The 115,343-nt window shown below is 46.0% G+C and carries 81 protein-coding genes (2 of these 81 running past the window's edge); 51 read left to right on the top strand and 30 right to left on the bottom strand.

Features of this window, described 5'->3' with window-relative positions; genetic code table 11:
- Positions 1–601, bottom strand: the 5' portion of a protein-coding gene (locus tag C7475_RS00460) for an NAD(P)/FAD-dependent oxidoreductase (RefSeq protein WP_110049853.1). It extends 686 nt beyond the left edge of the window; the window shows 601 of its 1,287 coding nt (coding positions 1–601); its start codon is at positions 599–601; the stop codon falls past the left edge of the window.
- 570 nt (positions 602–1,171) lie between these two features.
- Complete coding sequence (locus tag C7475_RS00465) at positions 1,172–1,375, bottom strand: hypothetical protein (RefSeq protein ID WP_199236149.1); 204 nt, start codon at positions 1,373–1,375, stop codon at positions 1,172–1,174.
- A 433-nt stretch (positions 1,376–1,808) separates the two neighbouring features.
- Between C7475_RS00465 and C7475_RS00470 the strand changes: the two genes are divergently transcribed.
- From C7475_RS00470 to C7475_RS00485, 4 genes are all read left to right on the top strand, one after another.
- Positions 1,809–3,293, top strand: coding sequence for a DUF4231 domain-containing protein (locus C7475_RS00470; RefSeq protein WP_158286373.1), 1,485 nt, complete (start codon positions 1,809–1,811; stop codon positions 3,291–3,293).
- Between the two features lies 1 nt (position 3,294).
- Positions 3,295–4,716 carry a hypothetical protein gene (locus C7475_RS00475; protein ID WP_110049858.1) on the top strand — a complete coding sequence of 474 codons (1,422 nt, stop codon included), beginning with the start codon at positions 3,295–3,297 and terminating at the stop codon, positions 4,714–4,716.
- 294 nt (positions 4,717–5,010) lie between these two features.
- Positions 5,011–5,538, top strand: coding sequence for a hypothetical protein (locus tag C7475_RS00480; protein WP_110049861.1), 528 nt, complete (start codon positions 5,011–5,013; stop codon positions 5,536–5,538).
- A 207-nt stretch (positions 5,539–5,745) separates the two neighbouring features.
- Positions 5,746–8,139 carry an ABC transporter permease gene (locus C7475_RS00485; RefSeq protein WP_146217424.1) on the top strand — a complete coding sequence of 798 codons (2,394 nt, stop codon included), beginning with the start codon at positions 5,746–5,748 and terminating at the stop codon, positions 8,137–8,139.
- Positions 8,140–8,142: 3 nt separating this feature from the next.
- Here C7475_RS00485 and C7475_RS00490 read toward each other — a convergent pair whose 3' ends face one another.
- Positions 8,143–8,625 carry a thioredoxin family protein gene (locus C7475_RS00490; protein WP_199236150.1) on the bottom strand — a complete coding sequence of 161 codons (483 nt, stop codon included), beginning with the start codon at positions 8,623–8,625 and terminating at the stop codon, positions 8,143–8,145.
- Positions 8,626–8,818: 193 nt separating this feature from the next.
- On the bottom strand, positions 8,819–9,268 hold the full coding sequence (locus tag C7475_RS00495; RefSeq protein WP_110049868.1) for an SLATT domain-containing protein: 450 nt from the start codon (positions 9,266–9,268) through the stop codon (positions 8,819–8,821).
- Between the two features lie 223 nt (positions 9,269–9,491).
- Between C7475_RS00495 and C7475_RS00500 the strand changes: the two genes are divergently transcribed.
- The 4 genes from C7475_RS00500 (at position 9,492) to C7475_RS00515 (ending at position 12,894) form a co-directional block, all read left to right on the top strand.
- On the top strand, positions 9,492–9,824 hold the full coding sequence (locus C7475_RS00500) for a hypothetical protein (RefSeq protein WP_110049871.1): 333 nt from the start codon (positions 9,492–9,494) through the stop codon (positions 9,822–9,824).
- A 24-nt stretch (positions 9,825–9,848) separates the two neighbouring features.
- Positions 9,849–10,613: an SDR family oxidoreductase gene (locus tag C7475_RS00505; protein ID WP_110049873.1), complete on the top strand. Its 765-nt coding sequence runs from the start codon at positions 9,849–9,851 to the stop codon at positions 10,611–10,613.
- A 79-nt stretch (positions 10,614–10,692) separates the two neighbouring features.
- Positions 10,693–12,135 carry an amidohydrolase family protein gene (locus tag C7475_RS00510; RefSeq protein ID WP_110049876.1) on the top strand — a complete coding sequence of 481 codons (1,443 nt, stop codon included), beginning with the start codon at positions 10,693–10,695 and terminating at the stop codon, positions 12,133–12,135.
- A 96-nt stretch (positions 12,136–12,231) separates the two neighbouring features.
- Positions 12,232–12,894: a hypothetical protein gene (locus C7475_RS00515; protein WP_110049878.1), complete on the top strand. Its 663-nt coding sequence runs from the start codon at positions 12,232–12,234 to the stop codon at positions 12,892–12,894.
- A 397-nt stretch (positions 12,895–13,291) separates the two neighbouring features.
- On the opposite strand, the gene C7475_RS00520 is transcribed toward C7475_RS00515, so the two are convergent.
- Positions 13,292–13,666, bottom strand: coding sequence for a hypothetical protein (locus C7475_RS00520; protein WP_110049880.1), 375 nt, complete (start codon positions 13,664–13,666; stop codon positions 13,292–13,294).
- 328 nt (positions 13,667–13,994) lie between these two features.
- On the opposite strand from C7475_RS00520, the gene C7475_RS00525 reads away from it, so the two are divergent.
- Positions 13,995–14,357, top strand: coding sequence for a DUF2200 domain-containing protein (locus C7475_RS00525; RefSeq protein ID WP_110049882.1), 363 nt, complete (start codon positions 13,995–13,997; stop codon positions 14,355–14,357).
- 25 nt (positions 14,358–14,382) lie between these two features.
- Here the strand turns inward: C7475_RS00525 and C7475_RS00530 are convergent, their stop codons facing one another.
- The 9 genes from C7475_RS00530 to C7475_RS00570 all read right to left on the bottom strand — a co-directional run bounded on the left by C7475_RS00530 (position 14,383) and on the right by C7475_RS00570 (position 36,028).
- Positions 14,383–16,110, bottom strand: a complete 1,728-nt coding sequence (locus C7475_RS00530; protein ID WP_110049885.1) for a hypothetical protein — start codon at positions 16,108–16,110, stop codon at positions 14,383–14,385.
- Positions 16,103–17,446 carry a PKD domain-containing protein gene (locus tag C7475_RS00535; RefSeq protein ID WP_110049887.1) on the bottom strand — a complete coding sequence of 448 codons (1,344 nt, stop codon included), beginning with the start codon at positions 17,444–17,446 and terminating at the stop codon, positions 16,103–16,105. The genes C7475_RS00530 and C7475_RS00535 overlap by 8 nt, the downstream gene beginning before the upstream one ends.
- Positions 17,447–17,500: 54 nt before the next feature.
- Positions 17,501–20,281 carry a deaminase domain-containing protein gene (locus tag C7475_RS00540; RefSeq protein ID WP_110049890.1) on the bottom strand — a complete coding sequence of 927 codons (2,781 nt, stop codon included), beginning with the start codon at positions 20,279–20,281 and terminating at the stop codon, positions 17,501–17,503.
- A complete protein-coding gene (locus C7475_RS00545; RefSeq protein ID WP_146217425.1) occupies positions 20,281–22,542 on the bottom strand; it encodes a fibronectin type III domain-containing protein in 2,262 nt (753 codons plus the stop codon). Before C7475_RS00545 ends, C7475_RS00540 begins: the two co-directional genes overlap by 1 nt.
- A gap of 48 nt (positions 22,543–22,590) precedes the next feature.
- A complete protein-coding gene (locus C7475_RS00550; protein WP_158286374.1) occupies positions 22,591–26,931 on the bottom strand; it encodes a hypothetical protein in 4,341 nt (1,446 codons plus the stop codon).
- A gap of 169 nt (positions 26,932–27,100) precedes the next feature.
- Positions 27,101–27,667: a hypothetical protein gene (locus tag C7475_RS00555; protein ID WP_110049897.1), complete on the bottom strand. Its 567-nt coding sequence runs from the start codon at positions 27,665–27,667 to the stop codon at positions 27,101–27,103.
- A gap of 20 nt (positions 27,668–27,687) precedes the next feature.
- Complete coding sequence (locus C7475_RS00560) at positions 27,688–29,769, bottom strand: fibronectin type III domain-containing protein (RefSeq protein WP_146217426.1); 2,082 nt, start codon at positions 29,767–29,769, stop codon at positions 27,688–27,690.
- Positions 29,770–29,777: 8 nt separating this feature from the next.
- On the bottom strand, positions 29,778–34,454 hold the full coding sequence (locus tag C7475_RS00565) for a hypothetical protein (RefSeq protein ID WP_110049901.1): 4,677 nt from the start codon (positions 34,452–34,454) through the stop codon (positions 29,778–29,780).
- A 422-nt stretch (positions 34,455–34,876) separates the two neighbouring features.
- Entirely contained in the window at positions 34,877–36,028 is a 1,152-nt protein-coding gene (locus C7475_RS00570) for a glycoside hydrolase family 43 protein (protein ID WP_110052772.1), read from the bottom strand.
- A 296-nt stretch (positions 36,029–36,324) separates the two neighbouring features.
- On the opposite strand from C7475_RS00570, the gene C7475_RS00575 reads away from it, so the two are divergent.
- Positions 36,325–38,025: a beta-xylosidase gene (locus C7475_RS00575; protein ID WP_110049904.1), complete on the top strand. Its 1,701-nt coding sequence runs from the start codon at positions 36,325–36,327 to the stop codon at positions 38,023–38,025.
- Positions 38,026–38,055: 30 nt separating this feature from the next.
- Here the strand turns inward: C7475_RS00575 and C7475_RS00580 are convergent, their stop codons facing one another.
- From C7475_RS00580 to C7475_RS00590, 3 genes are all read right to left on the bottom strand, one after another.
- Positions 38,056–38,817, bottom strand: coding sequence for an SDR family NAD(P)-dependent oxidoreductase (locus C7475_RS00580; RefSeq protein ID WP_110049906.1), 762 nt, complete (start codon positions 38,815–38,817; stop codon positions 38,056–38,058).
- Between the two features lie 44 nt (positions 38,818–38,861).
- On the bottom strand, positions 38,862–40,577 hold the full coding sequence (locus tag C7475_RS00585) for an IlvD/Edd family dehydratase (RefSeq protein WP_110049909.1): 1,716 nt from the start codon (positions 40,575–40,577) through the stop codon (positions 38,862–38,864).
- A 441-nt stretch (positions 40,578–41,018) separates the two neighbouring features.
- Positions 41,019–41,564 carry a DinB family protein gene (locus C7475_RS00590; protein ID WP_110049911.1) on the bottom strand — a complete coding sequence of 182 codons (546 nt, stop codon included), beginning with the start codon at positions 41,562–41,564 and terminating at the stop codon, positions 41,019–41,021.
- A 128-nt stretch (positions 41,565–41,692) separates the two neighbouring features.
- On the opposite strand from C7475_RS00590, the gene C7475_RS00595 reads away from it, so the two are divergent.
- From C7475_RS00595 to C7475_RS00610, 4 genes are all read left to right on the top strand, one after another.
- A complete protein-coding gene (locus C7475_RS00595; protein ID WP_110049913.1) occupies positions 41,693–43,324 on the top strand; it encodes a kelch repeat-containing protein in 1,632 nt (543 codons plus the stop codon).
- 151 nt (positions 43,325–43,475) lie between these two features.
- Positions 43,476–44,657, top strand: coding sequence for an FAD-dependent monooxygenase (locus tag C7475_RS00600; RefSeq protein WP_110049916.1), 1,182 nt, complete (start codon positions 43,476–43,478; stop codon positions 44,655–44,657).
- Between the two features lie 67 nt (positions 44,658–44,724).
- Positions 44,725–45,249 carry a DinB family protein gene (locus tag C7475_RS00605; RefSeq protein WP_110049919.1) on the top strand — a complete coding sequence of 175 codons (525 nt, stop codon included), beginning with the start codon at positions 44,725–44,727 and terminating at the stop codon, positions 45,247–45,249.
- Positions 45,250–45,258: 9 nt separating this feature from the next.
- Complete coding sequence (locus C7475_RS00610; protein WP_110049922.1) at positions 45,259–45,903, top strand: NAD(P)H-dependent oxidoreductase; 645 nt, start codon at positions 45,259–45,261, stop codon at positions 45,901–45,903.
- 5 nt (positions 45,904–45,908) lie between these two features.
- On the opposite strand, the gene C7475_RS00615 is transcribed toward C7475_RS00610, so the two are convergent.
- Positions 45,909–46,634 (bottom strand): SDR family NAD(P)-dependent oxidoreductase, encoded by a 726-nt coding sequence (locus C7475_RS00615; protein WP_110052773.1) that lies wholly within the window; start codon positions 46,632–46,634, stop codon positions 45,909–45,911.
- A 190-nt stretch (positions 46,635–46,824) separates the two neighbouring features.
- Between C7475_RS00615 and C7475_RS00620 the strand changes: the two genes are divergently transcribed.
- Positions 46,825–47,919 carry a DUF2652 domain-containing protein gene (locus C7475_RS00620; protein ID WP_110049924.1) on the top strand — a complete coding sequence of 365 codons (1,095 nt, stop codon included), beginning with the start codon at positions 46,825–46,827 and terminating at the stop codon, positions 47,917–47,919.
- Between the two features lie 527 nt (positions 47,920–48,446).
- Positions 48,447–48,872, top strand: a complete 426-nt coding sequence (locus tag C7475_RS00625; RefSeq protein WP_158286375.1) for a cupin domain-containing protein — start codon at positions 48,447–48,449, stop codon at positions 48,870–48,872.
- Positions 48,873–48,915: 43 nt separating this feature from the next.
- Here C7475_RS00625 and C7475_RS00630 read toward each other — a convergent pair whose 3' ends face one another.
- Both C7475_RS00630 and C7475_RS00635 read right to left on the bottom strand, forming a co-directional pair.
- Complete coding sequence (locus C7475_RS00630; RefSeq protein ID WP_110049929.1) at positions 48,916–49,812, bottom strand: DMT family transporter; 897 nt, start codon at positions 49,810–49,812, stop codon at positions 48,916–48,918.
- Positions 49,813–49,903: 91 nt separating this feature from the next.
- Complete coding sequence (locus C7475_RS00635) at positions 49,904–50,560, bottom strand: FMN-dependent NADH-azoreductase (protein ID WP_110049931.1); 657 nt, start codon at positions 50,558–50,560, stop codon at positions 49,904–49,906.
- Between the two features lie 165 nt (positions 50,561–50,725).
- Here C7475_RS00635 and C7475_RS00640 point away from each other — a divergent pair, with 165 nt between their 5' ends.
- The 11 genes from C7475_RS00640 (at position 50,726) to C7475_RS00690 (ending at position 60,218) form a co-directional block, all read left to right on the top strand.
- A complete protein-coding gene (locus C7475_RS00640) occupies positions 50,726–52,189 on the top strand; it encodes a PLP-dependent aminotransferase family protein (RefSeq protein WP_110049934.1) in 1,464 nt (487 codons plus the stop codon).
- Positions 52,190–52,348: 159 nt separating this feature from the next.
- A complete protein-coding gene (locus C7475_RS00645) occupies positions 52,349–52,786 on the top strand; it encodes a carboxymuconolactone decarboxylase family protein (RefSeq protein WP_110049936.1) in 438 nt (145 codons plus the stop codon).
- Positions 52,787–53,030: 244 nt separating this feature from the next.
- Positions 53,031–53,792 (top strand): hypothetical protein, encoded by a 762-nt coding sequence (locus C7475_RS00650; RefSeq protein ID WP_110049938.1) that lies wholly within the window; start codon positions 53,031–53,033, stop codon positions 53,790–53,792.
- A 347-nt stretch (positions 53,793–54,139) separates the two neighbouring features.
- Positions 54,140–54,685: a bifunctional 2-polyprenyl-6-hydroxyphenol methylase/3-demethylubiquinol 3-O-methyltransferase UbiG gene (locus C7475_RS00655; RefSeq protein ID WP_110049941.1), complete on the top strand. Its 546-nt coding sequence runs from the start codon at positions 54,140–54,142 to the stop codon at positions 54,683–54,685.
- A 364-nt stretch (positions 54,686–55,049) separates the two neighbouring features.
- Positions 55,050–57,221, top strand: coding sequence for a cbb3-type cytochrome c oxidase subunit I (locus tag C7475_RS00660; RefSeq protein ID WP_110049943.1), 2,172 nt, complete (start codon positions 55,050–55,052; stop codon positions 57,219–57,221).
- Positions 57,222–57,238: 17 nt separating this feature from the next.
- Entirely contained in the window at positions 57,239–58,243 is a 1,005-nt protein-coding gene (locus C7475_RS00665) for a cbb3-type cytochrome c oxidase subunit II (RefSeq protein WP_110049946.1), read from the top strand.
- Positions 58,243–58,503: a hypothetical protein gene (locus C7475_RS00670; protein ID WP_110049948.1), complete on the top strand. Its 261-nt coding sequence runs from the start codon at positions 58,243–58,245 to the stop codon at positions 58,501–58,503. Before C7475_RS00665 ends, C7475_RS00670 begins: the two co-directional genes overlap by 1 nt.
- A gap of 2 nt (positions 58,504–58,505) precedes the next feature.
- On the top strand, positions 58,506–58,913 hold the full coding sequence (locus C7475_RS00675; RefSeq protein WP_110049950.1) for a cytochrome C: 408 nt from the start codon (positions 58,506–58,508) through the stop codon (positions 58,911–58,913).
- Between the two features lie 61 nt (positions 58,914–58,974).
- Positions 58,975–59,346 (top strand): cupin domain-containing protein, encoded by a 372-nt coding sequence (locus C7475_RS00680; RefSeq protein ID WP_110049953.1) that lies wholly within the window; start codon positions 58,975–58,977, stop codon positions 59,344–59,346.
- Positions 59,347–59,384: 38 nt separating this feature from the next.
- Positions 59,385–59,843 (top strand): hemerythrin domain-containing protein, encoded by a 459-nt coding sequence (locus C7475_RS00685; RefSeq protein WP_110052774.1) that lies wholly within the window; start codon positions 59,385–59,387, stop codon positions 59,841–59,843.
- Between the two features lie 45 nt (positions 59,844–59,888).
- Positions 59,889–60,218, top strand: a complete 330-nt coding sequence (locus C7475_RS00690) for a 2Fe-2S iron-sulfur cluster-binding protein (RefSeq protein ID WP_110049955.1) — start codon at positions 59,889–59,891, stop codon at positions 60,216–60,218.
- Between the two features lie 10 nt (positions 60,219–60,228).
- Here C7475_RS00690 and C7475_RS00695 read toward each other — a convergent pair whose 3' ends face one another.
- Positions 60,229–61,074 carry an SDR family NAD(P)-dependent oxidoreductase gene (locus C7475_RS00695; protein WP_110049957.1) on the bottom strand — a complete coding sequence of 282 codons (846 nt, stop codon included), beginning with the start codon at positions 61,072–61,074 and terminating at the stop codon, positions 60,229–60,231.
- A 511-nt stretch (positions 61,075–61,585) separates the two neighbouring features.
- Here C7475_RS00695 and C7475_RS00700 point away from each other — a divergent pair.
- The 3 genes from C7475_RS00700 (at position 61,586) to C7475_RS00710 (ending at position 65,090) form a co-directional block, all read left to right on the top strand.
- Positions 61,586–63,313: a GMC oxidoreductase gene (locus C7475_RS00700; protein ID WP_110049959.1), complete on the top strand. Its 1,728-nt coding sequence runs from the start codon at positions 61,586–61,588 to the stop codon at positions 63,311–63,313.
- A gap of 292 nt (positions 63,314–63,605) precedes the next feature.
- Positions 63,606–64,691, top strand: a complete 1,086-nt coding sequence (locus C7475_RS00705) for a fatty acid desaturase (protein ID WP_110049961.1) — start codon at positions 63,606–63,608, stop codon at positions 64,689–64,691.
- Positions 64,692–64,799: 108 nt separating this feature from the next.
- Entirely contained in the window at positions 64,800–65,090 is a 291-nt protein-coding gene (locus C7475_RS00710) for an SDR family NAD(P)-dependent oxidoreductase (protein WP_110049964.1), read from the top strand.
- A gap of 160 nt (positions 65,091–65,250) precedes the next feature.
- On the opposite strand, the gene C7475_RS00715 is transcribed toward C7475_RS00710, so the two are convergent.
- Positions 65,251–66,681, bottom strand: a complete 1,431-nt coding sequence (locus tag C7475_RS00715) for a hypothetical protein (protein WP_110049966.1) — start codon at positions 66,679–66,681, stop codon at positions 65,251–65,253.
- Between the two features lie 190 nt (positions 66,682–66,871).
- Between C7475_RS00715 and C7475_RS00720 the strand changes: the two genes are divergently transcribed.
- Positions 66,872–67,768: a dienelactone hydrolase family protein gene (locus C7475_RS00720; protein WP_110049968.1), complete on the top strand. Its 897-nt coding sequence runs from the start codon at positions 66,872–66,874 to the stop codon at positions 67,766–67,768.
- Between the two features lie 112 nt (positions 67,769–67,880).
- On the opposite strand, the gene C7475_RS00725 is transcribed toward C7475_RS00720, so the two are convergent.
- Entirely contained in the window at positions 67,881–68,465 is a 585-nt protein-coding gene (locus C7475_RS00725) for an RNA polymerase sigma factor (RefSeq protein ID WP_110049970.1), read from the bottom strand.
- A gap of 103 nt (positions 68,466–68,568) precedes the next feature.
- On the opposite strand from C7475_RS00725, the gene C7475_RS00730 reads away from it, so the two are divergent.
- From C7475_RS00730 to C7475_RS00745, 4 genes are all read left to right on the top strand, one after another.
- Positions 68,569–69,708 (top strand): FecR family protein, encoded by a 1,140-nt coding sequence (locus C7475_RS00730; RefSeq protein ID WP_110049972.1) that lies wholly within the window; start codon positions 68,569–68,571, stop codon positions 69,706–69,708.
- Between the two features lie 53 nt (positions 69,709–69,761).
- On the top strand, positions 69,762–73,124 hold the full coding sequence (locus C7475_RS00735) for a TonB-dependent receptor (RefSeq protein WP_110049974.1): 3,363 nt from the start codon (positions 69,762–69,764) through the stop codon (positions 73,122–73,124).
- 14 nt (positions 73,125–73,138) lie between these two features.
- On the top strand, positions 73,139–74,626 hold the full coding sequence (locus tag C7475_RS00740; protein WP_110049979.1) for a RagB/SusD family nutrient uptake outer membrane protein: 1,488 nt from the start codon (positions 73,139–73,141) through the stop codon (positions 74,624–74,626).
- Positions 74,627–74,717: 91 nt separating this feature from the next.
- A complete protein-coding gene (locus C7475_RS00745; RefSeq protein ID WP_110049981.1) occupies positions 74,718–78,794 on the top strand; it encodes a glycoside hydrolase N-terminal domain-containing protein in 4,077 nt (1,358 codons plus the stop codon).
- Between the two features lie 37 nt (positions 78,795–78,831).
- On the opposite strand, the gene C7475_RS00750 is transcribed toward C7475_RS00745, so the two are convergent.
- The gene (locus C7475_RS00750; protein ID WP_110049984.1) at positions 78,832–79,869 is read right to left on the bottom strand and encodes a hypothetical protein; all 1,038 of its coding nucleotides are present in this window, start codon (positions 79,867–79,869) and stop codon (positions 78,832–78,834) included.
- A gap of 306 nt (positions 79,870–80,175) precedes the next feature.
- Here C7475_RS00750 and C7475_RS00755 point away from each other — a divergent pair, with 306 nt between their 5' ends.
- The 9 genes from C7475_RS00755 to C7475_RS00795 all read left to right on the top strand — a co-directional run bounded on the left by C7475_RS00755 (position 80,176) and on the right by C7475_RS00795 (position 93,054).
- A complete protein-coding gene (locus tag C7475_RS00755; protein WP_110049986.1) occupies positions 80,176–81,285 on the top strand; it encodes a hypothetical protein in 1,110 nt (369 codons plus the stop codon).
- A gap of 81 nt (positions 81,286–81,366) precedes the next feature.
- A complete protein-coding gene (locus C7475_RS00760; RefSeq protein WP_110049988.1) occupies positions 81,367–81,948 on the top strand; it encodes a TetR/AcrR family transcriptional regulator in 582 nt (193 codons plus the stop codon).
- Between the two features lie 432 nt (positions 81,949–82,380).
- Positions 82,381–83,520: an efflux RND transporter periplasmic adaptor subunit gene (locus C7475_RS00765; RefSeq protein ID WP_110049990.1), complete on the top strand. Its 1,140-nt coding sequence runs from the start codon at positions 82,381–82,383 to the stop codon at positions 83,518–83,520.
- Between the two features lie 42 nt (positions 83,521–83,562).
- Positions 83,563–86,748, top strand: a complete 3,186-nt coding sequence (locus C7475_RS00770; protein WP_110049992.1) for an efflux RND transporter permease subunit — start codon at positions 83,563–83,565, stop codon at positions 86,746–86,748.
- Entirely contained in the window at positions 86,745–88,166 is a 1,422-nt protein-coding gene (locus C7475_RS00775) for a TolC family protein (RefSeq protein WP_110049995.1), read from the top strand. The genes C7475_RS00770 and C7475_RS00775 overlap by 4 nt, the downstream gene beginning before the upstream one ends.
- Positions 88,167–88,246: 80 nt before the next feature.
- A complete protein-coding gene (locus C7475_RS00780) occupies positions 88,247–88,783 on the top strand; it encodes a hypothetical protein (RefSeq protein ID WP_110049997.1) in 537 nt (178 codons plus the stop codon).
- A 108-nt stretch (positions 88,784–88,891) separates the two neighbouring features.
- The gene (locus C7475_RS00785) at positions 88,892–90,163 is read left to right on the top strand and encodes a hypothetical protein (RefSeq protein WP_110049999.1); all 1,272 of its coding nucleotides are present in this window, start codon (positions 88,892–88,894) and stop codon (positions 90,161–90,163) included.
- A gap of 36 nt (positions 90,164–90,199) precedes the next feature.
- Entirely contained in the window at positions 90,200–90,571 is a 372-nt protein-coding gene (locus tag C7475_RS00790) for a hypothetical protein (protein WP_110050002.1), read from the top strand.
- Positions 90,571–93,054, top strand: a complete 2,484-nt coding sequence (locus tag C7475_RS00795) for an Hsp70 family protein (RefSeq protein WP_110050004.1) — start codon at positions 90,571–90,573, stop codon at positions 93,052–93,054. The genes C7475_RS00790 and C7475_RS00795 overlap by 1 nt, the downstream gene beginning before the upstream one ends.
- A 215-nt stretch (positions 93,055–93,269) precedes the next feature.
- On the opposite strand, the gene C7475_RS00800 is transcribed toward C7475_RS00795, so the two are convergent.
- Both C7475_RS00800 and C7475_RS00805 read right to left on the bottom strand, forming a co-directional pair.
- Entirely contained in the window at positions 93,270–93,725 is a 456-nt protein-coding gene (locus C7475_RS00800) for a nuclear transport factor 2 family protein (RefSeq protein WP_110050007.1), read from the bottom strand.
- A 42-nt stretch (positions 93,726–93,767) separates the two neighbouring features.
- A complete protein-coding gene (locus C7475_RS00805) occupies positions 93,768–94,886 on the bottom strand; it encodes a hypothetical protein (protein WP_146217427.1) in 1,119 nt (372 codons plus the stop codon).
- Positions 94,887–95,003: 117 nt separating this feature from the next.
- Between C7475_RS00805 and C7475_RS00810 the strand changes: the two genes are divergently transcribed.
- The 7 genes from C7475_RS00810 (at position 95,004) to C7475_RS00840 (ending at position 107,929) form a co-directional block, all read left to right on the top strand.
- A complete protein-coding gene (locus C7475_RS00810) occupies positions 95,004–95,486 on the top strand; it encodes an RNA polymerase sigma factor (RefSeq protein ID WP_110050011.1) in 483 nt (160 codons plus the stop codon).
- An 11-nt stretch (positions 95,487–95,497) separates the two neighbouring features.
- Positions 95,498–96,097 carry a hypothetical protein gene (locus C7475_RS00815; RefSeq protein ID WP_110050014.1) on the top strand — a complete coding sequence of 200 codons (600 nt, stop codon included), beginning with the start codon at positions 95,498–95,500 and terminating at the stop codon, positions 96,095–96,097.
- 1,135 nt (positions 96,098–97,232) lie between these two features.
- On the top strand, positions 97,233–99,431 hold the full coding sequence (locus C7475_RS00820) for a radical SAM protein (protein WP_110050016.1): 2,199 nt from the start codon (positions 97,233–97,235) through the stop codon (positions 99,429–99,431).
- On the top strand, positions 99,432–101,357 hold the full coding sequence (locus C7475_RS00825) for a 7TM diverse intracellular signaling domain-containing protein (RefSeq protein ID WP_110050018.1): 1,926 nt from the start codon (positions 99,432–99,434) through the stop codon (positions 101,355–101,357).
- 420 nt (positions 101,358–101,777) lie between these two features.
- Complete coding sequence (locus C7475_RS00830; RefSeq protein WP_110050020.1) at positions 101,778–104,771, top strand: TonB-dependent receptor; 2,994 nt, start codon at positions 101,778–101,780, stop codon at positions 104,769–104,771.
- Positions 104,772–104,782: 11 nt separating this feature from the next.
- Positions 104,783–106,261: a RagB/SusD family nutrient uptake outer membrane protein gene (locus tag C7475_RS00835; protein WP_110050022.1), complete on the top strand. Its 1,479-nt coding sequence runs from the start codon at positions 104,783–104,785 to the stop codon at positions 106,259–106,261.
- A 207-nt stretch (positions 106,262–106,468) separates the two neighbouring features.
- Positions 106,469–107,929, top strand: coding sequence for a glycoside hydrolase family 30 beta sandwich domain-containing protein (locus tag C7475_RS00840; protein ID WP_110050024.1), 1,461 nt, complete (start codon positions 106,469–106,471; stop codon positions 107,927–107,929).
- 982 nt (positions 107,930–108,911) lie between these two features.
- Here the strand turns inward: C7475_RS00840 and C7475_RS00845 are convergent.
- The 4 genes in view from C7475_RS00845 to C7475_RS00860 are tightly spaced (at most 37 nt apart) and all read right to left on the bottom strand, a layout consistent with a single transcriptional unit that may run on beyond the window.
- Complete coding sequence (locus C7475_RS00845; RefSeq protein WP_110050026.1) at positions 108,912–110,240, bottom strand: sugar porter family MFS transporter; 1,329 nt, start codon at positions 110,238–110,240, stop codon at positions 108,912–108,914.
- Between the two features lie 37 nt (positions 110,241–110,277).
- The gene (locus C7475_RS00850) at positions 110,278–111,339 is read right to left on the bottom strand and encodes an aldose epimerase family protein (protein WP_110050028.1); all 1,062 of its coding nucleotides are present in this window, start codon (positions 111,337–111,339) and stop codon (positions 110,278–110,280) included.
- A complete protein-coding gene (locus C7475_RS00855; protein WP_110050030.1) occupies positions 111,333–114,635 on the bottom strand; it encodes a DUF5107 domain-containing protein in 3,303 nt (1,100 codons plus the stop codon). Before C7475_RS00855 ends, C7475_RS00850 begins: the two co-directional genes overlap by 7 nt.
- 25 nt (positions 114,636–114,660) lie before the next feature.
- A protein-coding gene (locus C7475_RS00860; protein WP_110050033.1) for a hypothetical protein crosses the window boundary here: on the bottom strand, positions 114,661–115,343 show its 3' portion. The gene runs 1,504 nt beyond the window's last position; the window shows 683 of its 2,187 coding nt (coding positions 1,505–2,187); its start codon lies off the right edge, out of view; the stop codon is at positions 114,661–114,663.

Here is a 115,343-nt window from a genome sequence, read left to right on the forward strand (position 1 = left end):
CATTCGCCTGCGCAAGTTCCGGATAGTCCTTCTTTATAATGAATTTCTTCATTTCGGCAAGCATTCCGGCTACTTCAACTCCGGTGGGGCCTCCTCCAGCTACTACAATCGTAAGGAGCTTCAACCTTTCCTTCGGATCTTTTTCTGTAGTGGCTTTTTCCATGGTCCTCATAAGCTCATTACGCATAAACAGTGCATCCTCCATTCCTTTAAGTGAAATGGCATTTGCAAGTACACTTTGATTATTGAAGAAGTTGGCCTTTGCACCGGCTGCGAAGATTAGATGATCGTAACTGATCTGATCATCGCCCAGGTGAACTACCTTGCGCTGTGTGTCTACAGCGGTCACTTCGCCGATCCTGAAATTGACCTTGCTGTTTCTGAAAATCTTCCGGAACGGGTAACTGATATTGGACGGCTCGAGAAAACCAGTGGCTACCTGATAAAGAAGTGGCGTAAAATAATTGAAGTTGTTTTTATCGATCAGCGTGACTTCATAAAACCTGTTCCGTAGCAGTCTTTTTGCAAAACTCAGACCGGCGAAGCCTCCACCGATCACTACTATCTGTTTCCTGTTGGGAAACTCTTCCAAACGTTTCATATCTGTGATATTAGTTTCAAACACCGACACGATCGATTTACTGGAGTTACCAGATTTTTTTTGCTTCGCGATCAGTTGAAAACAACCGGTTGATAGATCGATCCTGTGCCGATAAATAATGTTTTTGGGTTGTTATTACAATGTCATGATGGTTTGTGCACGGGCATACGCATCCATCATGCTACAGCATTGTAAATCTTTCACCCGATAACTTTTGTAATAATTTCACTGCCCCTGCAAGGGCCAGTATGTCCTTTCCTCAAGTGTGAGAAAATGAGGACGCTTTAGTATTCCCGGACAAGCATTTTTCCTGTCGGAATATCGCTTCGTTCGCTTTCGGTTCTATACCTTTCATAACTATCCTTTTGCTCGTGATATATTGTTTAACAGTACAAAGTTCCTATATATCAGCCAGGAAAAAGTTAATCTAGTTGAAGAAATTGCGCAAAAAAAGGTGATAAAAATCATAAAAGCATATAAACAGCAGCGGCCATTCCCTAATAATGATAGATCTGTATCCGGCATATCCATAAAACAATAAACCGGCCACTCAAGCCGGTTTATTCCTATTTAATTACCCTTTGCAATAAAACCCGGGACACCCGTCTTCACCACTTCATTAAACCGCTGCCTTGTTTGAATTTGATTGATCGCTTCGAACGCATCTTCCGGCAGGGGAGAGATATCAAAATTCTCTCTGGCGCGAGCCGCTGTTTTCGGAGTGGTAAGCAAAGCTGTACCCCGCTGCACTGCCCAGGCTAATAGCTTTGGCACAATTAAACCGGAAATTATAACTAGTACAGATGATCCCTGAATGACCGGCCACTTAAGCCTAAAAAATACCAACTAGTTGGTATTGTTATGATGTTAAAGTTTTGGCAACTTTATCATCAGCAGGTGTTAAATATCTACAGGATATTTACGGATGCTTATTACATTATAAAGGATGGCTTGAATCAGAACAGACTATGCTAAAATTGATCGAATGTTATTCCCCTTAACCCCGACTTTCCTTGTCTCACAGTTGTTCCCCTGCTGCCGGATAAGTAAGAGGCAGGCCAGCATTGGCTATGTATATCAGTTTTCTGTTCCCTGACTCACACTATGGTAATTAGCGGCCATATTATTTGGACAATGGAAAATCTCAAAGAGGATGAATGACATCTTTATTCTGTTCTTCAGAAACATTTTAACATACCCCAATCGCATGTCAGATCAAATGTCCTTAAAAGAACTGCATCAGCAGCGAATGCGGCAGTACATTGAATTGATCAACCAGTTGCCCATAGACGCCGCAAAGAAGAAGCAATTGAATGTTGACTTCATCAATTACATCTTTGTGCTGCATAACCTCGCGAGAAAGCATATGTGGCTGAATGATGTGACTAATGTGATGGTCATTATTCTTAGCGCAGTAGTGCCTATAATGATCAATGTAGGTGTCGATTCTGATGATGATCAGGTTGTTGATACGGGTTTTATAAGAGTAGCTACCATTCTGAGTGTAATACTGGCTGTAGTCAACGCCTTCCGGCAGGCGTATAAATACCGGGATCGTTGGCAAAGCCATCTGGAAACAGCAGAACAACTGATACTGGAGGGACAAAGCTACTTCTCACTAAGCGGAACTTATTCCGTATTTGCTACCCATGAACTGGCATTTAAGAAATTTATAGAGACGGTCAATCTCCTGCGATCAAAACAGATCAGTAAATACATTAATCAGATACTATCGGTAAATGATAAAGAGATCGTTGAATCTATCAATACGGAAATAGCAACGCGGACTACAGCAATAAATACTGCAAAAGACAAAGTTGAACTTCGCAAGCTGATCAACGATGAAGTGAATGCCTACGCAAAATCCCATCTCGAAATATCCTACTTCGAAATAGAGCACGATCGTATGTTGATCACATTATTTACTAATACCGCAGATTTTGTGCCGCCAGAAAAGTTTGTTTTTAAGCATAAACGCCTTTCAGGAATTGTTTACAGAATTGAAATGAGCGTTGCAGAAGCAGAGATCCAGAGCGATATGATGGTTTCATCAGGCGTAAAGAATAAGGATATGCCGAACAGAGGCTTCGGTAATGCCGGTTGTATCCTGAAACGCGCAGATGATACGCAGGTGTTTGTTACGTGTTACCATGTAGTGAAGCATAATGATCAGGATTGGGACCTGTTTGTTCCTGGTGCGCATGATGAGGTGATCGATACAGATGGGAATGTGATAGGGAAGATCATTGATGCAGAAAAGTCCGCGGAACTTGATACCGCATTGGTGGAGCTTGATCCCGATGTCAGTTTCGATGACTTGCTACCCAATCAGGTAACGGTAAAGGAACCAATCTTTATAGATGAAGAAAATCTGGATGAGTTCAGGGATGTTTTCATACTAAGCCGGGTCAGGAACTTCAGACGGATACAGGGCCGGCTTGCACAGGTTAACAGGAACGTCACACTGAATTATGGCACTAAACTGAATCCTGACCGAAAGAACCTTGATAATGTAATGATCGTGCATTTTGTAAGTACTGAACCATTCTCTCTTGTTGGCGATTCCGGTTCTCTGGTATTTGCAGAAGATGGCATCGCCATCGGATTACTCGTTGGTGGAGATAAAAAGAGAGCGTCATTTGTTATTCCTTTTACTACAATAAATGATCACTATAACCTCAAATTCGAATAATATGAAAAAAGCAGTCGCCTTTCTTTTTAGTTTATTGTACGGCTTAATCTTGTCGCCATCTTTATTTTCCCAGGTTTACTACATAAGGGAAAATGGAGGAAATATTGTGTTTCAGCAAAGGCGGAATGGAAGTTTTGTAAATCAGACAGCTGAAGACATAAAAAAGATCCCGGTGAGAAAGAACCTGAGATTTGATGTTAGTGGCCTTGCTGCTACAACAACGTTTAAAATTGAATTAACTCCACCAGGTGGTACAATATCGGAAGTCACGAACAATGCCTCAGTTATTTCCCTTGCTAACAAGCAATATAAAATTGTCAAAGAAGGCGGTTCCATAGGAGTTTTAAAGCTAACAGCTACTCCCACTGGAGGCGGAACTCCGGTAGTTTTTGATAACCTCGGAGCAAGTGCGTCTCCGGTCGTTAGAGACGGAGCTGACGCTGGTAATGGCAATGATAATAACGCTGAAACCTTTTCAAGCTGGAGAAAATACCTGCAAAGCAATAGGGGAGGGTATTTGGATATTATCAAGGGAAGGCAGCGTTACTTTACCTATAAAAACATCGCATACATCTGTTTAGATCCACTTGGTAATATTATCGGCAAGAAGCCTGTGAATATTGATCAGGATGACGATATCATTATTCTGATGGTTGTTCCGAATACAGAGGCCTTCGACACCTATAGTATTAACGACAATGATGCAGAATATGCACCTTCCGACTTAATGATACGGCCTACAGAAGCTATTCCGGATGAGAATATCCATTCAGGAGAGGAAAGGGAAGAGCTCCCGTACACGGTGAAGGTATTCAATAAAGGCCCTTACACATCCAGCGATGTGACTTTTACTGCAATGCAGGAAAACGCAATGCTGAATAACATAACTGTTCATGTCAATCCTCTTTATCATTTGGGGCTGGGTGTGTCCTATGTCAGCTCCAGCCTGGAAAATCCGGATTTCCAGTTGGTACCATTAACAAGTACGACAAATACGATTAAAGCTGCTAATACCGGCCGCCAGACCATCCTCACGATTAATGCTATCTGGTACTGGTGGTCGACCATAAGATATATCGGAGGAAGTTCTATCACAAGAGGAAGAGACGTGTTAAAAGAGCCCGACTTCCTGACCCGCTTTAATCCCACGTTTGGCGTAGGACTATCCCGCAGCATTGAGAACAACTTCTTTGCCGGTATCAATTTTGAGTTTGCCAGAGGAGGTAGTATAACAGCCGGTTGGCATTATGGTAAAGTTAGCAGGCTGTTAGATAAAGATTTCAAATTGGGAGAGACAGAATTTACAGGGACACAGGCAGATATAAAAACTGATAACGTATGGAAGTGGGGAGGCTTCTTTGGCGTAACGCTAGACACCAGGATCTTTAACAGGTTATTTTCCACAACCAGATCAAACAATTAATGATCCCTCAAACACAACTTACTAAATAGCAAAGCCGGTAGGTATAAAAGCTTGCGCTATCGGCCGTAAAACATCAAATCCATTCTGGTTGTGGATTTGATGTTTTTTTTACAACTTCTCTTGCAACGGTTTAAATTTAAATACCGAAGCCGTTTAAATTTTCTATATTACATACCGGAACCGGAGAAACAGTTGCAGCCGCCAGCCCGCATATAACCCGATGTAGATAAGTTTAATAAAACACGGCGACGGTAACTGAACATTAACCCTCCCTATTTAAAGCAACTTTCCTTTATGAAAAACAGACGATCTGCTTATTTCCCTGCAATGAAATTTTATTATCTGCCACTGATATTGCTGTGTGCCTTAAGTCTGGTAACAGGATGCCGGAAAAGTAAAGACGATAATCACTGCGATGATATACTGAGTGAAAGGCCGCCTACCATGGCAGCGTTAATAATCGTAGATAGACAAACCGGAGATACTATCCTTTTGTCAAAAGATATTGAGGCCTCATCCATAACAATCACGCAGGAGGGCACAGATCTTCCTTCACAGCAGGGTATTATTGGCAAACAAAGAGGTGCGCCTACCTATGGGGCATTCGTCTTTCACATCACGGATGTAAAAAAAGGCACATTTAAATATACAATAGACATCCCTGGTGTGGGTATTATTGCATTATCTTATATTAATAAGGAAATAAAGACGGATAATGAGTGTAACCCTTATTATATAGATGTAACTGATCCTGTCATTGAAGGGCACGAGTTCACTGCGAAGGAAGTAGGCTCCGGGGTATTGATCAACTTGACACTTTAGGATTATTTCAATCGTGCGTCCGCGTTTGCACAAGCGTTGTTCGATATCGGACATCGCCTGGCCATAAAACGGCTTAAAATACACTTAGAAATAGGATTTTTCAGCCTGGCATTGATCTTGTTGCTGCACTACGTTCAGCAGGCGCGCTGGACCCGTCGGAAGACGTGTACCGCCGTCAGCACCAAGTCAACCCAGAACGCTATCCGCATGCTTAAAAATTATATCAGGACTGCCTGGCGCAGCATTCTCTATAACAAGACCATCACCCTCATCAATTTGTTTGGTCTCTCTGTCGCTTTAGCCGCATTCATTTTTATCGCACTTTGGGTACAAAATGAATTAAGCTTTGACAGTTATTATAAAGATGCAAAGGACATTTACCTGGTGCAAATGAAATTTACGGGGGATGATCAGGCAAATCCACTCACATCACTGCCTGTAGCGGAAGCGCTTAGAGAAGAGACTAAAGTGGTCAACGTAGCCAGGATGGCGAGATGGATGGGGACGTTGAATGTCAACGGACAATTATTCAATCAGAAAACAGGGATCGCTGTCGACAACGACTGGTTTGAAATCTTTGACTACAATGTTATAAGTGGCGACGTTCGATCATTTAACGAGCATCCTTATTCCGTCATCTTTACTCAGTCCAGGGCAAGACAACTGTTCGGCGATAAAGACCCTGTCGGACAGGTCATCAAACTGGACACTACATTGTACCAGGTAAAAGCGATCGTAAAAGATAATCCTGTTAACTCAAGCATACAATTCGATATGCTCGTGCCAATGGCTGCACGTCTCGCATACAGGAAAGGAGATTATAACAACTGGACCAATCTTAGCTATCGTACCTTTGTAAAGGTCCAGCCCAATACAGATATTAACGCCTTTACCCAGACCGCAACAAGACATGCGCACGAGTTATCCAAACTGACAAACTTCTCCATAGCAGGGCAGCCTTTGCCTGAATTACACTTTGATACCGATTCATCCGACCCTGTTTTCCGCCGTGGCAGCCGTATGGCTGTATTTGTTTTTAGTGTGCTCGGAATACTGCTCTTAATAACGGCAAGCATTAACTATATAAACCTTACCATCGCGAGGGCCAATGCACGCGCTAAAGAAATAAGCATCCGGAAGATCGTCGGCGGTAGCCGTGTGCAGTTGTTCTGCCAATTCTTAACGGAATCTTTTTTACTATGCCTTTTCGCGTTGTCCATTTCGATTATCATAATGGGGCTCAGCCTGCCTTCGTTTAATGCGCTTACTGAAACCAATTTCCAGTTATCAGTTGCTTCAACTATTTTATGGCGTGTATTACTGGGCGCCTTATTATTCACCACCCTTGTGAATGGCGTGTTCCCGGCACTGACCTTATCCTTTTTTAAACCATTGGATTATTTGCAGGGTTATTCCTTGCTGAAGTTTAGAAACGTATTACTGCGCAAGGGATTAGTGGTATTTCAGTTTGTGATCGGTGTGGTATTTATCATTGGTACGATCATAATTTATCTTCAGATGGATCTGGCACAAAGATCTGCAGCCCATTATGATCGGGCACAGGTTGTAACATTTGATATCCCTTCCCAGGTATTGCAGAAGATGGATTACGACCCGCAGCAGATCAATCTCTTCACTGAAGCCATCCGGAACGATCTTGAACGCAACAGCTTTATAGAGAACGTGGCCGTCGCAAGTACTTCTATTGAAGGAAATCTACTTAATTCAAGTGGAGCACGCAACTGGTATTGGGAGGGAATGGATACAACCCTGAAGGCGCAGATCGTTCATTTGTTCCTTTCTGCTGAAGCCGGGAACATCTTCAATTTTCAACTGAAGGAAGGCCATTGGTTTAACAAGGACCACTCCGATAAGAAGAATTATATCCTCAATGAAACAGCTGTAAGAACATTAGGGATTCGGCCGCCTTACGCCGGACAATTATTTGCCAGAAATGGTGGAGATACGGGGCAGATTATCGGCGTGATAAAAGATTATAACTTCCGCTCGTTATACAATAAAGTTGGCCCGATGGTCATAAGCAATAACAATAACGACGAACTTGCGTCTGTATTATTTGCGAAGATCACTGCAGGTAATATTCCCAGGGCAATGGACGCCATAGCCGGAACATGGAAAAGATTTGCTCCTGATGCCCCGCTTGAGTATCAGTTTATGAACGAGGCATTCGATAATGTGTACAAGAATGATTTAAAGATATCAAAATTGGTCCTGCTTTCCTGTTGTATTTCCATCATCATTTCAGCACTCGGTTTATTCGGACTGGCCACATTCGTGGCGGAGCAGAGAAGAAAGGAAATAGGCATCCGCAAGGTAATGGGAGCAACTGTTGCGCAGATCACAGTAATGCTATCAAGAGATTTTGTAAAGCTGGTAGTATTCGCAATCGTCATCGCATCACCTATTGCATGGTGGTCCATGAATAAATGGCTGCAGAACTTTGTCTACAGGATAAACATAAGCTGGTGGATCTTCTTAGTAGCAGGCATCCTTGCTATACTGATCTCATTGTTTACCATCGGCTTTCAATCGGTCAAAGCAGCAATGGCAAACCCGGTTAAGAGTTTGAGAAGGGAGTGAGGCTTAAAATGCCTCCAGCCTTTCAAGGATGGTCAGTAGTTCCAGTTGAACGCTCACACCTTTATCTTCGTTATACCACTTTTGAATGGCGATCTCTTTGTCATCATGAGAAACGTGTGCCGCGACCAGTTCATAGAAGAGCGCCTGGCATTGTGCAGGCCTGGAACCCCAGGAGGCAAGCTCGTTTCCCATACCGTCAGTGATGACCAGCTTTGGGATCGCTTTTTTTCCATTGGTAAGATGGCTCTCAATTAAGAACGGAGGTGAATCACGCAGCTGATAATCCAGGGTGATCAGCGGATTCTTCTCAGCCACCATTTGTATAAAAGGCTGTGTATGCGCAGCATCGCCACACCAGGCTTCCGTGATAATGGTCCAGGTCTGTGGTTTGTCAATACGTTGTACCGCCGCAATCAGCTCCGGATTGAGTATGCCGTGTTTATGCCATCTTTCTATGCGCCGCTGGTTAAGCTTTACATAGTTCATGTATGTGGGATTGTTATATGGGCTCAGAGGCGCCGGATCCGCTAATATTGATATAAATAACTGCTGATAAGTATTTGCATTCATCGTTCGGAAAATAATATTCAAAGTACCATTTTTTGACCAGAAAGTGGCGCTTTACGGAAAGCTTATTGCCTGATCCATTTCTGCCCGGATAACCTCAGTTGAGCGCGCATTAGTCTTCCCCTCCGTCATAATTTTCAATGATCGTTTTTTGAGCCTGCAGGATCTTCTGGTATTCCTCAAAACGACTATCCTTGTTACCTTCATATATTTCCGGCCCCTTCATATAATCGTAACATATACGGTCGCGCAGTCTTCTCAGGTCGAACAAAAGAACGTCATAACTTCTTCCTTTGTCCCTGAAATTGAACAGTCCCTCAAGAGCCGCCAGTAATGCCACGCTTGCACTAATGATCAAAACAAAGTTATCGGTATCCGGTTTGCCGCCATCTTTGATTCTCCAGCCGGTTAGAACTGTAATGGAAGATCCTGCAATAAAAGTAACAACTTTGCTGGCGCGGTACATGACTGTGTACATTGTTTTTTTGCGCTGAATACTGTCAATCCTCAATTCGACATCGCGGTATAAGAGGTCCTTCTCTTTTAATTCTGGAATTTTCATGTTTCTGATCAAGTATTATAGGGGTATGTATGATCTTCGTAGGACCATCGCCGCGGTAAGATAATAAAAAAGAGGTAAATACAATAAAGTTCGCCTGGCGGATATTCCGGTCCTGTATTTCCTGCTCCATCCATCGGCATACAGATTGGAAAAGTTGGGTAAATATGTGATCTTGTAAACATGAATGAAGCCACTGCTTCTAAACTCAGAAAAATAACCATAGATGGATAATTTGCAATACAAGGATACTAAGCTGCTGAATATCTATGATGAGATCTGTGCTGTTTTCGGCAGCGATTTTTTCTCTCTGCCTGATTTTTGGGATGGAGATAATTTCGCTATGGGATTGATAAACCATAACAAGCTGATTTATATATCAGCGTGGGACGGCAGAGATTGTCCGGAAGATGAGATGAAATACTTCGCCGAATTTGAAATAATAGATATGATCACATCTGAAACAATTACCACAGAAAAAAGCCTTGAGGGCATCGGTGAAAATGAGCTCATCAAGGAGATGATAGCGTTTGTTACTGATCGGCCTGAATACAAATAACTTCGATCTAAATTGAAACTGACTATGAAACCATGGACATTGACCAATAAGAGAGCCCTGGTAACAGGCGGCACAAAAGGTATTGGCAAAGCGATCGTAAATGAATTACTGGCGCTGGGCGCTGAAGTATTGTTCACCGGCAGGACAGTGGAAGATGTTAAAGCAAGAGAAGCCGAATGGCAACAACAGCAGTTTAAGGCGTACGGCCTGGCGGGCGATGTCACAGATGCAGATCACCTGGCGGCAGTAAAACAATGGCTGGAAAGCAACTGGGGCGGCCTGGAAATACTGGTGAACAATGCAGGGACCACTATCCGCAGACCCAGCGTCGATTTTACAACAGAGGAATACCGCCGGGTACTCGATATTAACCTGATAGCACCCTTTGAATGGAGTAGAAAGTTGTTCCCCCTGCTGAAACAGGGCAACAACGCTGCGGTTATCAACATCTCGTCTGTGGCAGGCTCTTTAGATGCGGGTACGGGGGCGCCCTACGGCATGTCCAAATCAGGACTTAACCAGCTCACGAGAAACCTGGCAGGAGAGTGGGCTAAAGAACGTATCAGGGTAAATACGGTGTCTCCCTGGTACACATATACCCCGCTCACAGAGAGTGCGCTCGCCGTTCCTGAAGTGCATGACAGGATCGTTGCCCGTACGCCTATGCGGCGTATTGCCCAGGATGAGGAAATGGCCGGTGTAGTAGCCTTTCTGGCAATGGATAAGGCTTCATATATCACGGGGCAGGAAATTAAAGTAGATGGAGGTGGCTCAATAGGACTGTTCTGAATGGGGGCTGGTGGTTGCAGGTCATGGGCAAATACAAAATGCCGGCCATTGTGTGCAATAATTTCAATATCTTATAACAATGAACAAGCGCTTTGTCAATCCTGCCTTTCTGCTGCTGTTAATATTCTCAGCGGCCGTCGTCAACGGATGTAAGAACGCATCAAAGATCTCAACCGTTCAGTCAGGCCTCGTCCCTGGACTCTATGTGATCAGAGACGTGAACATTATTCCTATGACAGCAGATAACAGGGTCATCCCGCATGCTACTGTTGTGGTAAAGGATAAAAAGATACTGTCCATCAATGAGGCTGTTCCCGCATCCGCGAAAGTCATAGACGGTAAAGGGAAATGGCTGATCCCCGGGTTAATTGACATGCACGTCCACAATATTTCCGATATCAGTTTCGGACAAAGTTATCCCACCAAAGGCGCTAACTTTTTTCCAGACAACCAGGATTTCATGTTGCTCTATATAGCTAACGGCGTCACTACTACGTTGGAGTTGAGCGGCCGCGCGGAGCACTTCGGACAGCGTAATGAGATCATCAAAGGAAATGTGACAGGACCCCGTATTGCCATTGCGGCGCTGATAGACGGTGGCAACGGTGGCGGTATGATTGCCAATACCCCTTCCGATGGCAGGCAGACCGTTCGCGTGGCAAAAGGGATGGGCTATGATTTTATCAAAGTATATTCCAGCCTCAGTATCGAAACTTATGATGCTATTGTCGACGAAGCCGCTAAGCAGGGAATGAAAGTACTGGGACATATACCTAACGCCTTCAAAGGCCGGTTGCAAGACGCATTTATAAAGAATTTCACTATGGTAGCGCATGCTGAAGAATTTTCCAAACAAACGGATAGCTTCAGTACCGCCGATGCGGAACGCTTTGCACAACTGGCTAAACAAAACGGTACCTGGCTGACGCCCACCCTGATCACAATGGTCCGGATTGCCCAGCAGGCCCGCACGCTGGATAGTATTAAGGACCTTCCCTATCTGGCATATGTGCATCCATTGGTAAGTAGTAAGTGGCTTACTACCAATCAATATAACCGTAACACATCGCCCGACAGGGTAGCCTTCTTTGAAAAAATGGTGGCCTTCCATGTGCAATTGGTAAAGGCATTCAAAGACGCCGGCGTTCCTATGGTGGCCGGTACCGATGCCGGCACATCGGGAGTGGTATGGGGTTATTCCCTGCATGATGAACTGGAGCTCCTGGTCGATGCCGGCCTGACTACCGGAGAAGCGTTAGCTGCAGCCACAAGATCGGCAGCAAGCTGGCTTCGGATCGGTGATAAGGTAGGCACTATTGAACCCGGAAAGTTTGCAGATATGGTCCTGCTGAATGCCAATCCAATGGAGAATATCAGCAATACCCGGAATATTGTCGGCGTATTTGTGAACGGACAATGGGTCACTCATGCCACGATGTCTGCCATGCTTGCTGATCTGGCCAAACGGAACGCCGCGAACAAAGGGAAATTTGAATGGAGCAGGAGAGCAGAACCGATGTAGCCCTTTTATCCTCTGTTCTTAATTTCTTAAACAACCCGTTTATGGAAACCTGGATTTTTAGGCATCATGTCGGAGATCACCTTAAATCGACTTCCCATGAATCAGAAAATTCACTTTGCTATTCTGACACGGGTCGGAGCCATTTTGCTTATCCGGTCCCTGTATCTGAAAACCAGGACTAAATATCAGCAATCCTCACGGTTGCAGCTAATGCATATTGCAGTATTACTCTTCTCAATACTGGCAATTCCAGCTTATGGGCAGGATAAATATGCGTATCTGAATTCCGGCATTCCTATGGAGCTTAAAGGGACAGAATATGTGCTGTCAAGATTTGAATATGGAGGTAAAAAGTCATCGGTGCAGTATCTCTTATTCATAAATACCCGTAACGGTCAATTCAAAAGGATTGATTTTCCAGATAATGGCAGGATCCAGTCAACGGTACAGATTAAGATAGATAGCTTACAGATTAACAAGATAATGATGGCTATACATTCGACAAATGATGACAAGCATTTCAACTGGGTATACCCCACTCAGCTTTTCTTATTTTCTATTGACGGAAAAGAAAAAGTAGCACTCACTGAAGAAAGGTTTTTTGCACGGACCTGGGAGATCAACAATACAACTGGAAGCATTGTAGTAACCGGGTATTATGACATAAATGGTAACCATGAACATGACGCGTCCGACGAATTTCAGATGTTGCTTTACGATCTAAAGACTGCAAAACTGATATCAAAGATCAACCTGTAAGGGCGCTCATCTTTTTTAGGTCAATCTTCCGCTTTATTCTTTTGTTCGGTTGATCGAATTTGAGACGTATATGATACAGTTGAAACCCGAAAATACGGAGAAGTGCCCTAATCAGCTGTTTTGGTGTATTTACGATCTTAATTGATGAAAATGAGTATGTTATGATGTGTTGATGTAGCTAAAAATCAGTATATCCCGCAAGTCTTTTCTACTTAACTTTGTGATATGAAAAATCTGCGGGATCAACGCGTCAAAATAAACAGGTATTTCGTTATTGAGGCAGGTGATGAACAACACATGTGCCACTAAGCGGAAATACTAAACTACCCGGAAATTCGCCGGAATACAAAAAAGCCCCTTGCGGGGCTAAAGATTAAAAGGGGATACGGAATGGCTTTTAACTGCGAACGATTGATGATTCTTTAACAACCTGCCATCTTCCGGATAAGTATTCCCATATTACGGTGAAGAACTTTCTGTTTAATTTTCCATCAAACACAAGTTCACGGGTAATTACGACCATGCCCATATCGCCGTCTACTACAGCGTAATGGTATTCTGTCTTGGAGGAAAGTGGTTCAGCATTAGCATCGCTGTTTCCCTGAATAAAGGCAACGAGCTGTTCTTTGTTCATGGTATCTACTACGCCTTCCTCATCAACTTTAACGATGAGAAGTTTATCTGCATAAGCTTCCTTTACATAAGGCACGTTAAAATGTGTAGCCTGATAAATGAGGTCTTTGGTTAATTCGATTAGTTCCTGACTGTTCATCGTTTGATTTTTTGAAGATTAATTTATTGGGTTTATATCGCGGAGGTACAATAACAGCAGCGTGACTGCATATCGACGGTGTTGTAACCTCTAAGAATGTGGGGAGGTTTGCAATACTTATGCCTGTGGGTAATAAGTTGTTAATCAACCGTTTAAAATCATGTTTGGGCTTAGTTTTCATTGTATATCGCCAAAGTCGCGGTTTAACCACGAAATACAGCCCCTCAGGTAACGAAATTAATTTTCTATGGTATCTTTAGAGAATAACGAAGGGTACGTAAAAGAACCGGAGAATCTATATATTTTTAAATAATCCAAAAGCAAGGGTATGCGTAGTTCCGAAACACAAGATCAGCGTATTGCAAGAATGACCTTTTCCTCGGTCTATCCTATGTATGTTGCAAAAGTGGAGAAGAAAGGCAGGACGGAAGAAGAATTATATCAGGTAATAGAATGGCTGACAGGCTTCGATAAAAAGAAGCTCAATGAACTGATAGACGAAAAGGTAACTTTCGAAACCTTCTTCCAGCGTGCTTCGCTAAATCCCAATGCGCATCTCATTACCGGTTTGATCTGCGGATATCGTGTAGAGGAAATTGAGAACCCGTTGACACAAAAAGCCAGGTATCTGGATAAGCTGATAGATGAGTTGGCGAAGGGCAGGAAGATGGAAAAGATCCTCCGTGGATAGCGGGGAGCTATCAAAGCCCCCCACGTTAAAAACTATAATTATATCCTACAGTCGCCGTTACGTTACTGGCCGTGCCCCTGGGCGTCCATCGTGTCTGATGCACTGCATTCATGTTCAGGTTATGTTTCTTCATGAACATATACGCCGCATTCATACGCAAATTCAACACCTGTCCCTGTTGTTGCCCATTGTTGGCGCTGCTGTTATAAGAGCTGGTAAAACCCGCCGTTACCTTCTTTTCAAATAGGCGTGCGTTCAGGCCGAAAGTTGGGCCCAGCGTGAGAAAATCATCCCTCCCGATAGTATTATAACTCAGGTTAAACGCGCCCGTAATACTGATCTGTTTAGGTATCAGTAACAAGGTATATGCGGTACTCGAGTTATAGAACCGTGAACCATTGCCTTTCCAGAGTACGTCGTTCTGAATATCCGCTGCATCCTGCACACTCAGGTTCAGGTTGATGTTGTGACTTTTTGTTTTGTTAGCCTTTAACATATATGTGAGCGTTAGCCCCGCGCTCTGCGATATCTGTTTAAAGTTCAGCGTATCCATATTCTCATAGGGATTCGTCTGGTTGATATAATCGAACTGTGGTTTTATATGCGTGTAGGTCTGGAAGTTTGAATAGGTGAAGTTGGCATTCCATTTATCATTCGGCATATAATTGGCATTTACAGCACTAACCATGCGGAAAGTGGAACCTGCTTTGCTATGGTTCAGATCATCGCGCTGATAACCTACGTTACCCGATATGGTAGCCTTATCATGGAACAGTGGTTGGGACAGATTGACGGTGATGTTCTCCAGGTCATTATTCATATAATAAGCGCCCAGTGTTTGATACCCTGGATCTATACGCTCATAACCAAGACCTATCACACTCTTATGGAACGCGTAGTTCATGCCTGCCCTGATGGCTTTAAAGAATTGCGTATTCTTGATATCATACATGAATACACTTCCCAGCAGATTACCTACGTCCGTTTTGACAGCGCCTGCATTATCCCGTTTATCCAGCTTCATCGCACTGTTGGCATATTCCATGGTAAGCTCCAGTCCTTTCGCCGGACGTACCATACCGGTAACACTTACAGATAGGTTTTCTTTAGGATAGATACGCAACGTATCGGGGATGTATTGCATAGGATCTTTGGTATCCTTTGCCTGGAAGAAGTTGAACGACAGCGCATAGTTCGGCTGATTTAAGGCTAACTTCGCGCCATAACCCATACGCTTATATGTGGGAAGAATACTACGTACGGTGCTGTCATAATCTACTGCACGCAAAAGTCTGCCATACATTACGCTGATGCTCCAGGTCTGCTGTGGTGCTATGTCCAGCCCTACGCCTGTAAACTGGTGACCATTTAAGGTATATGGAGAGAACGACATAGCGACATCCCCTATATGAGCAGTCACTCCCTTATAGGTGGGATGTAGGCTCAGACGGTTAGGCATGGTAGGATAGGAGTAACCTCCACCGGCATTGGTCAGGTTAAATGAAAAGGGAAGACTGATCCTGCCGAATAGATTCGTATTCACGTTGCCGTTCAGGAACCAGCTGAATGGTTGTCTGCCGCCACCGCTACCGCTGTTAAATACGGTACTGGCGCTTACTCCGCCATTCACTTTAATTGGTTTCCCCTTGCCGAACAGGTCCCGGATATGTTCAAGGTCTACCTGCTGTGCGGATGACAGTAAAGGCAGTAATAAAGCTGCGGTACACAGGTATAGGATGCGGGCTCTATTCATATTTCTGTACTTTAATATCCGCCATGATATAGGCTGTATTGCCTTCCAGCACGTAGTCCTTTATCTTAATGGCGCCTTTACGGCCGTCTGCCGTTTGGAATAATATAATGCGGGGTAATACTGTCTGGTCAAACTGCAGACCGCCGGTAGCGCCCACAGGTAATTGCAACGCCTGCAAAGGAGCATCGTTCTGTATATTATCGAAATCACTTACGCCGAATGATACGCCACAAAAGCATTGTTCCTGCTTATTGATAAAACGTGTCACTGTAGCCCCCGGAATAGCGGGGAAAGTATAACTGGCAGAAGAATCAGGCGATACAAATTTATTATAGGTAAATGTGCGGCCCAGCCCAAAGAACACAAGGTCGATCTCCTTACCGTCTTTTGTGAGATCATCGTTTTTACGATATATCTTCCTCAGACGTGTGGAATAGAAACAACCAATATCTGCGTGAGCAGTACTGATGCCTAGTTTAACATCCGTGATCGTGCGCAGATGCGAATTCGCTTTTACTGTAATAGTTTTATTTACCGACTGTGTTCCCTTGCCATTCGTATTGGTCAATGTAACTGTATAGGTACCCGGATTGGCAAAATAAATGGTATTGGCAGATGATGTATCGCTGTTCAGCACTCCACCTGTTGATTGCCACTGTTGCGTCAGATAACTGATGCTTTTGCCTCCTAATACTGCTGTTAAAGGTGCTTCATAATCATCGTCAAAAGGACCGGGATTAAGCGTGAAATCAGTCAATAAAGGAGCCTTTACATTGATGGTTTTAGTAGCGGTGAATGTTTGTCCGCCATTGCTAACGCGCAAGGTAATAATATGCGGTCCTGGTTTGGTAAAGGTAACCATCGGAGGAACAGCAGTATTGGCGGTAGCCGGTTCACCATCCTGGAAGGTCCAGTTATAACTGCTTGCGCCTTCAGTATGATTAGTAAGCTTTACTTCTACGGGTGAAAAATCATTCACCTGTACTTCCGCATCGAAAGACACCTGCACGGCACTATCAAGCTGCAACACAATGGTCTTGCTGCTGCGCATATCATCATTCCAGGCTTCCAGTGTGATCTTATGCGGACCAGCCTGCGAGAAGCTGATAGCTCCGGGGCTTTCATACTCAGAGGTAGCAGGTTCGCCGCCTTCAAAGGTCCATTTAAAACCGGTCGCGCCTGTAGTACGATTGGCGATGTTTACGGTGATCGGTACAGTATGCGAGCTGTCTGCCAGTACGTAAGCGAAATCTACTGTTACCGGCCGGTTCACTTCTTTGTAACAGGCGGCCAGTAATAGAATGAATAGTGTATAGGATATAAATTTGGTCTTCATGTTAATAACGGCGTCTTCTTTTACAAACGGTTATGAGATCAAAATCAGCCATGCTTAAGGATGAAGTTTCATACTTGTGATGATATGTAACTTAACATTCGGGAACATTTCCCGGAATTGCGCCAGTACATAGGTACACGAGCGACAAGGAATAAGGTCCGTGTATATTGTTATTTCATCGGTAACATTATTTTTACTTCCTTTCACCGCGCCATAATGATTGGCGAAGTACTCCAGGGCAACGAGATCTGTATCAAAACGTCTTAAAGTTATCTTAGGATCAAACATTCTTTTCCCTGAATTCAATAGATCATAGAATGACTCCGGAATAAACTTGTTACTCACGGTCATTTGGTCGTTGTACTTCTGCTTGTCTTCGGCAATAAGGAACTCTTTCCAGGAGTAGATGACACGCGCCATGTTTCTTTCGCTGCTTATATTATAGCCATCCTTCGATTGCCAGTTGCTAACCTGGGCTACCCATTTATCGTCTGTTAAGTCAACCGTTGTCATTGGATCATTGATATAAAACTGCCGGAATGCCTGGAAGTTCTGTGCATCTTTAACAGGCGAAAACATTTTATCGATGACTATCTGCCTGGCGTCATTGGCTGACTTGGAAATGATCCCATCATTGAATAAGGCCAGGTCGAAATCACTTAAAGGCCCATTGATGCTCGCGAAATTTGCATCTGTATAGATTTCAGGTTTAGTCAGGCATTTCCGCCAGTATAAAACAACATCACAGAGTTTTCTAAAAGCCTTAATATCAATTTCCTTACCACTGGCCTTTTCCAAAAACGAAGAATGTTTGCCGATACCGTCAAGCAAGTCAATGAATTCCTTCCCGTATTCCATTTTGAGGATTTCTGCTTTAATAGCAGGAGCTTCAGTAACAGTGGTTACTATCGTATGAAAGGTGCCCAGGTTCTTAGACCACTTCTGTAGCGCTTCCTTCAACGACTTTGTTTCGTCCAGATTAAAGGTGAATCCCTCTTTGACATTGTGGAGCACGGAGAAGGCTGTTGTGAGCCCATCTACGGCGCTATTGGTTTTGATCTTGTTAATGTTCCAGTAAAGCAACAATGCCGGAACAATGATTTTTTTCCCCTTATAGTCCTCTTTCTTGCCATTAACAGTAAATTCAAACGGTAGATCGACATCAGGAATAATGCCTATGAATTCAAAAGGCTTTTTAGTTCTGTCGATCGACCGGTAGCTGTTCCCGGTAGGATACATATCCAAGATTCTGCAATAGGCCTGCGTGTTGCCCCGGAACTTGAACTCTATGTTGTTGGAGGCAGTGTAGTCTGCCAGTACATTCTTGGAGTAGGGGTTGTAATCGGCGTTCGGATCATAAAGTAACCAGTCGCAGGGATATTGGGATGCCTCCTGTAAAGCAATGACCTTATCCTGGTAAACGTCATAGGCATATTGACAAAGTAACTCCACAACTGCGGTATAATTGAGTTTGCCGCCAAGTTTAGGCAGTTTTATTTTTTTATTAACTACAGTCATAACCAGCTCTGCCACTTCATCAGGCGTTACATCATGGATCTTGCTGTTAATGATCCTGGGCAGTACGCCATTATCCATACTCAGGAACTCAAGTAATCCTGCTTTGTCTTCATCAGGAACACTGCTTATCAGGTCTACGATCATGTTCTCGCAGTAGTTACCCAGACTGAGGATCTTATCGCCATCCCCACATAAGGTGGATTTGCTCAGTTGCTCGAGCAAACATGTCCGGGTTGCAAGAGGAAGCAATTTCAACGATGCGGCGGCACTCATCGAAGAGTTGGGTAAGCCATGCGCATATAGGTCTTGTAATTGCTTGAGCAGTTTCTTGTCCTTGTCACATGGAAGATCAGACAGCTTAAATCCTTCCTTCACAGAAAAAAATGTGAACGCGTTCCTGATCATTTGGGTAAAATAATCCATCCGTGTGGTAAGGTCGCCAGTGTTCCTGCTTGGGTTCTCACCACTCTGATTGTCCGTGTTGTATTTTAATAGTTCCCCAATCAGGGCAGGTGCTATAGAAGAGCTGTAAAAGCATCCGTTAATGACAAAGGTTTGCGGCATTGTACGCTTCCTTTCCACCGTTATCTTGTCGCCCATTCCCATAGTTCCCTGACGAACTATTTGTTCAGCGTACGGGTACTTATAGAAGTTAAATAAAAAGAAGACGATATACTTTTCTTTTTCTATGATGGTGGTTAACTGTTTGTTTTCACCATCCTGTTTTACTTTTTTCAAAACGGCATTGAGGATCGCGTTCTCCTTTTTTGCAAGGTCCACTCCCGGTTTCTTTTCCTCGTTTACCACTTGAGTGTATGTGGTAGGAGCCATCGTAGCCCATTCATATTGCGGTTCTTTCGCGTCAATATATTCGTAATTGTAAATGCCGGAAATAACAAAGTATAGTTTGTAATCTTTATAAGCGGTTTTGTCCAGATAGGTCTTTTTGAGGTGACCTATCCAGCTGTTTAATTTTACTTTCTCACTAATGCCATCCTTATCTATCGTATAATCAATGAGGGTTCCATAGACATCTCTCCAAAAATCCCGGTCAACCCAAAATCTTCTGGCGTATGAACTGGTGAAGTGCTTATAGAAATAAACCGGATCATCGTCCGTCACTATATAATTTGCTTCTTCAGCCCTGCCTTCGTTGATAAGACGTTGGTTTTCCTGTATACGCGTCAACAGGCGTTGTTGTATGGCAGCTGCTTGTTTATCGATCAGGCTATCTCCGGCGGAATTTGCCCTAGCCATATGCACTATGCCCGAAAGCACAACAAAAAGAACAATTAGTTTAAGATATGCCAGTTTCATTATTTCGAAAGTTGATCTGAATTAAGAATGATGATGAGCTGGTCCAGTATAGACTGTTTTACTACCTTGATCAGTTCTTCGTCCTTTTTGCCCTGCATTTTATCTGTCATCACTGTCTTCAGCATGCTGGTGCCTTTCAGCGCCACGTCCTTCGACAGGAACTGTGCAATAGAAGCAGGCGTCTCATAAAACTTCTGGATGGCGCTAACAAGTTTGTAGGCTTTTACATTGGCGTTGGTAAGATGAAATTGTTCCACTACGCCGTCAAACTCTTTCATTTCATCGCTAACCTCTGCGTCTGACAACGTCACTGGCTGTATATCACCTATTGCGACCCCAATGCCGGCATCCGTTGTTTCCTCAAGTCCTTGTTTATTATACATGGCTTGCTGCATAGCTGCCATCTTTGCTGGCAGGTCAGTAGATTTATCCCAATCTTTAGCATCCTCTTTCAACTCCTTAATTGCCTTCACAATAATGCCCGCTACATTGCTCACCAATTCCTCCTTCTCCTTATTCACCGTTTCAACTTCTTTCTTCGCATCATCAAACTTCTTCTCTGCATCCTTCACCTTCTGTTCCGCGGCCGCTTTCGCTTCCGGTGTCTTCGCGTCGGCTAACTCTTTCTTCGCTGCATCATACTCCGTTTTTGCCTGTACCAGGTTATTAGCCGCGTGGTTCATACGCGTTTTCAGCTCTTCCGGTAATTCCTCTTCTGCGGCCTTTTTGATAGCCTCCGCCATCTTCTGCACCGTCACATAATCCGCATCCAAAGTCAGATGTATCAGGTCATTGATCACACTGGCCATGTCGGATAATACCTTCACGATGGTATCCACATTCGTTCCCTGCAGTTTTGTAGAATCAAAAGTTGTCATCAACATTCCCTTCATCAGCTGATGGCTGGTATTTACCTGTATATTGTCAAACTTCACTTTCACACGATTATATCCCAGGAATGGAATGGTGATATATCCGGTACCGGAATACGTACCGCTACCTTTTAAAGTGGTGAACCGTACGGGGAAGTCGCCCGCCATGATCAGATCATCCGGTTTGAGCGTCTTTAAGACTGTATCATTAGCCAGTTTAATATCAGATAGGAGACCGCAATTACCGCTGTCCACAGCATCCTTCGCAGGCATTTCAAACGCATGCACGTCTCCCAGTGTTTTGCTGTTCAGGCTACAGGAGCCGCCTACACGGTATTCATATTTATGGCCAGGGATGGCATCTTTGATCACGGCCTGCGGATCATTGCTCTTTACGTTAAACCATTGTGCGTTATCATTACCCTGCTCACGGTATTCCACGAGGTACTCAAACATCTTTGGTTGAGGCGCCCAGGTAATGGCCGCTTCACCATTGGCTACAGTGGCAGCAACCTGTTGTGGCGGCTGACAATCTTCCTGCAGATTGAAGTAAAAGATCTCGCTGTATCCATTGTTAGTGAAGATGTCAAAGATGTCCGCACCTTGTTTGGCAATAGCGCGTATACGCCAGCCATAGCGTTTTCCAGGTAACATAGGCGGTTGCGCCGGACCATATAGTAATGTAGTGGCGTTAGTGGTAGTCTGGTAGAGTGGTGGCATAGTGCCGAAGGCAGCCTCCGGCAGGATATTGTTGTCCCATAACTCTACCAGTGTAAATTCATATTCAGTGAGGAATGCGGCATTGGGACTTCCCATATGCCGGGGCGTCCAGTTAAACACAATATTCAATGGCTCACGGAAGGCCACCGCCTCTCCCTTACGGGGAAGGTTCAGCAAAGGCGGTTCGCTGGTGCTGATCCATACAGGAGGCGCACAGCTTTGTTTGTCATTGCTGATCAGCTGTCCGCTGTTGGCTTCCACCACATCTACACAAAAAGTATAAAAACCATCCGGTAGCTTGCCGCCGTTTTGTTGTAGCTGCGCACGGGGAATACCGGATACTTCCAGGTTGTCCAGGTTAAAATAAGGCGCCAGGTCGTTCAGCGACAACTGCACCGGTAAACCGGCATCCAGTTGCACGAGCGGGTAGGAGCCATAGTCACGGTTGCGCAGGGCTATTGTGGTTCCCTTGATGTTTAGCCGTAATCGTACGTTCAGCGTCGGCTTCCGTAAATCGGTGTTCAGCAGGGTCACGATCATCCTGGCCTGTGAACCGTTATACAGGTTGCTGAGCTGCGCGGATACCGGCTGCAGGGTCTGTACCTGCACTCTCACCGGATATTGCTGGGCGGCAAGCTTCTGGCATATTATGCATAATAATATGACCACGGCTATTTGTATACTGCGTATCGCTCTCAACGGTATCTTCTTTAATGATTATTGTGTGATGATGATCTTCCTTATCGCATTACCCAACGGTGTTTCCAGCAGGAGCACATAAGTGCCGGCAGGCATGTTCAGCTGGTAACCTATATTAAATTGTTCCGCAGCACTTTCCTTACGGTCGTTCACCAGTTGGTTGCTGATGATATTGAACATGCGCAGACGGATCTCCGATGCTTTGTCCAACGTTACGCGTACGGTAAATTGCCCGTTGTTAGGATTAGGTGATACTTCGAATGATGTAATGAACGGATCTTTCGCACCGCCCGGAGCCGGTATGGATTGTGATTCCAGTACAACGATATCTTTGGTAAATACCTTTTCACAATTGCCGATATAAGAGTGGAGCGTGATGCGATATACACCGGTATCCGCAAAGCGAAGCCCTGCCAGCAGCGGTGTGTTCTGCAGTACAGTAATGTTCTTATTGTTAGGTATCTCCCATACAGTGCGCTCCGGCATAGGCGTACTGATATTGATCAGCGATACTTCCTCATTACGGAACACCTGCGTTGTCATCACAAATTCAGCTGCTATATCTGTTTTGCGTTGTTCTATGCGGATGGTATCACGGCCAATACAACCTTTACTATCCGTAACACTTACCCAGTACTGACCGGTATTGCTCAGTGTAACCTGTGGTGTAGTTGCCTGGAAAGCAGGCTGGCCACTCCAGGTATACGTAGCAGCAGGATCTGCTACAGCAGCATTGACGGTGTAAGTCTGATCGGTACATAGGGTCTTGTCAGCGCCAAGTTTTACCTGCAACGGAGCAGGATCGGGCAGATTAAATGTCTGTACACGTTTGCAATTATTGGCATCCTGTATAGTGAGGGTGTATTTGCCCGCACAGAGGTTTGTTATTCTGCCGGTTGTTGCACCGTTGCTCCACTCATAGCGATAAGGAGGAATACCACCGCTAACCTGTGCGCTGATAGCGCCATTGCAGCTGCCTGCACAAACAGGCGATGTGATGGCTGCATTGATCACAATGCCATTCGGTATAAATACATCTGCGTTGTTCTGTGCCTCACAACCACGTGCATCAGTTACAAATACCAGGTAAGAACCTTCTGGTAATTTGCTGATATTGGCGGTGGTTGCACCATTCGTCCATTCGTAACTATAAGGACCGGTACCACCGGTAACAGTAGTATTCACTGCGCCATCTTCTCCGCTGGCACAGGTCACCGGTGTGGTTGTCAGCTGTACCTGCAGCAGGTTCGGTTCAACGAGCAGGAATGGATCGGATGTTTTACTGATATTATTAGCGTCTGTAATAGTCACTTTATAAGTACCGGTTGTTAAGCCGGTTGCAGATGGTGCCGTTTGACCGATGGCAGTATATACAGCACCATCTTTCTTATACCATACATAGCGGTATGACTGGGCGCCGATGATGCGCACGCCTCCGTCGGCAGTAGCTTTCAATACGCCATCCGCGGCTCCTTTACAGGATACATAACGCTGCTCTGAGAGGGTCACCACCAATGGAGCTGGTTGTTCTAATGTGATTTCAGCAATTAACGTACAACCCTGCATATTGGGATCAGGACCGGTGTATTGAGCATCTGTAATGGTAATGATATATTTGCCTGCAGGTATATCGGAAAGTAGGTTCTCATAACCATCGGTCACTACCGTACCTGTACCATTACCCATTGGCGTACCGTCAGCCCGTTTCCAGCTAACATTATAACTACCGTCAGCGTTAGCGGTACCACCTTTAAGCAGCACTTTAATACTACCGTCCGAGTAGCCATAGGCGAGCGGCTGCGTTAATATCTGTTGTGGTATCTGAAGGGGAGCAGCTGGTTGTTCTACTGCGGAATCACCTGATATCGGACATCCATGATAATCAGCGATATCTACGGTATACGGGCCGGCATGCAGACCTGTATTATGTGCTGCCTGGCTGCCATTACTCCAGTTGTATTGATATGGTGATGTACCACCGCTTACCAGGGCTTCCAACGCACCATTGCTGCCATCATAACAGGTGGCAGGAGTAGTATTGAATAACAGCTGTAGCGGAGCCGGATCTATCAGGTCAGTAGTATCCGACCATGTTATGATACCATTGGCATCTGTTGCTTTTACCTGGTACTGGCCGGCTGGCAGACCGACAGCTGTCGAATCTGTTTGTCCGATAGCCACGGTTGCGCCATTTGCTATCTGGTACCATTCGTAGGTGTAATAGGGCTCGTTGTTAAATGGTACGCCACCGGTCACTATCGCCGTCAGGGTACCATCGATCTTGCCGGTACAGCTAATGCTGTCCGCGATCTGTATATTGGCCACTAAGAGTGGTGGTTGTGTCAGTTTAAATGTGTTGATGAACAAACAGCCGGTCCTGCTGTTTGTAGCAGCAGCATTATAGTTGGCGTCTGTAACAGTCAGCGTATAATCGCCGTCAGGCTGGTTATTGATGGTCGTGGTATATATTCCATTACCATCTACCGTACTGACAGGTGTTAATATAGTGCCGTCCGCCTTTTTCCACTCTATGTTATAAGAGCCATCTGCATTGGGAGTACCTCCTTTAAGATGCACGGTGATGCTACCATCTGAATATCCAAATGCTTTAGGTTCTGTAATGGAGCTGGCGTCTAACGCAAGTGGTGCATCAGGTTGTTTAACACTGAAGCTTATTTCCTCATCTCCGGTAGCTGTTTTGCCCGGGCATCCGTTCTGGTCTTTTACCTTAAGCAGATAATCTCCCAGGGTCAGGCCCGTCATAATATTCTGGTTGAACGGCAGTGTGAGATAATCATTATCCGCAGTGCCTTTATACGAGGCTGCATAGCCACCCGCACCCCCTGTAATGTTAAGACTGATACCGCCATCATTGCCTCCATAACATTTTACATCGATCGGTGCAGGTGTAGAGAAGACGACTGGTGTAGGTTCTTCTAACTGGAAGTTAAACGTGCTTGCATCACTGTAAGTCCTGTCGCCATGAAAAGCTCCGGTAACCTTTACCTGGTAATTGCTGGCGGAAATGTCGTTTGTTGGCCAGGTATAAGTATTGCCTGGTCCCATAATAACATCTGTCTGATTAGGTAAGGTGCCCCCGGTAGGGTGTTGCAGGTCCTTGACCTCTACGTCTAGTGTTTCTCCTGTATACAGTTCTCTGTCAAATTGAAGTGTAAAACCGCCGTCATTAGCGCCGTTACATGAAATCTTTTTAGGGGTGATGCCAATAATTCTTGGCGATTGCAACCTGTAGTGTAGTGTAATCGTACCAGATTCACGGTCGGGAGCGCAGGCAGGCACCATTTTAAACGTTATCATTTTGGTGAGGTCACGCATCCAGTCAGCGCCGAAAAGACTTTTGCCCGATATCTGTAAGGGATTGACATTGCTGGCTATAAAGTGGGGAATGCCGTCAGGGAGCTCGTAATACCAATTGTATTGAGAGGTCGGTATTCCCGATGGGCCTCTCAGCGTGATTAGGTCATCAGTAGGTAGTATGTTGGTACCCTGTCCTTGATATATTATTTCATTCTTGACCTGATTATAGGTCACGTGGATTCTACTATCCGCGTTCATCGTCGTTACAAATGGATTATTAATCCATCCATCAAATGTTACACCTGTATGACTGACATTGAAGGTCTCGTTCCGCTTCGTTGAAATAGGAAGAAAGATGGTTTTTGTTCCTTTACTGTTAACCTCTACAGATGCAATTTTCTTTGGAGTACCGTGCAAGACACTTCCTGTCCTGTTAATGATGTCCCCTTCGGCGGGAGTAGCAGTCGATATAAATTGTAATACCTGCTTATCTGTTGTACCATCTGTATAATGAACACTCACGTCATAGTCCAACTCAAGAGCGAGGGGATATACTTCCGTCGTCTCGAGCTTTAGTTCGTACACATTGGACACGGGTTTAATGCCTATATGTATAGTTGATTCTTTGTGATAGCCGGCAAATAAATCGCCAACCTGAGTATTAAAACAGGTACGGTCTCCCGCCGGAAAGAAGTAATCCCGTTCTCCTTCGTCCGCGGTTTTGTTGCAGCTGATTCTCCGCTTGCTAAATATGGCAATCCCTATTACCGGATTGTCCGCAGTAAAGGTGATCGTTTTCGGGGAAAAATACCACACTATGCCATTTGAGAGGCCGTCCAGGTATGAGGAGGATATAAGCCTTGAGCCACCATACTGCATAATGGCATATGCTTCATAGAGACTGCCGCAGGCTGCGTTATCGCCGAAGCCCATGATGTCGCATTTTATGGTCAGTTCATATAACGCCGTGTTCTGCGCGGCTATCCTGCCGGTAAACACCAGCAAGGGAAGGCATAACAATAATAGGGCTCTTTTTATCATAGGTTGCATAAGTAAAAAGTATGCAGGGTATTAATAACTTGTTTTAACTTATTTGAACGGACCACTTAAGCCTGGCTTCGTTATTTATACCGGAGGAAGTGCTTTCTTCCTCCGGTATAGTACAGACCGTTTTGGTTCACGGTGCGTAAGCAGTATCGATCTTCAGCAATCAGTCTGCAATCGTCTTCACAGTTGCCGGAACTGCCTTCAGAATACTTTGTTGCATAACAGCGGGATATACCTCTGTTGGCTGGTTCTGCAGTGCATATCCTGTGGCCACAGGTTTAATGGTGATATGCATATTAGACTCCGCGTTATATCCGGCAAACAAACCACCAACGTTCACATCAAACCAGCTAAGATCGCCTGCGGGGAATAAGTAATCTGTTTCGTCACTAGCCGCGGTTTTGTTACAGCTGATTTTCCGCTTGCCCCAGGTAGCAATCCCTTTTACAGGATTGTCAGGGGTAAAGGTGATAGTCTGCGGAGGAAAATTCCATACTTCACCAGGCTGAATACCATCCAGAGGTCCGGAGGCGATAAGTTGTGCACTGCCGTTCTGCATAAGTGCATATACTTCATAAAGGCTTCCACAGGTAGCCGTACTGCCAAAACCCATAATGGAGTACTCTACGGTCAGTTGGTACGACGCCGGGTTCTGCGCGGACAGTCTGCTGGTCAACGCCAGCAGGGGCAGGAATAACAACAACAGGGCTTTTTGTGTCATGGTTCTCATAAGTAAACGGTATTTAGGTATTAATAACTTGTTTTGACTTTTTTAATCGGGCCGCTTAACCCGTTTTTGTTCACAGCGCGTACGCCATACTCATAAACAGTATTGATCTTCAGCGATTCATCCACAATCGTTTTTACGTTTGCAGGAACTACTTTCCAGAGGCTTAACGGCTGACCGCCAGCGCCTTTGTATAACTGGTATTCGTTGATGCCGGTGTTACTGTCCTTCCATGATAGTTCAATGTAACGTTGCTCGCGGTTCACATAAGCATTCACCGTCTTAATGCCGATAGCGTTCGGGTCTGAAGGCACTGTAACAGTAATAGGCTGGGTAGGCGGCGACTCAAGGCCACTGCTGTCCTTCGCCATCATGATGTACGTATAGGTCTGTCCTCCTTCAATCAACTGATCTGCGTAATATTGGGTGCCGTCATGGAATGTTTGGAGCAATAACCACTTCTGACTGCTGTCAGCTCGGGTCTTCCTGTACAGCATATGTGCAGCCACATCTTCATCTCCACTGTTCACCCAGGATAATTGTACCTGGCCATCTGCAACCTTGTAAGCGGCGAACACCGGCGAAGTAGGCGGAATGATATCCGGTTTCTTCAGCTCCAGGATAGCAGAATAATCAGATTGGTTATAGCGTTTATCCAACGCCGCTACCGCATAGTACACTTTACGGTTCAGGAATTTTATAGGGATCGTGTCTTTATAAACAGTCTTCATATAAATAGAATCCACCAGCGGAGACAGCTCTTCATGCAATCTGCCGGCGCGGAATACTTTGTATCCCTGCATATCCTTTTCAGTATTTGCTTTCCAGGTCAGCGTTACCACACCATTGCTGTCCACAGTACCCGCCAGTCCAACAGGCGGTGCAGGTGGAGTAGAATCTACCGGTTGCACCAGCACAGGGAAGGAGGTGGTCGATTCTCCTTCTTTGGCAATAGCCGTAATAGTAAAATAGTTCGACGGAAATAGCTGATCGTATTGCAGGCTGCGCTGATCAGGGGCAATGTTGGTCAGTACTGTTTTGTATGGACCGTTTTCAGTTGTTGCCTGGTTCAATGCGAAACCTTTAATGACTGTGTTACCCGCTTTTTCAAAGTCCCAGGTAAGTGTCATTTTTCCCTGTTCAGAGACATTATGGCTGCGGATGTTCGGCACATATATCAATATCTGCCTGCCTTTACCAATAGTTGCTACAGAAGGAGGGCCCTTTTCACCGAATGCTGAAATGCCCCGTACCCTGAACTGATATACCGTATTGTTATCTTCCAGTGAGTCAATAAAATACATACGCGGAGAAGGCCTGTTGTCTTTCTCATTGATGTTGGTCACTGGCAGCGAACGGGCTGGCTCAAAGGTCTTACCGCCGTCTTTTGAACGTTCTACTATCCACGAAGTATAATAGTGCTTCAACACACTGTAATCCCAGCTGAGCGCTACCTGTTTATCGCCAAATACAGCCCCTACATCACCCGGTACTGGTAAAGGTGCATAATCCTGTATGCCGATGAATACACCGCCTGTATCGGTCGCTAAACGCTCTTTTGGCGCCAGTGACGTAACCCGGTAGAGGTATTTTTCATTGGGACGGGCTTCTTTATCTTCCCAACCCCAGCCGGCCATTACAGCAGCTTCGAAGCTATTGTCTGCCGCATACAGGGAAAGTGAAAAACGTTGTTCCTGTTCGGCCGATTGTGCCATGATACTGGCAATACCATTGCCTCCGCCGCCTACTTCGAAATCCTTACCGTATAAAGCCTGTGCAATGATGGCGGCATATTGGTCACGCTGCGCAATATTCTCCCATTCGTTTAATGGTTTGGGGCGCAGCGGCTGCGTATTCAACACCTTAGTCTCCGGAGATGGCAACAACTTACCATCCCTGGTAACGGTATAACGGGTAAGCTGAAAACCATATTGATTACCGAGCTTCCAGCCACGGGAAGTGGTCATGCCCCAGCGCAGCAATATGCTATGCTGCCGGGCCGAGGCGGTAACCGCTATTCTCGAGCTGTCTTTATGCTGCGCGCGTAATGGCGATACAGCGGTAAAGCATATAAGTATAAGCAGTGTAGTAGATAACCTGCGCATTGTATACATTAGAAGCCGGTTGTTTTAAATGGATTATGATAATTGAATACAGCACTGCTGGTTTTAGTTCCGTCAGGCAGCACATATTGGTATTTTACTTTGTAAGCACCGTACCGTATAAAAGGGAAACGTCCGTTTATCAGATAGTCATACTTTGCTGCCTCCTCGGTTCCCATGTACCTGTTCGTTACATTGTATTGCAGCTCTTTGTAGTCCTGGGCGTAGATCTGCGGAAGATTGTACAGGTATGGCAACCTTGTCTTGATCCAGCTGGTCACTTTACCGGTAGACGCTTCCGCCAGGTAAGTCGGCATCACTATAAACGCCTTGCTTGGCGTTACGCCGAATTCGTCCGTATTACGTTTGGTAATGAATACTTCGTTATTGATAGGATAGTTGGCATACAACAACGGGTTGATATCGCTGGTATAATACGCATCATCCATCACCGCTTCCACATTCACCATCGGTTTGTAACCGGTGTAATTGGTACCGGTCATTTCCACTACTTCAAAGCCTTCATAATCACCTACGTCAGCCAGCAGGCGCACTACGTCAGTGGATACAGTTTCTCCCACGCCGTTCTTCAAACGCAGCGACTGCATCTTCTCTCCGAACGTATTGAACTTGCTGGTGCGGAAGTTATAGTGTAGCAATGATTTAGCTACATCGCCTCTCGAAACTGTCTGCGCCTGGTTATTAGCCACAGAATAGCCGCCGTCCTCACCGGCGTCCTGCTGTTGCTGGTAAGCTACTACCTCATCGGTGCTTTGTGCGCCCGGAGGGACCGCAACAACGTCAAACTGGTACGCCGTATTAGCTTTCAGCCCCGTTGGTGTGAAATGAATGATCTGTGACGCCTCGTCATACGTCATATCCACTTTGGTAATCTGACCGGCAGCATCTTTGAAATTGATCGCATACTGCCATTTGGCGTCAAACAGGTAACCCTGTCCCGTACTCAGGTTAATGGTGCCTTTGTCAGATTCGTCTTTATAATAGTATTGCTGATTCACCACCGGGTACGCATAAGCGATATTCTGCATCGGTATATAATCCGGTGCCGTACCGGTAGTGAAGGTCACAGTTTCAATTTCTTCGCCCGGTTTGCCGTCTACATAAGCCGTTTGCCAGGTACCGTTTTTCAGCCGCTCTTCAAAGGTCACCTTCACCGTAGCGGTCAGCTGTTTTTTAGAAGGCAGTACTTCTTTGGAGTAGAAGGATACACCATCGTTGTTGCTGTTCCATTCCAGACGGCCAGCTATCGGCTGACCGTTATCCATAACGGTAAATGATGCCAGTCTTGTACGGTAGGTCTTTGTGCCATTATCGTCGTCTACATCGAACTGCTGACCCATACGCATGTTAAAGGCAGCCTGCGGTGCAGTGAATACATCTACAGCATCGGCATTAGTAGCCGGTTTCACGTCAGAAATGATCTTCACATCGACAGGGCTGTTACCGTTCATTACGATCTCACACTCTTCCCCGATAACGACCTTCATTCGCATATTACCTTTTACGAGGCCGTTCAGCACACTGAACTTAACAGCCATATAGCCACGTACCCAGGTAGGATTGGGTAGCTTCGCCTGCATCAGCATGGCCGCCGCGCCGGATATGAGCGGTACACGTGCCTTGATGAATTTCAGATTTACTTTCACCCCTAATTCGCCCTGCAGGTATACATATGCCTGACCGTTAGCATACCATCCGTCTATACCTATCTTCTCACTGCTGCCTACGCAATGTGCATCTCCATAATCTTTCAGCATGATATCGAAACCAAGTCCCGCTTTAAAGTTGGCGTACAGTATCAGGAAACTGATATCGCCCGTTTCCACGGCAAGGCTGGCGCCGAACGCAAAACCACGGCCTTCACCCAGCGCATTGGCGTCACGCATGTAATCCAGTTCCTGTATGTCTACACCGAGGATGTCAGCTACTTCCTGCGGTGGAGGAGGAGAACCAGGTATCTTGTCACCTACCATCAGATAGTTGCCCGATTTGATGGAAAGGCCACCTATGGAGAACTTCATACCTAAGCGGTTTGTCGGCGTACCCATATGCAGGTACCACTCGCTGGGCGATATATGAAGCACGGCCCAGCCTGCGCGGTTGTCGTTGGCTACGCCTGTCAGCATACCGTTGGCTACATTCACGAACATGTCAAAGTTGCCATGCAGGGTAGAGGTGGTGAAATCATATTGTATGCCCACATAGGCAGTGACGCCCACTTCCGCGGCCAGGTTTTGATCGCCCGACAATAACGCCGCTGCTGAAGATGGATCGGAGACTTTCAGCTCCTCCAGCTTCTGACCAGCGTCCCCGAGTTTGGCAATAGCTTTCTGTTCTTCTGCCTGTATTTTTGCAAACTGTTTAGTGATCTGACCTGTGATGTTACCCATCGGTACTGTGGCCAATATTTTGGCATAACCATACAGTCCCATGAAGTTGACACCACCAGTGCGGTTGAATGCTACCTCGAATGATACTTCCCCGTGCACTACTTTGTCTTCAACCATATCAAACAGTACGGCAGCTTTGATACCCAGGCCTGCGGTGGAATCCGGGACATACTTCACACCCGTCGGAGACGCAATGGTATCGATACCTTCTTTCTTCATCCGGTAATACGCGCCGCCGCCAAAACCCGATATTTTCAAAGGTGGAGCTACTGCAATGCCCGGTTTGAATTCAGCCTTGCCATCCACATACCAGTAGCGGAAGTCCTTGGCGCCGAACATGGCGCGGGTCCTCACCTTTATTTTCCCCTTCATGAAACTTGCGTTCACCTCACCGCTGATAGCATCGCCATATACAGCGTCATCATCATATACCTTCAGCAAACCGGATATAGACATCGCCTCACTTAAGTCGGCATGCACTGAAATGGAGTCCAGTTTTATTTTCCTGAATTCCCAGGTCTGCAGGCCTTTACTTTGATCAAATCCTCCTACCAGGGCTAGTCGGGTGTCACCACCAAACTTTCCTTCCATCAGGTTAAAGCGTACGTCGATATTGAGATTGGCTGTACTGTCGTTCTTTGTTTCCAGGGCAATTTCTTTAATGCCTACAGGGAAATTGGAGATAGTATTTTCATCCCTATAGCCAAAATACTTAGCCTGGAGATAAGGAGCTTTGGCTTGCAGGTGCAACTCCTGGAACATGATGCCTTTAAATTTGGCAACAGGATTTCCGTTGTCATCTACCTTCAGGGATGATGCCAGGATCAGATAACCATTCAGCATGGCTTCCGGCTCAAAACGGCCGTCAGCCAGTTTTAACTGTACCCACGAGTTAGGGTTTAGCTGTACTTTTGCCCGCCATAGTTTAAAATCCATGGTGTCGATCGTATTCAGCTTCAGTATGTATTCATTATCTGCCGTAATGACTGCAGAATAACCCAGCGGCGCTTTTGCCACCGGCAAACCAAGCATACCGTTGAACGCCGCTCCCGTAAGGTGGTTAGCCACAAAGTCTACCTCCATATGGTCTACAGAGAAACGCCACCCGGCTGCGCTGCCGTCTGATAAAATGTTATTCGCAAAGAAGTTACCGGAGATGCCATTATTATCGATGAGCAGGTTTTTACTGCCGAATGAGACACGTTTATTTGATTGGCCGCGTATCTGGAATTGTTTGGGCAACGTTACTTCCAGGTCCGATACATATACACCACGCCATAAGTTAGGGTCATCCGCGGGCATATATTTCTCCTGGTAATCTTTTGGATACACAACGTCGGGAGAGTTACGAAGGTCGCTACCATCATACACTGCTTTACCTACCTTGAAGCCCACACCTTTGAGCGGTGTTACTTCAAATGCAGGCAGTTCAACGCTCACAAGTATATCATTCCAGTCGCTCACTACCGTGTTGAATGATGCCTTTACCTGTGCGGAAGTATCTGTATTCCTTTCGCCATCTGCCTTTAACGGTACCAGCATGCTGCGTGGGAACATCAGTTCCCCGCTCACCCCCAGTTCCTTAAAGCCGTTACAGTCTATTGTTACATAGGTCTGGTCAAGGCCCTGACCTGTTTTCATATCCATGCCGCCCTTTAATATCAGGGCAGCGGTACCGCCTCCCAGGCGTATAGGTATATCTCCCAGCAGCACCAGCTTTGCATCGCCGAGTATGCCGCCTTTGTAAGAAAGCTTAAGTCCTTTTAAACCAAAGAAGATCTCGCGCGGCTCCTGTGGTATCTGCACTTTGGCATATACAGTAAGCTCCGCATAGGTGGAATAGAACATGGCATTACTCACCGCAATTGTTACGGTAGTATTGCCCACGGTCTTAAAAAGCCCTATTGGCAGCTCATTCAGGTCGTCTGGCTTGAGGGTGGAAGTATAGCGGTTACTCTTATCTATCTTCTCAAATTCAGCCTTCGCAATGTCGCGGTACATGTGTGCACTGCTATCAGTGTCATATAGGCTTCGTAGCGTAGCATCGGAGAACAAACCTGTTTCAGGCGCTATCAATGCTTCTGCCACCAGTTGTTTATCAATGTCCGGAAAACTGCGGGTTTCCATCATGCTGGTAGCCATGTCATTAGCCACCGGTATCCGGTTCCTTACATAATCACTGTCCGCCGCGTGTACGGTAACAACATGACCAATCATTAATAACGTTAACAGGCTAATGTAACGGCAATAGAATCTTTGCAGGTAAAGTTTTACCATAGGTTCAGGAGTAATAGGTATAGGGTTGTAGGGAAAGAGCTCAGTTAACGACGGATCAATTACGACAGAATACAACAGTTGTGTCCCGGATGCTCTAAACTATCCCTTAAACAAATTTGATGTAAATATTAGTGTTTTTTTAATATTGGCAAAAAGAATTATTTGTCAGATGGACGCAATTGGAAAGGAGGGGTGGGGCTGATAGTTGTGTATCATATTAAGAACCATTACGTTGGTCATGGCTGGATCGGATGAGTAACATTTCAGATGTAGGACAATATAAAGGCCAGTTAAAACCGGCCTTTATAATACGGGAGTCCCGTGTCGTTATCTTAGTTATATAATTGCTCTTAACACAAGCACTGGATTTAATAGCGGTGACAGTTATCCAGGGAAAATTTTCAGTATGATTCTCCGTCCATTTACTTACTCCCGGCCGGAACAGGCTGCGATGCCGTAGTTGGCCCCTCAACAGTAAGTTTCCCATCCTTAGAGATCTTCATCCGGTCAATAAAGACCACACGTTGATCGCCGGTAGCCAATGTCCTTGCATGATATACGCATAACATCTCTTTGCCGTCAGGTGAATAGGTAATACTATTATGACCTGTACCGGTTACCACACCGCCCTGCTCTACATTCTTTTGTAACACGGGATTATTAGCCGCTTTAGTGAACGGGCCGAGCGGACTTTTAGCAGTGGCATATCCTACTGCATAGTTCTTACCGCCAAAGTAATTCGCAGAATACATCATGTAGTAAAGATTCCCTTTTTTGAAAGCGACAGAGCCTTCTGTCCAACGGCGGTTAACCTCTTTTGATGTAACTGAGCGGCTTTCCCATTCCGCCTGTTTGTCGTTCATTTTTACTGGCGGACGAAGTAACAATACCGGCTCACCAATTACGCCACTGAAATCCGGTTTCAACTCAACACCATATACCCAGCTTTCTTCAACAGTATCATACCAGCCTTTCTGTTTGGCCCATGCAGCCACTTCACTCTCTACAGGATGTTTGTAGCAGCAGCGGGAGTAATAAAGAAACATCCTGCCGTTTTTATCAAACAGGACATTCGCATCAATAACCGGATAACCAGGATCGAAAACAGGCTTGTTACTCAGATCGGTGAACGGCCCTGTAGGGCTGTCTGAAACAGCTACACCGATACGGAAGTTCTCCAGGTCATGATGCGGGTTGTCTTTCCATTGTGCACTGTAGAATATATAGAACTTAGCATTATGTTCATACACTTCAGGCGCCCAATAAGCACCGTCCCATGCGGCGGTAGAGTCGCTCCATCCATTTTTGTTGGAGGCGTAATATACCTGTCCCTCGTTTTTCCAGTGAATCAGATCATCAGAAGAATAAGCAGCAAAACCATTTTTAGCGCCGCCGGTCCCATACATATAATACTTTCCGCTCTTGGTCTTTAAAACATACGGATCTCCAAATTCAACAGGCAATGGGTTCTGATAGGTAGCTCCCGTTGCCTGTTTTTCACTTTGCGCAAATCCTTTATTACTCAGCGTCAGCATCAGGCTCGCACCGGCCAGGATATGGATCAATCGTTTCATCATTACGTGTTTATTCAGGACTGAAGTGTCCCGTGACCGATAAAAATAAAAATAAATTCCAGATATTTTTCAATCTCTGTTATTGAATAAATAAGAGTTCATAGCGGGTATATTCAACAAGAAAGTCTCCTTGCCGGGTTCATTCCAGGATGCCCTTATTAAATCCCGGAATAAAGAAAACCACTTATCAAGTTTTTATAAATTAAGATGTAATTAGGACACTTAATCCGGAAGGAACGAATTAACTTTAGTTGCCAGACTTTTGGTGAATCCACGTTAAATAAAATAATCTGTCTATGAGCCCGATCGGTATGCTTAAACTGACTGTCATATTGCTGCTCGCTGCCAACACAGTTCCCTCATCCGGCTTTGCCCAGAAAGACACAGTGGGTATACAGGTAGACCTGGGAAAATCAAAAGGCCCCATGAAACCGATTTGGGCCTGGTTTGGCTATGACGAGCCTAATTATACTTACATGAAAGATGGCAGGAAGTTACTGACGGAAATATCCCGCTTAAGTAAAGTACCGGTATATGTAAGAGCACATAGTCTGTTGGTAACAGGCGATGGGAAAGCTGCGCTGAAATGGGGCTCTACCAATGCCTATACCGAAGACGATAAAGGGAATCCCGTATACGACTGGACCATCATCGACAAAATATTCGATACCTATATAGAACGTGGCATGAAGCCCATAGCCCAGATCGGGTTTATGCCCAAAGCATTATCAACGAAACCAGAACCTTATCAACACCATTGGAAACCGGGCGATAAATACTTTACTATAGAAGGAGGTTGGGCTTATCCGCCTAAAAACTACAAAAAATTTGCTGCACTGGTATACGAATGGGTGAAACACTCAGTAGCACGTTACGGCAGGAAAGAAGTGGAAAGCTGGTACTGGGAGTTATGGAATGAGCCTAATATCGACTACTGGAAAGGTACCGTAGAAGAGTATATCAAAATGTATGACTATACAGCGGATGCTGTAAAACGGGCTTTGCCGACAGCGAGGATAGGAGGACCAGAAGTGACCGGACCGCAATCTCCCAATGCTGCTAAGTTCATGCGCACCTTTCTTAATCACATTGTGAGCGGTAAGAATGCCGTGACTGGTAAAACCGGTGCGCCGCTGGACGTTATCACCTTCCATGCGAAAGGATCACCGCGTTTGGTGAACAACGTTGTACAAATGAACATGGGTACACAGCTTCGTGACATTGACAGCGGCTTCGCTATAGTCGCCTCATATCCATCCCTGAAGCATCTGCCTGTCATCATCGGTGAATCCGACCCCGAAGGATGTGCTGCCTGCTCTGAAGATGTTTATCCCAGTAATGCATACCGCAACGGCACCATGTACTCCAGTTATACCGCCGCCGCTTTTGCCCGTAAATATGACCTGGCGGCAGCATATGGTGTGAACCTCGCCGGTGCAGTGACCTGGGCGTTTGAGTTTGAAGATCAGCCCTGGTTCAGAGGCTTCCGCGATCTGGCCAGCAACGGTGTGGACAAACCTGTATTGAATGTGTTTCGCATGTTCGGATTAATGAAGGGCAATCTCGTAGAAGTGAACGGCCAGCTGAGCTATGATTACCGTCTTATACGCGACAGCAGTGTGCGTGGCCCCAAAGCAGATATCAACGCACTGGCGGCTGCGGATGGACACAGTGCTACTGTGATGGTATGGAATTACCATGATGATAATATTCTCGTTTCCGCATCTCCTGTTAATGTTACCATCAATGGCCTTCCTGCCGGAGCTGTTTTAATGAATCACTACCGGATTGACGCCGATCATAGCAACGCTTATGAAGCGTGGAAGAAGATGGGATCTCCCCAACAACCCGACGCGCAGCAGGTAGCTGCACTTGAAAAGGCAGGACAATTACAACTGGCAACATCACCTGAATGGGTACACACAACAGGAGGGAAGACGACAGTGCGCATGCAGCTGCCCCGTCAGGCCGTATCCCTTTTGCAGTTTACCTGGTAACGTCAGGATAGTTTCGCCCGAATACTTTTACTATTCCGGCGAAACACTTACAGAGGTCCAGCCGCCATCAATGATCAGGTTCTGCCCTGTAATATGTTTGGCTTTATCAGAAACAAGGAATAACGCTGCATGGGCAATATCAGATACAAGTGCCGGTCTGCCCATTGGCGTGATGCGTGACCATGTCTTCTGGTAATCCGGATCTTCCAATGTCCGCTCAGTTAAAGTCGCACCCGGAGAAATAGTGTTTACATTTATCTTAAACCGGGAAAGTTCAATGACAAGGTTTTTTGCCAGCATCTCTAAAGCAGCCTTACTCATACCGTATGCCGCCAGGTTCTTATGTGCCTGATGCCCCGTTACGGAAGACATAAACAGGATAGACCCGCCCGTTTGCTGGCGTTTCATTTCAACAGCAGCTGTCTGTGCCAGAAAGAAAGATCCGGCAAGATTTACCTGCATTATCTTGAAGAACGATTCTGGCGGGTAGGTGAAGAAGTCGCCGAATAAGGTAATGCCCGCATTCGCAATAGCAATGTCGATACTGCCGAATCGCGCTATGGCAAAGGCCACCATTTCTTTTATGAATGATATCTCTCCTGCATCACCGGACATCCCAACGCAACTATCTGTATACTGTTTATTGATTTCGGAAACAGCAGTGCCGGTCAACTCAGCACTTACATCGTTTAAAATCACTTTTGCCCCTTCCTTTGCCAGATCTTTGCATATCTCGAAGCCAATTCCCTGGCCTGCTCCGGTTACTATTGCTACTTTATTCCTGAATGACATAGCTATCAAATTCTTATTTTCTTTTGAAAGACCAATAAATGATTTTAATGAGAATCACGTACTATTTCATTGCCAGATTTTCCTCTCAGAAAATCCATATCAGCTCCTAAATGAGCTTGTTGAACATGATTGATATAGAGGTTTACATATCCTCTGCTGGCTGATGGTTCAGGAGGAATGAATCCGGCTTTACGGTTTGCTAACTCCTCATCAGAAACAGCGACATTGATAGTGCGGTTCGGAACGTCCAGTGTTATCATATCCCCGGTCCTGATCACTGAAAAATTATTACCCGTCGCAGCTTCCGGCGATACATGCAGTACTACCGTCCCAAATCCTGTGCCGCTCATGCGGCCGTCAGATACACGTATCATATCCGTCACACCCTTTAAGATCAATTTTTTCGGTAAGCTCATATTGCCGACTTCCGGCATGCCCGGATAACCCTTCGGACCAACATTTTTCAGCACCAGAATAGATGATTCGTCAACATCTAGTTCCTCGCTGTCAATCCGTGCATGATAATCTTCTATACTTTCAAATACGACCGCCTTGCCCGTGTGTTGCATGAGGTGAGGACTTGCAGCAGAAGGTTTGATCACAGCGCCGTTTTCACAAAGGTTGCCGGAAAGAATAGCAAGCCCCGTTAAATTATTAAACGGACTTTCGGTTGTAGTAATAACATCAGTATTGTAACACGCAGCACTGGCATAGTTCTGCTCAATTGTACTGCCATTGACCGTTATACATTCCCCGTGCAGCAAATGGCCGAGGTGTTTGATCACAACCTGCAGACCTCCCGCATAAAACAGGTCCTCCATAAAGTACTTGCCCGATGGCTGTAAATTGGCGATCAGCGGCACCTCCGCAGACAAGCCATCAAAATCGCTTAGTTGCAACGGAACGCCTACACGTCCGGCAATAGCCAGCAGGTGAATAACGAAATTAGTAGATCCGCCGATAGCAGCATTTACTTTAATAGCATTTTCGAAAGCCTGCCGCGTCAGTATATCAGATGGTTTAATATCGTCTTTGACCATATCCACTATTCTGAGACCAGACAGTTGTGCAAGTACCTTCCGCCTTGAATCTGCCGCCGGAATGGCAGCGTTGTTCGGCAGTGATAGACCAAGTGATTCTACCATACAGGCCATAGATGAGGCAGTGCCCATTACGGCACAATGGCCCTGACTTCTGCACATGGCCGCCTCAATACTTAATAGATCGCTTTCACCGATTATATCGCCCCTCAGATCTGAGAAGAAGCGCCAGATATCACTAGTCCCAATACTACTACCTTTATGTCGCCCGGTTAACATAGGGCCTCCCGAAACAACAATTGTAGGAATGTCTACACTACATGCGCCCATCACCAGGGAAGGAGTGGTCTTATCACAGCCGCATAATAACACGACACCGTCCAGCGGATTGGCCCGGATGCTTTCCTCCACATCCATACTGGCAAGATTGCGGTACAGCATAGCGGTAGGTTTCATTAATGTTTCCCCCAGGGACATTACCGGAAACTCGACCGGAAAACCGCCTGCTTCTAAAACACCTCTTTTCACAGATTCGGCCAGCTCCCTAAAGTGTGCATTGCAGGGCGTTAACTCGCTCCAGGTATTGCATATCCCAATGATAGGTTTGTTGTTAAATTCATATTCCGGGATCCCCTGGTTTTTCATCCAGGCACGGTATATAAACCCGTCTTTGCCCCTGCGTCCGAACCAGTCACTACTTCTTAGTTTCTCTTTTTTCATAATATAACGTGGAATACATTTAGTGGATAACTTAAAAATAGTAATCCCGCGCGGAATTTAATAATCAGATAAAGTCATATCCCCACTTTCGGGAATTTCAGAAGTACATTAAACTCCCGACTTTCGTGCGGACAATACACCTGTGGTTTATCACACCTACTTATAACTCCCAAATGAAAAAGACGGATCGTAATGAACCGTCTTTTTTGTTGAAATTGAAAGGCCCGAATCACGTCAGTCCGGCTACAACAAACAACCCGGAAGTATCAGAGGTTTCAGGTGGAAACTGCGGGCCTTGGTTGTTTAAAGCACGCTCATACGATTGATGGTAGTTTAATGGCTAACATAAGATGATACGATTCCAGATGCTTAATAGAAAAAAAGCTTTAAAGAACTACAGCCCTTAGTTCCAGCCTGAAACCGAGGTGCCTTCCTGCAAAACTACTTCACACCTTTCTCCGCATCCCAGTTCCCGGCCTGCTTCCTGATATAAAGGATCTGTCCTGTATGATAAGCATTATGCGTATTCATATTCGCAATACTGGCGTACCACGATTGCAGCTTCGCATTATCTGCCTTCGCAATCGCATCTTCCCAGTCTTTCATCACCTGATTTAATTGCTGTACAATATCCGCCCACGAAGCCTCTGTAAATGCATCGAACGTTTCATTATTGTTTCCACTGAATGTTTGCCCTTTCTGCCCGTTAAACTGTGCGAGCAGGTGTTTATTCCAGAATAACAGGTGATATGCCAGTTCGCCCACAGAATGGCTGGAATCAGTAGGCTTCCAGGAGGCCTGTTCGGCGGTAATACCGGCTATTCCTTTTGCAATTGGTACAAACCATTCCTGCTTGTCCCAGGTAGTCTTAAATTGCGTTAAAAGCACTGATTTCAGGGTAGGGGGGACTTTGGGCTTTTCTTGGGCAGTAGCCTGTTGAAAATATAAACAGCTGAAGCAGCTGAACAGAAGAATAAGTCTGAACATAATTGAGGTTTTTAGGGGTGAAGTCAAAGCAAATATAAGCTTTACCCCAACAATAAGCTCCCAGGCACCGGAACCGGGAAACGCTACCGGATATTTAACTACATTTGCGCAAATTCTATTGCCGACCTATGAAGCTGTATTGCTATGTTATAGGCATTGTATGCCTTTTTTTGATGCCCTGTTGTAAGAAGAATATTGAAGATAAGATTATTGAACCTCCCCCGCCACCAGTTAAACAGGAGCCAACACTGATATTGACTGCTGCTGACGTTGAAAGCGACAATGCCGTTCGTATCCACGGAAGAATTAAGGCGCAGGACTGGCCGGGGGCTGTTTATGGTATCGTATATAGTGCAGATTCAATCCCAACTGTAAATACCCCTGGCAGGATCAACCTGGGACCTGTTTCAGATTCTGTTGACATAGCCTACACAGTTAACGACCTGTTACCTAAGAAAGATTATACCTTTCGTTTGTTTGCAAAGTGGGAGGATAAAACCTGGTACAGCACACCCAAACAGGTTATTCCGGTCCAGTTCCATTTAAAACCGCTGGAAGATTCTTTCATTTCCAGGAATACGATGATCAAGATCTATTTCACCGAAAGGATACCATTTGATGAATACACAGGTTTTGAAGTATATGTAGGCGATAAGAAAATAGCAACTAAGGATGCGCTTGTCTCAACGTTTGGCGAAAGCATTAATTTATTAGTACCGGTCGATTACAAACAGGGAACACCGATCACTGTGAAGAAAGGATTATACAGTGAAACCATTGTTCCCGATATCCCCGTGTTACCCGGATACTGGCGGAAGATCGCTGCTCATCAAGGTAAAATAATGGATAATGCCGCCTACTTTACACTTGGGAACAAAGGCTATATTGTTGGAGGAAATTGGTTCCCGTCGCCATGGGCATCTACTAATGCTGTGTGGGAGATCGATCTGGCGACTTATGAATGGAAACAGAAAAATCCTTTCCCATTGGCGTACATAAACAACGCCATGGCCGTTGTAGTCAACAACAAGGCATATTTATTTGGAGGGGCATTGAACAGAGACGCCGGGAACAATAACTATGTGTGGGAATACGACCCGGCATCCGATAGCTGGCAAAACATTTCCACTATGCCTAATGACCTGGGTGTGATCGGCCGCATGAGATTCGCGACGGTAGTTTACAATAATAAGGTTTATATGGGGGCAGGTTCTACATATAACGGGTCCGGAACTTATGTATATTATTATCCTGAAAACTGGGTGACTTTTGATCCTGCCACACGTAAATGGGAACGATTACCAAGGCTATCTTACAGTGCCGGAGCAGAAAATATGACTGCCTATATCAATAATAACAAATTGTATGTGTTTGGTGGTAATAATGACTACAACGAAAAGAATGGAAACTTTGTATTAGATCTTAATGATAATACCTGGTCGCAACCTGATATTACACGGCCATTGCAACCACGGACCGGGGTTTCTGTTATCACTAAAAACAACCTTACCTATTTCTTCGGAGGTTATCAGAAAGACCCGGAAACCGGAAAGTGGGCCAGCAATTTCGAATTTTGGAAAATGGATGCAGATCAGCAGTATACCCGATTGGCGAGTGCGTGTGAGAGTGAGAACGTATCGGAGCTGAACAGGAATGCACCTATTTTCCCAACAGCCAATGGCTTTATTGTATATAATGTATTTACCTGGGGAGGCGATAACACCCTGACAAGGGAAGTGATAGAATATGTTGCCGATTAACATATAGAGGTGTGGGTTAAAGCCCACACCTCAAATTATCTTGCTTCTTTGGAGATAGTTTTACCGGTTGAAAATGTCTGTTTACCGTTTTTTCCGGTACGTTAACCTAACGTTGGTTGTGCCGCTGTATGACACAGAATAGCTTAGCGGCATGAAAACAAAAACAGTTCTGATATCAGGCGCCAGCGTAGCAGGACCAGCCCTGGCCTTTTGGTTAACCAGGTATGGATTTAAGGTGACCATTGTTGAACGTGCCCCGGCAATAAGGCCCGGCGGATACGCTGTAGACTTCCGTGGAACAGCGATCCATGTCTTGAAAAGAATGGGTCTTTATGAAGAAGTAAAGAAACACGAAACACGCGCAGGGAAAATTACACTGGTAGATAAACAAGGAAAGAAGATCGCTGGTTTCCCCGATGGATTTACCAGTGGTGAACTGGAAATTATGCGTGGTGATCTTGCTAACATATTATATGAAGCAAGCAGGGAACATGTGGAATATATCTTTGACGATAGCATCATAGGACTGCGGGAGTGCGAAGACGGCGTAAATGTAACTTTCGACCATCACCAGCCACGCAAATTTGACCTCGTATTCGGAGCAGACGGCCTGCATTCAAAAGTAAGAGCGCTCGCCTTTGGCAATGAGAGTAACTATATACATCACCTCGGACTGTACATAGCTATATTTACTACGCCCCAATTCATCGACCTGGGCATGGACGGCCTCTATTATGGCGTACCAGGCAAGCGGATGGGTGTCTTCGGCGCAAGGAACGGTAAAGAAGCCAGAGCCTCTTTCTATTTCGCTTCCGAGGCGTTCGCTTATAACTATCGCGATACAGAACAACAGAAACAAATTATCACCGCCAGGTTCTCAGGCGAAGAATGGCATACGGAACAGCTGCTCAAACTAATGGATACAGCACCCGATTTTTACTTCGATTCTATCAGCCAGATTAAAATGGACAGCTGGTCAAAAGGACGTATCGCCCTGGTAGGGGACGCTGCTCATTGCGCATCGCCAATGTCCGGTATGGGTACAAGTATGGCCCTCATCGGCGCATATATACTTGCGGGAGAGCTTAAAGCAGCTGATGGAGACTATCAGCAGGCCTTTGCCAGCTATGAAACACAAATGAGGACCTTTGTACAGAAGTGTCAGGAACTGGCTGATGGAGTGGAATGGTTTGTTCCTAAAACAAAGTTCAGGCAGTGGATGAGCAGACAACTATGGCGGCTGCTACCTTATACACCATGGAAGAATATGATGATCGAACTACCACAGAAGATCGCCAATTCTATCACCGTCAGAGAATATTATCCGGGATAAAGTAAATTGACAGCAGCGGTGTTCCCTTCAAATTCCATACATTTGAACCGCACATAAGCACCTCACCATGAAAAGAACTGAATGGTTCAGGAGAACATTCCCGGTAATAGAAGACAACGGACTGTTGCCTTCCATTATAGAACGGCTTAGCGGTACGCCTGCCCGTGTAGAGGAGATAATCGGTATGTTGGATACCGAAGTACTGACAATAAAAAAAGGCGAAAAATGGAGCATTAAAGAGCAGGTAGGACATCTCGGAGATCTGGAACCACTATGGTCAGGAAGGATAGATGACCTGCTCAGCGGAGATGCTGAATTAAGAGCAGCAGATCTTACAAATCAGACCACCCATAAGGCTGATCATAACGATGCAAAAACGATCGTCCTGCTGCAAAGGTTCAGGGAACAGAGAGAAGCTTTCGTGAAAAAGCTGTTAGCCCTTACAGACGATCAGCTGGAATGGTCCGCATTACATCCAAGATTGAAAACACCAATGAGGATTATCGATCTCGCTTACTTTGTAGCAGAGCATGATGATCATCATCTCGCATGTGTAAGGGAAATAGCCAATAGCAGCGTCCTGAAGCCGTAAAGAAAAAATATGACACAGGTGGTAAAGAAAATATTGATCATCAATGGCTCGCTCCGCGGAGCAGCAGGTAATTCAGAAGCAGTAGCAAGGGAAGCAGAAAAGGTCCTGGTAAATGATCTTCAACTGGAAGTGGTCCGCTTAACACTTACAGATCCTATGCCAACGATCAGGGATGTATATGACCTGCTGACCGGCTGTGATGGATTACTCGCAATTACCGGCGTGTACTGGAATAACTGGAGCTCACCGCTTCAGCGTTTTATCGAAGTAACCACTGCGTTCGAAAATACACCTGCATTTTTTGGCAAGCCGGTTGCCTGCGCGGTAACAATGGATTCGGTAGGAGGAATAGAAGTAGCTGCAAGACTACAAGCCGTGTTTGCAGGTCTGGGCTGCTGGAGCCCTCCCTGCTCTTCAATAGTGTTGTCAAGGACTGGTCAGGAAGCGATGGCTGCCTCTCTCGGTAAGGAGGATGATCCCAATGAAGATGTGTGGCACATGGCAGATCTTTCTATCGTACTGCAGAACCTCGCTATTGCCGCAGGCCTGCCTCGTAATAACTGGACCAGCTGGCCCCATAGAGAGCTCGCTGTTCCTGATGGCCCCTGGCCCGGCAAAGATGCGCTTGATATGGGCTCACCTAAATTCCTCTGACTAAACTATGGCAACCGCGCCACCAGGCGTTCCGGCATCCATTTCAATATGGTATAGATAATCTTCCATTTAAATCCGGGTACGATCACAAATCCACTGCCGGCTTCCACTACCGCTTTGGCAATAAAATCCGGTTCCAGCATCAGTGTTTCAGGCAGGTCCAGCCCCGCAGTCATCTTACTCCGGATATAACCGGCCACGATAACATTCACCGTGATCCGCCTTTTGAACAGATACTGTCGCAACCCCGCCAGGTATTGTGTGAAGGCCGACTTTGTACTGCCATATATAAAATTACTTTTCCTGCCCCGTACGCCCGAAAGTGACGACAGCCCTATAATTCTTTCCAGGCGCGCATTCTCCCTGTCCATCGAAACAATGTTCAGTATAGATACCGCCCCTGCATAATGGACCTGCATCATCCTGAAACTACCAGGAAAATCCAATAACGCCTCTTCATTGTTTTTCAGATAGCCGGCCGCGTATACTACGATATGTGGTTTCTCCGGCAGTTGTTCATAGAAGCCCGCATGACTGTCAAAATCCGTAGCATCAAAATAAAGTACCGTTACAAGTTCTTTCAGAGACGGATGTTGGCCCACAAACGCATGAAGCGCATCTGTGCTGCGGGATGCAGCCATTACCCGGAAGCCCTTGTTTGCGTACCGGAGAATGGCGGCTTTGGCCACATCCGAATTAGCGCCGAGCAGGAGAACAGTTTTTCTTTGCATAAACATAAATATAAGACTCTTCACCGAATGCTACCGGCAGGTATAAAACCAGCAAAAAAGTATCCGGTAAATAAAATAACAAATATGAAATTCAGATCTATTATTTAATTATTACAAGTCACTAAATACCAGATCATTAAGGCTGTACATTGACGCAATCTTCCGTAACTTTATAACTCAAACCCCAACCATGGCAACGAACAATGCAACGATCCTGATCCCCGACATCAGTGGATTTACCGAGTTCATAACAACTACAGAACTCACTCATGGTGCACATGCTATCAATATGCTGATTGACGCGATGGTGAAAGCTGTCGGCGATGAATATGAAGTAGCGGAAATAGAAGGAGATGCTGTTTTGCTGGTTAGAAAAGGTGACCCTCCAACACGGAAAGAAATACTGAATACCTGCCTGAACATTTTTAATGCCTTTCATTACCAGCGGAAATGGATGCAGCAACACATGGTCTGTGCCTGTGGCGCGTGTCAGGCGATCATCAATCTTACATTGAAGTTTGTAGTGCACCACGGGCCAGTTGCTGAAATAACTGTCGGACGTTTTGTGAAGCAGTCAGGCCCGGAAATGATCATCGCACATCGCTTACTGAAGAATGATATTGATAACAATCAATACTTGCTGATCACTGAAAAACTGTTCGATGAGGAGAACGGTTCCGCCGAAGAAGATGAAATGGAGTGGACCAGTTCATCGACCGATTATGCCTCCATTGGTCAGGTGAACTACCGTTTCGCTTTACTCAATAAAGCGCTGGAACAAGTGCCGGAGCCGCCACGCCTTGAAAATGATTATGCGGACGATAGCACGTCCTATCTGGAAACAGCAATACCTGCCAACTTTCGCGACGTATATATGATAGTCATGAATATTCCGGGAAGGATAGAGTGGGTGCCCCGCCTGCTGAAAGTGGAACAGGACATACCTGCTGTATTTATCGGAAGTGTCCACTACTGCACATTTGAAGACTATGAGGCCATTATATCTCCATTGCGTATGACAATGTCTGACGATGGCATCTTCTACGCCGAAAGCTGGAGCATCCCGGAAAGCGGGCTTTCCCTCATCTACGAATATGTATTCAATAAGCTGGATGAAAAGTCCAGCCTCGTGGCCTGTCGTTTTTTGAATAACGGACAATCGCAACTGCCGGAAGAACTGAATACCGGTCTATGGAGCAACATCCAGGAGTTATGCGGGAAGCTGACAGAATACTGCGTAAAAATGGAAGGGACCTCCTTCGGTCCCGCGTTTCAGAAAGAATAGTATACCCGTCTGAGTAAGAATACAATAGCAACACTAATCTCACGATCACCTCCATTTTAGGAATTCAAAAAGGATAGACACACTTCAAATTACACATAAACTGTCGGATCTTTGTGAAAAAATTACAGATGATCAACATCACGCTCAGATAGGAGGGATCAATTACTAACGATGGGGTTAGTAACTTTACAAACGATTGATTTTCAGTTTTTTTTGTTCTTTTGTAAAGAAACGGATAATTTTGTCATAATGTTAAAAGATAGGAACTCGTAGTCGTTTCCGATGAGGATTAACACCGATCGAACTTAACTTACAGATCATCTTTTTTTGTTCGCACGCATACATTTTACTTCAGCGCTGTAGAATATTTTTTGTGGTTTCCAATGCCAGTTTATTCGCCGATGATGATCGATAGCATTGTCTGATGTGCTATCTATCCTGCTATGTATTTTCCTGCCGGTCGGGAGGTAGTAGAAGCATTTGTTTTATTAAGCCCATACAGGGCGGTAATTTTTAAATTGGTTATTATGAAAAAGTTTGCATTCAGTATCATTGCGCTGTCAACCTTGTTCGCAGTTGAAACTAAAGCCCAACATGGTGAAGGGCACGAAGTAACAAAGATTCCACCTAAAGTGCTTTTTACCAGGGAAATTACATCAATGCCTGAGATCCAGGGACAGGAAGCTCAATTGGTACTGGTGAGATTTGCACCAGGTGAAAAATCCGGTCCTCACAGGCATCCGCTGGCACTGGTCGGATATGTACTGGAAGGTTCAATAGAATCTACATTTGAAGGTGAGACGCATGTGTTCAAACAGGGCGATACCTTCTGGGAAGAGCCTCATGGACTTCACAACGGCACAAAAAATCTGAGTAACACGAAAGAAGCTAAGCTGTTGGTCTGGTTTGTCGGACCTAAAGGAACGCCAATTCTCGTACCAGAGAAGAAATAGTAATGGTATACAGACAAGGCTGTCCTGGCATATGCAGCCTTGTCTATACTGTTTTTTTCCTCTCCGAAATATTCATCAACACGACTGCCGATAAGATTAACATGACGCCTGCCCATTGAAGCCGGCTCACGGATTCTTTTATCAGTATATGCGCCACGATGATAGACACAGGTATTTCTAAAGATGCGATTATAGCCCCAAGCCCCATACCTGTCAACGGCATGCCCTTTGTGAAGAGCAGTGGTGGAAGCACCGTTCCGAATAAGGAAAGAAGGATGCTCCAGCGCAACAGAATGCCATATGAAAACGATCCGTTTAAAGACGAATGGAAAATAATAGCAATAACGATCAGTCCCCCCAGTATCATGTACAAACTCCTTCTCAGCGGAGCGAAACCAAGTTCAATGTTATTAGACGTATACATAGTTGCTGTATAGTTAAGTGCAGCAGCCAGTCCCCAACCCACGCCTACCCAATTGATGGTAATGGATTGACTGAGCATATTTGTCGCTGATACAGTACCTGCCAGAATGATCAGAACAGATATTATCTTACGCATTCCGGGCATCTTTTTATGCAGGATCATTTCAGCTAGAACGCCCATCCACACCGTTTGCATTAGTAACACAATACCAACGCTGACAGGAACATACTGCACAGACTTATAGTAACAAATACTGGTTAACCCCGTCGTCATTCCCGCAACAGTTAACTTAATAATGCTTTTAATACCGGATGTTGCTGTTGTTGCCGCCGGAGTTTTCTTGCGGAACATCGTTAGTATTAATAACCCCATAAATCCAAGACAGTATTGTGAAAGGGTTACTTCCGCCGTAGTAAATCCCTCCTGGTACGCCATTTTCACAAAGGTGGCCAGCATGCCATAGCTACATGCGCCCAACGCTACCAGGAGTCCGCCCTTAAGTACATTATTTTTCATCACTTCTTTTATATTTTTGGAAGACTTGCAGGCTTTATCAGCAGCCCCGCAAGCCAGCAATTACATGCCCGTTTTGAGCGATCAGCATAGATCAGACGAGCGCTTTCCCGATCAGACTTTTCTCGATCAGCTGTTGAACATCCCGGATAGATGTATTGATGGATTGCTCAAGTTTCTCCTTATCCTCCGATACGCCATTAATTGCGATCACATGAATATTGTGGATGCCTGTAATGTTGAATACCGTCTTTAGATAGGTACTCTGGAAATTCATATGTTCATTCGCTTCACCCTCTTCATAACCGGAAGATCCTCTCGACAGCAGCAGGACCAGCGTTTTGTTTTCAAGCAGACCGGTATACGGGCTCGCCGGATTGTCTGGATTAGGCTTCCAGGTTTCGCCATACCTGACAATGTGATCTATATAAGCTTTGAGCGCACTGGGAATAGACCAGTTGTACATAGGGCTGCCAAGTACAATGATATCAGCCGTGCGTAGCTCGGAAATATAAGTATCGCTCAACCTTAAAACTTCAATGTCCTCTTCAGTTCTTGTAGCTGCAGGCTTGAAAGAGGCAGTGATCCATTTTTCGTTGATATGAGGCACATCAGCAGTTCCTAATTCACGGAAACTGATGATCGGATTCGTATGAATGTTCTTCCAGCGATCAACAAATGCACCGGTAAGTAACCTGCTTTTCGAACGATCTGTTCTTGCACTTGCATTAATGACCAATATTTTTTTCATGATGATAATTTGATACAAAAGTAGAGGAACGCTGGGTGGTCATTATATCCCAGTTTGTATAAAAAGTACGGCCCAGGGAGCTTGAGCGTAAACCAGCCGTTTTCTGTCCAGGTATGTGGAGAATGGATTATGTTTGTAACATGATTTCCACTAAATACATCCCGGATGCTACCATATAAGTCCTTGATCCAGATTGACCGGAATGCTCCGGTAGCACTTTACGTTCAGGTATGTAACAGCCTTATTTCGTTAATTACGAATGGTGCGCTCCGTCCATCTGATATGCTGCCAGGCTCACGTGTCCTTGCTGAGTTGATAGGTATCAACCGCAATACGATAAAGCTTGCGTACGAAGAACTGATCAACCAGGGTTGGGCTGAATCTATTGAGCGAAAGGGTGTATTCGTATTATCCCGGCTGCCGGTAATATCTGGTAACAAACTGCCGGAATCCGGTAAAAAGAATAATAAACAGGAGGCCTTTTTATGGACGAATCAATTCGAAAATTCGCCACGCAATAAAAATCTCCAGAAAACAAGGCTCGCAATTGACGATGGCTTCCCCGACGTACGCCTGGCGCCGGTAGACTTGCTGATGCGTGAGTATAGAAGCATCTCCAGGAAATTTTATGGAAAGAACTTTCTTAAATATGGTAGTGCCAAAGGATCAGAGCATCTGCGTACCGCCATCTGTAATTACCTGTCCGGCACAAGAGGGGTAGATGTTCCGGCTGAAAATGTGATCATCACGAAAGGCAGCCAGATGGGGATCTACCTGGCAAGCCGGCTCCTCCTGAGCCCCGCCGATACCGTTGCAGTAGGCATGACAAATTACATTGCTGCAGATGATACTTTCAGGCACGTCGGCGCGAAACTGTTAAGGATCCCCATCGATGCCAATGGGATGGATATCGGGTACCTTGAAAAGGCGCTGAAACGGAAGAAAATAAAAGCAGTCTATATCATACCGCATCATCACTTCCCGACAACAGTGACCACCAGCATGGAACGCCGGCTAAAGCTGTTAGACCTCGCCAAAGAATACCGCTTTGCAATCATTGAAGACGATTATGATTTTGATTTTCACTACGACAATAAACCCTATTTGCCATTAGCCAGTATTGACCATAACCGCAATGTGATCTATATCGGTTCAATTTCAAAAACATTTGCTCCTGCCTTGCGGATCGGCTTTATGCTGGGGCCTTCTGCTTTTGTGGAAGCCGCTGCCTCATTAAGGGAACTGATAGACAAACAGGGCGATACACTACTGGAAGATGCATTTGCCATGCTGTTTAAAAATGGAGAAATGGAAAGACATTTTCGTAAGTCGCTCAAAGCCTATAAAGAAAGAAGGAACCTGTTCTGTGAAATACTCGGGTCAGACTTTAACAACCTGATAGCTTTTAAAATACCGGAAGGCGGATTGGCAGTATGGGCAAACTTCGATAAAGGAATTGACTTATTAAAAATGTCTGAGAACGCTGCAAAAAACGGACTGTATATAGACAACGGAGATTATTATAAAAACGAGTCTTTTTCTGCAAACGCTATGCGCATGGGGTTCGCCTCACTCGATGAAAAAGAGATCGTTGAAGCCCTGGCAATCCTGCATAAAGTTATCCGGTAACCTCGCTGGGCCATCTCATATTTCGTAATTGGTATATTCCGCAGAACATCCTTTGCGCTAATTTTGTTGTTAACGAACGATAGGGAATGCTACACCTCAGGTTAACGGACAGAATAGAGGTAAATATTCAATTTGAAATAGTATAAATCTTCATTAAAAATGGCAACACGCATCAGGATTGACCAGGTAGAACCAGCCGGCTATAAAGCCGTGCTTGGAATGGAAAAATTTATTGAAAGTACATCATTGACAAGAACGCATAAAGACCTGATCAAGATCAGAGCTTCGCAGATAAATGGATGCGCCTTCTGCATCGATATGCATACCAAAGAAGCCCGTAAAGCAGGCGAAACGGAACAGCGTATTTATGCCCTCAACGCATGGCGCGATACCACGTTCTATTCAGAAGAAGAACGTGCTATACTGGCACTGACAGAAGAAGTGACGCTGATCAGCGGACACGTATCAGACGAAACGTACGACCAGGCGGCTAAAGTCTTGGACGCAACTTACCTGGCACAGGTGATCCTGTCGATCATTACGATCAATGTCTGGAACAGGATAGGGATCACCACCAAATTACTTCCGGCTTCTTAGTTTAGTATATTAATTATACGAAGTAAGGCCCTCCGGTAGAGGGCCTTTACTTTTATGGCTATTTCCCACTTTTAGAAAATATTCAAGGTGATTCATGTCAGTTTTAACCGTTGTCTAAAACCGACATGAATCACCTTGAATATTTTCGCATATTGATTCGGGTGACCTTAAATAACATTCAATCCTGCTCTAAAATGGCCAGCGCTGGTAGTGTTACCTTTATACTTCACCAGTATCATTTTTTATGGCCAGACAAAACTCATTGATCCCTTTTACCGGTAAACTCGGTAATCTCATTGGCTACTGCCGCAACGGGAAATACTTCCTGCGCAGCATGCCGGAAATCGTACGGCAAACCGTCGCTACCCGCAGGTCCGCCCTGCGCTTTGGCATCGCCAGCAAAAAAGGGGCCTTGATCCGAAGCGTCATCTGCCCGGAATTAGATGTCTGTTACGACAACGGCTATGTCAACCGCTTAACTCGGGCTCTCATTCCGGCTACAGGAAATAAGAAGAGGCTCCTCGAAGGCTTCCGGTTCAATCAGTATACCGGGACAGACCAGTTCTTTACCGTACCTCCCGTAGTTTCAGCAAACGGTATCCTGCAGGTCCCGGAGCAGACATTACCACGATTGAAAGGTATGGACGCCGTCGAGCTGAAAGTGATCGCATCCTGTATTGATTTTACCCGCCAACAGGTACTCAGTACACAAGTGATAACTGCCATCTTGGATCCCAGGCAACCTTTTACAGGTATGACCCTCCCTATGGAAATACCGGGTTCGGGAACACTTGTCGTGACCTTACAGGTAAGATGTATACAGCACGGCTGCCCATCGGGTGATAGAAGATATCAGGCGGCGGACATTATTGCGGTAATTGAGCCTCAAACAGCGCCTGTCGTTCATCAACCTGTATATGAACGGCGAAAAATAAAACAAGCGGAAAAAACGGTCTATAATGCCGCATATGGTTATGTACCGGTACCGGTGATCCTGAGAGAATAGATGCAGCCCCGCCTGAAGGCTGTATACTGGTGAGTAACATCCATTGAACGTCATACCCAACCCTTACCTTGAATTATCTTATCCCCGGACTGCTCCCTGCAAGCCCGGACGCTTCGCCATGGACGAGGCATGACTCCCCACATCTTATCAATAGCTTTTACCGCCGGAATACGCAGGAAGAACAACCCCCGATCATGTCCACCTCACCACCTGTGATGCTACACCCATACTGGTAGTATACGTCACACCAGCTACATATACAGCCCCTGTTTAAGCGGAGTACATCCCCATTAAACAGAAACGGCTCATACCACGGCTGCAATCATTACCTTTGCCGGATCACCACTATGGATATCAGGACACTTTGGAATGAACGATATACAAAAGGATTACCCTCTCTGGAAACACCAGATCCTTTTTTCATCAGGATGTTTGATCAGATCATCAGCCGGGAATTTCCCGCTGGCGGAAATGCAATTGACCTGGCTGCCGGTACTGGCAGGCACACACTGCATCTCGCTGAAGCAAAGTGGAAAGTGACTGCCGTAGATATTTCAGATGTGGCCCTGGAAAGGCTGGTGGAACAAACCCCTGATGTACAGATCCGGACTATCTGCACAGATCTGGCCACTTATCAGTTGCCGCAGGCAGCTTTCGATCTTGTAGTGTTATATTATTATTTTGACCGCTCCTTATTTCCTGCTATCATACAGGCAGTAAAACCCGGTGGATTGTTAATCTGCAAGTTAGCCGTCGGAAAACCTGCTAACCCAATCGCCCTGCAGGAACAGGAACTGCTACAACTTACCAACATGCTGGATACTGCCAGTTATGAAGAACGACCAGTGAAGGATAGGGGAGTTGCAGAATATGCCGGCAGAAAGCCCTTCTAAACAGCTAAATAATTGACCATCTGTTTAAATACTTCGACAAAAAGATAAAATGGATAAATAATAGAGGATGTTTTTGTCCTTTATTGAATAACCATTACCTTTGTTATGTCAATTTCTGACCAAAACTTGTATAAATAGTGGCTCGCTAATTTTAGAATAAGGGAACAAACTATCTTTCCAGTGCGGATTTGAGCCACACATCCTATTGAACGCTAGGTCAAAAATTGAAAGCAGAATTTCAGACGCCAATAAATATATATTATGAGAGTTGATAGTTCACTTATATGTAGAAGATCAACTTTCCCTGTACGACAAAGAGTTTTTTTGAAACAATAGAAGAATAAAAGACAGTAATATCTCTTATATGCAAACAAAAATCTTCGGTAAAACAGCATCCCTGATAATCTCATTCCTCGTGTTTGGGGTTATTCCTGTAACCGCCCGGGCTAATCCTTCTGACTTTTCCTTTCATTCCAGTAAAACACCGGTCTGGATCGCACTTCTATTTACATTGCTGCTGCTTTTTATTGCTATTATATTAAAGCAGAGAATCGTAGGTGTCAGGAAAATCTATAAAAAAGGAAGACCTGGACAACAAGTTGACCAACTAAGAAAATACACGCTTGGCCTCAATAGCAGGCAGATAGAGAAATTAATTCAGTACAGGCAAACGAATAAAAACTATGTCAACAGTAAGGGAGTAACTGCTTTATTGTTCTTAATCTTTACCATTGGATTATCAATGTTTTCTTACTCTGGTGCCAACGCACAGGACGTAGCAAAAACAGCAAACAGTTCCTTGCTGGGAGAAGCAGGTATCTGGATCACCGTTGTTCTTTTACTAATACCCATCACAGCCGGTGTGGTATTGATCTTTGTAAAAGTGAACAGTGTACTGAACCAGCAGAAAAATAAATACCTGACAGAAGAAGCCGAAGCACTTGCTGCTCACCTGCGGTCCTTACCTGAAGAAGAAGCGGATGCTCTTTTGAAAAGACGAAAGGCTGCACTGGATTACCGGCTTACTCACAATGAACTGTCAGGGAACCAACGGGCAGAAGATGAAAAAGGCTTGTTGCTGATCCACGACGGGGTAGAGTTACCGATAGTGGCCCTGAAGAAAAAAGCGCTGCAACGTCCTAATATAGATCCTGCATTATCCAGGCTGATACTCTGGTATCTCGGATGTGCGACCTTCTGGTTATTGTTCGGTACAACAGTCGGCGAATATGTAGGGGTCAAGTTTGTAGCGCCCGACGCCGATCATATAAGCTGGCTGAGTTTCGGACGTTTACGCCCTGTACATACCAACGCCGTATTCTGGGGTTGGGCGTCGCTAGGCATGCTGGGCCTCGGCTATTATGTGGTTCCACGCGTAAGTAACACAAAGCTGGCCAGTATGAAGAAAGGATGGTGTGCGCTCATCTTGATCAATGCCGCCGTTCTCCTGGGCTCAATATGTCTCATGGCAGGTATTAATAACGGCGGTGGCGAATACCGCGAATATATCTGGCCTGTAATGTTACTCTTCGGTATGGGCTTGCTGCTGACACTCGAGAACTTTATAAAGACGATCGCCACACGTACCACAAAAGAGATCTACATCTCCAACTGGTATATCGTATCCGCCATCATGTTCGCCCTGGTGATCACAATCGTAGCTTACGTTCCTTACTGGCAGAACGGCCTGGGAGAAACCATCATACAGGGATATTATATGCACCAGGGAGTAGGTATGTGGTTTATGCTTTTTACCCTCGGATTTGTTTATTACATCCTGCCGCAACAACTTAACAAACCGATCTATTCCTATAGCCTGGGCATCCTGGCATTCTGGACGCAGATACTCTTTTATACCACCATTGGTACACACCATTTCGTATTCAGTTCCATTCCCTGGTGGCTGCAAACTGTTGCTATCGTGGGCAGTGCAGGTATGGCCATACCGGTACTTGCAGGTACGACCAACTTCCTGATGACCTTTAAAGGAGCATGGTATAAAGTAACGGATAGTTATACATTGCCATTCTTTCTGGTCGGTATCATCTTTTACTTTACCGGTTCTATGCAGGGTACCGCAGAGGCCTTCCGCAGCACTAACCTGATGTGGCACTTTACTGACTTTACTACAGCCCATTCACACCTCACCATGTATGGCATTATCTGCTTCTTTATCTGGGCAGGTGTATATGCCATCATCCCGCGACTTACAGGCAAGGAAGCACCTCAGATTACCGTAGGTATGCATTTCTGGCTGGCGCTTATAGGATTGCTTTTCTATACCGTTCCATTGATGTATGGCAGTACATTGAAAGGATTGATGTGGATGGAAGGTAAACCGTTCATAGAAAGCGTAGTAATGATGGCGCCCTATTGGTTATGGAGAGCCATCGGTGGTAGCCTCATGTGGCTGTCCCATCTTGTATTCGCCTATAATATGTATAAAATGATAGCAAACAGGGAAGTGGTGGATGTCCAGGAAACCGCTATTCAGAAACTGGAAGAAAATACAGCTGCTATTCAACCTATTGCTTAACTATATATCACACTGAAATGGAATTATTCGATAATCATAGGAAATTATTCGGAACGGCTGCCCTCTTCTTTATTGTCTTAACGACACTGGTGGCGATCATGCCCGCTATTAACAACCAGGAAAACAATGCGGCATTGCCCGATGCAGTGCCATTAAGTGAAGATGCCATCAGAGGTAAGGCGTTATTTGTGTCTAATGGCTGCGTAGGCTGCCATACACAGCAGGTCAGGAATGTTGATATGGACAAGGTATGGGGCGCACGGCCAAGTCTTGCTGCTGACTATGCGGATATACACCGTACCGATTTCTGGCGGAATACAGCCACCTTAATGGGCACAGAACGTACTGGTCCCGACCTTACTGATATCGGCACCCGGCAACCTGGCAAGGAATGGCATCTCGTGCATTTGTATAATCCGCGCACCGTTGTCAGAGAGTCCATTATGCCCGCTTATCCGTGGCTGTTTACCATCAAAAAAGAACCGTCAGCATCGGACATCGTGGTAAATGTCCCGGCTGAATATTTAAACGGTCAGGAAGGTAAAGTGGTAGCTACAAAAGATGCCATGTACCTGGTAGCCTACCTGCAATCATTGAAGCAGGTCAAATTACCGGATGGCGAAACATCACCCGCATTCCTGTATAAAAGAGAAGAAAAGAAGACCGGCGATAACGCAGCAGGTGCTATGCCCGACGGACAGGCACTATTTGCGGCTAACTGTCAGAGCTGTCACCAGGCCAATGGCGAAGGACTACAAGGCGCATTCCCGCCTCTTAAAGGAAGTTCTGTCGTATTGGGCGACAATCTCGAAATGTACGTAGACATTATCATGAACGGTTATGATGCAAGACCGGAATTCGGATCAATGCCTGCCGTAGGAACAAATGCCGGTTTTACCGAACTGGAGGTAGCAGCCCTCATCAATTACGAAAGAAGCAGCTGGGGAAACGACGGTAAGAAAGTAACACCCGAAGAAGTAAAGAAGATTATAGATTTCCTAAAACTTAAAGTAACCAAATAATGAAAAAGATTTATTTGGCGGCAGCCTTGATGTTCACAGGAATATATGCTATTGCTTGTCCTGTATGCGAAAGACAGCAACCTGAAATGCTCCGTGGCATTACACATGGCGCGGGCCCTGATAGCAGTTGGGATTATATTATTGTTTGGGCGATGGTGATCGTTGTGTTGTTGAGCCTGGGCTTCTCCATCAGATGGCTGGTACGCCCCGGAGAGCAGTCAGACAAACATATCAAAACACTTATTCTAAACAACCATTAAAAATGAGCGATAAAAGCACCATATTCATTTTCATTGACGACGATACTAAACCGATCGCAGAATTGGCTACGCCGGTAAGCTTTGAATTAGACACACGCAAGCTGACCGACGGCGACCATATACTGAAAATAGTAAGTAAAGATCCATCAGGTAAGGAAGGCATCCGAAAAATTCCATTTGTGGTACGTAACGGCCCCGCAATAGCCATAGAAGGTATTAAAGAGAACGCTGTGGTAGACGGTGTGTTGCCGTTGATGATCAATGCCTACGGCAAGGGCGATCAGAAGTCTTTCCTTATAGAAGGCAGTGAGACGCCGCAAAGTATTCCTTACTGGGTATGGATAGCCATCATCGGCTTTGTGGGCTGGGCATTATTCTACCTGGTCAGGTACATCTCAATTACCCAGTAAGACAAATAGAATCGCACAAGGAGACACATAGATTTATGGACAACGAACAACAGAATAAAATATGAAAACAGCAAGTTTGTTGAATGACGTAATTTATCACCCGGAAAGGGTACAGATAACATTAATGATGGAAACAGAGCGTTCCAGAGAGATCCGCATCTGTCTTAAAGGAGGTCAGGAAATGAAAGATCATCATGCCCCATTTCCCATTGTCGTGGAAGTATTTGAAGGCGAGATTATTTTCGGTGTGGAAGGAACACCCCTGACATTGCAAAAGGGAATGCTTGTAAGTCTGGCAGCCAACATAGTACACAATCTCAAAGCAGTGAAAGACAGTATCGTTCGGCTCACTATCTCAAAAGCAGATCAGTTACAACGGGTAGTATCTCTTAGCGGTGCAGCCACCGCCGAAACCGTCACTAGTAATGATTGACGCTGATCCGCCTATTAATGAATGATAAACGAAAGGTTATGAAACGCAACGAAAATATAGTTCCTCTTTCGAGAGACCATCATAATGGCTTATTATTCAGTTGGAAGATAAGACAGGGAATTAAGAAGAATGTCGAAAAAGAAAGGCTCAGCAAATACGTGCACTATTTCTGGAAAGACCATCTGGAAAAGCACTTTGAGGAGGAAGAAACCATTTTATTCAATAAGGTCCGGCATGAGCTTTGTGAAAAGGCTTATGCCGAACACACACAAATAAAGCACCTCATTGAAGAAATAGCAAAGGCGGACGTACCCTTCGAAAAGTACGCCTTGCTTGCCGACATCCTCGAACAACACATCCGTTTTGAAGAGCGTACCTTATTCCCATTCCTGGAAAAGACATTGGAACCACAACAACTCTCAGAGGTAGGTAAAATGCTAGGCCCATTGCACGAATCCGTCAACGAAGACACGTATCCCGACGAGTTCTGGTTGTAACATTACGCTATATGGACCAAAACGTGAATAAAGACAATATGTCAGATGCGTACTGCTGCTCAACCCATTAACATTAAAGTGCTGCTCGGCGACGAAGAGCATGATCTGGTCACCTACAAGGGAGAATACCGGTCATTGATGATGCTCTTATTCGACAGGTTATACATCGAGGATTTTGGAGAATGCAGAGGTGTAGGCCGGTGCGGTACATGCCTTATAGAGATCATAGACGGCGGTCCCTCCCTGGAGGCCTATGATCGTAATGAAGAAATGACTATGATGAGATTAGGGCATGATACTGAAAGATGTCGCTTATCCTGTCAGATCCCAATAGATGATGATCTGAATGGTATTAAGATAAGAGTGAAAAGATAGACGCACCCTTCTATAACGAATGATAGTCTGCTGAAATACTCGTGGACTTCCATGCTTCAATTTCTTCCGCCATGTTCTGAAGTTTCGCGGATGCGCGTACATAGGCATCTTGTCCGAGATAGAGATGTAGCGGAGGTTGTTCAATTGTAGCGAGGTCCATGAGTATTTCGGCTGCCTTCTCAGGATCGCCGGGTTGTTTGCCATCAGCGGCCAGGTATCGTTTCTGCGTATCTTTAACAGCTATGTACCCCTCAATATGGCTATCAGTATAGGCCAGAGAATCTTTTGTAAGAAATCCGGTACGGAAGCCGGAGGGTTCTGCAACAGTCACTTTAATGCCAAATTCGGCCACATCGAGGGCAAGTACTTCGGAGAAGGCGGCGATAGCGGCTTTAGTAGCTGAATAAACCGCCCAGCCGGGAGCGCCCGCAAATCCGGCAACAGATCCGATGTTGATAATATATCCGGACCGTTGTGCACGCATAATAGGTAAGACGCCTTTAGCCACATTGATGGGGGCCAGGATATTGACATCGAAAATACGTCTGACATCCTCTTCCATAATCTCTTCCACGGTGCCGGCCATGCCATAACCGGCATTATTGACAACAACATCTATACGCCCGAAGGTAGCTACTGTCTGACGTAAAGACTCATTCACACAATCAATATTATTCAGATCAACGGCCAGAGGCAGGAAGCTGTCGGTATCAATAACATTCACCGCATTTTTCAGTTTTTGCGCATTACGTGAAGTGGCGGCAACACGGTATCCTTCTTCAAGCAGCTTTTTTACGAGGATGAGCCCCAATCCCTGTGAAGCTCCGGTAACGTACCAAACCTTTGAATTGCTCATAAGTTTTGATTTTATGATACAAAGGTGAAGACTTCTGAGGTAGTAACTGTGTGACGTACCTCACAAAAACGCTTTATACAGACCACAGACACAAACCGCAAACCACGAATCACAAAGTGCGAAGCAACAAAGCGGGTAAGTCCTGCACCTATTTTGGGGACCGCCCGCAGTGAGCATTCGGTTGGAAATCACTGGCCTTAGTTCTTTGAAGTGAGCTGATGCGCCTTACCAGGGGTTAAATAAGTAACGAAAGCCTAACCGTCCTTCAACGCTCAATAGTACGAAACTTCAAAGAAGTACAGCCAGTGATTCCATCCGAACTGCGAGCTAGAAGGTCAACGCTAGAATCACTGTACGCCCAAGCAACAAACGTTAAGAATACTTCGGAAGCGATATGCAAAATTTACCTTTGCGTTTAATACTTAATTTGCCTATATTTATTGATGCTCAAATAAAGAAGACCGTCAGCTAAGAGTTAATAAACAAGATCCTATCACCACTAATCCATGTTATGTCAGGCAATTCATTATTTATTAATGCAAAAGGCGTAGAACAGAACACCTTCGACGCGATCGTTATCGGCTCAGGGATCAGTGGCGGTTGGGCTGCAAAAGAGCTTTGTGAGCAGGGCTTGAAAACTTTAGTATTGGAAAGAGGGAGGAACGTTGAGCATAATAAGGATTATCCTACCGCTACAATGGCGCCATGGGAGTTTAAGCACCGCGGACAAATGTCCAAAGAGTTTCTGCAGGAAAACCCGTTGATCAGCAAGGCCGCCGGATTTGCAGAAGATACCGCACACTTTTTTATCAAAGATAAAGACCATCCCTACATACAGGAAAAGCCCTTCGACTGGATCCGCGGTTATCAGGTAGGAGGGAAGTCCCTCACCTGGGGGCGTGCCTGCCAACGTTGGAGCAACTTCGAATTCACCGCTCCGGAACGTTACGGTTATGGTATCGGATGGCCTGTCGATTATAAAACCATTGCTCCCTGGTATTCTCATGTTGAGAAATTCATAGGCGTATGTGGCACGCGTGATGGTATTGAAGCCATGCCGGACGGCGAGTTTCTGCCACCGTTCGATCTTAATTGCGTGGAATCTCATATACAAAAGACGATCAGGGAAAATTATAAAGACCGCCACGTTGTACACGCAAGATGGGCACAGCTTACCGAACCTAAAGAGGTCCACCTGCAACAGGGCCGGGCAAGGTGTCAGGCCAGAAGTTTATGTATGCGCGGCTGCCCCTTCGGCGGTTATTTCAGTTCGGTTACATCTACATTGCCCTGGGCAAAAAAGACGGGTCGTCTTACTATCAGGCCGTTCTCCGTCGTGCACTCAATCATTTATGATGAACAAAAGGGAAAGGCTGCCGGCGTACGGGTCATTGATACGAATACAAAAGAAACTACCGACTATTTTGCAAGGATCATATTTGTAAATGCATCTGCCCTTAATACCAACCTGGTCTTACTGAATTCTACCAGCAACCGCTTCCCCAACGGACTGGGGAATGACAGCGGACTACTGGGCAAATACGTTGCTTTTCATAACTATAGGGCGTCTGTAAGCGCTGACGTGGAAGGAATGGAAGACAAATATTTTTACGGGCGCAATCCTACAGAACCGATCATCGCCAATTACCGTAACCTGCACCAGCAGGATACAGACTATGTAGGCGGCTTCACCACATTTATGGGTGCCTACCGTCCACGCGCAAACGGAGACCTGTTAGACGTCAATATAGGGGCCGCGTATAAGGAAGCCCTGACGGAACCTGCCGGCTGGCGTACGTACATGTATATGCAGGGAGAGACCATACCAAAGGAAACAAATCACGTAAGACTAAGCCCTGATAAAAAAGACCAATGGGGAATACCTTTACTGATCATGTCGGTCGGCTACGACGACAATGATGAAAAAATGATCAGAGATTTTCTCAGCCAGAGTACAGAAATGCTGGAGAAAGCCGGCTGTAAGAATATTGAACAGCATGATAGCCACCAGCCGCCAGGCCTCGACATCCATGAAATGGGCGGTTGCAGAATGGGAAAAGACGCCCGGACCTCCCTGCTCAACGAGTGGAACCAGTTGCATTACTGTAAGAACGTGTTTGTAACGGACGGCGCCGCTATGACAAGTACCGGCAATCAAAGCCCGTCGCTGCTTTATATGGCGCTCACAGCAAGGGCTGCAACACATGCTGTAAGTGAAATGAAAAAGGGGCATCTCTGAGCAATTTCCTGAACCTGTGCGCCTTTACTCACAAGCTCATGTGTTCAGAAAAAAAATAATACATAAGCCAATAATTTTTACATATCTTTAGAACAGATTCTTTGATCAGGGCATTTTGCTGCTTAATTATTTCTTACTTTCTGAGTAAAAATTAATCTCTCATCTCTTTCGCTCTCACTTAGTAGTCTTATTCACGTTTACGATCTTATCACTGTATGCGAACCTTTAGCTTAACGCTGATCCGAATGGGTTGCGGGAGTTCTATGTCCGTATCGAAATTTATACTGAAAATATGTCCTTTATTGAGAATGTGCTGGCTACCCCCAGTTATGGGTGGAAGGACAGCAACGGTCAGCTTGTAAAACCTACTGTGAAGCAACTGCTTACTGAATTTTTCCGTAGACTTAATATCATGAGATCACGTAAAAACTGGTTGCCGTTTTTTGCGTGGTTCAACGTGTTGTTGTTGCTGCCTTTTTTCTTCATATTCATCGTGCAGCAGGCGCAGGATTTTAACATCTGGTATCTGCTGGTAGGTTTTGTGTATGGGATGATTTTCATGGGAACACATGGTACCATCTGGTATCACCGTTACGGAACACATCAGGCTTATAGCTTTAGCAATAAATTCTGGCGCTTTTTTACAGCGAACATCGTATTTAAAATGATACCTGAAGAGATCTATGTAGTGTCTCATCACGTACATCATTCACTGTCCGATCAGCCGGGAGATCCTTATAATGCCGAAGGAGGCTTTTTGTACTGTTTCCTGGCAGATGTAAACCATCAGCCGATCGCTAAAGATCTGAGCGAAGAGGACTACAACAAAGCAGCTGCATTGATGAGCCATACCGGCGTTAAAACCAACACCTATGCCCAATATCTCAAATGGGGATCAATTGCCAATCCTTTACATGCTGTTGTCGCCACATACGGCAACTGGGCTTTCTGGATGGCCGTGTTCTATGCCATTGGTGGTATTCACCTGCTGGCTGCCATCTTATGTGGTACCTTCATATGGGCAGTAGGTGTGAGAACTTTCAATTATGAAGGTCATGCAAAAGGTGAACTGAAACAAGTTCCTGGTTTCGACTATAATTCAAAAGACAAATCTATCAACCAATGGTGGCCTGGTATCGTTGCTGGCGAATGGCATAACAATCACCACCTCTATCCTGCAAGCGCAAGATCAGGGTTTCTACCAGGACAGATAGACTTTGCCTGGTGTTATATCTGGACACTTAAGTTAATTGGCGGTGTCAGCTCTGTACGCGATTCTAAGAGGCATTTTCTGGAAACTTACAGAAAGCCTTACCTGGAAGAAATAGAACGATTAAAAGCTGTTACCGAAAAGCCTGCAACTGTTATCATAAAGTAGTTAGACAAGATATTTCAGGGGCCGCTCAGAAACGTAATGAACGTTTCTGAGCGGCCCCTGGCTTTATGCGGGGCATGAACTTTGGGTGCACCGTGCTAAAGCAAGAATATGAAAAGACGTTCACCTGTTTGTTACGGAACATGTATCAGTCGCTGTTTTGTATTCATCTTCATCACATTTTTAACAGCATGTGCAACCGCTAAGCTTTCACAGTCGGGTCAGCAGAAGATTAAAGGAAAGACCTTCGTCGTTACAGGTGCATCAAGCGGATTCGGTCGTGGAGTGGCAGTAATGTTAGGCAAATATCAGTGCAACGTAGTGCTTGCTGCCCGCAGAAAAGAAGTACTGGACGAAGTTGCTGAAGAAGTACGTGCCGCCGGTGGAAAGGCGCTGGTGTAAAACATAGCATATACCTCATCATCCCAGCTATCAGTTATTGGATAAGGCAGAAGTGAATGCTATCATCGATTATCTGAAAACGCTTTAATTGAATTGTCAGCATTTCCCGTTTAGTATATCTTGATCAGGGAAATGCTGACAATTCAATGCGTAGGTGCCTTTATCTAATCCCTCTTATTCCCGCTTGGATAAACTCCGGATAAGAGTCTGATGCCGCCTTCAATTCGTTAATCTTAGCGTCCGTATCGCTCTGAAGCGGCTGGCGATAACAGTAATTCAGATAGAGCAGGAAGAAGATGCATTTGTTGAATGGATCGAGATCTTTATCCTTCAGGATGGATTTTATCTGTTCTTCAAACGCTGCCGCATACGCTGATTCTGTAAACGCTCTGCCTATACGACGTAGGTCCCCGGTGTAGTGAGAAGAGGGAAGATTACTGGTCATGAAAATAGTGCCCAGCAGTAACTGTTGCGCAGGTATATCCAGTAACTCCAGTTCGCGGAGATAGGTTTTCCGGCCTTGTTCCGCATAACTCCCATCAGACATGCGGCCAAAGTAATCATTCATAATATCGAGATGTGCCCTGATAAATACAGGCCATTGATGTGTCTGAGACGCTAACACCGCTATATCGCGTGCATGCCTGCGTGGAGCATCATCCTGGCTGCAGCTGCCATACACAACGCGGGAACGTTTCATTAACAAGACCGTGTCAAGGGAATAGATGGCCCTGGCCGCTTTTTCCAGGGGGATACTACCATTCCCTTTCTCCAGGGCCTCTTTAACAGCACGGTCTAACAGCAGTTTTATACTATCGTTCTGGTAGTATTCCCGCTGAATATATTTTATGTCGTTTTCGTTCAGATAAGTATAATATCTGGGATCGACATTTTTATTTGTCTTCCGATATACTATTCCTTCCAGGGCTTGAAACGGCTTGTTCTCTTCCTCTCCGAACCCTCCCTTGCTAAGCATAAGCTTAGTGGTGGTGTCGATCATACAATCGGCATACTGTATCATCCTGGAATATGCTATAGGGAGCTTTATAGTCGTAAAGGGCTTGTCAAGGAGCCAGACCTCTATACTGCGGTATTCCTTTTCTTTATCATCACTCATGCTGTATATCCAGCTGCCGGTAGGTAGCTGATCAAAATAGGTATGGGAAAATCCATTCCCGTCACCGTTATATAAAGTGGTGACATTTTTCTTCTGGTATTCGTCATATCCGGTTTTATAGGACAGAATAACATGGGAGCTGTCTTTAATTTTTATTCCGGGAAATTCATTCAACAGCTGTTCAATAGAAATGCCCTGCTGGAGGCGAGCTTCCAGAAAGGCGGCCTTTTTCCCTTCAATAGTGAGTGTCATTTCTGTTGCCTGGGTCTGTGGCAAGGAATAATATACAGGGTTAGGCACACACTGGAGAAAACGGAGGTTGAGAGAATCGGCAGATTTTTTCAACGCTTGTATGTCCTCATGGGAATATAGCATTTCTTCATTTACAGCTTCCGGGGAACTTTTTGCTACCTGGTCCTGACCGTAGCCGGCAAGTGGTAGTAATAGGGACAGGCTAAGAACTAATATTCTCATACTTAAAGATTTGAAGTTAAGATGCAGGACGGATAAAAATTCCACAAATCTTTCCCTAACCTTACGCCACCGGCTTAATATGTCATTTCAGGTGCCTGTTCGACATCTTGCCCCCATGGCATAAAGATCATTTACTCCTCTGGTAAATCTCGTTTTTCGTGATTATCTTTAAGAGAAACACCCACTCCATATGAACCCAAACGACATCAAGAAAGAGGACATCAAACAGGAAGTATTTGACCTGTATGACGACTATGCCCATAACAGGGTGAATAGAAGGGACTTTATAGAAAAGCTCTCCATCTATGCCGTTGGTGGTCTGACAGTGACCTCCCTGATGAGTTTCCTCATGCCCGATTACAAGGCCGCCATCCAGGTAAGGGCGGACGACCCGCGTCTGAAATCAGAATATATTTATTACAATTCTGAAAAGGGCGGTGGGAAAATGAAGGCATTGTTGTCCAGACCTGCCGCTGCCACAAAGAAGCTGGGTGGTATTGTTGTTGTCCATGAGAACCGTGGTCTGAACCCGCACATCGAAGATGTTGCCAGAAGAGCTGCATTAGCAGGATTTATTACTGTTGCTCCCGATGCGTTAACGCCGCTGGGTGGTTATCCGGGCAACGACGATCAGGGCCGCGAGTTGCAGAGTAAAAGGGACAGAGGAGAAATGCTGGAAGATTTTATAGCGGCTTTTGAATACCTGAAAACACATCCTGAATGTAACGGTAAAGTAGGAGTGGTCGGCTTTTGCTTTGGTGGTGCAATCGCCAATCTGATGGCAGTTCGTATTCCTGACCTGGAAGGTGCAGTGCCTTTCTATGGCGGACAGCCAGACAAAGCGCAGGTACCACAGATAAAGGCGCCGCTGTTACTGCACTATGCAGAATTAGATACCCGCGTGAACGAAGGCTGGCCTGCATACGAAGCTGCATTGAAAGAGAATAATAAACAATACACCGCCTACATTTACCCAGGTGTAAACCACGGATTTAACAACAACACGACGCCCCGCTACGATAAAGCAGCTGCTGATCTTGCGTGGGGCCGCACAATAGAGTTCTTTAAGAAGGTCCTGGCATCATAAACATACGCGGCATTTGATCCCGGTAGGGGTCTCCATGTTTGTAGCCCCGGGATTTATCCCGGGGAACAAACATGAAGCGAACAACGTTCAATCATTGAAACGATAAGCCCTGTTAATGGAACATGGTATGACTGATCATCACCGCAAGTATAAACTGCGGATAGGAAACCCGCAATGTCTTTAATGCAATAGTGATCTGATTTTCTACCGTACGTTTAGAGATATGTAATTTGTCCGCTATTTCCTGGTTACTCAAATGATTTACCCGGCTCAACCAGAATATTTCCTGACACCTGCGTGGGAGGTCTTGTAGTAAATTCGCTAATTGTGATTCCATATTCTCATATATCAGTTTCTCCGCTGCAATATTATACACTGGCGTAGCATCCATCTCCGGGAACTGGTCCAGATATTCAACACAATTTATCTTCGCATCTCTCAGGTATTTATAAACATGATACCGGGTAGTTGCCTGTATATAATGCTGGAAGTGCTGGATCCTGCTGGATTTACGCTTCTCCCAGAGTGATACGAATACGTCATGTGTGATCTCTTCCGCAGCAGCAGCATCCTTTAAATAATAGCGGACAGTCTGATATAACTTTTTCCAATAACGATCATATAACAGCGCAAATGCATTGCTGTTATCAGAGACGACGCCGTCCCATAGTTCAAGATCCGTGGAATGGTGGTTCATAAAGTGGCATATAAAATTAGCAATAATTCAGAACCTTAAAATATTTTCTGAAAAAATTTAAAAAGTATGTGTGTGCCCTTCCGATTTTAAACACTATATAAGTATGACACCTGAAGAATACATAGCATTATTCGAAAAATACCAGGATGGATCATGTACAGCGGAAGAGGAAGAGATGCTGATGAAATACCGGGATAATTTCCGTTTCCTGGAGAATGATCCCCTGGGAATGCCGGCGGTCGACGAGGAAACCGGAAGCCGTATTTACAGCATGATCATGCAAACGACCACTAAAAAGAAAGTGATCAGGTCCTGGTGGTGGGCCGCCGCTGCAGCTATGCTGGTACTTTTCGCCGGCATCAGCAGCCTGCTTGTCAGAAAAGCACCGAAAGGACAACCTATTGTAGACAGGGCAGCACCGAAGACCAATGGCTCACCAATCAAGCCTGGTACTAACACTGCCACACTTACCCTGGCAAATGGAGATGTTATCACCCTGGATGATGCAGAAGAAGGTGTTATAGCCAGGACAGGGAACAGTGCTATCACCAAACAGAACGGCCGCCTTTCCTACGCCTCGGACGGTAACATGGAAAACCGGCGTGAGCCATCCGTAAATACCGTTGCTGTTCCAAGAGGCGGACAGTATACCATCACATTATCCGATGGTACCCGCGTATGGCTGAACAGTGCATCCTCACTCACTTATGCAGAGGTGTTCAATGGAAAGGAACGAAAAGTGATACTGAGTGGAGAGGCTTATTTTGAAGTAAGTAAAAACGAACAACAACCATTTATAGTACAAACGGAACGCGCAGTAGTACATGTACTGGGAACAGATTTTAATATCAACGCCTATAAGGACGAACAGAAGGTGAAAGCCACTTTGGTGAAAGGATCGATCCGCTTTTCCAATGCCGCCGCTTCCACTTTATTGTCTCCCGGAGAACAGTGTATTATTGACGGCGCTCGTCAGGGAATTGAAAAGAAACATGTGAATGTCAACCAGGAAGTAGCCTGGAAATCAGGCTACTTCGTTTTCAGAAACAACACTATTCACGATATCATGCGTCAGATAGAACGCTGGTACGATGTAGAGGTAGAGTACAGGGGAAATCCGCCACAGGGGACTTTTGGCGGTACCTACTCTAAAAACAAGGACATACAGGAACTGCTGAAAGGTCTTGAACTGACAGGTCTGGTACATTTCCAGATAGACGGACGAAAGATTATAGTAAAATGAGCTGCAAAAACTTACGACTAATACTACTATTGTAAATTAAACCTGACATTAAAATGTATAGAATTTTTACTGAACAAATGTTCGGGGTGCCACGTTATGCCCGTATTAAGATCGGGCGGATTGTAAATTTTATCTCTGTATTAATTCTTACCGCCACATTACAGGTAGGTGCGCGTACATACGCCCAGAGAGTCAATATCGACGTGCATGATGCCCCTTTAGAGGAAGTACTGTTTTCTATTCAGCAACAAACCGGATATGACTTTCTGTACAGTACCCAACTGATAAAAGGTGCTACCCCGGTTTCCCTTTCGCTGAAGAACGCTTCAGTAGCAGATGCCTTGAAATCTATTTTCGAGCGGCAACCACTCGATTATATCATCAACCAGAAAACGGTTACGCTCAGGCAGAAACAATTAAGTCAGGCTGCCGCTTTTACCGTACGCGGTGCGGTCACCGACAGTAAAGGTGCTCCCCTGCAAGGTGTGACGATTCAGCTTAAAGGTACCAAAACCGGTACTGCGAGTCTGGCAGATGGCTCCTATAGCCTGACCCTGCCCAATGGCAACGGTACACTGATATTCGGGTTCATGGGATTCGCAAAACAGGAAATTGCTGTAAACAACAGGACGATTATAAATGTCAGCCTCGTGGAAGATGATAAGAAGCTGAGTGAAGTGATCGTTACCGGTTATACCACACAAAGCCGGCATACGCTGACCAGCGCCATCTCTACCGTAAAAGGAGAGGACCTCACAAGAAGGGTCGCTACCGACGCTACCTCACTGTTACAGGGACAACTCCCCGGCCTGTCTGTCGTTCAGAACTCCGCCGAACCGGGAAACGAAACAATACAATTACGTATCAGAGGACTGGGTACCTTCAGCGGTGCCGGTAACAAACCATTGGTAATTGTAGATGGTGTTCCTGGTGATCTGGCTATCCTCAATCCAAATGATATAGAATCTGTAAACGTTTTAAAAGACGCCTCTGCCGCCGCTATCTATGGTTCACAAGGTGCGAACGGCGTGCTCGTAGTGAAGACAAAGAAAGGCAGCACAGGAAAATTCTCATTATCGTATAATTACAATGTAGGTTTTGCTACTCCCACCAGGCTTCCTGATCTGATCACTAATTCAGCGACCTTTATGAAGCTGCTGAATGAGGCGCAAACCAACTCTGGTAATGCACCTGTATATACCGACGAACAGATCGCCTTATACGAGAATGCCACCGACCGCGTAAAGTATCCAAATCACAACTGGCTGGATGATATGTTCAGTACCGCAGCAGTACAGAACCACTATCTCAATTTAAGCGGAGGGAACGAGCAAACCACCTATAGCGTTGGATTGGGTTACACCGATCAACCGGGTACCATGCGCGGTTTCGAATACAAGAAATACACCGTAGCGCTGGGCCTGAATTCTAAAGTACATAAACGCGTTACGCTGGGAACAAACATTCAGGTACGCTATGGCGACAGACTGTTCCCTTATAACAACGCTACTGACCTGTATATTTCAACGCTGGCACAGTCTCCATTATATCCCGCACAAACGGAAGACGGCAAATGGATCACGAAGGCATATGACAGGGAACTGGGTAACAAAAACCCTGTTCTGGCATCAACCATGAGAACGCGTAACCCCAACTACTATGGACAGGGAAATATCTCTCTTGATGTGGATGTGCTTAACGGATTGAAATGGGAAAACCGTGCAGGTATCAATTTCAGACTGAATAAAGAGAAAACTTTCAGGCCTGTTATTCCTGTATACCTCTACAGCGATCTTTCCTATAACCGCAATGCAGATGTTGGTACCCCCGGACTGACGCAGATGCAGGAAGACCGCACACACTCTACAGTGTACAGCCAGTTGAACTTCCATAGAACATTCGGACGCCATGACCTTACTGTTTTAGCGGGGGCACAGCAGGAAGTAGACAATTACAATTATCTGAGTGCCAACCGTATCGGATATCCAACCAACGAACTGTCCGAGCTGGATGCAGGCGCGGCAAGTGGTCAGACGAACAGTGGCCGCTCAGAACAGTGGATCATCCATTCATTTTACGGCAACGTTAACTATAACTACAACGATAAATACCTGTTGGGAATGAGCCTTCGTTATGATGGTACTTCCCGTTTACCTGCGAATAGCCGCTGGGGATTGTATGAATCCTTTTCAGCCGGCTGGCGCATTTCCAAAGAGCATTTCCTGGCTGATGTTAAATGGCTCAATGACCTGAAGATACGCGCTTCCTGGGGCCGCCTGGGTAACCAGAACATTGGCGTCTATCCATACCAGTCTACGCTATATCAATCAAACTATGCATTCGCAGGTAACATCGTTTCGGGGTTTGCTCCCAATATGCTCGTAGACCCTAACCTGACCTGGGAAACTACCCGTATGACAGACATCGGTGTGGATATGGCCGTATTAAATAACAGGCTGAATTTCACCTTCGACTGGTTTAATAAATACACCTACGATATCTTAAGACAATCACAGGTGCCACAGGCACTGGGCGTAACAGCACCTATCGTTAATAATGGCGCCGTAAGCAACAAGGGGATTGAGCTGGGACTGCGCTGGCAGGACAGACTGAGCTCGAAATTCAGCTACTATGCTGTCGCTAATTTCCAGGCTTACCGTAATAAACTGGTATCTTTCGGTGCAGATGAAATAGGTGGTCCCGACGGACAAACCATCATGCGTAACGGTTCTCCTATTAACTCGTTCTACCTGCAAACTATGGACGGTATCTTCCAGAATGAACAGGAGATCGATCAGGCGCCTGATCAGTCGTCACTCGGCGGCAGACCTACTCCCGGCGATATCAGATATAAAGACATGAACGGCGATAAAAAGGTAGATGCGAATGACAGGACGATATACGGCGGACAATATCCTAAGTTTGAATACTCTTATACAATGGGTGCTAACTTCGGCAACTTCGACGCCAGCGTACAACTGTATGGCTCTTACGGCACTAAATTATACCTGTATAAATGGGGCGTAGATCCTTTCGCACAGGGCGCAATGCCAACTACCGACTGGCTGGACAGATGGACGCCTGAGAATCCTTCTGCCACCATGCCTAAGATCTATATGGGTTTCTACGGCTATCCACGGATCACGAATGTGCAGTCAACGTATCACCTGTATAGCGCAAGCTTCATGCGTATAAAGAACCTACAGCTGGGATACACGCTGCCACAGGGATTGATAAAAGGTATCAGAACGCTGCGTGTGTATGCTGCGGTAGATAATCTGGCGCTTTTTACACCGCTGAAAGTAGCAACCGATCCTGAAAGACTTGACATCAACAATAAACCTGACGCCTGGTACGGCTTTGCAAACTATCCGCAAAACCGCACATTCACAGTAGGCGCGTCTGTTCAATTCTAATAAGCATAATAGTTATGAAAAGATACTCTCCATACATACTCTTCGCGGCACTCTTTTTCTCAGCGTGTAAAAAGCTGGATGTTACGCCGCCCGATAAACTTTCCAGTGGCATATTCTGGAAATCGCCTGCCGATGCAGACCTGGCACTGACAGGGTTATATGGCACCTTGCTAACAACAAGTGGGCAGATCAGCGCATATGGACCAATGTGGTGGGAGAACTTCAGTGACAACTCCTACACGCAGAATAATCAGGGCGGTGCACAACAGGCACTGATAGCAGGTTTGACATCTACGCTGGGAGGTTTCCCTACTTCGAATGATGAAAGCCTCTACGTCACTTCCTATAAAGGCATCGCTGCCGCCAATAGTTTTCTCGCTAACGTAAACAAAGTGCTGGAAGGCGATAAGCTGAATCAGTACAAAGGTGAAGCTTCTTTCCTGCGCGCTTTCCACTATTTTATGCTGGCACAGACATACGGTAACGTGCCACTTATTACAGAAGATCCGCTGACCATCGATTTTAAGAATAAAGTAAGCAAGTCGCCACGCACTGAAATACTAAAACTGATTAACAGTGACCTTGATGCCGCTATCGCAGGTTTACCGGATGTTAAATACACAAATGGTCACGCGGTAAAAGCATCGGCGCAAGGTTTAAAAGTAAGGGTGCTGTTGTTCGAAAAGAAATTCACAGAAGCTGCCGCACTGGCGAAAGCAATCATCGACGGAGGGCTGTTCTCCCTGAATAGCAACTACGCCGGTAACTTTTATAAGCCTGACCAGCGGTCCAGTCCTGAGATCATGTTCTCTGTACAATTCCAGGCGCCCGCTGCCGCACATTCCTTCTCTATAACGACAGCCATCATTGGAAGCGGTTATAAAGACCTGCAGGGCACGCAGAACATGATCGATGAATACGAACCCAATGATCCCCGTAAAGCCATGAGCTTTTTCTTCCCTGGCGATACGCCCGCTGATAATGGCTGGCCGTTTTCAGGTACCGTAGGTACGCCCGGAGTAAATAACTGGACGAAAGGTTTTTATCCGGCAAAGAAATGGCTGGACCCTAAGATTACCGATCCTCAACCAGGTTTGCTGGACGACCAGGACTACGTATGGTTGAGATATGCCGACGTGAAACTGATGTATGCCGAAGCACAGAACGAAGCCGTTGGCGCTGATGCCAGTGTGTACCAACAGGTAAATGAAGTGCGTGCCCGTCCGGGAGTAACAATGCCTGCATTACCCGCTGGCCTTAACCAGGATGAAATGCGTGAAAGGATCAGGCATGAGCGCCGTGTGGAGTTTGTACTGGAAGGCTTGCGCTACTTTGACCTGCGCAGATGGGGCATCGCACAGCAGAAATTAAATGGATTTGTACAGAACCCGTTGACGCCTAATGTAAAGACGGTCTATCGTCCGGAGTTTGAATATTGGCCCTTACCACAGATAGAAATCGACAGAAATAAACCTGTATTAATACAGAACGATAATTATTGATGTAACATTTATTATTTTAGGGAGCCGCTTAATCGCTTTAACGGTGATTAAGCGGTTTCTTTTAGGGATCTGTTAATTTAAATAAGACTTGATGATACGCCAGCTTCTACTCGTTTTTGCATTGTTGTTTTATGGGCTTGTATCCGCACAAAAGGCCACTGATAATAAATCTGCCGGAGGAATGGTCCTGTGGGACACGAAACCCGCCGGAACATGGATGACGGACGCCTATCCGATGGGGAATGGAAGAGTTGGTGGTATGGTCTTCGGCGGACTCGCCGAGGAGCACATTCAGTTCAATGAACTGAGCCTGTGGACGGGAGATGAAGAAGAAACCGGCGCTTATCAGGCCTTTGGAGATCTCTTCATCAAATTTGACGGAGTGGATACAGCTATGGCTGTGCCGGCAGATTACCGCAGACAGCTGGATATCAGCAGGTCAATGCAGCAGATCAGCTATACCACAAATGGCACTTCTTTTAAAAGAGAGTATTTCTCCTCTTTTCCTGGCAATATCATGGTGCTGCGCTTTACCGCCGGAAAGAAAGGTGCATACGGCGCTACTGTCCGTCTCCGGGATGCGCATAATGCACAGTGTTCGGCTACCGGCAATACGATCAGTATAACAGGTAAACTGGATAATGGTCTTTCCTACGAAGCAGGCGCCCGCATCATTGCGGAAAAAGGTACCGTTTCGATCGGACAGGACGCTGCAGGCGGCTCCGTCTTGCATATTAGAAATGCAGATGCCTTTACAATATTATTGTCCGCAGCAACGGACTATATCAATAAACGTGAGCAGCACTGGAGAGGTGAAGCGCCCGGTATAAAAGTGAAAAAGGCTTTAACGACAGCAGCGTCTAAACCATATGCGCAGCTCGTACAGGCACATGTGGCCGATTATCAGCGTCTCTTTGGCCGTGTGAAACTGGATCTTGGTACTACAGATAAAACCGTGCGTGAGTTACCCACCAATCAGCGGCTGCTGAAGAACTGGGACAACGCAGATCATGAACTGGAAACACTGCTTTTTCAATACGGCAGATACCTTTTAATAAGCTCCTCCCGTAAAGGCGGGCTACCAGCCAACTTGCAGGGGATGTGGAACGAAAGTAATACGCCCCCCTGGAGATGTGATTATCACTCCAACATCAATATTCAGATGAACTATTGGCTGGCGGAACCGGCTAATCTTTCCGAATGTCATATCCCTTACCTCGATTATATCAACAGTATGCGCGAGGTGAAAAAGGAAAGCACAGTAAAAGAATATCCCGGAGTACGCGGCTGGACAGTTAAAACAGAGAACAATATCTTCGGCGGGTCCAGCTTTAAATGGAACACACCGGGCAGCGCGTGGTATGCCCAGGGCATCTGGGAGCATTATGCTTTTACACAGGATAAAAACTATCTCAGGACCTTCGCATATCCTATCCTGAAAGAGATCGTTAACTTCTGGGATGATCATCTGAAACGTCGTCCCGATGGTACACTGGTGGCCCCTATGGGTTGGTCGCCTGAACACGGGCCAACTGAAGACGGTGTAACCCACGATCAGCAGATAGTGTACGACCTTTTTACGAACTATATAGAAGCAGCGGACGTGCTGAAGATCGATACTGCCTATCGCGCTCACGTGGCAGATATGCGCGGGCATTTGCTGAAACCGAAGATCGGTAAATGGGGACAGTTACAGGAATGGGAAGCAGACAGGGATGATCCTAATGATAAACACAGGCACGTATCTCATCTCTTCGGGTTACATCCAGGCAGGCAGATAAGTGTTACGCAAACGCCGGAACTGGCGCAGGCTGCGAAGGTGAGCCTGAATGCAAGAGGCGATGAATCTACCGGCTGGTCAATGGCCTGGAAGATAAATTTCTGGGCGCGCCTCCAGGATGGTGATCATGCATATAAGATACTTCGGAATTTCTTCAGGCCAGTAGGTGGCTCAGGTGTTAACTACGATCAGGGTGGTGGTTTGTATGATAACCTGTTCTGCGCACACCCGCCGTTCCAGATAGATGGCAACTTCGGTTACGTTGCTGCCGTTGCGGAAATGCTGGTGCAAAGCCAGACGGGAGAGATCCAGCTGTTACCTGCCTTGCCGCAGGAGTGGCGTACCGGCAGTATAAAAGGATTACGTGCCAGGGGAAACTTTGAAATAGTAGATATGCAATGGAAAGAGGGGGCGATAACCAGATTGGTGATCCGCTCAAACAGCGGTGGGCAATGTACCTTACTCAGTCCTAATGCTTTGATGGCTGCAACTGGTAAATATCCCGCAACGAATAGCAACAATGGTTACAGATATACCTTCGCAACACAAGCGGGTAAACTGTATACATTCACGGCAGGTAAGCCGGGCAATGCGGTAGCCGGGTACCCTGCTGCCAGAGAAAGACAGCGCTCTCCAGGCAAAACAACATATTACATTGATCCGCTTAAGGGCAGTGATAACAATACCGGTGAAGATCGTGAGCACGCATGGAAGACCTTTAAACGTGTGAATCAGTTATATCTCGCCCCCGGTGATGTTGTGGATGTAGTATCGCCCGGCGCATTTCATGAGTCGCTGGTGCTGATGGCGAAGGGCACAGATACCTCGCCTGTAAAGGTGAAGTTTGCACCAGGAAGATATGATCTGTATCCCGATGGAGCTTTAAAGAAAGCACTGCATATCTCGAATACCAACGATAAACCCTTTGATCCAAAGGCCATAGCGTTGATGTTTGACAGTTGTCAGTTCGTACAGGTGGCCGCTCATGAAGCGGCCTTTGTATTACATGGCAAAATGATAGAAACGTTCGTAAACAATTCAGCCAACTTTACACTGGAAGGATGCAGCTATGACTATCAGCGCCCTACTGTTTCAGAGTTTACTGTAACAGGTAGCGGAACAGATTATGTAGACGTAAAGGTACATCCCGACTCAAAGTTCAGTATTCAGGACAGCGTGCTTACATGGGTAGGCGAGGGTTGGAGCTATCAGCCAGGTAACTACTGGCAGATGTTGGATCCGCGAACGAACGATCTCTCACGTACCGATATAGACATGAAAGATGTCCGCGTTGCTTTGCAGCCGGATAGCACCGTACGCATCTACTTCAGAAAGAATCCCGGGTTTAACGCGGGCCTTACTTATCAGAACAGGGACGTAACCAGGGATTGTGCAGGCATATTAATGCAATACAGCAGGAATATCCGTCTCAAAAATATCCGCATCAACTTTATGCATGGTATGGGAGTGGTTAGCCAGTATTGCAGGCAGATAAAGATGGATAACATTATTGTCAAACCAGCAGATAACAGCGGCCGTACCTGCGCTGCCTGGGCGGATATACTCCACTTCTCCGGATGCAGTGGTAAGATAGAGGTCAGTAACGCCTATCTCTCTGCTGCCAATGATGACGCCGTCAATGTACATGGTACACACCTGAAGATCACCAAAATAAGTGCACGAAATAAGATACAGGTCCGGTTCATGCATCCGCAAACATTCGGCTTTGATGCCTTTGCCGCGGGCGATAGTATTGCGTTTATTAATGCCGGAACATTGTTGTCAGTTGGGACAAACAAAATAGTCAGCGCACAGAGACTTAATGATAAAGACATCCTGCTTACACTGAAGAATAATATAGTAACGGAAGTGAAAGTGGGAGATGCAGTTGAGAATACTACAGCTACGCCGGAAGTCTGGATACATCACAGCACCATTACCCGGATACCGACAAGAGGTATACTGGCCACTACACGCCGTAAAGTAGTGATAGAAAATAATACGCTGGACCGCACGCGTATGAGCGGTATCTTCATTAATGACGATGCATCCGGATGGTACGAATCAGGAATGGTGAAAGGTGTAACCATTCGCAATAACCGTTTTATCAGATGTGGTGAACCCGTTATCAATATCCATCCGGAAAATAAGACGACCGGTAAGACAGCCGTACATAGTAATATCACTGTATCCCAAAATCACTTTACATTACTGCATAACGAACTGTTAGCTGCGAAGTCAACATCTAATATCCGGGTTATGGACAACACGGTTGAAACTGAAGACGCAGAAAAGAAGATTGACGATCTTATAAAACTGCAGGACTGTAGTTTCATTGATATAGCAGACAACAAGCTGAAAGCGATCGCCTCAGAGGGAAATAAATAAATATTTCCCTCCAGTTAAGCCATCTGACGCAGTATTACTATTCTTTCTTTGGTTTGACCCTCAATGTAAACGCCAGGTCAAACGAGATAGTGTGCTGGTATATCGGCGTTACGCCTGGATATACTCTCAATAGCGTAGGTCTGTAAACAACGCCAAATTTGAAATATTCATGGAGCTGATAATATCCCGAAGCCATAACGCCGAAAGAATGGTTCGTATATCTTTCATGTACGATGTCAGGAGGATTGAGTTCAAAGGAAGTGGCTGTATTTTTCCATGTGTTGTATGAATAGTTGAGACCATAGGCAAAACTGAATCTTTTAACAGTGTGTTTATGATAGAGGTCTATATATAAAGAGGAGAACTTCTCTTCAGGATAAAACGACGCATAATCAACAGGCTCATATTCCGCCCAATGAACAGGTGTTGTAGATATGCCTGCATCAATGCCCAGGGCACGTCTGTTCCGGTAGTAGTACTCAAATCCTGTTGCAACGGCTGCACCGCCTGCTGCTGTTTTACGGCCTGCGCCGGGATAACTCGCATTATACAGGAGCAATGGCCAGGAAACCGACCAGTAAAGATCTCCCTTATGTGTAAGCTGCGTATTGAAATGCCGGCTTATAGGGTCATTCGGACCAGTCTCACTTTCATCAAGACCACCATTAATACTGGGCTGGATCGCGACAGTTGATGTGTCGTTCAGCTCTACCCAAAGATCAGTGCCGTAGTGAAACCGTTTTGGATTGGTAAGATCTACGCCATAAACAATGGGCGCAGTGTATACGAGTAAGGACGAGCCCAGGTCCCCCCATAAAAATACTGGATTTAACCTGGCCCTGATCTCATATTTCCGGGAAACAGAGTCGTTAAAGGCAGTGAAAACGAGCCGCTCCCTCGACCGTTTTACGCTTATAGAGGCAGGCTGATTGTATACACTATCGTTGTAGCGGATCTTAGTGTCTTTCTGGGCATAATGAATTCTAAAGTTGTACTTCTTTTTTGTCAGTACAGTTGCGCAGGAAGATAGCAACAGGCTGCTGACAAGTAGGATAACAGGATGTTTCAGTTGCATGGTATAGGTTTCCGGTAACAAGATAAGAAAGGAGACCTTATCAGGCCGGAAAACGGCGTATAAATATTTGTTAAATCAGCTGTAGTGGCCTGCTTTAAATAAAAGCGAATATTTCCTTTTCTCGGGAATATTTTCTATATTTCGTATGTATAGATAACATTATCAACCAGGATCACACGTTAAAGGGATTATCAGCATTAAAGAACAGTATTCCAACATTTAGTCATGTAATGAACAAGTGAACATGGATTTTATGTAGCTATTGAACAATGAAGTCACGTCTTCTTTTACCCTAAATAGAACAGCATGAACAGAATTTTATCAGTCGTATTTTTGTCGGCGGCATTCGCCTGTATTACTTATCAGTCACAAGCGCAGGGGTGCGTTGCATTGCGCGGTACCGGCACACCCTCATGTTTACTTTCCCAACCTGATGAAACTGAAGCAAGATCCGATAAATGGATCCTTAACATGGGTGGGAGATATTTTAAATCATATAAGCACTTTAAAGGCTCCGACGAGCAAAAGGAAAGGACAGAGAACCACACGGAAGTGATCAACCACCAGACAGCCATCGACTTCAGTCTCACCCGTTTACTCAATAAGCACTGGAGTGTGATGATAGATGTTCCCCTGCTTATTAATAGCAGATCTTCCCTCTATGAACATGGCCTTATCAACGGAGTAAATAATTACAACCAGCGTCATAGCATGCATTCCTATGGGCTTGGCGATATAAGGGTAGCCGCTTATCGCTGGCTGCTGGACCCCGAAAAGCATAAAAGAGGGAATGTGCAGTTAGGAGTAGGTATTAAATTCGCCACGGGCGATTACGATTATAAAGACTACTGGTACAACGTCGGGCCCAACGGCACAAAGGAACTGCGTACTGTAGATCAGTCCATCCAGCTGGGAGATGGCGGTACCGGTTTCACAGTCGAATTAAATGCTTATCAGTCCATTGCAAAGCATTTCGGCTTGTATGCCAATGCCTATTACCTGATTAACCCAAGAGAACAGAACGGTACCCGTACCTACCGGGAAACATTGACGCCAGCTCTCGCCAATGAAGCCATCTGCAGCGTACCCGACCAATACATGGCCAGGGGAGGCGTTAATTTCATGTCCCGTGGGTTCACCGGCGCAATAGGCGCCAGACTGGAAGGTCTGCCGGTAAATGACCTGATAGGGGGTAGCGGCGACTTCCGCCGGCCTGGTTATGTTATTTCCCTGGAGCCAAGCGCTTCCTATAGCTTTAAGAAAAGCAGCCTGTTCGTGGGAGTGCCTGTGGCCCTTCGCAGGGTACGTACACAAAGCGTTACGGACAAGGCCAGAAGTACGCCTGCCAATAAGGTGAACGGCGATGCCGCCTTCGCCGACTACGTTGTTACCGTAGGTTATTCGTTCAGACTATAATGTCATAAATCTGACATAACGGCGGGCAAAGGAAAAAAATATTTTGAAACGACCGTTTCAGAATGTACCTTTGTCCTCGTTATGGCTAGAGACATTGAATTTATTCCTGAAGAGAAAATAGCGAAAGCACTGGACGTGTTCTGGTTGAAGGGCTACAATGCCACTTCGATGCAGGACCTGGTGGAAGCTATGCAGATCAACAGGAGTAGTTTATATAACTCATTCGGCGACAAACATAACCTTTTCCTCGAATGCCTGAGGACCTACGGGTACCTGGCAGCGCAGGATTATGAATCGGTTTTAAGTCTGAAGGACTTATCCCCCCTGGAAACACTGGAAAAGATAATTGACGTGTATGTAGGAGGTACGATCTATGATTGTAAGTGTTGTATGGGAATGAAGTCCTCCTTTGAACTTGCCGGCGACGATGACGACGTGCGCCGTATTATTAAACAAGCTAGCGACAGAACGATCGGTATTTTTACTGATCTCTTGAAAAGGGCAAAAGAAAAAGGGGAGATCTCTGAAGATAAAGACCCTGTCGTCCTCGCCCACATTATCTTTAACGGCTTTTGCGGCTGGAAACAATCATATATTCAATTTAAAGATGCCACCCTTGTTAAAAAGATGGCAGCATATACGAAAGAACATTTAAGAAGCTGATTTGCAATTATGCTTTTTTTTTGTGTAATTTTGAAACGGTCATTTCAGAACTTTGAACTAACGATGTAAGATAATTTAACACTTAACATGAGCTGACGTAACGGAAGGGGATAAACGTTCCCTTATAAAAACGTCCTCACTATTCATTTAAGTAAGAAGCTGGCAACGGCTTTTTTACGGGAACCAACGACCCGATGAATGACATAAATTAGTTGCTATATCCGTTGCTGCCAACCCTTCGCTAATTATTTTTCTGGTGATGATTCCGATAATCACACCCTAATCGCTCGCTTTACCTTCAACAACTAACTGTAATCTTTGCTTTCGGGCACTGGTTGCGGCATTACATGTTTTTGCTGTTCATAACTGATTTTGCATAGTCAATATGCGAACCGGGAATTCTTTTGTCAATTACACACAATCAATAAGAACATGAAAAAAGTAGTATTAAACTGGAGCTTGCTTGTCGTAATAATCCTTTCAGGGTTATACAGCTGTAAGCCTTCGTCTGCCCATAATGAAGCCCCTACCGCTGTGCCGGCGGAAGTTGTGACGATTGGTGCCGCAGACGCCAACACGCAGAACGATTACACGGCATCACTTGAAGGAAAGGTGAACGTAGAGATCCGCTCACAGGTAGACGGTTACCTGGAAAAAGTATATGTAGATGAAGGCGCATTCGTTAAAGCAGGTCAGCCGCTATTTAAAATAGACGAGCACCGCTACCGCGAACAGCTGAACAATGCAAAAGCTGCACAGCATGCTGCCGAAGCTGCTGTACTGAATGCACAGCTGGAAGTAGACAAAGTAACACCGCTGGTAAATAATAAAGTGGTATCCGATATCCAGCTGCGTACAGCAAAAACCGCCCTCGAAGTGGCTACAGCTAATGTAGAACAGGCGAAGGCACAAGTAGCCGCTGCTGCTATCAATCTCGGTTACACGAACATTACCGCACCGGTTAGTGGATATATCGGCAGAATACCAAAAAAAGCCGGCGCGCTCATTTCTCTGAACGATCCTGAACCACTCACAAAGCTTTCAGACGTACACGAGATCTACGCATACTTCTCATTAAGTGAAAGCGACTTCTTCACTTTTAAAGATAACTATGCCGGTAGCACGCTGGAAGAAAAGCTGAAGAATCTGCCGCCAGCAACACTCGTACTGGCAGATAACCATATTTATGACCAGCAGGGTAAAGTAGATATGATCGACGGACAGTTTGAGAAGAACACCGGCGCTATCACTTTAAGAGCTGTCTTCCCTAATGCAAAAGGTACCATCCGTACAGGTAACACCGGTAAAGTAAGACTGGAGCGTCAGCATAAAAATGCGATCCTCGTACCACAGGCTGCTACCATCGAAATACAGGACAGGATCTTTGTATACACCGTTGGAAAAGACAACAAACTCGCCCGTCAGGCCATTACCGTTATAGGCACGAGCGGTAATCAGTACCTGGTAAGTGAAGGCGTGAAACCTGGCGATGTGATCGTAGTAACAGGAGTAGACCGCTTGAAAGAAGGGACCGAAGTAAAACCGGAAAAGGCAAAACTTGCGCAGAACTGATCTCGACCCTGTTCGCTTGCCTTTCTCCTAAAACAGTAATTTATGTTGCAGAAATTCATTCAAAGACCCGTTCTCGCAACGGTGATCTCTATCATAATGGTTATACTCGGGGTGCTCGGTTTAGCGAAGCTGCCCCTGGAAAAGTTTCCCGATATTGCCCCTCCGGCAGTACAGGTAACCGCATTATATCCTGGTGCCAACGCAGAAACGATCCTGCGTTCCGTAGCACCTTCTCTCGAAGAATCCATAAACGGGGTTGAGAACATGATCTACATGACCTCCACCGCCAGTAACGATGGCTCCCTCGTGATTACAGTATACTTTAAACTGGGTACAGACCCCGACCAGGCTGCCGTGAACGTGCAGAACAGGGTGGCGCAGGCCACCTCTCAGTTGCCTGCTGAAGTAGTGCAGGCCGGTGTGACCACCGCTAAACAGCAGAATAGTTTGCTGATGGTGGTTGATATGTATTCAGAAGATCCTAAAGTATATGACCAGACATTCCTGGCCAACTACGCACAGATCAATATCATTCCGGAAATAAAAAGGATTCCGGGTGTAGGACAGGCAATCATCTTTGGTGGTAACAAAGATTACTCTATGAGGATCTGGATGAACCCCAAACAAATGGCTGCCTATAACCTCACACCAAGAGATGTAACTGCTGCTATCCAGGACAAAAGCCTTGAAGCTGCTCCCGGTAAGTTCGGTGAAAGCAGTGCAGAGTCTTTCGAGTACGTAATAAAATACAAAGGTAAACTCACCAAGCCTGAAGATTATGAAAACATCGTGATCAAATCTAACGGCGACGGTTCTATGTTGCGCCTGAAAGATGTGGCAAGAGTTGAATTCGGCGCCTATACATACGGTAACTATACCCGTGTGAATGGTAAGCCTGGTATCAACATCGCCTCTTTCCAGCTGGCTGGTTCCAACTCTAATGAGATCCAGATCTCCATCATGAAACTGATGGATAAATTATCAAAGGATTTTCCTAAAGGTGTAAAACACCTGATCCTCTATAATACAAAGGATACCCTCGATCTCTCTATCGAACAGGTGAAACACACACTGATCGAGGCATTTATTCTTGTATTTATCGTAGTGTTCATCTTCCTGCAGGACTTCCGCTCTACGCTGATCCCGGCTATTGCGGTACCTGTGGCTATCGTAGGTACTTTCTTCTTTATCTCCCTGTTGGGCTTCTCTATCAACCTGCTTACGCTGTTTGCGTTGGTACTGGCCATTGGTATTGTGGTGGATGACGCCATTGTCGTCGTCGAAGCGGTGCACTCGAAAATGGAGAAGAAACACATGGGGCCTAAAGAGGCCACTATCTCTGCGATGAGCGAAATAAGCGGTGCGATCGTTTCCATTACACTGGTAATGTCGGCCGTGTTTCTCCCCGTAGGTTTCATGGAAGGCTCCACCGGTGTATTCTATCGTCAGTTCGCATTTACGCTGGCAATCGCTATCGTGATCTCTGCCGTGAACGCACTGACCCTGAGTCCTGCACTGGCCGCGCTGTTCCTGAAGGACGCACCTCATCATGGTCCGCATGAAAAAGGTCATAAGGCATCCTTCAAAGAGAAATTCTTCGCAGGTTTCAATACCGGTTTTGATCGTCTTACAGGTAAATATATCAACAGTCTCCGCTTCCTGATCCGTCATAAATGGATCAGTATCCTGGGCCTGGCAATAGTGATCTTCGCGACTGTCTTCCTCGTAAGGAAAACACCTACCGGTTTCATTCCTTCGGAAGATCAGGGTTTCATAGCCATCTCCATGTCTATGCAACCAGGTGCATCTCTTGAAAGAACTACAGGTGTGATCAAACAGGTAGAAAAGGTGCTGGGCGATCTGCCATCCAAAAGGACGCTGATGGGACTGTCCGGTTTCAACATCCTGACACAGGCTTCCAGCCCTAATGCAGGTGTGGCTTTCATCCTGCTGAAAGATGCGAAGGAAAGGGGAGATGTGAAAGATATCAATGAGATCATGAACCAGGTAAGAGGTAAACTGGCGACTATCCAGGATGCAAGTTTCTTCGTGTTCACCTTCCCGACAGTGCCAGGCTTCAGTAACGTTGATGCGTTGGATATGGTGCTGCAGGATAAAACTGCCGGTAAACTCGATAAATTCTCCGGTATCGCTTATGGCTTCATCGGCGAGCTGATGAAACGTCCGGAAGTAGCAGTAGCGTTCACCACCTTCAGAGCGGACTATCCGCAATATGAAATGGAAGTGGATGCAGAAAAAGCAGAACAATTGAGTGTTAATGTAAAGGACTTGCTGCAAACAGTAGGCGCTTACTTCGGTAGTTCACAGGCGGCAGACTTTAACCGCTTCGGTAAGTATTACCGTGTAATGTTACAGGCAGAGAAAGATGAACGTTCCGCACCTATTGCGATGGACGGTATCTACGTGAAGAACAGACTGGGAGAAATGGTGCCTGCGAAATCGCTGGTAACATTGAAACGTGTGTTCGGTCCTGAAAACACTTCCCGTTATAACCTGTTCAACTCCATTGGACTGAACGTGATCTCCAAACCAGGCTTTAGCTCCGGTGATGCGATCAAGGCTGTGGAAGAAACAGCGGCTCAATACCTGCCCGCAGGTTACTCTTTCGAGTTCTCCGGTATGACAAGGGAAGAGATCTCTTCTAACGGACAATCAGTGATCATTTTCTCACTCTGTCTGTTGTTCGTATACTTCCTGCTGGCAGCACAGTATGAAAGCTACATCCTGCCACTGGCGGTGATCCTGTCTATTCCTACTGGTATCCTGGGCGTGTTCCTGTCTATCCGTTTCGCGGATATTTCCAACAATATCTACGTGCAGGTAGCCCTCGTAATGCTGATAGGGTTGCTGGCAAAGAACGCGATCCTGATCGTAGAGTATGCCAGCCAGAGAAGACGTCAGGGTAAGAACCTGGTATTTGCAGCACTTGAAGCCGCAAGACTGAGGTTACGTCCTATCCTGATGACATCCCTTGCGTTCGTGGTAGGATTGATACCGATGATGAGAGACAATGGTCCTTCTGCTATCGGTAACCACTCCATCAGTATTGGCGCCGCAGGTGGTATGGTGAGCGGAGTATTGCTGGGACTATTTGTGATCCCTGTGTTGTTTGTAATGTTCCAGTATCTCCAGGAAAAGATCAGTGGTAAGACACCCGCCGTCGTTAACAATGAAAAGGCAAAAGCCGTTAAACCGGAATTAGTATGAGAGCACAGATAAATAAGTATTTTTTAATAGGATTATTGGCAATCGGATTGCTGGACGCGTGTAAGGTATCGAAAGATACCCCCACGCCCCAACCGGAACTGCCCACAACATTCAGGAACGCGCCTCAGACGACAGATACCGCGAGTATCGCAAGCCTCCCCTGGGAGAACTTCTTTACCGACGCTACGTTAAAAGGTCTGATAGACAACGCTATCCGGAAGAATTACGATATGCAGATCGCACTGTTGAACATTGAAGCTGCAAAGCTGCAGTTAAGACAGGCGAAACTGCTCAACATACCTACTGCTACGCTGAATGTGACAGGAGGTACGACCAGGCCGTCTGACAATAGTCTGAATGGTATCAGCCTGAATAATTTCCTGGGTACCCAGCACCTGGAAGACTACAACGCCAACATACAGTTTGCATGGGAAGCCGACATCTGGGGTAAGATCCGTAATCAGAAAAGGACAGCAGTAGCTGCCTATCTGCAAACGGAAGAGTCCAGGAAATTGTTACAGACCGATATCGTGTCTACAGTTTCAAAAGCATTCTATAACCTGCTCACACTCGATGAGCAGATGGAAGTGGCACAACGTAATCTCAGGCTGAACGACAGCACCCTGCGTATCATCCGTTTACAGTATGATGCAGGTCAGGTTACACTGGTGGCCGTACAACAGGCCGAAGCACAGCAGTTAACAGCCTCCCAGCTGATCCCGCAGCTTGAACAGAGTATGGCGGTACAGGAGAATGCACTGCGTATCCTGTCTGGTGAATTACCAGCTGCAATAGAAAGGCATACTAAACTGAACGAATATCCGCTGACGGATAAATTGTCCAGCGGTATCCCTTCCGACATGCTGGGCCGCAGGCCCGATGTAAGGAGCAGTGAACTTGCCCTGACAATGGCTAACGCAAAGGTGGGAGTGACCAAAGCACGGATGTACCCTTCACTGGTCATTACAGCCAGCGGTGGTATCAACGCTGTAAAGTTCAGCGAGTGGTTCCAGATCCCTTCCTCACTCTTCGGACTGGCAACAGCAGGTATCGCACAACCGTTGTTCCAGCATAAAGAACTGAAAACACAGTTCGAAGTAGCCAAGGTGGAGAGAGAACAGTCTGTGATCCGCTTCAGACAGAATGTGCTGGAAGCAGTAGGAGAAGTGTCTGACGCACTTGTGAAAATAGAGAAACTCAAATCACAGTACGATATCGCATCTGTTAAAGTGCAGAAATTACAACAGGCCGTATCCAATGCCAGCCAATTGTTTGAGAATGGCAGGGCTACATACCTGGAAGTAATTGTTGCACAGAGTAACGTATTACAAAGTGAATTGGAAGTAAGCACTTTGAAAAGAGATCAGCTGTTCGCAGTTGTAGATCTTTACCGTTCCCTCGGGGGCGGTTGGCGATAAATGTACATTTATTGTATATTCGGGAAAACGTCACATATTTTTGTGGCGTTTTTTCGTTTTATAACAATCGTGTAGCTAAGATGGATGTCGATAATATCCTGTTTAATGATCTGAAACATCACCGTAAGTCTATTCACTGGGAGCTGGAAGGAATGACGCTGGATAGTCTTCCGCATTACCTGAAGGTACTGGGTAATTCACAGATGGACATCTACTATGGCGACTTGACCAAGGCAGCTATTTACATTCAGATACTCAATGCGATAAAACAGGCCGGCGTGACGGATGAACCATCCTACCTGCAATGGCTGAAAGATAATGGCGGATACGCAGAGATCACCCTTTCAGATACTTCCCGCTGGATCCTTTTGCACGGCATAGAGCCCAACAAATATATTCACCTGCATCCGGCCCGTTATTCCCCTCATAGCATGCGCGTTAAAGCCACGATCCTTAAAACGGCCATCGCCTGCCTGGTTGCATACCCCGATGGAGCACATCCTGACCTGGCATCCCTGAATCACATCCGAAGGAATATACTCGGCCTTTCTCCGGTCAAGGACCTGGATGCCTGCGAGCACCTCTGGCAGGTCATTGCCATGCTGAATGCGTACTGATACTCAGTATCTTACCCCGTATACTAAAATATAATCGCAGTGTATCGGATATATTAATATTTTTATGTTTTATATAATCCCTGTATCCCTGTTAGCGGACAATACACTATGATACAATTTATTAATCCGGTTGACATCCTGAACCTGGCTGCCACAGATCTGGCCTCCATTGACGACACTGTGATCAAAAGAGCAAAAAAGGCCGCCCTGGCTGAAATTGACCTCTCTGACGACGGCTTTTTCCATTATCACGAACAACAACTGACCCGGTCAGATTGCGAACGTGTGATAAATGAACTGGAGGAGCATGATAAACTGGAGTTCTATCATTTTATAGCCAATTCTCCTGCACTGAATAAATTCCTCATCAACGGGGATGAAAGCTTCTTTACCGCCTTCCGGCACGAGAGCATTTACAAACTACCTGAATTTGTAAAGTTTATCAGCCCTTATTTCGCGGCTGCATACGATAGTGCTTTATGGAAGGCCTGGCAACAGTATACCAATCCAATCGATCATATTGTAGCAGTAGATCCTATTGTTGTCACTGATGATATGGATAACGCTTATAAGAGCGTTCGTAATGACCTGAATAGAAAGATAGAAGATATCAGAGAGCTGTATGCAAAAGTGGAGGACCTTGAACAGGAAGTGAATCTGAAAGCTATTGCTGCACAGGCGGATATACTGCTCGACAAGGACAGGCTGAATACGCTCCCGCCTTACTTCCAGGATCTGCGGAACACCATGGTGCTTGCTACCCGCAAGCTTGCGATACAGATCAATAATGTCAGGGGGGATTCGGCTATCGGCAGACAGCTGGTTGAAACACTACGGGAAGTACAGACTGACGGCGTGACGAAGGAGAAACTGGTGAAGGACTATGAATTGCTCCGGAATGCGGAAAAGCACCAAGCCGATGCAAACGATCCGGTCAGGATCAGATATAATGAGCTTGTCGCAGCACTAACGGAGGTATATAAAGCAGCCAGCAATCCGCAATCAAGTGTACCAGGGGTGAGAAAATGGGTAGACGAGCATATTAACATCGAAGAGATCAAAGCATTGGATGTAAAGTATCACAATATAAAAATTCAGCTCGCTACTAAATTGGGAGGCTTAGGTGCTGCGATCTATAAAGGTCATCGGGAGAGATTTGCGGCTCTGGACTACATAGAAATGGCAGAACAGATCGGTGTATTAGAAGGAGAACCATTAGATATGATACTGGACTTCAGAAAAATACTGCAGCAAGAAATAGCGGAGCTGGGAGTAACACCTGACGACCCTCATGGCATTAACAAGAAAGTGATCAGAGACATGATCATCATCGGTACTGTTATCATCATTATAGTTATTTTCAGCAAAGGTTGCTTCTGATATCTATCGTTCCTTACTCAACTTAATACCACATACATGGCCGACCCTATAAAAGTAACAAAAGCATACCTCGATATCCTGAACCAGGTGTTTGAAATAGAAAAGAAACTGTCTGCGCTGCAGGAATCCAATTCCATTCAGCGTAATGTCAATAAACTGAAAGAGATCATGGAAAATGACATCGTAGCGCAAGGCGGTGACGATATAACAGGATTTGTGTACCATAACCCTATAGGGGAGGATTATAATATTACCCGTACGGACTGTGAAGCCAGCATTGCTGGGGAAAGCACGGAAGATCTGCAGATCACAGAAGTAATTAAACCTATCATCCGCTTCAGGAGCGGAGGCGCTAACATCATCGTACAAAAAGCTATTGTCGTAGTAAAAGCAAAAAATAGTCTGTAATGGAGCAAATGATCAATTTCGGTATAGACCTCGGCACCACAAATTCAGCCATCGCAAAATATGTAAATGGTAAAGTGCAGTTGTTTCAGAACCCAACAGATCCTGGTACATTCACTTTACCATCAGTGGTAGCTTTTCAGGAAGACAGGACCGTAGCCGGTAAGAAAGCGAAGGAGTGGCTGGAAAGAGACCCTCAGAGCGTTGTCGGCCGGTTTAAAAGGAAGATGGGCACTTCTGAAAAGTATGATATAAAAAGCATTGGAGCCAGTAAAACACCGGTTGAACTATCTGCCATCATCCTTAAAGAACTACGTACATTCCTGCCGCAGGGAGAATATCCGGAGGCTGGTGTGATCACTATACCGGCATCCTTTGACACTATCCAGTCCAATGCTACGAAGGAAGCAGCCTCACAGGCCGGCTTCAGACAGGTACTATTGTTACAGGAGCCTATTGCTGCCAGCCTCGCCTATGCAAATACGAAAAAAGAAGCAGGTCTGTCGGATGGCCAGTGGCTTGTTTACGATCTTGGTGGTGGTACATTTGATGTGGCCCTGATCCGTGTAAAGGAAAGTGAAATGAAGGTAATGGACCATGAGGGTGATAACTTCCTGGGTGGTACCGACTTTGATAATCTCATTGTAGAGAAATTACTTATCCCAGCTATAACAGAGCGTTACAAGTTCCGTGATCTCGAACAGGAAATGAAAAGTGCGCGGGGCAAATACAACGCGAAATATTTTGTACTGCTGCAACAGGCGGAAGAGGCAAAGATCATATTATCGTCCAAAAGCAGCGCTGTCATTGCTGTAGATGGATTAACCGATGAAAATAATATACCGGTAGATTTTGAATACACCGTCACCCGTACTGCTTTCAATGAACTGATCGCCCAACATATAGATAACACCGTCCGTATGGTGGAGCAGATCATTACCCGTAACAAGCTTACGGCAAAGGACCTTCAGTTTGTGTTGATGGTAGGCGGTTCTACCTTTATTCCCTTTGTTCGGCAACGTGTGGAAGAAGTATTGCAGGTACCGGTGAACTGTGAAGTTGATCCGATTACTGCTGTAGCTGCCGGCGCCGCATATTATGCCTCCGGTAAAGCCAACGTACTGGGCGAATCAGGTGCAGCTGCTGCAGGCAGCCCGGTAGCTATCAAGGTAACGTATCCTAAAGTATCGCGTGAGAAGGAGGAACTCTTCCTGGCAAAGGTGACCGGAGAGACGACTAATCTGTCCTACAGGATCACCAGGAATGATGGCGGCTTCGATACCGGAGTTAAAAAGCTCTCTGAACGCATCAGCGAATACCTGCCGCTGGTAGCGAATGCCTTTAACTTTTTCAAACTTACCATCTACGACCAGGAGAATAAAATAGTTGAAACAGGTACCGGAGTTATCGGTATCGATAGCGGTTATGGCATCAACGGACAACCCATCCCGGAAGATATCTGTCTGGAAATAGATGACGATGACAAGCCTGGTGAAACGAAACTGTTGCAGGTATTTCAGAAGAACAATGTACTTCCATCCCGCAAAACGATCACGCGTGTACTGAATAAAACAGTTTCAGATACAAACGGAGAGCGTATCAGGATCAATGTACTCGAAGGCCCGCACTATGCACTGCCAGAAGCTAACAAGAGCCTGGGCTACCTGGAAATAGCGGCAGATAAACTGACTAAGAAAGTACTGAAGGGCTCCGATATAGAATTGACCTTTAACATTTCGGAATCGAGGGACCTGACCGTTACGGCCTATCTTCAGATGGCAGACCAGGAATTCAAACAAACCTTTACGCCACAGGAAAGGCATACACCGGTGGATGTACTGAAAATGGATATTGATATCCTTGCCGGTAAACTGGAAAATGAGATATTCGAGACCAACAACCATGAAGACTACGCGGTAGGTAAACAGTTGGCGGAGCTGAAGAAAGATATGGACAATATCAAAGGCGAAGCAAAAGTATTAGCAGACGATGATGTGACCGACAAGCGTTATCAGCTGGAAGACAGAAAGCGTAAGCTGGCGCAGGCGATAGACCTGGCAACTAAGCAGAACCGCATGAACGATGTGCGGGCTGAGTACTTTAATATCAAAGCTGTATGTAATGAAAATGTCGCTAACAGTGGGAGTGAACAGGATAAACAGCATTTCTACGATATCATAAAAGACGAGGAGCACTTCCTGGCTGCACCTGGCCCCGCCAGAACAATTGAGAAGTCGACGGCCCTGTATGTGCTGAACTCGTCGATGTTGTGGCGTAACCCGCAGTTTTTGGTAAATACCTTTAAGGAACTGGTGGCAGCGCAGCGTACGGCTAATTATGATGAATCATTGAGGACGCTGGAGCAGAATGGATTACAGGCTATAGAGCAACGCAACTGGGCTAAACTCACGGAGGTAGATCATGCGTTGATAGCAAGAACGCCCAGGGAAGCGGGGCAGGATGTGATAAGAAAGGTGGGATTTTAATGGGCGCTACGTATATGCTTTCCGGTATTACCCTGGCATTGTCTGTGCTTTCTTATATGTACTATGGATGGTGGCAGATATTATTATTCTGCTGTGTGCCGCTGTCTTTGTTGTTGCTATTTAGACATAGGGGATTAGGCAGAAAATAGTCAATATGCCGTGGTTAAACATTGTGCTCAAAGAAAGGTACCTATACTAATACTTATTATGGAACATTATTGACAGCCATTCTTCCGGCGGGTATCAATGATGTACTGGATCTTCCATCCTTCGGCAAGTCTTACCAGCTGGAAAGAATTGACGCCGCAATGTGATAGTTTTTGCTGGAAATAAAAGCTGTAAGGTGTCCAGGCAATAGCGAGGTCTCCGTCTATCTTTACCACATCGAATGTAATACGCTCATCGGCAGCGTCTTTTGGTAACTGACCAATGCTTGACGCAAATTTACTGATCGCTTCTGTACGTACACTTACTAGACCTTGTTTGTCCTTAACGATTGTCTGCAAAACTGCACCGGGCGCAAAACTCTGCATCAGGGCAGTGCTATCCGCCTGCTTCATAGCAGTAAAGAGGCTGTTCACGGCAGCTTTGACTGAGTCTGTAGTGGTTTGGGCGTTGGCAGTCCCAAAGAATAGCAATAGAAACAGGGTCAGACAGGTAAGAGGTCGCATTTTTTTACCTGAATGTACGAATAACCCCGGCTCTAAAAAGCATTATTTCTTTGCCGTTTTCTCTTTTGCTTTTTTCTCGGTTGAAGCTTTCGCAGTGGTAGCTTTCTCGTCTATCTTTTTCTCAGTTACCGTTTTCTCGGCTGGAATCTTTGCTGTTACTGCTTTCTCATCTACTTTTTTCTCAGTTACCGGTTTCTCAGCAGAGACTTTTCCTGCTACTGCTTTCTCTTTAGAAGGGCCTCCATATATAGCTTTTGCAGTTACACCTTTTTCCTTTACAGCAGTCTCTTTTACCGAATTCCCTTTTTCGGTTTTCTCCTTTACGGCGTTCTCTCCATCCCATACAAATACCTCACGATCAGTGGTTTTCTTCACTACTGTTTCCCCGTCTTCTCCAAACTCTTCATCTGTGATCACTTTAATGATCTTTCCTGGTTGTCCTCCCGGTTCTTTTGGAAACAGTAACACCTCATCATGGGCAATTGCACCAGCATCGAATATGGTAGACTTCTGAGGGAGGATCAGGAACTTACTGCCATTCCATCCGAAATAGTAGTAATCGCTAGGGATGCCGCAGGCTTCGCCGCTAAAGCAAAGGCGGAGGATAGTGCTTAACTTATCGAGCCCCATATTGCCGAGCAGCTTTCCTTCAGCTGAAATAGAGAATTGTCCGCCGGCTACTACCTGTTCTTTTTTATCCAGCAGGTGATGGGACGCGCCCAATGCCTTGAGGCCTACCTGGTATTTGGGATCATCTTCTTTGGTAGCGCCAGGGATCACTTTCTCAATACCGTATACCAATTGTACTGTATCCTGTCTGTAAGTCCCCAGAGCAGCTAATCCCAGCCACAGGTACCCTTCTTTTTGTTTGCCTCCGGCCTTATAACGTACCTGCCACCACGGAGTGGTCATACCACGCAGCGTAAGCTCAGTCTCATTCAGTTTAACAGCTATAACGGAGCTGCCTGAAGTAAGTGAATCCATAATGGGCGATTGCAGGGACGCGGATTGCCGGATATATGCTTTATCGGAAAATATGGTCATGGAATCGCCTGGTTGTACTCTCCAGAGGTTATATTCAACATTACCACTCAGTTGGGCCACTGCCGGAGCTGCTGTTAACAGCAGGAGGGATAGTACGGGTAGAAAAAATTGTTTCATAGGTATTTCTTTCGCCGCAAAGATATTTAATTGTTTTCTGCCGGACATTAAATATTGCACGCCGCCATTTTGTAATTTTTCAGAGAATGGAGCGACTAATCATATAAAGCGCACACCGTGGAAAAAGAATTCCTTCAAATAGTAAATGAGCATCAGGGCATTATTGGAAAGGTCTGCCGCATGTACTGCACGGAACGGGCCGACGCGGAGGATCTTTTCCAGGAGATCATTCTACAGCTCTGGCGATCGTGGCCCGGTTTTAACCGGCAGTCAAAGGTCAGCACCTGGTTGTACCGCATAGCACTGAACACGGCCATTACCCGTTTCAGAAGGAGCAGGACCAGGCCCTTACTCCGCCCGTTGAACATCCATCACGACAATTATTCAGAACCGCCACCACAGCGAATGGACCTGCAATATGCCCCGGAATTGCAGATGGCAATCAATACACTCAATAAGTTTGACAAGTCGCTCCTGTTACTCTATCTGGACGATAAGCCTTACAGCGAAATAGCCGAGATACTGGGTCTAAGCGTCTCTAATGTCGGCGTGAAGATCAACAGGATAAAAAAGAAGCTAAAAGAAATTCTAAACCCCTGAAACTTAACAATATGGAACTGGACGACCTTAAAAACCAATGGCAGCAGGAAAGTGAGAAGCTGTCCCGCGAGCAACATAAGGACATTTCAGCAATAGAACAACTGCTGACACACAAAACGGCTGACCTGGTATCGGCCATGAAAGCCAAATACGAAAAGATCATCACGATGATGCTCGGCAGTATGTTACTGATGATACTTGTATTTCCCATTCTTTCCGATGGATTCAGCTATCCCGGATCGGCCTACGGATTTGCAAAATGTATGTTCTTCTACGTATTGCTGATCGCATTTTACTGGCTGAAATTCCGGAGCATACTACACCTCACGCTGAGCGACTTTCTGCAGGAACGAATGACGCAGTTGCTGCAGGTCCTGAAAAGAAGCCGCCGGATAGAGATTATTTTCTGCATCGTCTTCTATGTAGCCTTATTAACAGTTGGACGTTTCTTTTACGGGAAAGGCCTGGCCGGATTATTCACTTTGCAGATGTCAGGCTTCTTTTTATTGTCGCTCATCTTTGCAATATCCATGATTTGGCTGATAGGCTACCGGCACACGCGGCAGATCAAGGAATTGAAACAATACCTGGAGGAGTATAAGGCCGCCTGATATTATCGCCGTTCCAATATTCTTTGTTAAAGATCGCAGGAAAGGTCGGGAGGGATCACCGGCTGTAGTTTTTTTGCGCATAGGGCTTACCGTAATTCGAGCGTTGACCTTCCAGCTCGCAGTTCGGATGGGATCTCTGGCCGTACTTCTTTGAAGTTCCTTTCTATTGAACATTGGCCGGCGGTTGGGCTTCCGTTTATTTATTAAACCCTGGTGCGTCGCATCAGCATACTTCAAAGAACTAAAGGCCATCGATCTCCATCCGAATGCTCGCTGTGGCCGGTCTCAAAAATAATAGCCGGTGCACCTATATCCATATTTGATGAAGTCCAGAGTTATCTCAATATGCTATTATCTGGTTTAGACAGGGTTCTGCCCAGTTCAATCATTTTTCAATATATATAACTCATTTACAGTTACTTGTGCCATAATTATAGCATGCATAATGGCCAGGAACCGCTCTGAATACGCTTTGGTGTCTATATCTCCATATCGCGAAACCGTCATCTGGCCGTCACTTTACCGTCATCTATATATCCCTTCGATATAGAAATGAGCCTAAAGTGATATGGAAGAGACGGTGAAGCGATATGGACGGAGCGAGAAAAGAGCGTACAGACAAGGATCTAATGTTGATAAAACGACGAAAATTCAATACAGTAGGGCAATTAGGGAAAATGGACAGGAAGAAACAAATGAAAGAAAGGTATTGACGGGATAAACGGCAGCCCAGGTCCTGCTATAATTTGGGAGACCGGCCGCGGTGAGCATTCGGTTGGAAATCACAGTCCTTAGTTCTTTGAAGTACGCCGAAGCGTTGCACCAAGGGGTTTAATAGAAAAACTGAAACCAAACCGCCTTCCAAAGCTAAATGCATAGGAACTTCAAAGAAGTACAGCCAGTGATTCCATCCGAACTGCGAGCTGGAAGGTCAACGCTGGAATCACTGTAAGCCGAAACCTTCCGACCCCCTAAAACCCCAAACCCGTACCTCTGACATGCCTCTGACATGCCTCTGACATGCCTCTGCCATGCCTTTGCCATGCCTTTGCCATGCCTTTGAGTTGGACTTACACCGACCCTAAAACTGACTTTCCGTTATTTATTAATAATTTTGCCCTTTAAATCGACTGACTTGGGTGCATCTGTTTTCCTGATTACACCGCCTTTCACACAGCTGAACACGCCATACCCGGCAACAGCCTACCTGAAAGGCTTTTTAAATACCAAAGGAATTACCTCCTTCCAGGCCGACCTCGGTATAGAGGTAACCCTGGCCCTGTTTTGCAAACAAGGCTTGCAGGAATTGTTTAACCTGATCAATAGCCAGACCGAAGAGCGCTCAGAGAATATCACCCGTATCATCGCACTGCAGGACGATTACATAGAGACGATCAACGACGTAGTGGCGTTCCTGCAAGGAAAGAACCCGACACTGGCCCACCGCATCTGTAAAAGAGACTTCCTGCCGGAAGCCAGTCGCTTCGCCCAGCTGGAAGACCTCGATTGGGCGTTTGGGTCTATGGGAACGCAGGACAAAGCCAAACACCTGGCTACAATGTACCTGGAAGACCTGTCCGACCTGATCATGGAATGTGTGGATGAGCACTTTGGCTTTAGCAGATATGCGGAGAAGCTGGCCCGTTCCGCAAACAGCTTTGATGAACTGTACACGGCGTTGCAGGCCGAATATACCTTCATAGACCGTAAGCTGATCGATATACTCGAAAAGCATATGGCCGCCGTCCAGCCCAAGCTGGTGGCAATTTCTGTGCCTTTTCCCGGGAATCTGTACGCCTCTCTCCGCTGCGGACAATGGATCAAAGCAAACTACCCTGACGTAAAGATCGCTATGGGAGGAGGTTTTGCCAATACAGAACTACGGTCAGTGTCAGATACCCGCGTATTTGAGTTCTACGACTTTATAGCCCTGGATGACGGCGAAGCGCCTCTGGAGAACCTGGTTGCCCACGTGGAAGGAAATAAGGCCTTAAACGAGCTGAAACGCACCTTTACGGTGATCGACGATAAGGTGACCTACCTGAACGATAAAGCCTGTACCGACTATAAACAAAGCCAGTTAGGAACGCCTGATTACAGCGATTTCCTGCTGGACAGTTATATCTCAGCCATTGAAGTGGTCAATCCCATGCACCGCATGTGGAGTGACGGCCGCTGGAACAAACTGACCATGGCGCATGGTTGCTATTGGGGTAAGTGTACGTTCTGCGATATCTCCCTGGACTATATTCGTTTGTACGAGCCGATCGCAGCGCAGTTGCTGTGCGACAGAATGGAAGAGATCATCGCGCAGACAGGTCAGAACGGTTTTCACTTTGTAGACGAAGCCGCACCGCCAGCATTAATGCGGGCATTGGCACTGGAAATCCTGAAAAGGAAATTGAATGTCAGCTGGTGGACGAATGTAAGGTTTGAAAAGAGCTTCACCCGGGACCTGTGCCTGCTGCTGAAAGCATCAGGTTGCATAGCCGTTTCCGGCGGACTGGAAGTAGCGTCCGACCGCCTCCTGGAACTCATTCAAAAAGGGATCACTGTAGCCCAGGTGGCCCAGGTGAACCGTAATTTTACAGAGGCGGGCATCATGGTACATGCTTACCTGATGTATGGTTTCCCGACCCAGACAGCCCAGGAGACCATTGATTCCCTGGAGATGGTACGACAGATGTTCAAAACCGGGATCTTGCAATCTGCTTTCTGGCATCAGTTCACGATGACGGCACATAGCCCTGTCGGACAAAATCCCGAGATGTTCAGTGTCAGGAAAGAAACAGATGTAATAGGGACTTTCGCTAACAACGATATCGTACATATTGATGAAACGGGAGCGGAGCATGAACTATTCGCCTTTGGATTAAAAAAGTCGCTGTTGAACTTCATGCATGGCATCTGCCTGGACGATCCGTTACAGAAATGGTTCGAATTCAAGGTGCCCAAAACGAAGATCGCACCTGACTATATAGAAAAAGCATTGCTGGAAGATCAGTATATCGCTGCAAAGCCAACCGCGAAGGTTGTATGGCTGGGTAAAACGCCTGGCGTACAAACGATCACAAAAACTAAAAAAGGAAATTCCTGGGAGGTGACCTCGCTGACTTTCCAGAACAGAAAGGAGAAGGCGAATATCAGTGTGAATAAGGAGGAGGGGATCTGGCTGGCGGATATGCTGGAGAAGCTATCGGTCCGTCACCAGAAAACATACACCCTGAAGGAAGTGATGGATAGTTATACCGCCGCCGGACTGGAAGATTTTGAGCTCTTCTGGGATAATAAACCGGTAAATTCGCTTTACAAATTCGGATTATTGAAATTGTAAATGAAGTGTTTTAAAAGGGGATTGCCGCTCGCTGTCGTGTGCCTGCTGCTGTTGATAACGGGAATGACAGGGACACCCGCCTTTGCACAGCAGGCGGTACAGATAGACAGCACGTTACGCGAACACATTTTCACGTATGATGAAATTGAATACCTGGAAGATCTGAAGGGCAAGCTGACCTTCGATCAGATCAGGAGTGACAGCATTGCTGCCCTGTTCAGGCCAAGCCCCGCCAGTACGCCACAGAACCAGCACCTGGGAGCGCCCGTCTGGTTCAGGATAAAGATCAAACACGATCGTGCCGCCCACAAATACTACCTGCTGGAATTCTTCGACCAGACCATCGACGATATTGCTGCCTATCTGCCTGATACTGCCGGGGTATACCGGGAAGAACGGATAGGGGACAGGTATGCCTTCGCGCAGCGTTGGTTCCACCACAAGAACTTTGAATTGTCGCTGGATAATGACAGGCAGGATGAAGCCGTTTATTATTTCCGTATCAGCTCTGCCCAGACAGCGGATGTGATCATTGTGTTGCGGTCCATTGACCGGTTTGTATCCTATGCGCTGAGTGAATATCTCACTTTTGGGATCTTTTACGGGATGATCTTCATTTTCAGTTTCTATAACCTGATCATGTTCATTGCCATGCGGCAACGGCAATACCTGTATTACGTACTTTATAACCTCAGTGTAGTGTTGTACGAAATGTGTACCGATGGTATTGCCTATCAGTGGTTATGGCCCAATGCACCAGGCTGGAACCAGTACGCTTTTGCCTGGCCCTTACTCAGCATGAGTATATTCGCCCTGCTGTTCACCCGTAGCCTCCTGGCTGTGCATGTAAGGGCGCCATTCCTGAATAAACTGATCATGGGAGTGATCGTAGCCCGCTGTGGCTATTTCCTGGCCTGCCTGTTCATCAACCCTTACTGGTTCAATTATAAGTTCATAGAACTGATCCCGCTGGCGGTGGCTTTCTACACAGGTATCCATATCTGGCTGAGAGGATATAGGCCTGCGCGTTTCTTTGTATTGGGGTATAGCTTCCTGTTTGTCGGTTTCATGCTGAAATTCTTCATTATGCTTGGCTATACCTGGCTGAACTTTGGCATTATCAGCTATTATAGCCTGAGTTTCTGTTTTATCCTGGAGATGTTCTTCTTATCCTTCGCAGTTGGCGATAAGGTACGTCTCTTAAAGAAAAAGAGGGATAAAGCGCACCGGCAGATGATCCGCCAGATGACAGAGAACGCCCGCCTGAAAGATAGCCAGAACCGGGAACTGGAAGCCCAGGTGCAGGCACGGACCAAACAATTGTCAGAACAGTCGGACGTCATAGCAGCCCAGAATGAGGTATTGACCAAAACGAACGCGCTGCTGGAAGCCCAGGCCGCTGAGATCTCCCGCATGAACGCCTTGCTGGAACAGGATAATCGTCAGCTACAGACCAATGTGGAGAAAGTGACAAGGGCCAGGGCATTATCGACATCACTTGACTTTGAGGAGTTTAGCAAGAGTTACCCGGATAAGGAAAGCTGTTTGCGGTTCCTGGCAGACCTGAAATGGACCACTACCTTCCAGTGCCGGAAATGTAGTAACGACCATTACTATCCTGGTCACCAGCCCTTTAGCCGCCGTTGCAGCAAGTGCGGTTATGAAGAATCGGCTACCGCCTATACCATCTATCAGAACATTCGTATCCCGATCAATAAAGCCTTTTATCTCACCTTCCTGATGTATTCGACGAAAGGCAGGATATCCTCTCATAAATTGTCAGAGATTCTGGACATCAGGCAGAGCACGTGCTGGTCATACGCCTCCCGTATTGCAAAAATGATGGAGGAAAGAAAAAAAGAACTGAAGCAGGCAAACGGCCAGGGATGGAGTTTACTGGTGCTGGATGAAAGAGAAGAGATATGAAATGAAAGGAAGTGAAGTTTTTTTGAAAGGTATCGAAGCGTATCATCCTATTTATATAATATATCCGTTATAACTACCCTTAACCCTTCATAATCAAGGATTACAGCTGAGAAGTCCTTATGGTATCAAAGCGTATCACTTTTCTCATAATTATCTATAAATCAGCTATTTGTGTAAATATTTTTTATTGTCATTTGTGAAAGTACCCCTATCTTTACATTATGAAATGTGGCAGTGAACAACGGAGGCCCGGTCATCGTTATGAAAATGGAAATTCATGTTATGGGAGAGGTTATAAGAGAAGCTATCCGGACTCTGATATGAGAAACTCATTTCCGGCTATCAACTGAATATCTATTACAAAATCTAAAACTGATACGAGGAATTATCCTTATCCACAAACTAAAGTACCGACACATTATGAAAAAAAGGGGAACTTTCCTGACAGCACTGCTGTTGGCATTGTGGGGTTTTGCCATGGCTCAGCAAGACATCACGGTAAAAGGACATATACAGGACAGCAAGGGCAATGCACTGCCCGGTGTTTCCATCAAAATTAAAGGGACAGCCAGAGGTACCGCCACACAGGCAGATGGTAACTTCACTATTCAGGCAGCGTCAAACGCTATACTGGAGCTTTCTTACGTAGGTTATCAGACGCGGGAAGTGGATGTAAACGGGCGTACCCAAATTGACATTACTATGGACGACGCCAAAACCGACCTGGGAGAAGTGGTGGTGATCGGTTATGGTACACAGAAAAAGAGGGACGTAACTACCGCCGTTGTCAGCGTGAATACAAAAGATCTGCAGGAACGGCCTATCACACAGACAGCTGCCGCCCTTCAGGGTAAAGCTGCCGGTGTACAGGTTACCCAGCCATCCGGTAAACCTGGTGCCGCCTTTTCTGTAAGGGTGCGTGGCGCTACTTCGGTACAGGCAGGTAACGAGCCATTATACGTTATTGATGGAGTGCCTACCACCGATACCAGGGACCTCAATACAAATGATATTGCCTCCATCACTGTACTGAAAGATGCCTCCAGCGCCGCCATCTATGGTGCAAGGGCATCAAATGGTGTTGTGCTGATCACCACTAAGAGAGGCCGTTCGGGTGATGCCGTGATCAACTTCAATACCTACTACGGTATTTCTAAGGTAGGAAAGAAGATCGACGTACTGGGACCGACACAGTATAATGATCTGATGCAGGAAATGGGTTTCAACGTAACTACACCGACCACTACCACTAACTGGCTGGATGAAGTATTCCAGACAGGTACTAACCAGAACTATCAGTTGTCAGCTTCCGGTGGTAGCGAAAAATCTCAATACTTCATTTCCGGCGCCTATACCAAAGATGACGGTATGGTGAAACCAGCCAAGTACAACCGCCGCGTTTTCAGGGCTAACCTGGATAACCAGATCAAACCCTGGGCAAAGCTGACTACCAACATCAGTTATTCTAATGTAGACCTACAGGATCTTAAGGATAATGATAATGCCGGCCGTAATGCCGCAATTCTTGGTGCGCTCAACGCTCCGCCAATCATCGGTATCTATGAAACGGATGCAGATGGTAAACAGCGTTATACCATGAATCCTTATAAATCCGGTTGGGATAACCCGCTGGCAGCGATCGAAGGTCCTACACAGGGCACAAAAGACAACCGCGTATTGGGTAATGCTGCCCTGGACCTCAACTTCACCAAAGATCTGAAGTTCAGGACCAACTATGGTATAGATTACACAAATCATAGTTACGACTACTACCTGGATTATATCATGACCACTCCGGGCCGCCTGGATCACGGTTATGCTACCTCACAGCGTTATAACAATCTGACATGGTTATGGGAAAACACATTGAACTATGATAAGAGCTGGAATAAACATACTATTTCTGCATTGGGCGGTGTAACTACACAAAAGAACAAGTACGATGTTACTAACCAGACGGGCCGTGATTTCCCGGCTGATCCTACCGTAAAAACGCTGAACGCGGCTAACCAGATAACGGGAGAGACCCTGCAGTCAGAATGGTTCCTGATGTCTTACCTCGGCCGTATCATGTACAATTACGATAGCAAGTATTTATTGACCGCTAACTTCCGTGCGGATGGTTCATCTAAACTTGACAAGAAACATAAATGGGGTTACTTCCCATCTGTCTCAGCCGGTTGGCGTATATCTGCCGAACCATTTATGCAGGACGTGAAAGCCATCAGCGATCTGAAGATAAGAGCCGGTTGGGGTAAAAACGGTAACGTAGAAGGTCTGGCCCCATATGCATCACTGGGTCTGAACAGATTCGTTCGTCAGACGCCCACCGACCCTTTATCTGGTCCTGGTCTCCAGTTATCTGAAGGAGCACCAAACCCTGATCTGAAATGGGAGACAACAACTCAGACAAACATCGGTATCGACCTGAGTCTCTTTGATTCCAGACTGACGTTCTCGGCGGATGCTTATATAAAGAAAACAGACGATCTGCTATTGAATGTGGATCTCCCGGATCAGGTGGAATATGACTTTATCCCCCGCAACTCCGGAAAGCTGGAGAACAAAGGTTTGGAATTCCTGGTGTCTTCTGTGAACATCGATAAAAAAGATGGATTGCGTTGGTCAACAGATTTCAACATCTCTTTCAACAAGAACCGCATTACAGAACTGGAGCTCTCCAATGTATATTACTTTGCCGGCGTGGAAAACAGGGATAATATTATTACCCTGAGAAAAGATCTGTCTTTGGGCACGTTTTATGGATATGTTTCTGAGGGCGTAGATCCGCAGACAGGAGATATCGTTTATAAGGATATAAACGGCGACGGTAAAGTTACGCCCACAGACCGTACCATTATTGGTAATGCTCAGCCAGCCTTTACTTATGGTATGAATAACAACCTGACATATAAGAACTGGTCATTGTCTTTCCTCCTCCAGGGTACACAGGGTAATGAGGTGTTCAATGCTTCCCGTATGGAAACTGAGGGTATGTACGATAGCAAGAACCAGTCTACAGAAGTGCTGCGTCGCTGGACTGCACCTGGTCAGGTAACTGATATCCCACGAGCTACCAATGGAGACGTAACTAATTCCCGTACCTCTTCCCGTTTTGTAGAGAATGGATCATTCCTTCGTATGAAGAGTGCTACCTTATCATACAATTTGCCGCAGAGCGCACTTAGTGCAATGCACCTGAGCAGGTTGATGATCTACGCAACAGCCCAGAACCTCTTCACCATTACAAAATACAAGGGATTTGATCCGGAAGTAAATGCATTCACGAGTAATACAGCTAATAGTGGAAATGCATCCCAAAGCAGTACGCCTACTGGTGTGACGCTGGGAATTGACTATGGTACATATCCTGTAGCAAGAACTTTTATCCTGGGTTTAAACCTGTCATTCTAAACGTTTGAGTTATGAAAAAAACAAATCGTCTCCTCATCATATCTGCTGCCCTTGCCTCATTGGTATTGGGTGCATGTAACAAAGACCTGAATTTGCGGCCGCCGTCAAATCCTACTGTTGGTAATGAGGGGCAGGGTACAGCGGGTTCCTTCATAAAGGACGCCGCCACAGCTGAAGCAGCATTGGCTAACTGTTATGCCTTCTTCCGAAATGGGGGGGCTGAGTATTATGTGCTTGACTACTTCAATATAGGTGATGCACAGTCGGACAATGCGTATGCCGGTGCTGATAACTCCGCCGGTTTTGAGATCGATGAATTCCGTATACTGTCTACCAATTCATGGGTAGGCCGCGACTGGAGCTATCTATACAACCACATCTCAGCATGTAACTCTGTGATCATAAACGTGCCAAAAGTAACGGATCCGGCGCTGACAGCAAATCGCAAGGCACAGATCGTGGCAGAGGCCCAATTCATCCGCGCACGCGCTTATTTTGACCTGGTAAGGCTCTTCGGCGATGTGCCATTAGTAATAACTGAATTACCGACTATTACTTCCGAAAATCTGGCAGAGGTCTATCCGCTGTTATATCCTACACGTACAAGCGCGGACTCCGTGTATCTGCAGATTACCAATGACCTTAAGTCAGCGGCAAATGTGGTGCCTGCATCTGCGTCAAATAAAGGCTTTGTAACAAAAGGAGCCGTGTACACACTGCTGGCTAAAATAGCAGCTACGCAGAAACCGGTGAACTGGCCTGAAGTTCAGTCTTATACTGACCAGGTGATCGCATTAGGTTACAGCCTGTTGCCGGTGTATGACCATCTGTGGGATGGTAACCATGAAAATTCCGCTGAATCTATCTTCGAACTGAACTTCGACGGATGGGATACGGGCGGTAACTGGGGCACCAGCATGTTCTATGGTACTGACTGGAAAAAGTTCTGTAATCCAAGTAATGATATGATCCGTGCATACCAGGACGAACATGATGCTGTACGTCTTGCATCTACTATTACATTTGACAACGTGAACGGTAAATGGGGCGATGCCCGTCTGTCACTGGATAGCTTCCCGTTCTTTTATAAAATGCGTAAAACTGACGCCAGTCAGAACATCATCATCTATCGCCTTGCGGATATACTGCTCCTGAAAGCTGAAGCCTTGAATGAACAGGGTAATGTATCCGGTGCAAATGATATCATTACAGATATCCGTCACCGTGTGAGCCTGGCTCCTCTGAACATCACAGACCAGGGTGCCATGCGTCTGGCTATAGAGAAGGAACGCCGCCTGGAACTGGCTTTTGAAGGGCAACGTTGGTATGACCTCGTTCGTACAGACCGCGCTATTCCTGTAATGGAAGCTGTAAAAGATGGTAAAGGCGTGAACCTGGGTTATCACTTGACGCAGCAAAGCCTGCTGTGGCCTGTTCCTCAAGGTCAGATGGACCAGAACGCGAACCTTGAACAGAACGAAGGTTACTAGATCGTATTTTAGGATAGGGTTTAACGAAAAAGGTAGGTCTCGTCTCTCATGAGGCGGGACCTTCTTTTTAAAAGCATATCATAGAAGACTTCAGAAAATCTGACATAACGTAAGTCAAACAAAGCAATACAACCAACGTAAGGCACATCAGGCAACATCAAGCAAAATTTATCAAGACATTATATACAGACTGAAAAACTTTCATGCATGAAATTATGGGTATACAGTTGTTGCATAGGCGCCTTCCTGGCTGCCTGCAATAACGGACAACAGCAATCCGGCGATAAAAACCAACACAGCGACTCTGTTGCTGTATATCTGACTACGCCTGACCAGCAGCAGTTATTCGCACAGCAATCCGCGTTAGCAAAGGCAAAAGATACTGCTGCCATCAACATCGTAATGGACAGCACACGGCAGTTCCAGGAAATGGAGGGCTTTGGTGCTTCCATGACGGGATCTTCTGCTTACGTAATGCAACAGTATATGTCGCCGGAGCAACGGCAGGCCTTACTGGAAGACCTGTTCGGTACTGAAAAGGGGATTGGTATAAACTATATCCGCATGTCTATTGGTGCATCTGATTTCTCAACAGATCCATACTCTTACGACGATATTCCTGCAGGTCAGCGCGACGATTCTCTGAAGCAGTTCACGATATCGCATGATCAGAAGGATGTCGTACCCGTATTAAAGCAGGTTGTGGCTATTAATCCGGATATTCATATTATGGGTAGTCCCTGGAGCCCGCCAGCCTGGATGAAGACCAGCGGCAGGCTGGAAGGCGGCTCCTTACGTCCTGACGCATATGATGTATATGCCCGTTACTTTGTAAAATACATCCGTGCCTTCGGACAGGAAGGTATTAAGATCACCGCACTCACTGTTCAGAATGAACCGCAATATGAGGCATTGTATCCTACCATGAAAATGACGGCGCCGGAGCAGGGTGCTTTCATTAAGAACCACCTGGGGCCATTACTCGAAAAAGAAGGGCTGAACAAACAAGTGCAGGTGATGCTTTTCGACCATAACTGGAACAGTCCTGAATATCCGATCTCCATCCTTGACGACAGTCTCATCGCGAAATACACCGCGGGTGCAGCCTTCCATTGTTATGAGGGAGCTGTAGGTGCAATGTCTAAAGTTCATGAAGCGCATCCGGAAAAGGGCCTTTACTTCACAGAATGTTCTGGCGGTACGTGGTCGCCCGCTTTTGCTGACAACCTGCAATACATGGTCCGTCAATTACTGATCGGCACTGCGAACAACTGGTCTAAGAATGCGCTTCTATGGAACATGGCGTTGGACGAAAAAAACGGTCCAACTACAAATAAGCCCAGCAATGAAGAGGGTAATCGTGGTTGTATGACTTGCCGCGGTGTTGTAACTGTCAATTCCAAAGACGGCGCTGTTACGCGTAATATCGAATATTATGCATTGGCTCACTTCAGCAAATTCGTACGTCCGGGCGCTAAGCGGATCTATTCTTCCGCGCTACCCGACAAAGGCATAGAAAATGTTGCTTTCCTCAACACTGACGGTTCTCGTGTTATGGTGGTGATCAATACGACTCAGCAGGAGCGTACTTTCTCCGTGAGCGAGCAAGGCAGCACATATAGTTATGCACTTAAACCTGGCGCTGTAGCAACGCTGGTGTGGCGGTAGATTAAATGTTTGTCGGAGTTCGCTTAGGTTTCATATAGCATTGCGGTCGGTGCCCGCTTGTAACGCTGCTATGGGTTGGTAGAAGGGCTAAGCATTGGTACTTTGGTTTGGCTTTACCAACAATGCATGGAACCGGGCAAAGGCCCGCAATTGCTATATGAAACCTCTGCTACCTCCTGAGTCCCTCTAAGTAGCTGGAGGGCTTTGTTCGAGACTGCTTCCTGGCTTCCACTTCGAGCCAGATGCCTTTGATTCAATGCTACCTCCCGACCTCCCCTCATAGCAAGGAGCTTTTGTTCTCATTCTGCATGCTGCTTTTAGGCGCTCACTTAATAGCAGCCTAGATATCCTTATATCCATGCTACTTCTATAACTCCTCAAAGCAGTTGGGGCGTTAATACAGATAGCATATCCGGGATTATAGTAGGGAAGATATCAGAGATGATATCGGAGATGATATCGGAGATGATATCAGAAAAGATGTCAGAGAAGATATCAGAGAGTGTAAGATTACATGGTTAACAGAAAGTCAGCAATCGTTAGACAGTGTAGAAGCGTTGAAGATCAATAATGGGGCGGCAGGAGATTAATCGCTTGTATCTCTCAAAGAGTGGGCGACAGTTTATAATAGGGGAGTCGAAGCGGCAAGGGTTCAGGTGGAGGCATCGGGCATTAGCCCTTGTAGAGCCCTCATACGATTGATAGGGGTTAAATTGAAATCCCAAAGCCCATACGCTTGATAAGGCCAAATACTTAGTGCTCGAAGAGGGGTACAGCCCGATGCTCCAGCCTGAAACCGCAGCAGGCGGAGACGACTGCCTATTACTGTTACGTAGACCTTAAAAGCATCAACGCTTAGAAGAAACAAACCTGCCAATAGAGACGACTGCCAATTACTGTTAGATGCCACAAAGCATTAACGCTCGAACAAAACAAGCCGTCATCCCCGCGTAAGCCAAGCGAAGATGACGGACGAAAGTTATCAATGCATCATAACACCTTCGAGCTCCTCAAGCGTCTTCCCCTTCGTTTCTTTTACATTGCGCCAGATAAACACAAACCCCAGCAAACACACCACGGCATAAATGTAAAACGTACTATCTTTCAAACGGTCAAACAAGATCGGAAAGGTAAATACCAGTACAAAGTAGGCCGCCCAAAGACAAAGCACAGCAAAAGATGTTGCAGCGCTGCGGATCTTATTCGGGAAGATCTCCGCGATCAATACCCAGGTAACCGGTGCTAATGACATTGCATAAGTGCCGATAGCTGCCAGCAGATACCAGGACACATGCTCAGAACCTGATGCCAGCATCCGTACTACGATGATATAAAGGATCGTTAAGCCACCTGCGCCGATCAGCATCAGCGGTTTGCGTCCCAGCCTGTCTACCAGTAACATCGCGAGAATAGTGAAGACAAGGTTGACACCACCTATGAATACGGTCTGTAACAGCTGACCGTCCTGTGAAACGCCGATACTCTTGAATATGCGCGGAGTATAGTTGAACACAACGTTAATGCCGCAGAACTGCTGGAATATAGCGAGAATAATACCGATCACTACTGCAGGCAATACCGCCTTGCGGAAAATATCGGCATAACTCATCCGCTGAGAACCGGTCAGAGAACCTTCTATTACTGACAGCGATTCGCTTGCAAACCCTTCTCCACCGATTTTATTCAGGACAGTACGCGCATCGGCAGACCTGCCTGCCTGCACCAGCCAGCGAGGGCTTTCCGGTAACCACATGGCGCCGATGAAAAACAGGAGGGAAGGGATGACGCCAAGACCGAACATCCAGCGCCAGGCATCCGCACCCTGATTGCGCAGCGTATAGTTGACAAGGTTAGTAACAAGGATGCCGGTAACCACAGTCAGCTGATTGATCGCTACCATTCGGCCACGCAGATGTGCCGGAGCTATTTCGGCAATGTACATAGGAGACAACATAGAAGCCATACCCACGCCAATTCCTGCCACGAAGCGGAATGCGATGAAGGTGTTCCTGTCTGGCGCAACCGCCATTGCCAGTGAAGAAATGCCGAAAATAGCTGCCGCCAGGAGGAGACCTTTCCTACGACCATATTTATCGGCGACAGTGCCCGCAACGATACAACCAATAATGGCCCCCAATGCCAGGCTGCCGGTGGCAAATCCTTCCCAGTAAGCGTCAAGTCCAAATTGTTGCTGCAGGAAAGGAAGCGCCCCCGCTATCACCGCAAAATCAAAGCCGAACAGATATCCTCCCAATGCAGAGATAAAGGAGATACCCAGTATGTAAGCGCCATTAAAAGAAGAATGTTTCATAACGGAATTTCGCTATCGCTATTTTAAAGTAAATAATTTATTGCACATCAAATGCAAAGATGATGATCTGCTGGTAAACATTCCCCGGTTGCAGGATCGTATCAGGGAAGTGCGCATGGTTCGGGCTATCCGGAAATGCCTGTGCTTCCAGCGCTACAGCGCCATGTTTGACATAAGGCTTGCCCTGCTGACCGGTAATGCTGCCATCCCAATAATTGGAGCTATACATCTGTATGCCCGGCAGATCTGTAAATACCCGCAATACCCGACCGCTTTGAGGATCTTCCAGAACGGCTGCCGGCGTTTTACCGGAAGCCTGCAACACAAAGTTATGATCGTAGCCCATGTCTGCCGGGAAGCTATCAATGTTTTGACCGATCTTAGTTGGTGTTGTGAAGTCAAGCGATGAACCGGCTACAGGCAGGATATTGCCGGTAGGTACATTCTTGCTGCTCTTCTCCGTGTAAGCCTGCGCGTTGATGGTCAGCAGATGATCTGTGACCAGTGGCTGTTCAAATCCTGACAGATTGAAATAGGAGTGATTGGTCAGGCTGACAGGCGTAGCTTTGTCGGTAGTGGCCGTATAACGGATGCTCAGCTGATTGGTATCGTCAAGGACGTATTGCACCTGGACAGCTAGATTACCCGGGTAACCTTCTTCGCCATCAGCACTGACGTATTCCATTGTTACGCTGGCTTCTCCACTGGTGTCAGAACATTGTGTTACCTCCCAGACCTTTGCATGGAATCCCTCAAAACCACCATGCAAGTGATTACCGTCATTATTGACAGGTAACTGGTAAGGCGTTCCGTTTACAGTGATGCGTCCTTCAGCGATGCGGTTGGCATATCTCCCCACAGTAGAGCCAAAATAGGCAGGATTATGAAGATAGTCTTCCGGACGCGCAAATCCGGCTACAATGTTCTTTTGTATGCCGGCTTTGTCGGGTGCATATACCGCAGTGATGGTAGCGCCCAGGTTGATCAGTTCTACCCTGACAGCGGAGTTCTCAAGCGTGATCAGATAGAGGGGCGCTCCCCGCAACTCGCCATACAGTTGACGGGTTGCAGAAAGCGCCCTGCTATTAATATTTAGCATTGGATCGTTTTTGTGAATGGATTAAAAGTAGCGCCCTGGTGATTGACGTCCAGCGCCAGTACTTCGTCCAGGTATTGCTGTCCTTCTTGTTCCTGCTGAAGTCCGAGATGACCCAGTCCCATCAGGTAAAGACAATGTATACGGTTCCGTTGATTAAGGTCGATATCAAATACCAGCATATCAGGTAATGATACGGCGAAATAGTCAATTCGGATAGTATCTTTCAGATGCGCTTTGCCAAACTGTATGAAGCGTTCGAAGATCTGTTTTGCTTTCTCCGGTTGTCCCAGTTGCTGCCATGCCAATGCCTGATACACGATCTTGTCGGGTTGCGGATCATTGTAATAGATAGCCTGCACCGGTTCGCTGATACCTACTGTGGCTGCCATGAAGTGCTCTTTCGCGGTAGCTGCCTGGCCAAGACCGGCGTAGGCGCAGCCTAACAGATAGTTGATGTCATTTTCCTGTGCACCGTATAGTTTTCCTTCACCCAGGTTATCAGGGTAGCGGGAAAGTGCTTGCAACAGCGTTAGTGCTTCCTGGAAATCTTCCTGTAGTATAGCCTGTTTCGCCAGTGCCGTATGGCAGAGGATGAACTGTCCTACTACTTTACCTTCACCGCCTTCCCACGGATGGAACTGCCTTTGTGATAAGAGCTGACGTGCCTGTTCAAATTCCCCGAGATTATTATACAGGGTGATACGCTCCAGGTAAAGGTCATCTCTTGTTTCTACCAGCTGCATGTTATTCTCCAGCAATGCCAGTCTTTCCTGTGACGATCTGCCGGTGATCTTATACAACTGATCGAGCTCCATCAGGATGCGCGCATCGTCAGGAGCAAGCGTGAATGCCTGTTCCATAGATATTACCGCCTGTGCCTTTTTATCGAGCTTGTTATAATAGGCGAGTGAAAGGTTCCTGTGTACGGTAGCGAAGGTGTCATCCAGGCTGACAGATTTCTCCCAACAGGCGATCGCTTCTGTGTACTGGCGTTTGTCGTACCAGAGGTTGCCCAGGTAATAAGCCGCTTTCGCGTCAGACGGATTGTTCGCAAGTGCACTTTGCAGGATGATCACTTCTTCTACTTTATTCGGGAAGCAATATCCGGGCGCCTCTTTTGCTGCCAGTTCATAATAGGTGGCTGCCTGCTCCGGTGCATTATTGCAGGTAGCAAACCATCCCATATAGTAATGTAGCAGGGGAGAAGTAGCGCCGTGTACTTTGATGTAAGATGCTAATACGTCAATCGCAACAGCGTAACAACCGGCATGTGCATAATCCAGGGATAGCTCCAGGTAGTTATTTACACTGCCGCGCATTAAAGTACGCAGGCGATCGAGTACATCATGGTCATTGGTGGCCAGGTACCATTCAAACAGACATCCGTAATTGAAAGGATCTATTTCCAGGGAGGCCTTTGCAAATTCAATAGCGTCCGCAGTTAATCCTTTTTCTCTCAGTATGATGGTTTGCAGGTGACGGGCAGTATGGTTATGATAATTGCGCACCAGTGATTTTTTAGCCAACGATAAAGCGTCATCCCATTTCTGATTCGACGCTGCAATACGTGCCAGCATCAGGAAGCCGCTGTGCTGCCATGCATCGTTCCAGGTCGCTTTAAAGAAGATGTCATATGCTTCGGCTTTTTTTCCTTGCAGGAACAGAGAGCATCCGAGGTTATAATATACCTCCCCGTCGTAGGGATTCGGATTGCGGCTGGTCATTGTTTTGATAGCCGTTCTGAAGTAAGGTTCTGCTTTACTGAACTGGCCACGGCGAAGCAATAATAAACCCATGGCATTGTTACAGCGGATATCTCCGGGGCTTCTTCTCAGGCCTTCTTCATAGTAGTCGATCGGATTGAAGGTGGCATGACGGTATTGCTCCAGGTGATGTCCGTTCAGGTATAGCTCTTCCACCTGTTCTATGTCCTGTGGCAGTTTTGCCGCTGTAGCAGGAGCAGGTATCTCATGTTCTACCGGCGGCGCTGGCTGCCAGGACACAAGTACATGACCTGCTTCATCTGCAACGATCACTTTCCAGTCTTCCTTTACAACGTTCGCTCCGCAGTCAAATGTAGCGGAGAAAGGAGCGTAAGGGGATAGGGACGCCGGGAATTGTTTTACTTCTTCACCATTCTTCAACAAGCGAATGCTCGCATTTTTATAAAGTGCGGTAGCATATACCTTGATGGTTAGTTGCTGTTCCTCCCATTCCATGTTCAGCATGGCCTCTTTGGTAGCATTTTTAACAACGCCTGTCTGCGCGTATGGCATGAAGTATTGCTCAAAGGTCTTGCCTTCATTGGGCTGCAGCCAGGAGAAGTCAGGCTGGTTATCGGTGAACATACCTGTCATCAGCTCAATATAAGGTCCATCTTCATCAGTCAGGTTCCTGTCCCAGGCATAACCGAAGTCGCCATTGCCCCATGTCCATTGCTTCTTACCTGGCGATACATGATGATCTGCCACGTGCAGCATACCAGCCTGCGTATCATGTTCGTAACAACCCATGAAGTCGTATTCAGAACGGATCGCCATGTAAGACGTTGGTACAGGGATAGTATGATAACGGGAAATATCAGTTCCCGGTGAATAGTCTACTTTGTAATATGTCCCCGTTGCAACAGGGAAGTCAGATACATCACGCTTCCCGTGATCAAACACTGCATATACGTCAGGCGGGAAGACAGACTGATAATGATCATTCACTTTCACTGCCGGGTTAGCCCACCAGAGGAAGGTTTGAGGGAAGAGGGTACGGTTGAACAGTTTTCCTTTTATTTCCAGGTATGCCTTATCAGGATAGAGGGTGAACCCTGCCATGCCTTTGGTCCTGAACATTACTTCCACTTCATTTACCCATACGGTTTTACTGCCATCAGCATTTTCTTCAGTAGTGAAATCCACTGCCTGAAAAGTGCTGGGGCGATGGTGTTGCGGCCAGTTGAACTCTATACCGCCTGAGATCCAGGGGCCTGCTAGTCCTACAAGTGCAGGTTTGATCACCTGGTTATAATAGACAAAATCGCGTTGTCTGATCTTGTCATATGCACGCTGTACGCGTCCTCCCAGTTCGGGCAGGAGCATGATCAGCAAAAATTCGTTTTCGAGGAATACAGCTGTGTATTCCTGCATGGTCTTCTCGTCGGCAATCTGCTCAATAACCGGATGTGGGTAAACAACGCCGCTGCTGCCCTGGTATACTCTTTTCTCCAGGAACATAGGGTGTTTCTCCGGTGTGCCTGTTTTGTACGTGGGTATGGATACTTTCTCTATCCTGACTGTCACTTCCATATGATCACTTTTATATTTATTCGATTTAATCCCGTGGGACCAGTTTAACTAATAATGCATCTTTAGCAGGTACCGTCAGCGTAAAGGATAGCTGACCATTGCTGATCTCTCCTAATACGGCATCGGTCAGAAAATCCCTGATCTCATAGCGCCGTTTATCTGCAACATCGGCTGTTTGCCAGCTGGCTTCAAAAGGTTTATCCTTTATGAAGTTGAACATTGCCAGCAGCGTAGTATCTCCTTTGCGGAAGAAGGTCATCTGCTGGTCCTGGCTGTCGCCTTCCGACATCTTTACCGGCGTGAACGCGGCTGGATGACTGAAGTATTCACATATCGCCGGATGGTTCAGGTATTTTTTCGCTCTTTCAGCCGCAACTTTCTGTCTCAGATCGGAACCGTCTCCCAGTATACTGCCCATCACCATCATGGCGTAGAGGCGTACCTTCACTTCCTGTTCTGAGATATCCGGGTTATTCTGAAAGTTCTTCATTACAACCACGTCCAGGTTTGTGAATGGCCATAAAGTGCCCTGCATCCACGACATATGGGAACCCGCTGCCAGTGAAGCGGCTGTACTGCCATAATGCGGGAAACCTGGTTGATCGTCACGCAGATGGGAGTATACATCCGTAGAGATAAAGCGGGTATGTGCATACTGATGAGGGAACATAGGGGAGATCGCCATTGTAATGAAAATGTCCGGCCCCA

This window comes from Chitinophaga sp. S165 (genome assembly GCF_003182155.1).
GTDB lineage: Bacteria > Bacteroidota > Bacteroidia > Chitinophagales > Chitinophagaceae > Chitinophaga.

Excerpts from the sequence above, each read along its gene's own strand:
- C7475_RS00470 (WP_158286373.1), top strand. The coding sequence starts at position 1,809 with ATGTCAGATCAAATGTCCTTAAAAGAACTGCATCAGCAGCGAATGCGG.
- C7475_RS00475 (WP_110049858.1), top strand. The coding sequence starts at position 3,295 with ATGAAAAAAGCAGTCGCCTTTCTTTTTAGTTTATTGTACGGCTTAATC.
- C7475_RS00480 (WP_110049861.1), top strand. The coding sequence starts at position 5,011 with ATGAAAAACAGACGATCTGCTTATTTCCCTGCAATGAAATTTTATTAT.
- C7475_RS00485 (WP_146217424.1), top strand. The coding sequence starts at position 5,746 with ATGCTTAAAAATTATATCAGGACTGCCTGGCGCAGCATTCTCTATAAC.
- C7475_RS00490 (WP_199236150.1), bottom strand. The coding sequence starts at position 8,625 with ATGAACTATGTAAAGCTTAACCAGCGGCGCATAGAAAGATGGCATAAA.
- C7475_RS00495 (WP_110049868.1), bottom strand. The coding sequence starts at position 9,268 with ATGAAAATTCCAGAATTAAAAGAGAAGGACCTCTTATACCGCGATGTC.
- C7475_RS00500 (WP_110049871.1), top strand. The coding sequence starts at position 9,492 with ATGGATAATTTGCAATACAAGGATACTAAGCTGCTGAATATCTATGAT.
- C7475_RS00505 (WP_110049873.1), top strand. The coding sequence starts at position 9,849 with ATGAAACCATGGACATTGACCAATAAGAGAGCCCTGGTAACAGGCGGC.
- C7475_RS00510 (WP_110049876.1), top strand. The coding sequence starts at position 10,693 with ATGAACAAGCGCTTTGTCAATCCTGCCTTTCTGCTGCTGTTAATATTC.
- C7475_RS00515 (WP_110049878.1), top strand. The coding sequence starts at position 12,232 with ATGAATCAGAAAATTCACTTTGCTATTCTGACACGGGTCGGAGCCATT.
- C7475_RS00520 (WP_110049880.1), bottom strand. The coding sequence starts at position 13,666 with ATGAACAGTCAGGAACTAATCGAATTAACCAAAGACCTCATTTATCAG.
- C7475_RS00525 (WP_110049882.1), top strand. The coding sequence starts at position 13,995 with ATGCGTAGTTCCGAAACACAAGATCAGCGTATTGCAAGAATGACCTTT.
- C7475_RS00530 (WP_110049885.1), bottom strand. The coding sequence starts at position 16,110 with ATGAATAGAGCCCGCATCCTATACCTGTGTACCGCAGCTTTATTACTG.
- C7475_RS00535 (WP_110049887.1), bottom strand. The coding sequence starts at position 17,446 with ATGAAGACCAAATTTATATCCTATACACTATTCATTCTATTACTGGCC.
- C7475_RS00540 (WP_110049890.1), bottom strand. The coding sequence starts at position 20,281 with ATGAAACTGGCATATCTTAAACTAATTGTTCTTTTTGTTGTGCTTTCG.
- C7475_RS00550 (WP_158286374.1), bottom strand. The coding sequence starts at position 26,931 with ATGATAAAAAGAGCCCTATTATTGTTATGCCTTCCCTTGCTGGTGTTT.
- C7475_RS00555 (WP_110049897.1), bottom strand. The coding sequence starts at position 27,667 with ATGAGAACCATGACACAAAAAGCCCTGTTGTTGTTATTCCTGCCCCTG.
- C7475_RS00560 (WP_146217426.1), bottom strand. The coding sequence starts at position 29,769 with ATGCGCAGGTTATCTACTACACTGCTTATACTTATATGCTTTACCGCT.
- C7475_RS00565 (WP_110049901.1), bottom strand. The coding sequence starts at position 34,454 with ATGGTAAAACTTTACCTGCAAAGATTCTATTGCCGTTACATTAGCCTG.
- C7475_RS00570 (WP_110052772.1), bottom strand. The coding sequence starts at position 36,028 with ATGAAACGATTGATCCATATCCTGGCCGGTGCGAGCCTGATGCTGACG.
- C7475_RS00575 (WP_110049904.1), top strand. The coding sequence starts at position 36,325 with ATGAGCCCGATCGGTATGCTTAAACTGACTGTCATATTGCTGCTCGCT.
- C7475_RS00580 (WP_110049906.1), bottom strand. The coding sequence starts at position 38,817 with ATGTCATTCAGGAATAAAGTAGCAATAGTAACCGGAGCAGGCCAGGGA.
- C7475_RS00585 (WP_110049909.1), bottom strand. The coding sequence starts at position 40,577 with ATGAAAAAAGAGAAACTAAGAAGTAGTGACTGGTTCGGACGCAGGGGC.
- C7475_RS00590 (WP_110049911.1), bottom strand. The coding sequence starts at position 41,564 with ATGTTCAGACTTATTCTTCTGTTCAGCTGCTTCAGCTGTTTATATTTT.
- C7475_RS00595 (WP_110049913.1), top strand. The coding sequence starts at position 41,693 with ATGAAGCTGTATTGCTATGTTATAGGCATTGTATGCCTTTTTTTGATG.
- C7475_RS00600 (WP_110049916.1), top strand. The coding sequence starts at position 43,476 with ATGAAAACAAAAACAGTTCTGATATCAGGCGCCAGCGTAGCAGGACCA.
- C7475_RS00605 (WP_110049919.1), top strand. The coding sequence starts at position 44,725 with ATGAAAAGAACTGAATGGTTCAGGAGAACATTCCCGGTAATAGAAGAC.
- C7475_RS00610 (WP_110049922.1), top strand. The coding sequence starts at position 45,259 with ATGACACAGGTGGTAAAGAAAATATTGATCATCAATGGCTCGCTCCGC.
- C7475_RS00615 (WP_110052773.1), bottom strand. The coding sequence starts at position 46,634 with ATGCAAAGAAAAACTGTTCTCCTGCTCGGCGCTAATTCGGATGTGGCC.
- C7475_RS00620 (WP_110049924.1), top strand. The coding sequence starts at position 46,825 with ATGGCAACGAACAATGCAACGATCCTGATCCCCGACATCAGTGGATTT.
- C7475_RS00625 (WP_158286375.1), top strand. The coding sequence starts at position 48,447 with ATGAAAAAGTTTGCATTCAGTATCATTGCGCTGTCAACCTTGTTCGCA.
- C7475_RS00630 (WP_110049929.1), bottom strand. The coding sequence starts at position 49,812 with ATGAAAAATAATGTACTTAAGGGCGGACTCCTGGTAGCGTTGGGCGCA.
- C7475_RS00635 (WP_110049931.1), bottom strand. The coding sequence starts at position 50,560 with ATGAAAAAAATATTGGTCATTAATGCAAGTGCAAGAACAGATCGTTCG.
- C7475_RS00640 (WP_110049934.1), top strand. The coding sequence starts at position 50,726 with ATGCTACCATATAAGTCCTTGATCCAGATTGACCGGAATGCTCCGGTA.
- C7475_RS00645 (WP_110049936.1), top strand. The coding sequence starts at position 52,349 with ATGGCAACACGCATCAGGATTGACCAGGTAGAACCAGCCGGCTATAAA.
- C7475_RS00650 (WP_110049938.1), top strand. The coding sequence starts at position 53,031 with ATGGCCAGACAAAACTCATTGATCCCTTTTACCGGTAAACTCGGTAAT.
- C7475_RS00655 (WP_110049941.1), top strand. The coding sequence starts at position 54,140 with ATGGATATCAGGACACTTTGGAATGAACGATATACAAAAGGATTACCC.
- C7475_RS00660 (WP_110049943.1), top strand. The coding sequence starts at position 55,050 with ATGCAAACAAAAATCTTCGGTAAAACAGCATCCCTGATAATCTCATTC.
- C7475_RS00665 (WP_110049946.1), top strand. The coding sequence starts at position 57,239 with ATGGAATTATTCGATAATCATAGGAAATTATTCGGAACGGCTGCCCTC.
- C7475_RS00670 (WP_110049948.1), top strand. The coding sequence starts at position 58,243 with ATGAAAAAGATTTATTTGGCGGCAGCCTTGATGTTCACAGGAATATAT.
- C7475_RS00675 (WP_110049950.1), top strand. The coding sequence starts at position 58,506 with ATGAGCGATAAAAGCACCATATTCATTTTCATTGACGACGATACTAAA.
- C7475_RS00680 (WP_110049953.1), top strand. The coding sequence starts at position 58,975 with ATGAAAACAGCAAGTTTGTTGAATGACGTAATTTATCACCCGGAAAGG.
- C7475_RS00685 (WP_110052774.1), top strand. The coding sequence starts at position 59,385 with ATGAAACGCAACGAAAATATAGTTCCTCTTTCGAGAGACCATCATAAT.
- C7475_RS00690 (WP_110049955.1), top strand. The coding sequence starts at position 59,889 with ATGCGTACTGCTGCTCAACCCATTAACATTAAAGTGCTGCTCGGCGAC.
- C7475_RS00695 (WP_110049957.1), bottom strand. The coding sequence starts at position 61,074 with ATGAGCAATTCAAAGGTTTGGTACGTTACCGGAGCTTCACAGGGATTG.
- C7475_RS00700 (WP_110049959.1), top strand. The coding sequence starts at position 61,586 with ATGTCAGGCAATTCATTATTTATTAATGCAAAAGGCGTAGAACAGAAC.
- C7475_RS00705 (WP_110049961.1), top strand. The coding sequence starts at position 63,606 with ATGTCCTTTATTGAGAATGTGCTGGCTACCCCCAGTTATGGGTGGAAG.
- C7475_RS00710 (WP_110049964.1), top strand. The coding sequence starts at position 64,800 with ATGAAAAGACGTTCACCTGTTTGTTACGGAACATGTATCAGTCGCTGT.
- C7475_RS00715 (WP_110049966.1), bottom strand. The coding sequence starts at position 66,681 with ATGAGAATATTAGTTCTTAGCCTGTCCCTATTACTACCACTTGCCGGC.
- C7475_RS00720 (WP_110049968.1), top strand. The coding sequence starts at position 66,872 with ATGAACCCAAACGACATCAAGAAAGAGGACATCAAACAGGAAGTATTT.
- C7475_RS00725 (WP_110049970.1), bottom strand. The coding sequence starts at position 68,465 with ATGAACCACCATTCCACGGATCTTGAACTATGGGACGGCGTCGTCTCT.
- C7475_RS00730 (WP_110049972.1), top strand. The coding sequence starts at position 68,569 with ATGACACCTGAAGAATACATAGCATTATTCGAAAAATACCAGGATGGA.
- C7475_RS00735 (WP_110049974.1), top strand. The coding sequence starts at position 69,762 with ATGTATAGAATTTTTACTGAACAAATGTTCGGGGTGCCACGTTATGCC.
- C7475_RS00740 (WP_110049979.1), top strand. The coding sequence starts at position 73,139 with ATGAAAAGATACTCTCCATACATACTCTTCGCGGCACTCTTTTTCTCA.
- C7475_RS00745 (WP_110049981.1), top strand. The coding sequence starts at position 74,718 with ATGATACGCCAGCTTCTACTCGTTTTTGCATTGTTGTTTTATGGGCTT.
- C7475_RS00750 (WP_110049984.1), bottom strand. The coding sequence starts at position 79,869 with ATGCAACTGAAACATCCTGTTATCCTACTTGTCAGCAGCCTGTTGCTA.
- C7475_RS00755 (WP_110049986.1), top strand. The coding sequence starts at position 80,176 with ATGAACAGAATTTTATCAGTCGTATTTTTGTCGGCGGCATTCGCCTGT.
- C7475_RS00760 (WP_110049988.1), top strand. The coding sequence starts at position 81,367 with ATGGCTAGAGACATTGAATTTATTCCTGAAGAGAAAATAGCGAAAGCA.
- C7475_RS00765 (WP_110049990.1), top strand. The coding sequence starts at position 82,381 with ATGAAAAAAGTAGTATTAAACTGGAGCTTGCTTGTCGTAATAATCCTT.
- C7475_RS00770 (WP_110049992.1), top strand. The coding sequence starts at position 83,563 with ATGTTGCAGAAATTCATTCAAAGACCCGTTCTCGCAACGGTGATCTCT.
- C7475_RS00775 (WP_110049995.1), top strand. The coding sequence starts at position 86,745 with ATGAGAGCACAGATAAATAAGTATTTTTTAATAGGATTATTGGCAATC.
- C7475_RS00780 (WP_110049997.1), top strand. The coding sequence starts at position 88,247 with ATGGATGTCGATAATATCCTGTTTAATGATCTGAAACATCACCGTAAG.
- C7475_RS00785 (WP_110049999.1), top strand. The coding sequence starts at position 88,892 with ATGATACAATTTATTAATCCGGTTGACATCCTGAACCTGGCTGCCACA.
- C7475_RS00790 (WP_110050002.1), top strand. The coding sequence starts at position 90,200 with ATGGCCGACCCTATAAAAGTAACAAAAGCATACCTCGATATCCTGAAC.
- C7475_RS00795 (WP_110050004.1), top strand. The coding sequence starts at position 90,571 with ATGGAGCAAATGATCAATTTCGGTATAGACCTCGGCACCACAAATTCA.
- C7475_RS00800 (WP_110050007.1), bottom strand. The coding sequence starts at position 93,725 with ATGCGACCTCTTACCTGTCTGACCCTGTTTCTATTGCTATTCTTTGGG.
- C7475_RS00805 (WP_146217427.1), bottom strand. The coding sequence starts at position 94,886 with ATGAAACAATTTTTTCTACCCGTACTATCCCTCCTGCTGTTAACAGCA.
- C7475_RS00815 (WP_110050014.1), top strand. The coding sequence starts at position 95,498 with ATGGAACTGGACGACCTTAAAAACCAATGGCAGCAGGAAAGTGAGAAG.
- C7475_RS00825 (WP_110050018.1), top strand. The coding sequence starts at position 99,432 with ATGAAGTGTTTTAAAAGGGGATTGCCGCTCGCTGTCGTGTGCCTGCTG.
- C7475_RS00830 (WP_110050020.1), top strand. The coding sequence starts at position 101,778 with ATGAAAAAAAGGGGAACTTTCCTGACAGCACTGCTGTTGGCATTGTGG.
- C7475_RS00835 (WP_110050022.1), top strand. The coding sequence starts at position 104,783 with ATGAAAAAAACAAATCGTCTCCTCATCATATCTGCTGCCCTTGCCTCA.
- C7475_RS00840 (WP_110050024.1), top strand. The coding sequence starts at position 106,469 with ATGAAATTATGGGTATACAGTTGTTGCATAGGCGCCTTCCTGGCTGCC.
- C7475_RS00845 (WP_110050026.1), bottom strand. The coding sequence starts at position 110,240 with ATGAAACATTCTTCTTTTAATGGCGCTTACATACTGGGTATCTCCTTT.
- C7475_RS00850 (WP_110050028.1), bottom strand. The coding sequence starts at position 111,339 with ATGCTAAATATTAATAGCAGGGCGCTTTCTGCAACCCGTCAACTGTAT.
- C7475_RS00855 (WP_110050030.1), bottom strand. The coding sequence starts at position 114,635 with ATGGAAGTGACAGTCAGGATAGAGAAAGTATCCATACCCACGTACAAA.